Genomic DNA, 108677 nt, shown 5'->3' on the forward strand with positions numbered 1-108677 from the left:
GGCCACCGGCGACGGTCAGACCGGCGATACCGAGGACGCTCTTACGCAGGATGCTGTTCATGGGGGGCTCCATTCGGGGGTCGACGCCCGCGCCGTGAAGGGGGGATGCGGTGCGGGTGCGAGCACCGTCAGGCGCTCTTCAAAAAAGGGGGGTCGGTCCGGTTCACGCCGCGCTCGCTCACGCCGGACGGCGCGGGGCTGAGGTCGTGGCCGGAGGTATGTGCAACGACCACCGGCCCACCCGTCATTCCCGGGGCCGTGCCGCCCACCCCGGCTGGGGTGCGGGAGGCGCGCTGCTGCGGTCGTGCACCAGGTATAACGCCCCGGCCCGGTCCCCGATTCCGCCACCGGGGTGTCCCCGACCACCCCCAAACCCGACACCCCTGCCCACCCCACTCACCTCACCTACCCGCCGCCCGTCCTCCACGCGTCGATCATGAAGTTGGCGGCGTCCGGTGTCCGGTTTGTCACCACCACCAACCTCATGGTCAACAACACGGGGCGGGACCGGTATGGGCGCAACCAGTCCGTCGAGCCTGCCCGCACGAAGAGCGCGGCGCATCCCGCCCCGATCCGGCCCGGCGGGAGATCTTGGAAGGAAACGGCCCTTATGGGGGCCGAAATCTTCCAAGATCTCCCGCGTTGGACCGCCGCAGCGCTCAAGAGGAGCCGACGGCGGGCTCAGCCACGCCTCGCATCGGTCGCCGCCACCCGGCGTGGGTCGATCATGAAGTTGCCGGCCACAAACCGGACAATCGATGCCGCCAAGTTCATGATCGGCGTGAGCCTTGCCGAGGGCAGTCGGGTTTGGCGGGAGCCGGCGGGCGGGTCGGGAGAGTCGAGGCCTGCGCCCGCGGATCCCGCCGGCCATCCGTTCCGGCGCGGCCCCGCCTGGCGCGCGATCTTGGTACGGGACGGCCGCCATGAGGGCGGGCTGCCGTGGCGGGACGATCATCGCGGGACGTACCGCCTAGGGTGGTCAGCGTGGCGACCCTTCTGCTTCTGCGACACGGCCGTACCACCGCGAACGCCGACGGCGGCCTCGCCGGACGGCAACCGGTCGAGCTGGACGACACCGGCCGGGCGCAGGCGACGGCGGTCGGCGCGCGCCTCGCCGGACTGCCGCTGGCGGCGGTGGTGACCAGCCCACTCATCCGCTGCCGGCAGACCCTGGAGCTGGCCCTGCCGGGCGCCGAGCCGGTGGCCGACGAGGGGTTGATCGAGTGCGGGTACGGCGACTGGGAGGGCCAGTCGCTGAAGAAGCTGGCTAAGGAGCCGCTCTGGCCGGTGGTGCAGCAGCACCCGAGCGCCGCCGCGTTTCCGCAGGGGGAGTCGATGGCGGCCATGTCCGCGCGCGCAGTCGCGACGGTACGGGCGTGGGACGCGCGCGTCACCGCCGAGCACGGGCCGGAGGCGGTCTGGCTGGCGTGCAGCCACGGCGATGTGATCAAGGCGATCGTGGCGGACGCGCTCGGCGTACACCTTGATCTTTTTCAGCGGATCGTGGCCGACCCGGCGTCGGTGACGGCGATCCGCTACACCCCGTTGCGGCCGTTCCTGGTCCGGCTCAACGACACCGGCGGCGACCTGTCGGCGCTGGTCCCGCCGCCGCGCAAGCGGCGCCGGCGCGCGGCGCGGGCGGCGGAGTCCGACGCGGCGGTCGGCGGGGGCGCGGGCGCGGCCGGGTGAGACCGGCGGACACGGCGCGTTCGCTCTGGGCGGATTCGGCATCGGTGGGCTGCACGGTGCTTCCACACGCCGGATAGGGTCGTGGGTATGACGCACCAGGTGCACGCCTTCGAGCCGCCGGAGCGGTTCGTCGCCGGTACGGTCGGCCCGCCGGGGGAGCGCACGTTCTTCCTCCAGGCGCGCGGCGGCGGCCGGCTGGTCAGCGTGTCGCTGGAGAAGGTCCAGATGTCGTTGCTCGCCGAGAAGCTCGAGGAGCTGCTCGCCGAGGCGCAGCGCCGCTTCGGCGTGAAGCTGCCGGAGCCGGTCACCACGGTGACCGGTGACAACGAGCCGCTCGACACGCCTGTCGACGAGGAGTTCCGGGTCGGCACGCTGGGCCTGGCCTTCGACGTGGACACCGCGACCGTGGTGATCGAGGCGATCGCCGTCGGTGAGGCGGAGGTCGAGGTCGAGCTGGGCGACGCGGACGACGACGCCGACGAGGACCCGGACGAGCCGGACGACGACCTCGACCGCCTACGGGTGCGGCTGACCCCGGAGGCGACCCGCGAGTTCATCGAGCGGGCCAAGCGCGTCGTGAACGCCGGCCGGCCCCCCTGCCCGCTCTGCGGCCAGCCGCTCGACCCGGCCGGTCACCTCTGCCCCCGGCACAACGGCTATCACCGGTGACCTCGTCGGAACTGCAGCCCCGACAGGACGGCGCCGAGGCGCTGCGGCTGCTCGCCGACGGTGAGCTGACCCTGGAGGGGCGGCTCGTCGACGCTTCAAACGCCACGCTGCGCGGCGTCATCGCCCTCGGCGAGGTGACCGCGCACTGTGTCTACAAGCCGGTACGAGGTGAGCGCCCGCTCTGGGACTTCCCGGACGGCACGCTCGCCGGCCGGGAGGTGTCCGCCTACCTGGTGTCCCGGGCCACCGGCTGGGATCTGGTGCCGCCGACGGTGCTGCGGGACGGCCCGTTCGGGCCCGGCTCGTGCCAGCTCTGGATCGACGAGCCGGACGACGCCGAACCGCTCGTCGGTTTCGTGCCGGCCCGGGAGATCCCGCCGCGCTGGTTCCCGGTGGCCGCGGCCCGCGACGACGACGGGGCGGCGTACGCGCTGGCGCACGCCGACGACCCCCGCCTGGCCCGGCTAGCCGTGCTCGACGCGGTCATCAACAACGCCGACCGCAAGGGCGGGCACGTCCTCGTCGGCCAGGACGACCGGATCTACGGCGTCGACCACGGCGTGAGCTTCCACGTCGAGGAGAAGCTGCGTACGGTGCTGTGGGGCTGGGCCGGCCGTGAGCTGCCGCCGGACGCGGTGGAGATGCTCGACGGCCTGACCGCGCAGCTGCGCGGGCCACTGGGCGACGACTTGGCCGAGCACCTGACCATCGGTGAGCTGGCCGCGCTGGGGGCACGGGTCGAGCGGCTGCGCGAGTCCGGCCGGTTCCCGCTGCCGCCGCAGGAGTGGCCGGCGATGCCATGGCCGCCGATGTGAGCCGTTGTCGTGTTGATCACCCGTAGGGCGGCACCCGAGCGTCTGACGGATCGTTAGGCTGGCGGTCATGGAGTCTTGGGCGGGACACGAGGTGCCACGGCTGCCCGGCGAGGGCGTGCCGCTGAGGTTGTACGACTCGGCGCGGCAGGGCGCCCATCCCAGCCGGCCCGAGGGCAGCGCTTCGATGTACGTCTGCGGCATCACCCCGTACGACGCGACGCACCTCGGGCACGCCGCCACCATGATCGCCTTCGATCTGGTGCAGCGGATGTGGCGTGACGCCGGCCTCGACGTGCGCTACGTGCAGAACGTCACGGACATCGACGACCCGCTGCTGGAGCGCGCCGAGCGCGACGGTGAGGACTGGAAGGTCCTGGCCATGCGGGAGACCGCGCTGTTCCGTGAGGACATGGAATCGCTGCGGATGATCCCGCCGGCGCACTACGTCGGCGCCGTCGAGTCGATCCCGGACATCGCCGAGAAGGTGCTGGTGCTGCTCAAGGACGGCGCGGCGTACCGCCTCGACGACGGCACCGGCGACGTCTACTTCGACGTCTCCGCCGCGCCCCGGTTCGGCTACGAGTCCAACCTGTCCCGCGAGCAGATGATCGAGCTGTTCGCCGAGCGCGGCGGCGACCCGGAGCGCGCCGGCAAGCGTGACCCGCTCGACCCGCTGCTGTGGCGCGGCGCCCGCGAGGGCGAGCCGTCGTGGCCCGGCGGCGACCTGGGCGCGGGCCGTCCCGGCTGGCACATCGAGTGCACGGTCATCGCGTTGAACCTGCTCGGCGACCGGATCGACGTGCAGGGCGGCGGCAACGACCTGATCTTCCCGCACCACGAGTGCTCCGCCGCGCACGCCGAGCGGCTCACCGGCGAGGCGCCGTTCGCCGACCACTACGTGCACGCCGGCATGATCGGCCTGGACGGCGAGAAGATGTCGAAGTCCCAGGGCAACCTGGTCTTCGTGTCCCGGCTGCGGGCCGACAAGGTCGACCCGATGGCGGTCCGGCTGGCGCTGATGAACGGCCACTACCGCAGCGACCGCTCCTGGACCGACGAGCTGCTCACCGAGGCGCGGGAGCGGCTGGGCCGCTGGCGGCGGGCCGCCGCCGCGCCCGCGGGCCCGTCGGGGGCGGCGTTGCTGGCCGAGGTACGCGAGCGCCTGGCCGACGACCTGGACACGCCGGGTGCCCTGGCGGCGGCCGACCGTTGGGCCGACGGCGCGTTGAACGGCGTCACGGAGGACGCGGCCGCCCCGGCCCTGTTCCGCGACACGGTGGACGCCCTCCTCGGCATCGCCCTCTAGCCCACCCACCGCGCCCGCGCCCTCTTCGCCCTCCCGCCGCGCCGATCTTGCACTTGCGGCCCCCGTTCCCGCCCTCTTGTGCCGGTTCGCGGGGTCCGCAACCGCAAGATCGCGCTCTTCGAAGGGCGGGTGGAACGTGGTGGGTGTGTCGAGGGCGGTTCGGCGCCGGGAGCCGAAAGCCGGGAGCCGGGAGCGTCAGCCCAGGACCAGGCCGGGGTCGGGGTCCTGGTCGGGAGCGGGGGCGGGGATCTTGTACTCCTCGGTGAGCGTGGTCATCGGGCCCGGCCAGGTGGCCTGGGCGACCTCGATCGGCTTGTGCCGCTCGTCGTAGGCGACGTGCAGCAGGTGCAGCACCGGGGTGTCCGGGCGGATCTGGAGGATCTCCGCCTCCTCCCGGCTGGGCTGGCGCGCGCTGATCGTGTCGGTGGCGGTGACGTACCGCCGGCCGGTGACCTCCTCCGCCTCCTGGTAGAGCGGCCGGCCGAACGCCTCGGCCCGCTCCAGTGACGTGCCGGCGGTGTCTGCGGGGAGGAACCACGACGCGCCGACCTCGACCGGGGAGTCGTCGGTGCGTACCAGGTGCCGCCGGCAGAGCAGTTCGGTGCCGTCGGTGACGCCGAACGCGTCGGCCACCTCGGCCGGGGCGGGGGAGCGGCCGACGGAGACGAGCTGCTGGCGGTACCGGGCGGCCAGGTCGGTGTGGTAGCCGCGGAAGCCGCCGTACCGGCCCCGGGACAGGCGGTTGAGGCGACGCCGGGTGCCCCGGACGTACGTACCGGAGCCGGGTTTGGTGATCAGGATGCCCTCGACCCGCAGCTGGTCGACGGCGCGCTGCACGGTCTGCTTCGCCACGCCGAACATCTCGGCGATGGCCGGGATGGAGGGCAGCCGCTCGCCCGGGCCCCAGTCGCCGCGGCGCACCTGGGCCTTGAGCTGCGCGGCGATCTGCCGGTGCGGGAACTCGGCCGCGCCCGGGTTGATCTGCATGCAGGCCTCCTCAGAACAGCTAGGTTCCTAGGATGCCCTAGAGGGTGTGACGGCGCCACCCCGGACACGAAGAAGCCGGGCCCCGACAAGGGAAGCCCGGCTTCGACGGAAAGAGCTACCAGGAACCCGCTGTCGGCCCGGCGGAACCGCCGCGGCGACGCAGGTACTTCTCGAACTCCTGGGCGATCTCGTCCCCGGTCAGCGGGGTGATGCCGGCGTCGCCGACCCGTTCCTCCAGCTCACGCACGTACTCACCGAGTTCGGCGTCCTGCTCGGCGGCGCTGCGCACCCGCTGTTCCCACTCGGCGGCCTCCTCGGCCAGGTCGGCCATCGGCACCGGCAGGTCGAGCACCTCCTCGACCCGGTGGAGCAGCGCGAGGGTGGCCTTCGGGCAGGGCGGGTTGTTGGCGTAGTGCGGCACGTGCACCCAGAACGACACCGCGTCGACCTCGGCCCGGGTGCAGGCGTCGTGCAGCACGCCGACGATGCCGGTCGGCCCGTCGTACCGGGTGGGGGTGAGCTGGTAGCGCTTGGCCGCGTCGGCGTCCGACGCGCTGCCGCTGATCGGCAGCGGCCGGGTGTACGGCACGTCGGCCAGCAACGCGCCGAGCAGCACCACCCGCTCGACCTCCAGGCTGTGGCAGATCTCCAGCACCTGCTCGCAGAACGTCCGCCAGCGCATGCTCGGCTCGATGCCCCGGATCAGCACCACGTCCCGCTCGGTGCCCTCCGGGCTGGCCACCATGAAGCGCGTGGTCGGCCACTCGACGCGCCGGGTCTCGCCGTCGGCCATGGTGATCGTCGGGCGGCTCACCTGGAAGTCGTAGAAGTCCTCCGGGTCCAGCTCGGTCACCTGCCGGGCCTGCCAGACCTGCTCCAGGTGTTCCACGGCGGCGGTGGAGGCGTCGGCGGCGTCGTTCCAGCCCTCGAAGGCCGCGATGGCGACCGGCGAGCGCAGTACCGGCAGCCCGTCGAACTCGGTCACGCCGTCACCTCACCCTGCTCGTCGGGCGCGGCGTCGCCCCGTCGCACTGTCGCACCCCTGTTGTCCTTCACGTCCGTCAGCCTACGTGCCGCCGCCGGGGCCGGCCCGTCGGCCGCGCCGGTCGCCGGGCCGGACCACCCGGGCGAACCGGCGGAAAGGGGTACGCGGGCCCGATGGGCAGTATGTGGGAAGGGCCGGTTCGGATAACTGTGCCGCAGTCGGGAGCACTACCCTGGAGCATGTGTCTATCTCGTTGCGTGACCTGCTGGCCGATCGGATCCTGATCGCGGACGGCGCGATGGGGACAATGCTCCAGGCCGCCGATCTGACCCTCGACGACTTCGACGGCCTCGAAGGCTGCAACGAGATCCTCAACGTGACCCGGCCGGACGTGGTCCGCGGCGTGCACGACGCCTACCTGGCGGCGGGCGCGGACTGCGTGGAGACCAACACGTTCGGCGCCAACCTGCCCAACCTCGCCGAGTACGGCATCTCCGGCCGGATCCGGGAGCTGTCCGAGGCGGGCGCGCGGATCGCGCGGGAGGCGGCCGACGCGTACGCGACGGAGGAGCACCCCCGGTTCGTGCTCGGCTCGATGGGCCCGGGCACCAAGCTGCCCACGCTGGGCCACGCGACCTACGCCTCGCTGCGCGACGCGTACCAGGAGAACGCGGCCGGCCTGATCGCCGGCGGGGCGGACGCGCTGATCATCGAGACCTGCCAGGACCTGCTCCAGGTCAAGGCGGCGGTGGTGGGGTCGAAGCGGGCCCGCGCCGAGGCCGGCCGGGACGTGCCGATCATCTGCCAGGTCGCGGTGGAGACCACCGGCACCATGCTGCTGGGTAGTGAGATCGGCGCCGCGCTGACCGCGATCGAGCCGCTCGGCGTCGACCTGATCGGGCTGAACTGCTCCACCGGCCCGGCGGAGATGGGCGAGCACCTGCGTTACCTGGCGCAGCACTCGCGTATCCCGATCTCGGTGATGCCGAACGCCGGCCTGCCGGTGCTGACCGCCGACGGGGCGTACTTCCCGCTCAGCCCGGACGAGCTGGCCGACGCGCTGGAGCAGTTCGTCACCGACTACGGCGTGGGCCTGATCGGCGGCTGCTGCGGCACGACCCCGGAGCACATCCGGGTGCTGGTGGAGCGGCTGGGCGGGCGGGCGCCGGTGGCGCGCGAGCCGGAGCCGGAGGCCGGGGTCTCCTCGATCTACCACCACGTGCCGTTCGCCCAGGACGCCAGCGTCCTGATGGTGGGGGAGCGGACGAACGCCAACGGCTCGAAGGCGTTCCGCGAGTCGATGCTCGCCGGGGACTGGCAGGCCTGCGTGGAGGTCGCCCGCAGCCAGGCCCGGGACGGCTCGCACCTGCTCGACCTCTGCGTCGACTACGTGGGCCGCGACGGCACGCAGGACATGCGGGAGCTGGCCGGCCGGTTCGCCACGGCCTCGACGCTGCCGATCGTGCTGGACTCCACCGAGCCGGCGGTGATCGAGGCGGGGCTGGAGATGCTCGGCGGCCGGTGCGTGGTCAACTCAGTGAACTTCGAGGACGGCGACGGCCCCGACTCCCGGTACGCGCGAGTCATGCCGGTGGTCAGGGAGCACGGCGCCGCCGTCGTGGCGCTGCTCATCGACGAGGAGGGCCAGGCCCGCACCCGCGAGTGGAAGGTACGGGTGGCCAGCCGGCTGATCGACGACCTGACCGGCCGGTGGGGGATGCGCCGGGAGGACATCCTCATCGACGCGCTGACGTTCCCGATCGCCACCGGGCAGGAGGAGACCCGCCGCGACGGCATCGAGACGATCGAGGCGATCCGGGAGATCGCCGCGCGCTACCCGGGCGTCAACTTCACCGCCGGCATCTCGAACGTCTCGTTCGGCCTCAACCCGGCGGCCCGGCAGGTGCTCAACTCGGTGTTCCTGCACGAGTGCGCCCAGGCCGGGCTGACCTCGGCCATCGTGCACGCCAGCAAGATCCTGCCGATGGCGCGGATCCCGGACGAGCAGCGTGAGGTGGCGCTCGACCTGGTGTACGACCGCCGTCGCGAAGGCTACGACCCGGTCCAGCGGTTCATCGAGGCGTTCGAGGGCGTGGACGCGGCGTCGGCGCGCGCCACCCGGGCCGAGGAGCTGGCCGCTCTGCCACTCGACGAGCGGCTCAAGCGGCGGATCATCGACGGGGAGCGCAACGGCCTGGAGGCCGACCTGGACACCGCGATGGCGCAGGGGCGTACGCCGCTGTCCATCATCAACGACCTGCTGCTGGACGGCATGAAGGTGGTCGGCGAGCTGTTCGGCTCGGGCCAGATGCAGTTGCCGTTCGTGCTCCAGTCCGCCGAGGTGATGAAGACCGCGGTGGCCTATCTGGAGCCGCACATGGAGAAGACCGATGACGACGGCAAGGGCCGCATCGTGCTCGCCACCGTCAAGGGCGACGTGCACGACATCGGCAAGAACCTGGTCGACATCATCCTGTCCAACAACGGCTACGACGTGGTGAACATCGGCATCAAGCAGCCGATCAACGCGATCATCGACGCCGCCGAGGAGCACCGGGCCGACGCGATCGGCATGTCCGGCCTGCTCGTGAAGAGCACCGTGATCATGAAGGAGAACCTAGCCGAGATGGCCTCCCGCGGCGTGGCCGAGCGGTGGCCGGTGCTGCTCGGCGGCGCGGCGCTGACCCGCGCGTACGTCGAGGACGACCTCCGGTCGATCTACCCGGGCCAGGTGCACTACGCCCGCGACGCGTTCGAGGGGCTGTCCCTGATGGACCGCGTGATGGCGGCCAAGCGCGGCGGCGCGCCGGTGATCGACCCGGAGCGCGAGGCGGCACTGGCGGCCCGCCGGGAGCGCCGCGAGCGGCAGCGGGCGCAGGTCCGCGAGGCGCTGCCCGAACTGGACGACTCCTCGGTCCGCTCGGACGTGGCGACGGACGTGGCCGTGCCGAAGCCGCCGTTCTTCGGCACCCGTGTCGTCAAGGGCGTGCCGCTGGCCGACTACGCGGCGCTGCTCGACGAGCGCGCCACGTTCCTGGGCCAGTGGGGGTTGCGCGGCGCCCGCGGCGGCAAGGGACCGTCGTACGAGGAACTGGTGGAGACCGAGGGCCGGCCCCGGCTGCGGTACTGGCTGGACCGCCTGATCTCCGACCAGGTGCTGGAGGCGGCAGTGGTGTACGGCTACTTCCCCGCGTACTCCGAGGGCAACGACCTGGTGGTGCTGGACGAGAACGGCCACAGCGAGCGGGCCCGGTTCGCCTTCCCCCGGCAGCGGCAGGAGCGGCGGCTGTGCCTGGCCGACTTCTTCCGGCCCAAGGGCGACCAGCTCGACGTGGTGGCGTTGCAGCTGGTCACCGTCGGGCAGCCGATCAGCGAATACACCGCGAAGATGTTCGCCGGCAACGAGTACCGCGACTACCTGGAGGTGCACGGCCTGTCCGTGCAGCTCACCGAGGCCCTGGCCGAGTACTGGCACCGGCGGATCCGGGCCGAGCTGGTGCTGCCCGGCGGCGGCACCGTGGCCGACGACGACCCGGCCGACCTGGCTGGCCTGCTGCGCACCGACTACCGGGGCTGCCGGTTTGCGTTCGGCTACCCGGCCTGCCCGGACCTTGAGGACCGGGCAAAGATCGTGGAGCTGCTGGGCGCCGAGCGGATCGGCGTGCAGTTGTCGGAGGAGTTCCAGCTCGTGCCGGAGCAGGCCACCGACGCGATCGTGGTGCACCACCCGGAGGCGAGCTACTTCAACGCCAAGTGACGCCGGATGCTGTCGACCTGTCCGAAGCGAACAGGCCGCCGCATCGGTAGGCCCGTGCCGTGGATCAGGGCTGGGACGCCACGGTGAGCTTTGCGACGTCCGGGGCATAGACGGTCATCCAGTGCGGATGCAGCCGGTAGTAGACCACCTCGTTGTCCCAGTCGAAGAGGTCGTCGCCGTAGAAGTCCTTCAAGTACGCGAGCACGTCCGGCCAGTCCGTGGCCTGGTCGCCGTTGCGGGGGTTGAGGATCTCCACCTTGCCGTGCGTGAAGACGCCGAGGTCCTCACCGCGCATGTGCGCGGCGCTGACGGCGGGCCGCGCCGCGAGGTGGCGCGCCTTGGCGGCGTCGGGCGCCGTGCCGAAGTACCACTTGCCTCGCAGGAAGTGCCCGTCGACACCGCTGATCCGCGGCTCACCCTTCGCCGTCACGCTGGACAGAGCGAGGGTGCACATGCCGGTGAGGACCTGGGTGAGCTGCTCCGCGTCCAGCGTGCTCGCGGTGTTGATGATCGAGCGGAGGTGGGAGGTGGAGCCGGCGAGGGAGGCGTCAAGGAGGGCTTGGAGCTCTTCGAGATCTTGTGGGGTTTCGCGCATGGTGGTCCTTGTCTCTCCGCATCTGTCTGCGCTGTGGTCGGCGCCTCTCACCGGCGCCGACCGATGCACCCATGCTTCACCCAAAACCTGACACCTTGCGTCATGTTTCTTCAGCGTGCCGAAGGGCAGGAGTCGGCGCTCTCCGTCATGAGGTTGAAGTTCAACACGAACGGCACCGTCGACCGCGACAGCGATCCGGTCGTCATCTTCCGCAGCGACAATCTGAGCTGGGTCACGTACCGCGACACGAGCGGCGTCGCCGTGATCGAGAACCCGAGTGCGTTCAACCACAACGGTTCCTGGTACCTGTTCTACTCCGGCAACGCCTGGCGGGAGAACTACTACTCGACCGGCATCGCCTTCTGCGGCGACCGGATCGACGACGGCCTGTGCGCGCCGATGCCCGGACCGAATCGGGCCTGGTTCTCCTACTCGGGTCCGGCCGCGCACCTGCCCGACACCATGCGCAAGTACTCGTTGCCGGGGAACAAGCGCGGGCCGGGCGCGATGGACGTCTACCGGGCCCGCGACGGCAAGCCGTGGGTGACGTGGAACTACCTCGCCGACGGCGGCTCGGGGCGTAAGAGCCGGACCGGGCGTCTCGTCATCACCGGCTCCGGCTCCAATGCCGACTTCAAGGTGGAGCTCTGACGATTGTCACCGGACTGCGATCGCCACCACAGTGGCGGCGCCGGTCCAGTGTGCCCTCCAACAGGAAGGACCATTGATGAAGAGAACCTACCGAAACGTCCGCCGTGCCGTCGCCCTGATCAGCACGCTCACGGTGGCGACGCTCCTCCTGCCGGTCTCACCGGCCGCGGCGGCGTCCACCTTCCAGGCCGGCCACCTGAACATCTACAACGGCCTCACCCACGAGAAGTTCCTCCACGACCTGAACCTGATCACCTCGAAGGCCGACATGGTCGCGCTCAACGAGGTGGGTCCCCGCAGGGCCCTCCTGGTGGACTGGGCCGCCAACAACGGCTGGACGTTCTACGCCCCTACTACTTCGGTGCACGCGGCCGGTGAAGCCCTGCTGGCGAAGAAGAGCATGTTCGAAGTGGTCGACAAGGGGTCGAAGTTCGTGTGCGACACCAACCCCGACGAGCCACCGCCGCCGCGCTACAACAACTGGGTCAAGTACCGGCACAAGGCGACCGGGCGGTTCGTGTTCCACATCAACTTCCACGCCGTCGCCGGTATCGACAACAACGGCTGGCCGGAAGACCTTCCGCGTACCCGGTGCGCGGAGCAGCAGTTCGCGGAGGTCAAGGAGCTGGCCCGCGAGAAGAAGGCCGAGGGGCAGGCTACAACCTCTACGGCGAGAAGGGGACCGGCACGCACGGGAACCGGCACATCGACTACATCTACTTCTGGAAGCGGATCGAGAGCTCCCAGGTCATGTGGATGACCGACTACCGCATCGTCGGGGACACCAACTCCGACCACAAGGGTGTCGTGGCGGACTTCTCCCTCGCGTCCTGACCAGTACGAACGGATCGGGCTCCGTCGACGAGCGGTCGGCGGAGCTCCGGCCTGTGCGGACCACAACGCCGGCCGTCACGTGTCGTAGAGCCCGTCCCACGGCTCGTGGAATCCGAGGCGATCCGGATACAGCTCGACCCAGTCGACGTGGCTGCCGTCGCCCGCCCGGTCGCCGGACTCGTCGATCAGACCGAAGACGACGCCGTCGTGACGGGTCTGGAACGGTCGTACGGCGATGTCGCCGTACGACGTGCCGGGCAGGCTCGCGAGCAGTTCGCCGAGCGCCGCGGCCAGCGCGCCTCGATCCTGGACCCGGGTGATCCTCGACCGCCGGTACGTCCCGTCGTGGTCGAACAGGTGCACGTACGCGTGGTGGTCCCACGCCGAGGCGAGGAACAGCCCGTCGTCGTAGCGGCCGATGGTGTCCGTCCGGTGGCCGGGCTCGTGCGCGATGGGAATCAGCCGGGGTACGGGCACTCGGTCAACGTAGCGTACGAGCGCGGGGCGCCCGCCGGGATGGCGGACGCCCCGAAGGATCGACGCGTCGATCAGCCGATCAGCGTGACCGAGTAGTCGTACGTCGTCCCGGTCACCGAGTACGTCGCGGTCTGCCCGTTCTCGCAGTACGACACGAAGCTGCTCGGGGTGCGTTGCGCTCCGGCCACCGCGTCGACCACCGGCCGGACGTCGGCGCCGACCGGCAGCGCGGTGGTGGTGAGATCGATCGTCCGCGACTGGTTGATCGGGTAGTTGTCGGTGTTCGCCGTCTCCAGACCGTTGCTCGCCGCGACACTGAAGGACATCACGAAGGCTGCGTTGTTCACCACGGCGATGCGCTGCACGCAGGGTTCGGCCTGCGCGCTTGCCGTGGAGGCCGCGGCCAGCGCCGACGCGCCGGCGGCGAGCGTCCCGACGAGTGCGGCTCCGACGAGCCGGGCGGGGAACGTCATGGGTGTCACCTCTCGGTCGTACGTGGCGCCGGGCGCCGACTGGCGGCGACCGGCGTATGGTCCGTATCGAAGTTCCCGAACGTTTTCGATCGAACCCCGCAGATCGCAATAATCTGTGTCCGGCTGTGGTGCCCGTTCAGTCGCCGGCTCGGCCGGGGCAGTCAGACTGACGGAACGAGGGCGTGTGAGCGTCCCGGCGCGAGGAGTCCAAAGTGGCGAACTCCGGCCTTTCCTGTGTCGTCCGCACGATCGGAGGCGGCCTGCCGCCGTTGGCGGACTCGGATCTCGGCCCCCGGGCGACGTACTTCACGATCCTCGTCATGTCCGGTATGTACCTAGCCCCGATCGTCATGTTCGTCCTCGGAGCGTTCTGCGCCAGAGGCAGCCGACGCAGCCGCCGGATCAGCGCGGCTGCCGCGATCGTGATCGTCCTGTTCTACGCGTTGTCGCTGCTCGGCAGTGCCTTCACGTGGCCCGGACCGGAGCACCAGGGCGAACCGGGTGAGACTCTGTGGCTGATCGTGATCGGTTGCGGCGCCTTCCTGGTGATGCCCTGGCTCGTCGCGTTCGGCGGCGCCAAGGTGGCCGGCCGGCGTTCCGGAGCCACTGCCGAATAGCGGTCGGCCGGCGGGCGCTCCGGCGGAGGTGACAGGCGGTACTACGATTCGCCCATGCGGTTCTCGATCGAGATACGCCTGAGGGCGTTGGTACGTCAGCCCGTGCGCGGGGCGTACATGATGACGGCGACGCCGACCAGGCAGATGGCCGCGCCGACGAGGTCGTAGCGGTCGGGCCGGAACTTGTCGACCAGCATGCCCCAGGCGAGCGACCCGGCGACGAACACGCCGCCGTAGGCGGCGAGGATGCGGCCGAAGTTCGGGTCGGGCTGGAACGTGGCCACGAATCCGTAGGCGCCGAGCGCGACCACCCCGGCGGCGATCCAGAGCAGCCCGCGGTTCTCCCGCCAGCCCTGCCACACCAGCCAGGCGCCGCCGATCTCGGCGAGCGCGGCCAGCAGGAACAGCAGGATGGAACGAGCGACCGTCATGCGTCAGACCGTAGCGGGGCCGTGGTCGCGACCGGTGAAGGGCAGGGGGCAGTGCGGGCTTCCGGCGCAGGTGACCAGGTCGTCGCAGCCGGCCGAGACGGCGGCCCGGAGCGTGTCGCGGACGACGACGAGGTCCGCCAGCCGCCGCTCCACCTCGTCGAGCTTGTCCCGGGCCCGGGCCCGCAGGCCGGTGTCGCGCCGTCCGGCCGCGAGCAGGTCGGTGACCTCGGCGAGCGTGAAGCCGAGACGTTGCGCGGCCTTCACCACCCGCAGCAGGGTGACCGTCTCGGCCGGGTAGAGGCGATGCCCGCCCGGCGACCGCCGGGGCGCGGGGAGCAGCCCGCGCCGTTCGTAGTAGCGCAGAGTCTGCACGTTCACCCCGGCCGCGTCGGCGAGCCGGCCGCTGCGCAGCTCCGGCTCGCCCATCACCGGCCCCGCGCGGCCGTGGCCCGCCGGGCCAGGGCATCGAGTACGGCGACACGGCCCGCCGGGACCCGGATGTCGAGCGTCAGCGCGTCTGTGTCCGGGCGGGCGAGGTCGAATGTGAAGAAGGAGCAGCAGTCCGACTCGCGGGCGATCAGATCGCGGGCGACCGGTTCGGCGCGGCCGTCGAGGCGCAGTCGCAGATGCCCGGCGGAGAGCCGGTCGACGCCGCGCAGCGCGTCGTGGAACAGCCCGTCGAACTCGGCCAGCCGCAGCGGCCGGTCGTCGGTGGGCAGGGTGCAGGCGTCGGGCACCCAGGAGTCATCGGTCATGCCTCGACGGTAAGCCCGTACCGGGGTACCGGATGCAAGTGCCGGTCCACCCCTTTCCCGGCCTCGGCCTGCGGCGACGTCTGGAATACGGCTGTGCTCGCCGGTCCGGGGGGCTACCGTCACGAAAGTACGGGCCGACGCCGGGCCAGGCGCCGCGTCCACGCCCGAGCCGTCCCGTTGACGTGGCGGAAACGCCCGAGGGCGAGCATGGGTACGACGAAAGGGGCGGACATGACCGACGAGGTGACGTCGCAGGTCCCGCCGGAACCGGCGCCCGTGCTGAGCACGCCCGCCGGTGCCGCGCCGGCCGGGCCGCCGAGCAGCCTGGACCTGTGGGCCCGTGCCCAGGTGCTGCACCGCTGCTTCGGCGACGACGACGGCGAGCCGCACATCATGCGCGGCCTGGACTGACCGCCGTCCGGTCAGCGCACCGCCACACCGGCCCGCGCCAGCACCTCCCACCAGGACGCGAGGTCGGGGACCGGCTCGGCGCGGACCGCGTACTCGTCCAGCTGCCGCAGCTGTCCGGCGCTCGGTGCGGGTGAGACGGTGGCGCCCACGGCGACCAGGGCGTACCGGCTGCCACCGACGGTGAGCAGCATCGTGCCGAAGATCGTTCCCCGGGCCTCGGCCCGCTCGGCGGGGGCGGCGAACACCTCCGCGTCGCGCCGGTCGCGGGCGCGCAGCCGGCCCACGGCGCCAACCGTACCGTCACCGGCCCGGTGAACGTTTCCCGGCGGTGGTGCGTGAGAGCCGGTGAGCATCACCGGCGGCTGCCGGGGGTACTGCTGGGGAACACGGGTGCGACAGCCGGGAGGTCATGGTGGGGGACAGGGCGCGACGTCAGGGGCGCGGGCCGATCGCCGGACTGGTGGTGGCCGCGCTGGTGGCGGCCGGCTGCATGGCCGGCGGCTTCGACGAGGGGGAGCCGCGGCAGCCCGCGCCCCCGCGCGGCGCGCAGCCCGAGTCGCAGACCACCCGGGCGGACGGCACCACGAGCGTGGCCGAGTTCAAGCAGGACATCCAGGACGCCGTCCGGCTGGCCGAGCGCTACTGGGCGGAACAGTTCCGCGCCTCCGGCGAGCGGTTCACCCCGATCCGGCGGGTGGTGCCCTACACCCGGGAGGGCGAGGTGGCCTGTGCCGGGCAGGGGCTGCCGCGCAACAACGCGGTCTACTGCTCGGCGGGCGACTTCATCGCCTACGACGTGAACTGGTCGGTGGCGGCTTTCCGGCAGATCGGCGACGCGTTCCTGTTCTACCTGCTCGGCCACGAGTACGCCCACGGCATGCAGGTGCGGCTGGGCATCCGCTACAACTTCACCATCCAGCAGGAGCTGCAGGCCGACTGCATGGCCGGGGCGTACCTCGGGGACAGCGTGCGCTCCGGGGCGCTGGAGCTGGAGGACGGTGACCTGGAGGAGTTCAAGGAAGGGCTGCTGGCGGTCGGCGACGACCCCGACCAGCCCTGGTTCGCCGAGGGCTCGCACGGCACCGCCGAGCAGCGCAGCGAGTCGTTCTTCCGGGGGTACGAGAAGTCGCTGGGCGCCTGCGGCCTCGGGTGACGCCCGGATCACCGGAGATCGGGGACGGTGACGGGCACGCCGGACGCGGCTGGCAGGATCGGCGGGGTACGCGTACCGAAGGAGGCCCCCGCTGAGCAGCAAGCACCCCGCCGCCGTGCTCTTCGACATGGACGGCACCCTGGTCGACAGCGAGAAACTGTGGGACGTCGCGTTGCAGGAGCTGGCCGCCGTGTACGGCGGTGTCCTGTCCGACGACGCCCGCCGCGCGATCGTCGGCACCGGGATGGCCGACGCGATGCGGATCGTGCACGACGACCTGGGCCAGCCGGAGCGGGACGTGCGGGAAAGCGCCGACTGGATCAGCGCCCGGATCCTGGAGCTGTTCCGCACCGGGCTGCGCTGGCGTCCGGGCGCGCTGGCCCTGCTGCGGGCGGTACGCGACGCCGGCATCCCCACCGCGCTGGTCACCTCCAGCGGCCGGTCCCTGGTCGAGGTGGCCCTGGACACGCTGGGCCGGGACAGCTTCGACGCGGTGGTCTGCGGCGACGAGGTCGGCGCGGCAAAGCCGCACCCGGAGCCGTACCTGACCGCCGCGCGTCTGCTGGGCGTGCCGGTCGAGCGGTGCGTGGCGATCGAGGACTCACCGACCGGTGTGGCGAGCGCGCTCGCCGCCGGCGCGGCGGTGCTGGCCGTACCGGCCGAGGTGCCGCTGGCGCCCGCCGACGGCGTACACCAGGTGGAGAGCCTGCTCGGGGCGGACCTGGAGCTGCTCGCGGCCCTGCTGAGCCGTTAGGAAGGGCCCCTTCTTATGCACGAGGCGTTAAGAAGGGGCCCTTCCTTTCACGTCAGTCGTGGGCGATGGCGCCCAGGACGTTGATCCGCGCGGCGCGGATCGCCGGCAGCACCGCCGCGACCACGCCGATGATCGCGGCCAGGATCAGGAACGTCACCATCTGACCCCAGGGCAGGACCAGGTCGGTGATGCCCTCGTCCTTGAGCGCCTCGACCACCGCCGCGCCGAGACCGGTGCCGACCACCACGCCGAGCAGCGCGCCGAAGATGGAGATCACCACCGCCTCGACCGTGATCATGCGCATGGTCTGGGCGCGGCGCAGGCCGATGGCCCGCAGCAGGCCCAGCTCCCGGGTCCGTTCCAGCACCGACAGCGCGAGCGTGTTGATGATGCCCAGCACCGCGATCACGATGGCCAGCGCCAGCAGGATCTGGATCATCTGGAGCAGGGAGTCCAGCTGACCGGTCTGCTGCTCGATGAACCCGGCCCGGTCGGCCACCGACACCTCGGGGCTGTCCGCCAGCAGCCGCTCGATCTGCGGCTGCACCGCGTCCACCGACGTGCCGGGGGCGAGTTGCAGGAAGCCCTGGATCGGCTGCGGGATGGAGAAGTCCGCGGCGGCCTGCGGCGGCAGCGTCACCGGGTTGGTCAGCTGCGAACTCTCGTAGATGCCGCTGACCGTGTAGGTGCGGGCGTCGCCGCGGGACAGCTGCACCGGCACCGTCGAACCGACGGTGAGGTTGCGTGCCTTCGCGGTGTCGGAGCTGACCAGCATCTGGTCCGGCGCCAGCGTGCTGATGTCACCCGCGGTGGCCTTCGCCCCGAAGATCTGCTGCAGGGCGGCCACGTTGCTCGACACGGCCACCCAGGTCCGCTCGCCGCCGACCACCGCCATGTCGCCGTACTCGCCGTCGACCATCCGCACACCCGGGATCGCGGCGGCCTTCTCCAGCACCGCCGGGTCGAAGCTCGCCGGACGCGGCCCGGACGACGCGCCGGAGATCACCAGCTCCGCCTTGATGGTGTCCTCCGCGAGGGCGCCGATGCTGCCCTTTGCCGAGTCCAGGATCACCGTCACGCCGGTGACCAGGGCGATGCCCACCATCAGCGCGGCGGCGGTGATCGCGGTACGGCGCGGGTTGCGCCCCGAGTTGAGCCGGCCCAGCTTGCCCGGCACCGACCAGGAGAACATCGCGCCGAGCAGCGCGACCACCGGCCGGCTGATGATCGGCGTCAGCAGCGCCACCCCGATGAACGCGAACAGCACGCCGCCGAGGATGGTCGCCAGGGTGCTGTCGCCGGCGTGCCCGCCGAGGCCGAGGAACAGCAGCACCGCGCCGATGCCGGTGACCACCGCGCCGCCGACGGTGACCTTGGTGAGCGGCCGGTCCGGCGTGGCGACGTCCTGCATCGCGGCGATCGGCGGGATGCGCGAGGCGCGTACCGCCGGCAGCAGCGCGGCGATCACCGTGATCAGCATGCCGACCGCGAACGCGCCGATCACCGCCGAGGCCGGCACACCCAGGCCGGCCAGGGTCAGACCTCCGGCGAGCTGACCGAACAGGTACGCCAGCAGCGCGCCCACGCCGATGCCGGCGGCGAGCCCCAGCACCGAGGCGATCAGGCCGACCGCGAGGGCCTCCAGCACCACCGAGCCGATGACCTGCTTGCCGCTGGCCCCGATGGCCCGCATCAGGGCCAGCTCACGGGTGCGCTGGGCCACGATGATCGAGAACGTGTTGAGGATCAGGAACGTGCCGACCAGCAGCGCCACCGCGGCGAACCCGAGGAGGATCTTGTTGAAGAACGACAGCCCCTCCTTGAGGCCGGCCGAGGCGTCGGCGGCAAGTTGCTCGCCGGTCTTGACCTGGTAGTCGGCGCCCAGGGTGCGGGCCAACTCGCCGCGCAGCGCGGCCGGCGTGGTGCCGTCGGCGGCCTGGACGCTGACGTTGCTGAACACGTCCGGCTTGCCCAGCATCAGCTGCTGCGCCACCGGGGTGGTGAAGTAGACCTCGTTGGCGCCGCCGATCGAGTCCCGGCCGCCGCTGTAGCCGAACACGCCGACGAGCGTGAACTCCTTCTTCGGGGCCAGCGTCAGCACGCCGACCCGGTCGCCGACCTTGACCTTGCCCGCCTCGGCCAGCGCGGTGTTGATCACGATCTCGTCGTCGGCCTGCGGCGCGCGGCCCTCGCGGATCTCCACCAGGTCGCTCTCGCCGAGCCAGTTCTGGCCCAGCTGCGGCGGGCCGAACGAGGTGACCACCTTGCCGTTGCTGCCGATCATGCGGGCGCCGTCGGCGGCGACCACGCCCTCGGCGTCGGCGACGCCGGGCACCGCCTTGATCCGGTCGAGCACCGACGCCGGCATCGGGGTGCTCAGCGGCATGCCCTCCGCGGTGGAGACGTCGATCTTCGGTTTCGCCTCGACGCTGACGTCTACCTCGGCGTACGCGTCGGCGAAGACCGCGTCGAAGGACCGCCCGAGCGTGTCGGTGAGCACGAACGCGCCGGAGACGAACATGACGCCGAGCACCACCGCCAGCCCGGACAGCAGCAGGCGCAGCTTGCGCGCCAGCAGGCTCTTGAGTGTCGCCCGCAGCATCAGTTGCCCACCTCGACCGGGGCGTCCAGCTTCTTCATCGTGTCCAGCACCGTCTCGGCGGTCGGCTCGATCAGCTCCGAGACGATCTGCCCGTCGGCGAGGAAGACCACCCGGTCGGCGTACGCGGCGGCGGTCGGGTCGTGCGTGACCATGACGATGGTCTGGCCGTGCTCGCGGACCGAGTTGCGCAGGAACTTCAGCACGTCGGCGCCGGAGCGGGAGTCCAGGTTGCCGGTCGGCTCGTCCGCGAAGATCACCTCGGGGCGGGCGACGAGCGCCCGGGCGCAGGCGACGCGCTGCTGCTGGCCGCCGGAGAGCTGCGCCGGGCGGTGCCCGAGCCGCTCCCGCAGGCCGACCGTGTCGATCACCGTGTCGTACCAGGCCGGGTCCGGCTTGCGCCCGGCGATCGACAGCGGCAGCAGGATGTTCTCCTGCGCGGTGAGCGTGGGCAGCAGGTTGAACTGTTGGAAGATGAAGCCCACCTTGTCCCGGCGCAGCTTCGTCAGGCCCGCGTCGTTGAGGCCGGTCACCGTGGTGTCGCCGATGGACACGGTGCCCTTGGTCACCGTGTCCAGACCGGCGAGGCAGTGCATCAGTGTGGACTTGCCGGAGCCGGACGGCCCCATGATCGCGGTGAACCGGCCGCGTTCGAACTCGGCGGTCACCCCCCGCAGCGCGGCGACCTGTGCCTCGCCGCTGCCGTACACCTTCCACACGTCGTTCGCCCGGGCCGCGGCCTGCTCTCGGCCTACCGTCGCGGTCACGTCATCTACCTCTTCCGTATGTCGTTCTCATGCCGCACCGCCCCCGCTGGTCGGTGCGGCGGACTCCATCCTCGGGGCCGCACGGCCGAAAACCCTCCGACCTGGGGTGGAATCCGCGCCGAACTTCGGGTGAGGGTCGCCCCCCATCCGGGCTCAGGGTGACCCCTGACCGGCGGGTGTCGCCGACGTTAGGACCTGACCTGGCGTGATGGTCAACACATCGGCCCCCCCGCTGGTCACGGTAGGTGCCCCGCGCCACCTCACCCGCCGGGACGGACCAGGCCCGTCTCGTACGCGAGCACGACCGCCTGGACCCGGTCGCGCAACCGTAGCTTCGTCAGCACGTGCCCGACATGGGTTTTCACAGTGGTCTCACTGACCGACAGCACCCGGGCGATCTCCGCGTTCGACAGCCCGCGCGCCATGTGGGTGAGCACCTCGCGCTCCCGGTCGGTCAGCGGCGCCAGCGCCCGCGCCGGCGCGGCGGCCGGGTCCGGCAGCACCCGGGCGAAGCGGTCCAGCAGCCGGCGCAGGACGCGCGGGGAGATCACCGCGCCACCGGCGGCCACCGTGCGGATCGCGGCGACCAGGTCACCGGCCGGCACGTCCTTGGTCAGGAAGCCGGTCGCCCCGGCCCGCAGCGCCCCGACGACGTGGTCGTCCTGCTCGAACGTGGTGAGCACGAGCACCCGCACCGGCAGGCGGGCCGACACGATCGCCCGGGTGGCGGCCACCCCGTCCAGGCGGGGCATCCGGACGTCCATCAGCACCACGCCGGGCAGCAGCCGCCGGGACAGCTCCACCGCCTCCGCGCCGTCGCCGGCCTCACCCACCACGTCGAGGTCGTCCTCCGCGCCGAGCACCATCCGGAAGCCGGTACGCAGCAGCGGCTGGTCGTCGGCGAGCAGCACCCGCACCGGCCGGGACAGGGCGCCCTCGGTCATGCGTCCCCCTCCTCGTCCGGCGCGGCGGCGCTCACTCGTCGGCGCCGGGCGCCACCGGGCGGGAGCGGGCGTCCACGAGCGGGTCGGGCACGGCGGTGGCCACCGGGAACGGCGGCGGCGTGCCGCCGTAGCTCGGGCACAGCGCCTGGTGGTTGCACCAGTCGCACAGGCGGCTCGGCCGGGGACGGAAGTCCTGCCGGGCGGTGGCCTGCTCGATCGCCCGCCACAGCGCCACCACAGTGCGCTCGAAGCGCACCAGCTCGTCGGCGTCCGGCGCGTAGTCGCAGACCTCGGCGTCCTTGAGGTAGAGCAGGCGCAGCACCCGCGGCACCACGCCCCGGGTGCGCCACAGCACCAGGGCGTAGAACTTGAGCTGGAACAGCGCCCGCGCCTCGAACGCCTCGCGTGGCGCCCCGCCGGTCTTGTAGTCGACCACCCGCAGCGCGCCGTCCGGCGCGACGTCGAGCCGGTCGAGGTAGCCCCGGATGAGCAGCTCGTCGTCGACCACCGCGGAGATCAGCGCCTCGCGCTCGGCCGGCTCCAGCCGACGTGGGTCCTCCACCGCGAAGTAGCCGTCCAGCAGGGCCGTCGCCGACCGGAGGAACTCCTGCGGCCCGACGGGGTCGCCGTCGGCGAACAGCGTCGCCAGCTCCGGCTCCTCGGTGACCAGACGGTCCCACTGCGGGGCGACCAGGTCACCGGCCGACTCCGGGGTGCGCGCGGCGGCCGGCAGGTCGAATAGGCGCTCCAGCACGGCGTGCACGAGTGTGCCCCGGGCCTGCTCGACGGTCGGCCGCTCGGGCAGCCTGTCGATGCTGCGGAACCGGTAGAGCAGCGGGCAGGTCTTGAAGTCGGCCGCCCGCGACGGCGACAACGAGGCCCGCACGGTGACCGGCGCCGGTGCCGCCGTCTGGTCGCCGTGACTGTCGATCATCGGTTCCGCCGTCATGCCCGGAAGGTTAGGCCACGCGTGTGACAGGGGAGTGGCCGCCGCACCGGAACATGATCGGGTTCCGGTGCGGCGGTGCGCACCGCGACGGCCCGCTCCGCGCGCTCACGTAGCATCGGGCCGGTGCAGCAGCGGAGCCGAGGACCCCGCCGGCCGGGGCTCAGCCTCGGCCGGGTGCTCGGGGTGCCGTTGCGCGTCGACGCCTCGATGCTGCTTCTCACCGTCGTGGTCACGGTGCTGTACGCCGCGCTGGCCCGCCGACAGCTCGACCTCGGCCCGCTCGGCGGCTACCTGGTCGGTCTCGGCTTCGTGATCTCGCTGCTCGGCTCCGTGCTGCTGCACGAGCTGGGGCACGCGCTGACCGCACGCCGGTACGGCATCGGTGTGCGGGGGATCACGCTGGAACTGCTCGGCGGCTACACCGAGATGGACCGCGACGCCCCCAGCCCCCGGGTCGAGCTGCTGATCTCCCTGGCCGGGCCGGCCGTCTCCGCGGTGCTCGGCGCGGGCGCGGTCGCCGCCACCCTCGCCCTGCCCGCCGGCACGCTCGGCCACCAGCTCGCCTTCCAGCTCGCGGTCAGCAACGTGGTGGTGGCGATCTTCAACAGCCTGCCCGGGCTGCCGCTGGACGGCGGCCGGGCGCTGCGCGCCGCGGTGTGGGCGCTCACCCGCGACCGGCACCGCGGCACCGAGGTGGCCGGCTGGGTGGGCCGGGCCGTCGCGCTGGGCACACTCGCGCTGGTCGTGGTGCTCACCATGCGCCGGGCGCTCGCCCCGCTGGCGCTGCCGCTGCTGCTGCTCGTCGCGCTGACGCTGTGGCGCGGCGCCGGCCAGTCGATCCGGCTGGCCCGCATCGGCCGCCGGCTGCACCTGGTCGACCTGGCCCGGCTCGCCCGCCCGGTGCTCCCGGTGCCCGCCGGCACGCCGCTGGCCGAGGCGCAGCGCCGCCGCGACGAGGCGGGCAGCCCCGACGCGGCGCTCGGCGTGGTCGACTCGGCCGGCCGCACCGTCGCCCTGGTCGACCCGGCGCGCGTCGCCCGCGTACCCCCCGAACGCAGGCCGTGGGTCGCGGTGGACGAGGTGGCCCGCGACCTGTCCGCCGTGCCGGTCCTGCCGCTCGGGACCGACGGCGAGCGGGTGCTGGAGACCGTGCGCACCCACCCGGGCGCGCAGTACGTCGTGACGGCAGGCGAAGATGTGGTCGGCGTGCTGCACATCGCGGATCTCGCCCAGCTCCTGGAACCCGAACGGAAGACGAACACGTGACCGCAGAGATCTCCACCGTCCCGGCGCTGCCCCCGGTCCACCGAGGGCCGTTCCGGCCGGGCGACCGGGTCCAGCTGACCGACCCGAAGGGCCGGATGCACACCGTGACGCTGGAGCCCGGCAAGGAGTTCCACACCCACCGCGGGATCCTCAAGCACGACACCCTGATCGGCCTGCCCGACGGCAGCGTGGTCACCACCGCCGGCGGCGGCACCGCGTTCCTGGCCCTGCGGCCGCTGCTGTCGGACTACGTGCTGTCCATGCCGCGCGGGGCCCAGGTGATCTACCCGAAGGACTCGGCGCAGATCGTCGCCATGGGCGACATCTTCCCCGGCGCCAAGGTGCTGGAGGCCGGCGCCGGGTCCGGCGCGCTGTCCTGCTCGCTGCTGCGGGCCGTCGGCACCGAGGGCGAGCTGCACTCGTTCGAGGTGCGCGACGACTTCGCCCAGATCGCCCGGCGCAACGTCGAGGCGTTCTTCAACGGCCCGCACCCGGCCTGGAACCTGCACGTCGGCGACGTCGCCGACTGCGCCGAGACCGGCTTCGACCGGATCATCCTGGACATGCTCACCCCGTGGGAGATGCTCGACATGGTCGAGCGGGCGCTCGTGCCCGGCGGCGTGCTGATCGGCTACGTGGCCACCACGCCGCAGCTGTCCGAGCTGGTCGAGGCGCTGCGCGAGCGCGGCGGCTGGACCGAGCCGCGCGCCTGGGAGTCACTCGTGCGGGACTGGCACGCCGAGGGCCTGGCGGTCCGCCCGGACCACCGGATGATCGCCCACACCGCGTTCCTGGTCTCCGCGCGCAAGCTCGCCCCCGGCGTCACCGCGCCGCCGCGCCGGCGCAAGCCCAGCAAGGGCGCCGAGGCGTACGCGCAGCGCCGCGACGCCCTGCGCGCCGCGGCGGCGGCCCGCGCGGCGCAGGAGCCGGAGCAGTCCTGACCCCCGCCGCGCGGGCGCGCGCGCACGGGCGGATCATGTGTGCCGGTGGGGACGACACCGAAGCGGGTGGAGACGGTGGCATGAGCGAGCGGATCGGGGCGCGCGTCGGGCGGCGCGCCCGTGCCGGTGACCGGGACCGGTGGCAGTACGACGGCGCGGCCGGGCGGGAGGCGGCGTGAGCGATCCCGGCTACGGCAACGGTGACCTGCCCGCCGTCTTCCCGGACTGGTCCCCCTACAAGGACCTGGAATCGGCCGCGCGGGCGTACCTGCGCGACCCGGACATCGCGCTGGAGGCGCTCGACGGCGTGCTGCGCGGCGCGTCGGTGCTCGGCTTCACGCTGGAGCGCTTCGTCAACGAGGTCAACGGGGTGTGGCAGGAGGTCGTCGTCTGCGACGGCAGCCGGCTGGTGCTCTGGCACGGCGAGGACGTCCCGCCGGGGGAGGGGCCGCCCGGCGCGATGACCTCGTCGCTGCGGGTGGTACCGCTGTCCACCGTCACCGAGGTCGGCTGCCGGCGGCGGCTCATGCGCGCCGACAACGGCACCGTACGGGTCGACAGCATCGACGTGTACCTGCTGCTCAGCTCGCTGGACGAGGCGCCGCCCAGCGACGAGGTGGTGGGCGCGCCCCGGCACGACGCGCTGCGTTTCGGCAAGACCCTCGACGACGGCGGCGCGGGGCAGATCGCCCGGCTGGAGGAGTTCGCCCGGCTGGTCGCCTCGGTCGTCGGCCGGCCGTTGCTCTGAAGGCGGACACACGACAGGCGGACACACGACGGGCCGGGGACCACGTCCCCGGCCCGTCGCGTCCGTCTCCGTCTCAGTCTCAGTCCTCGGCCTCCGGGCCGGCCACCTCGACGCCGTCGCTGCCACGCACGACGTGGATGCACTCGCCCGGGCACTCCTTCGCCGAGTCGATCACCTCGAGGCGCAGGTGCTCCGGCACGTCCACCCGGGCGCCCGGGGCCTGCCGCAGCTCGCCGTCGGGCCCCTTGACGTACGCCAGGCCGTCGACGTCGAACTCGAAGACCTCCGGCGCGTACTGCACGCAGAGCCCGTCGCCGGTGCAGAGGTCCTGATCAACCCAGACCTGCAACTGGTCGGTCGCGACGTCGGTCACGAAGCACCCCCCATGTTCTCCCGTCCCACACTCCGACGGTACCCGAACGCCCGTACCCGCCCCGCGACCAGCCCTTCGCGATCAAGCTTCGGTGACGAGCGCGTTGCTGTGGACCGAATCGGGCTCATAGCGGCTAGTGTTAGCTCAGAACGTTCAAGCCCCCCGGGGAGGTGGGACGTGGCACGCAGCGACGACGCGGACTCGCGCGCCGCACGGTGGGAAAAGGAAGCCCACGATCTCTCCACGCAGGTCGCGTTCCTGCAAGAGGAACTCGCTCTGGTGCGGCGCAAGTTGACCGAAAGCCCCCGACACGTCCGGCAGCTCGAAGAGCGGCTGGCGGCCACCCAGGCACAGTTGGCGCGGCTGACCGAGAACAACGAACGGCTCGTGAGCACCCTCAAGGAGGCTCGCGCGCAGATCGTGACGCTCAAGGAGGAGATCGACCGTCTGGCCCAGCCGCCGAGTGGCTACGGCGTCTTCCTGGCCAAGCACGACGACGGCACGGTGGACGTGTTCACCGGCGGGCGCAAGCTCCGGGTGGCCGTCTCGCCCTCGCTGGAGGTCGACGAGCTGAGCCGCGGCCAGGAGGTCCTGCTCAACGACGCGCTCAACATCGTCGACGCGTTCGGCTACGAGCGGGTCGGCGAGGTGGTGATGCTCAAGGAGATCCTGGCGGGTCCCGAGGGCGCGCCGGGTGACCGGGCGCTCGTGGTCTCGCACTCCGACGAGGAGCGGATCGTGCACCTCGCCGAGACGCTGATCGGCAGCGCGATCCGGGCCGGCGACTCGCTCATGATCGAGCCCCGCTCGGCGTACGCGTACGAGCGGATCCCGAAGAGCGAGGTCGAGGAACTGGTCCTGGAGGAGGTGCCCGACGTCAACTACGAGGACATCGGTGGCCTCCAGGCGCAGATCGAGCAGATCCGCGACGCGGTGGAGCTGCCCTTCCTGCACTCGGACCTGTTCCGCGAGCACCAGCTCCGGCCGCCGAAGGGCATCCTGCTCTACGGCCCGCCAGGCTGCGGCAAGACGCTGATCGCCAAGGCGGTGGCCAACTCGCTGGCCAAGAAGATCGCCGAGCGGGAGGGCAAGGACCGGCACACCAGCTTCTTCCTCAACATCAAGGGTCCCGAGCTGCTCAACAAGTACGTCGGTGAGACAGAGCGGCACATCCGGCTGATCTTCCAGCGGGCGCGGGAGAAGGCCGGCGAGGGCACTCCGGTGATCGTGTTCTTCGACGAGATGGACTCCGTGTTCCGCACCCGCGGCTCCGGCGTCTCCTCCGACGTGGAGAACACCATCGTCCCGCAGCTGCTCAGCGAGATCGACGGCGTCGAGGGCCTGGAGAACGTCATCGTCATCGGCGCCTCCAACCGGGAAGACATGATCGACCCGGCGATCCTGCGTCCCGGCCGGCTCGACGTGAAGATCAAGATCGAGCGGCCGGACGCCGAGGCGGCGAAGGACATCTTCTCCAAGTACATCCTCGCCGGCCTGCCGCTGCACGCCGACGACCTGGCCGAACACGGCGGCGACGCCCAGGCCACCGTCGCGGCGATGATCGACGCGGTGGTCCTGCGGATGTACTCCGAGACCGAGGAGAACCGCTTCCTCGAGGTCACCTACGCCAACGGGGACAAGGAAGTCCTCTACTTCAAGGACTTCAACTCCGGCGCGATGATCCAGAACATCGTCGACCGGGGCAAGAAGATGGCCATCAAGGAGTTCCTCACCTCCGGACGCAAGGGACTGCGCCTGCAGCACCTGCTCGACGCCTGCGTCGACGAGTTCCGCGAGAACGAGGACCTGCCCAACACCACGAACCCCGACGACTGGGCCCGCATCTCCGGCAAGAAGGGCGAGCGGATCGTCTACATCCGCACGCTCGTCTCCGGCGGCAAGGGCACCGAGGCCGGACGGTCCATCGAGACCGCCAGCAACACCGGCCAATACCTGTAGTCCGGCCCTTCGACGGAGGCCCGCGGCGTACGCGCCGCGGGCCTCCGCGCGTGTCCGGGTGAGCCGCCACAACGGACCGGCGCTGCCGCGACGCCCCCTCGGCGCGTCACGCCGACTACGCTCGACATGACGGGGACCCCGACGGCGAGCGGAGCGGGTAGGTCGATGAGCGTCAGAAGGATCATGGGCACCGAGGTCGAGTACGGCATCTCCGTGCCCGGTCAGGCCGGAGCCAACCCGATGGTCACCTCCTCGCAGGTGGTGAACGCCTACGGGGCACGGCCGGAACTCAATCGGGGCGGCCGGGCCCGTTGGGACTACGAGGAGGAGTCGCCACTGCGCGACGCCCGCGGATTCACCTACTCCGGCGCCGCGTACGACCCGGCCGAGGCGCTCGCCGACGAGGACCTCGGGCTCGCCAACGTCATACTCACGAACGGCGCCCGGCTCTACGTCGACCACGCCCACCCGGAGTACTCCACACCCGAGGTGACGAACCCGCTGGACGTGGTGCGGTGGGACAAGGCGGGGGAGCGGGTGATGGCCGAGGCGGCCCGGCGGGCCGCGACCATACCGGGCACCCAGCCGATCCACCTCTACAAGAACAACACCGACAACAAGGGCGCCAGCTACGGCGCCCACGAGAACTACCTGATGCGTCGGCAGACGCCGTTCGCCGACATCGTGGCGTACCTGACGCCGTTCTTCGTCACCCGGCAGATCGTCTGCGGCGCCGGGCGGGTCGGCATCGGCCAGGACGGCGGCCAGAGCGGTTTCCAGATCTCCCAGCGGGCCGACTTCTTCGAGGTCGAGGTGGGCCTGGAGACGACGCTCAAGCGGCCCATCATCAACACCCGGGACGAGCCGCACGCCGACGCCGACAAGTACCGCCGGCTGCACGTCATCATCGGCGACGCCAACCTCTCCGAGATCTCCACGTTCCTCAAGGTCGGCACCACCTCGCTGATCCTCGCCATGATCGAGGAGAAGGCGCTCGGCGCGGACCTGGGCATCGCCGACCCGGTGGCCGAGCTGCGGGCGGTCAGCCACGACCCGTCGCTCAAGCACCTGATGCGGATGCGCGACGGCCGCAAGCTCACCGCGCTTGACGTGCAGTGGGCGTACCTGGACCGGGTGACCTCCTTTGTGGACGACCGCTACGGCAAGGACGTCGACGCGCAGACCGCCGACGTGCTGCGCCGCTGGGAGAGCGTGCTGGACCGGCTCGGCCGGGACGCCTTCGAGTGCGCCGACGAACTGGACTGGGTGGCCAAGCTGCGGCTGCTGGAGGGCTACCGGGAGCGGGAGAAGCTCGCCTGGGGCTCGCACAAGCTGCAACTGGTCGACCTCCAGTACTCCGACGTGCGGCCGGAGAAGGGCCTCTACCACCGCCTGGTGCAGCGCGGCTCGATGAAGACGCTGCTCACCGACGAGCAGACGCGCACCGCGATGACCGAGCCGCCGGAGGACACCCGGGCCTACTTCCGGGGCCGCTGCCTGGACCGGTACGCCTCCGAGGTGGTCGCCGCGAGCTGGGACTCGGTCATCTTCGACGTGGGCCGGGAGTCGCTGGTCCGGGTGCCGATGATGGAGCCGGAGCGGGGCACGCGCGCGCATGTCGGGGAGCTGTTCGACCGCTGCGAGAGCGCCAAGGATCTGCTGGAGACGCTCACCGGCGGGTGACCATGATGCCGGAAGGCCCGCCGGGTGCCGGAAACGGGCACGCGGCGGGTCTTTCGTCGCTCCCGCGAGGTAAGTTGATCGCAGGCGATCGTGGAGGAGGCACCACCATGGCGACGCAAGAGGGTGGGCAGACCCAGTCCGGCAAGTCCCGCGAGGAGGTCGAGGAGGTCACCGCGGAGGTCAACCCCGAGGTGGCCGAGCGGCACGCCGAGATCACCGAGGACGTCGACGACCTGCTCGACGAGATCGACTCCGTCCTGGAGGAGAACGCAGAGGAGTTCGTGAGGGGATATGTGCAGAAGGGGGGTCAATAAGGCTTATGTCCGATTTGCCGGAGGCGTCGGACAAGCTTTGCCCCCAGTGCCGCCGAACGCGGCCGACGTCGGCGTTTCACCGTAATCGCCGTCGCCCGGACGGGCTGGCGTTCTACTGCACGACGTGTGCCGCTGCCCGCTCGGAGGCGAGTCGCCGCAAGCGGGGGATCGCCCCGCAGCGAAGGGCTGCCGTGCCGGTGGCGGACGGCCTCAAGTGGTGCCCCGACTGCGAACAGATCAAGCCCGTCGACGACTTCCCGCGGACGACCAACGCCAGCGGCCGGCACAGCTACTGCAAGCCGTGCCACATGGCCCGCGGCAACGGGAGCAAGCAGCGGCTCTACGGCGGCAATCGCGGGTACCACCTGCGTCGCCGTTACGGGGCCGGGGAGAAGGAGTACCAGGAGCTCCTGGCCGAGCAGGGCGGTGTCTGCGCGGTCTGCCGGCGCCCCGATCCGGAACATCTGGACCACGATCATCGCACCGGATGGGTGCGCGGGATACTCTGCTTCAACTGCAACGGTGGTCTTGGTCAGTTCAAGGACAACCCCGACGTCCTGGCCAGGGCGATCACGTACCTGAGAGGAACCACGTGGCAGCGGGTTTTGATCCATCCGGGCGTCTTCCAGATGTGTTCACCAACGCGGGGACGTCCTCCTTCACAGCGTTCCTGAGCAAGGTGGCCCCCGAGATGCTGCCCGGCCGTCGGCCGCTGCCGCCCGGCATGGCCGCCGACATGGCGCCGCACGCGACCACCATCGTGGCCATCGCGGCCGCCGGTGGTGTGGTCATGGCCGGCGACCGGCGGGCCACGATGGGCAACCTGATCGCCCAGCGCGACATCGAGAAGGTGCACCCGGCCGACGCGTACTCGCTTGTGGGCATCGCGGGCACCGCCGGCATCGGCATCGAGCTGATGCGACTGTTCCAGGTGGAGCTGGAGCACTACGAGAAGATCGAGGGCGCGATGCTCTCGCTCGACGGCAAGGCCAACCGGCTCGCCTCGATGATCCGCGGCAACCTGGGCGCGGCCATGCAGGGCCTCGCCGTGATCCCGCTGTTCGCCGGGTTCGACCTGGCCGCGAGCGACCCGGCCCGGGCCGGGCGGATCTTCAGCTTCGACGTGACCGGCGGCCCGTACGAGGAGACCGGCTACGACGCCATCGGCTCCGGCTCGCTGTTCGCCAAGTCCGCGCTGAAGAAGCGGTTCCGGACCGGCCTGTCGGTCGAGGACGCGACGCGGCTGGCGGTCGAGGCGCTGTACGACGCGGCGGACGACGACACCGCCACCGGCGGTCCCGACCTGACCCGGCGGATCTACCCGGTGGTGATGACCGCTACCGCCGAGGGCACCCACCGGCTCACCGACGCCGAGACGGCGGCGATCGCGGAGGCCGTGGTGTCCGGCCGGATGGAGAACCCCGGCGGCTGAGTCCGCTCCGCACCGTCCACCGAGTCAGCAGTCCCGCAGAAGGAGAACCGCCGCCGTGGCCATGCAGTTCTACGCCTCGCCCGAGCAGATCATGCGCGACCGCTCCGAGCTGGCCCGTAAGGGCATCGCCCGGGGCCGCAGCGCGGTGGTCCTGAGCTACGCGGGCGGGGTGCTCTTCGTCGCCGAGAACTTGTCCAGCACGCTGCACAAGGTCAGCGAGATCTACGACCGGATCGGCTTCGCCGCGGTCGGCCGGTACAACGAGTTCGAGAACCTGCGCCGCGCGGGCGTGCGGATGGCCGACCTCAACGGGCTCAGCTACGACCGCCGGGACGTGACCGGCCTGGCGCTGGCGAACGCGTACGCGCAGACGCTGGGCGCGATCTTCACCGAGCAGTCCAAGCCGTTCGAGGTGGAGATCTGCGTGGCCGAGGTGGGCGCCACGCCCGAGGACGACTCCCTCTACCGGGTGACCTACGACGGTTCGGTGAACGACGAGCCGGGCCGGATGGCGATGGGCGGCCAGGCCGAGGCGATCAGCGGGGTGCTGAAGAACGAGCACCGGCCGGAGATGTCGCTGTCGGAGGCGGTCCGCGCCGCGATGAAGGCGCTGAGCAGCGTCGGCGGCGAGGGCGGGGCGGCCCGCACGATCGCCGCGAACCAGCTGGAGGTGGCGGTCCTGGACCGGCGCCGGGTGGGCCGTACGTTCCGGCGGATCACCGGTGCGGCACTCACCGCGCTGCTGGAGGGCGACGCCGAGGCCGACACCGCGCCGGCGCCGGGCCGGGCGAAGACGCCGGCCGCGCCGACGGAGGAGGCGAAGAAGCCGACCACGTCGGCGGGTTCGGCCGATCTGGAGGGCAACGCGGAGGACAAGCCCGCCGAGTGACGTCCGCTTGCGGACCCCGCCACCTCGCCGAGGTGGCGGGGTCTTTCGCGTACGAGGGGCGCCACCGCGCCGATCCGTGCGGGGCAGATCGCAAGCGGCGAACGTCGGCGGTGCCCATCGAGGGCTCCGGGCGGCTAATGTCTCATCATGGAGCGGCGAATCTTCGGCCTCGAAACCGAGTACGGCGTCACCTGCACCTATCGCGGGCAACGCCGACTGTCCCCCGACGAGGTCGCGCGGTACCTGTTCCGGCGGGTGGTGTCGTGGGGCCGGTCGAGCAACGTGTTCCTCCGCAACGGCGCCCGCCTCTATCTCGACGTCGGCTCGCACCCGGAGTACGCGACCCCGGAGTGCGACTCGGTGACCGACCTGGTGGCGCACGACCGGGCCGGTGAACGGATCCTGGAAGGGCTGCTCGTCGACGCGGAGAAGCGGCTGCACGACGAGGGCATCGCGGGCGAGATCTACCTGTTCAAGAACAACACCGACTCGGCCGGCAACTCGTACGGCTGCCACGAGAACTACCTGGTGTCCCGGCACGGCGAGTTCGGCCGGCTGGCCGACGTGCTCATCCCGTTCCTGGTCACCCGGCAGTTGATCTGCGGCGCGGGCAAGGTGCTGCAGACGCCGCGCGGCGCGGTCTACTGCCTGTCGCAGCGGGCCGAGCACATCTGGGAGGGTGTCTCCTCGGCGACCACCCGCAGCCGGCCGATCATCAACACCCGGGACGAGCCGCACGCGGACGCCGAGCGCTACCGGCGGCTGCACGTCATCGTCGGCGACTCGAACATGAACGAGGTCACCACACTGCTGAAGGTCGGCACGGCCGACATCGTGCTGCGGATGATCGAGGCCGGCGTGGTGATGCGCGACCTCACGCTGGAGAACCCGATCCGGGCGATCCGCGAGGTGTCGCACGACATCACCGGCCGGCGCAAGGTCCGGCTGGCCTCCGGCAAGGAGGTCTCGGCGCTGGAGATCCAGCAGGAATACCTGGCCAAGGCGACGGAGTTCGTAGAGCGCCGGGGCGGCGACCAGACCGCGAAGCGGGTGGTCGACCTGTGGGGCCGGGTGCTGCGCGCGGTCGAGACCGGCGACCTGGACCCGGTGGCGCGGGAGATCGACTGGGTCACCAAGCTGAAGCTGATCGAGCGTTACCAGCGCAAGCACGACCTGCCGCTGTCGCACCCGCGGGTGGCACAGATGGATCTGGCCTACCACGACCTGCGACGCGGCCGCGGCCTGTACGGGCTGCTGGAGCGCCGTCGCGAGGTGGACCGGGTGGCGACCGATCCGGAGATCTTCGAGGCGAAGGAGACGCCGCCGCAGACCACCCGGGCGCGGCTGCGCGGCGAGTTCATCCGGCACGCCCAGGAGAAGCGGCGGGACTTCACCGTGGACTGGGTGCACCTGAAGCTGAACGACCAGGCGCAGCGCACGGTGCTGTGCAAGGACCCGTTCCGGGCGTACGACGAGCGGGTGGAGCGCCTGATCGCGAGCATGTGATCGTCACGGGCGGCCGGTGCCCGGCACCGGCCGCCCGTCCACAGGTACGCTGGCGTCGCGATGAACACTTCCGAATCCGCCGGCGGGTCCGGCCGCGAGACGTCCTCGGACCGTGACGGCGCCGAGAAGCTCAACTGGATCGACCGCCGCCGGGAGAAGATCCGCGCCGAGATCGAACGCAACCGTCGTGGCGACTACACGGTCCCGACGTGGGTGCTGGCGGCGGCGCTGGTGCTGATCGTCGGTGGCTGGCTGGCGTTGATCCTGCTGCTCGGCTGAGTTCGGGGGCGGCTCAGTTGTACGGCATCCGGGGGAACCAGCCGAAGCCGAACATCGCCGGGACCCGGATGTCCCAGTAGATGACGGTGAAGACGCCGAGCGCGACGAGCAGCGCTCCGGTGACGGCGGCGGCGCGGCGGGGGTTGGCCATCCAGGAGAGGAAGCGTCCCCGGCTGATCGCCACGACGATGACGAAGATGGCCGTGACGAGCAGGATGTTCCCGAGGGACTGCAACGTGAACGCCAGCGCCCCGTAGAGCGGGTTGCCGGAGTCGACGGCCCAGTGGAACAGCTTGTTGAACAGCGGGTAGGGCCGGCCGACGAGGAACCCGCCGACGAGCGCGCCGATGGTGATCACCCGGGCGATGGGCCGGTGCGCGAAGACGTCCGGCACGAGCTTGAGCGCGGCGACCCCGAGGTAGGTGAGGGCGAGTCCGATGACGCCGAAGACGACCGACGACTGGATGAGGCGTACCGGAATGCCGTCGACCGTCTCGGTGGACAGCTGGGGCAGCCGGTCGCCGAGCAGCACGCCGATGATTCCGTAGCCGGCCGAGACGACGACCATGCCGAGGGCGAGCCAGCCGACCGGGCGCAGCAGGGCGCGCAGCGCGGTCCGGGTGCCGCCGGCGGGGTCGGCGTCCGAGACCTGGCTCATCGGCCCGATCGAGGCCGCCACCGCGATGTTGCAGGCGGTGAAGGTGCCGGCGAAGCCGGAGACGAACGCGAAGAGCAGCCCGGCGGCGGTGCCGGTGAGGGCGGTCTCCTTGGCGTCGTGGCCGAGCACGGTGTTCGCGACGTTGTCGCCGATGACCTTGTCGACCAGCTCGAAGGACCACAGGACGGCCAGCAGCAGGCCGGCTGCCGCGCTGATCAGGGCGAGTCGGAGGGGATGCGGCGGGCGGTGGGTGGAGATCCCGGCGTCGGGGGTCGCGTCCGGGAGCTGTCGCAGGGCCATGGGGTCGCCTCCTAACGGCGGCCAGCCGCGTTTCCCGCCCGGCTGCCTGGCACGGGCGGCGTTGACGGGTGGCCGGAGTCGAGTTCCCGGACAGTATGTGGAGGCCGTTCGGGCCCTGCTTCTTCCAACGTGCTGACTGTTTTCGGCGGCCTGCCCGGCGCCGGGGTTGACAGCACGGGGCGAAGCCGCCGCACGCGCGGGCCGCCGGCCATCTCGTCGCGAACGGCTACCGGGCGAGCTGAGGGCGGTGGGGCTCAGCCGAGCAGACGGGCCGCGTGGCGGCCGGCGGCGGCCGCGGCCAGGAAGTAGGCGTGGTCGGCGTCCAGGCCCCGGCCCATCGTGGACAGGCCGACCGGGCTGGCCCGCAGCGCCGCGTCGAGGCCGTCGGCGGGCACGGTGACGATCGTGTGCCGGCCGGCCAGCGGCGCCAGCGCCGCGGCGACCTCCGCCGCCAGGGCGGGGTCGAGGCCGTCCGGCACCACCAGCTCGGCGCGGGCCAGCGCGACCCGGCCGTACGCGGTCAGGCTGTGGTGGGAGACGCCACGGTGCCGGGACCGGGCGTCGGCGTCGGAGACGCGCAGCGAGCCGACCGGGCGCCCGCCCAGCGTGGCGACGGCGTTGACCGCCTCGCCGACGGCGACGCCGGAGAAGCCCCAGCGGGTGCCGGTGCCGAGGTTCCCGGGCCCCTGGGCGACGATCGTCAGGTCCGCGCCGAGCACGTGCCGGGCGGCGAGCAGGCCGCTGTGCAGGGTGGTGGCCTCCAGGTCGCCGCCGAACGCCTGGCCCACGCTGACCGTGCCGGCGAGGTGCCCGGACAGGCCGGCCAGGGTCCGCGAGAACCAGGCGGGCAGCGCGCCGCCGTCGGTCAGCACGTACGCCACCCGCGCGCCGGGCGCGTCGGCGCGTACCCCGGCGAGGATCGCCGGCAGCGCGGAGTGCAGGTCGGCGGTGACCACCGGCATGCCGTCGACGGTGTCGGCGGCGGCCAGCGTGTCGTGGTGCGGTGAGGCCTCCTCGTCCACGCCGAGCAGGATCGGTTGCAGCGGCGTGTAGCGGGCCTTGACCAGGTGCCCGTCGTCGCGGCTGTCGCCGGCCTGCGGCGGGTCCGGGGGCAGCCGGTCGGGCAGCGCGACGACCAGGGCGTAGCCGCCGGTGCCGAGGCCCATCAGCAGTGCGCCGGCGTTCAGCAGCACCCGGTCGCCGGGTTCGGGCTCGCCGACCAGGGCCGGGTAGGCCAGGGCGCGCATCCGGGCGCCGTCGGGCTGCTCGACGTCGAGTTCGACGGCACCGGTCCACCGCCGCCGTACCGCAGTGACCGTGCCGGACCGCCATCGCACCATGCGGTGCACGGTATCGGCCGGGGTGCGGGCGGGCCGGGGGCGGGTCAGGTGTCGCCGTCGAGCGGGCGGCCTGCCTCGTCCTGGGTGGTGCGGGCGGGCCGGCCGGCCGAGCGGGACCGGGTGGGGTCGAGGAAGACGTACGCGATCTCCGGGAAGTGCCCGGTGAGCCGGCGTTCGGCCTCGTCCGCGGCGGCCTCGATGTCGGCGCCGGTGGCGTCGTCGCGGAAGTCGACCTTGGCGGCGACGAGGATGTCGTCCAGGCCGAGGAACATGGTCATCAGCGTGTCGACCCGGTCCACCGTCGGGACGTCCGCCAGTTCCCGTTCGATGCGCCGGTGCAGCCGGTCGGACACCGAGCGGCCGACCAGCAGCGAGATGTTGCTGCGGGCCAGGATCGCGGCGACCACCAGCAGCAGCACGCCGATGAGGATGGAGGCGACGCCGTCGTACAGCTCGTCGCCGGTCAGGTGCGACAGGGTGAGCCCGCCGGCGGCGATCAGCAGGCCGATCAGCGCGGCGCTGTCCTCCAGGAAGACCGCAGCGCCAGGTAGAGCAGCACCTCGGTGGTGGTGTCGGCGAGCGAGTGGGCGGCCTCGGAGAGCATCGCCGCGGAGCCGGAGATCAGGCCCGCTACCAGCTTCGCGACCGCGATGGCGAGGTTCGCCGCGCCGGCCACCACGACCGTGCCGACGCTCTCGGTCTTGACCTCCGGCTCCGCCATGCGCTCACCCTATGACCGGTCGATGTCCGACGCCGGGTGGGAAGACCCCCGCGCCGCGCCGCGCGGGTGCCCGCGCCGGACGCGCGGGCTGCTAGCGTTTGCACGTGTCCCGGACCCGTACCGAACGCCTGGTCAACCTGGTGATCTGCCTGCTGTCGACGCGACGCTTCCTGACCGCCGCGCAGATCGCCGCGACCGTGCCCGGCTACGAGCACGACCCGGACGACGCCAAGGACCACGAGGCGTTCCAGCGCAAGTTCGAGCGCGACAAGGCCGAGCTGCGTGAGCTGGGGGTGCCGCTGGAGACCGGCACGGCGAGCGTCTTCGACGCCGAGCCGGGCTACCGGATCGCGCCGCGCGCGTACGCGTTGCCCGACATTCCGCTCGAACCGGACGAGGCCGCGGCGGTGGGCATCGCGGCCCGGCTGTGGCAGCACGCCGGGCTGGCCGCCGCCGCGTCGTCCGGGCTGGCGAAGCTGCGCGCCGCCGGAATCGACGTGGATCCGCAGGCCACGCTGGGCCTGGAGCCGATGGTCACGGTCGACCCGGCGTTCGCGCCGCTCACCGCCGCCGCGCGGGACCGGCGCGAGGTCAGCTTCGACTACCGCGTGCCGGACCGGGACGCGTCCAGCCGCCGCCGGGTCCAGCCGTGGGGCGTGGTCTGCTGGCGGGGCCGGTGGTATGTCGTGGGCCACGACCTGGACCGCGCGGCGACCCGCTGCTTCCGGCTGTCCCGGGTGGTCGGCACGGTCCGGGCGACCGGCGAGCCGGGCGCCTACGAGCCGCCCGCCGGGGTCGACCTGATCAGCCACGTGGCCCGCTGGTCCGGGCCGGTGGAGCGCACCGGCCGGGCCACCGTGCTGGCCACGCCGGGCCGCGCGGCCGGGCTGCGCCGCTGGGCGGTGGAGTGCCAGGCCGGTCCGGACGGCGACCGGCTGGTGCTGCCGTACGCCGACGCCGACTACCTGGCCGGCCAGATCGTCGGGTATGGCCCGGACGTGCGCGTGCTGGAGCCACCGGAGGTGCGGGAGTCGGTCATCCAGCGGCTCAAGGAGGTGGCCGCCCGCCACGACGAGCTGGCGGTCGCCGGAGGTGCCCGGTGACCCGCCCGGCGGCCCGCGCGGGCCGTGCCTCGGCCGACCGGCTGGCCCGGCTGCTCAACCTGGTGCCCTACCTGCTGGCCCGTCCCGGCATCGAGATCGCCGAGGCGGCGCACGACCTCGGGGTGACCGAGAAGCAGCTCCGGGAGGACCTGGAACTGCTCTGGGTGTGCGGGCTGCCCGGCTACGGCCCCGGTGACCTGATCGACATGGCGTTCGACGGCGACCGGGTGACGATCACCTACGACGCCGGCATCGACCGCCCGCTGCGGCTCACCCCGGACGAGGCCCTGGCCCTGGTGGTGGCGCTGCGGATGATCGCCGAGACGCCCGGCGTGGCCAACCGCGAGGCGGTCGAGCGGGCACTCGCCAAGATCGAGAGCGCCGCCGGTGACCTGGCCGGAGCGCCGGTCGAGGTCCGCCTGCCCGGCGACACCGCCCGGGTACGCGAGCTGCGCGCCGCCGTCGAGCGCGGCCGGGCGCTGCGGATCACCTACTACACGGCGGCCCGGGACGAGACCACCGAGCGCACCATCGACCCGCTGCGGATGCTGATGGTCGGCGGCCGGGCGTACGTGGAGGCGTGGTGCCGCCGGGCCGAGGCGGTGCGGCTGTTCCGGGCCGACCGGATCGACGCGGTGACCGAGCTGCCGGAGCAGGCGGTGGTGCCGCCGCAGGCCCGCCCGCACGATCTCAGCGACGGTGTGTTCAGCCCGTCGGCCGACCTGCCGCTGATCACGCTGCGGATCGGCCGGGGCGAGCGGTGGATCACCGAATATTATCCGTGCGAGCGGGTCGAGGCCGACGGCGAGCAGTGGCTGGTGTCGTTGCGCGTCACCGACCTCGGGTGGGCCCGGCGGTTCGTGCTCGGGCTGGGCCCGGAGGTGACCGTGGTGGCCCCGGCCGAGCTGGCCGAGCAGGTCCGCGCCCAGGCCGTGGCCGCACTCGACGCGTACGCCACCCCGGCCGGCAGCGCCGACCCGGCGGCCGTCGGCGGCACCCGATAGGCTGACCGCCGTGGTGACGTGGATCGTGCTCGGGGTCGTGGTGTTCGCGCTGGTCGTACTGGCCCTGGCGATCCGTCCGGTGGTGAGCCGCCTGCCCGGGCTGCGCCGTTCCGCGCTGGCGTTGCAGCGCCGGGCGGTCGAGGCCGAGTCGCTGCGTGCGGCCGCCGAGCAGTTGCAGGCGCGGGCCGAGTCGCTCCAGGAGCGAGCCGCTGTCGCGCAGGAGCGGATCACGTTGATCAAGGCCAAGCGCGGCGACTGATCGACGGCGGTCGGCCCGGTGAGCGTCGTCTGCGCGTTCCCGGGTGGTTACGCGCAGAAATGCGCGGACCTGGACGGTTGACGGGACACTTCGGGTTGGTCGAAACTTCACCGATCGGGCCCGCACCGGCAGGCCCGCGGGGGTGGCAAGCCGCTGCGACACACGTACGATGGGCGACGACCCACCCCTCACCGACACAGAGCGACTGGAGCTTCCCATGGGTGCCCTCAAGCCGTGGCACATCGCCGTACTCGTGGTCGTGCTGATCCTGCTGTTCGGCGCGAAGCGGCTCCCCGACGCGGCCCGCTCGCTGGGCCGCTCGCTGCGGATCATCAAGGCCGAGACCAAGAGCCTGCACGACGACGACCGCGATCTCGCCGAGAAGGCCGACGCGCAGGCCGGCTACCAGCCGCTCCAGCCGCAGCAGCCGGTGCAGGGGCAGCCGTACGTCCAGGGCCAGCAGCAGTACGCCCAGCAGCCGTACGCGCCGCAGCCGCAGCAGCCCGTGGCCCCGCCGGCCGACCCGGTGCAGCGCGTCCGCGAGAACTGATCCGAGAGGGCCTCAATCACCGTGGCCTTCGGGTTGAAGAAGCGCGGCCCGAGCAACTTCGCGCGGGCCGCCGACGGCTCGATGACGCTCATGGAGCACATCCGTGAGCTGCGCAACCGGCTGTTCCGGGCGTCGCTGGCGATCCTGGTCGGCTTCGGCTTCGGCGTGTGGCTGTCCGGGCCGGTGCTGCACATCCTGCAGAAGCCCTACTGCGACCTGCCCAAGGCGCGGTTGATCGACGGCAACTGCAACTTCGTCCAGCTCGGTCCCGCCGACCTGTTCCTGCTGCAGATGAAGGTGGCCCTCTGGGTCGGCCTGATCATCGCCGCGCCGATCTGGCTCTACCAGCTCTGGGCGTTCATCGCGCCGGGCCTGCACCGGCACGAGCGGCGGTACGCGTACTTCTTCACCGCGCTGGCGGCCCCGCTGTTCGCCGCCGGCGCGGTCCTGGCGTACTTCGTCACGTCCAAAGGGCTGGAGTTCCTGCTCAACGTCTCCGGCGGCGGCGACGTCACCACCACGCTCGACATCACCCGCTACGTCGGGTTCGTCACGAACCTGATTCTGCTGTTCGGGGTGGCCTTCGAGTTCCCGTTGATCGTGCTGATGCTCAACTTCGTCGGCATGGCCAGCGCCAAGCGGCTGCTGAGCTGGTGGCGGGTGGCGGTGTTCGTGTTCTTCGCGTTCTCCGCGGTGGTCACGCCGACGCCCGACCCGTTCGGCATGACCGCGCTGGCGATCTGCCTCTGCGCGCTCTACTTCGCCGCGGTGGGGGTGGCGTTCCTCAACGACAGGCGGCGCGGTCGCGGGCGTGAGGCCTACGCCGGCATCGCCGACGACGAGGTGTCACCGCTGGACCTGTCGGACGAGCCGGTGCCCGCCGGTGGCCGGATCGAGGCGTCCGAGCCGATCGGCGTACCCGAGCCGATCGTCGCCCCGAAGCCGATCGAACGCCGCTACGACGACATGACCTGACCGATCCTGCTCACCTCCGGACGCCGTCCCCGCTCCACGGGGACGGCGTCCGCGTCTCCGCCCCTCGCCGCCCTTCCGAGGACGCCGACACCCCGCCCCGCGCCGATCTTGGACATGGCGCCCCTCGGATGCCGGAAATCCGCACTTTGCCCGGGCCGAAACTGCAAGATCGCCGGGGCGCGGGCCGGGGGCGCGGGCCGGGGCCGGTCAGGTTAGGCGGTGGGCTGTTTCGGGGCGGGGTGGGGAGACGGCGTCGGGGTGCAGGATCGCGGCTATCGTCTCGGCGCCGTCGACCAGGCGCGGGCCGGCGCGCACGATCAGACCGTCCGCGTCCAGCGCCCACACCTGCGCGTCCGGGAAGTGCCCGGCCACCGCGGCGGCCTGCTCGGCCGCGCCGTCGAGGCGGAACCCGCACGGCGCGACCAGCACCACCTCGGGGCGGGCGGCCCGCAGGGCCTCCCAGGTGGTCGGCGCGGACCGGGCGCCCCGGTGGGTGGCGACCGGCTCGCCGCCGGCGACGTCGACCAGGTCCGGGATCCAGTGCCCGGCGCCGAACGGCGGGTCCACCCATTCGACCACCGCGACCCGCCGCCGGGGCCGGCCCGCCACCGCCGCGCCGACCGCCGCGAGCCGGGCACGCAGGCCGTCGACCAGGGCCTCCGCGCGATCCGGCACCCGGGCCGCCGCGCCCACCGCGCGGATCGACTCCAGCACGTCGTCGAGGGTGTACGGGTCGAGCGACAGCACGTCGGCCCGGCACCCCAGGTGCTCCACGGCGTCGGCGACCCGGCCCGAGGGGAGCGCGCAGACGCGGCACAGGTCCTGGGTGAGGATCAGGTCCGGGTCCAGCCCGGCGAGCGCGCCGGCGTGCAGCGTGTAGAGGTCGGCACCGGCCGCTACCTGCGCCCGGACGTACGCGTCGATGTCGCCGGGACTCATGCCCCGGGTGTCCCGGCCGCCGACGACCACAGTGGTGCCGGACCGGTACGACGCGGGCACCTCGCACTCGAACGTGACGCCGACCAGGTCGTCACCGAGGCCGAGCGCGTACACGATCTCGGTGGCGGAGGGGAGCAGGGAGACCAGCCGCATGCCCGCCATCATGCCCCGCGGACGGACCGCCCCGGCCCGGGGCCGGTCCGGTGCGGACATCGGGCCGCCCTCGGGCCTTGCCGGGACGCCGTACCCGCTTAGACTCTGCTGACTCCGCCGAGCCCCCCGGGCGGTGTGCCGGGGTGCGTCGGCGCCCCGTTCCGGTCAGCCCGTCTGACCTGCGCTCCGGAGAACCCGATGAAGAGCCGTACCGCCGCCGTCCTGACCGTCCTCTGCGCGGCCACCGCGCTCACCGCCTGCGGTGACGACGAGCCCGCGCCGAAAGGCCAGCAGGTGCCGGTGACCGCCACCGACACCAGCTGCGAGGTCACCACCACGCTGTTCACGCCGGGCACCGTCACGTTCACAGTGACCAACCGGGGTCAGCAGGCCACCGGGGTCTACGTCTACGGCCGGGAGGGTGACGCCTTCACCAAGGTGATCGCCGAGGTCGCGGACGTGCCGGCGGGCCGCACCGGCGACCTGCGCGCGTCGCTGCAGACCGGCACGTACGAGGTGGCCTGCAAGCCGGGCCGGCAGGGCGACGGCGTGCGGACCCGGATCACCGTCTCCGACGACGGCAATCTCGCCAGCGCCGCGGCCGAGGTGGCCTACGACCGGTCGGTGACGATCGAGCTGACCGACGACGCGATGAACGGCGTGGACGCGCTGATCGCCGAGCCCGGCGAGAAGCTCGCGTTCAAGGTGACGAACAAGACCGCCGGGGCCCGGACGCTGTACGTGCTCAACCCCGAGGGCAAGCGGGTCGCCGAGATGAAGGCCGAGGCCAACGGCACCGCCGAGACCGTGGTGACGCTGGGCGCGGCGGGGGACTGGTCGCTGAAGGTCAAGGGCGACGGCGTGCCGTCGGTGAGCAAGCCGCTGGTGGTCCGCTGAGGCGCAGCAGCGTCGATCCGAAGTCGGTCGATCCGGGTGCATCCACCGGGGACGGTCGGGGCGAAGCAATGGTCGTGACGACAGTCACGGACCTGGTCGCTTCGACGAAAGGCTCCCCGATGAACATCGCTCGTCTCGCCGCCCGGCTGGCCGTGGCCACCACCGCCGCGGCGGTGGCCACCACCGCCGTCGCCGTGCCCGCCCAGGCCGGCGCCAAGCAGCCGGGTACGCGGTCGCTGGCGGCAGTGCTCACCGCCGACAAGAGCGGCTTCGACCGCAACTCGCGGGACTTCGACGTCCTCACGAAGGCGGTCCTGACGGTGTTGCAGGCCAAGCCGGACTCGCCGGTGAAGGTGCTCACCGACGGCACCGTCGCGCTGACCGCGTTCGTGCCGAACGACTACGCGTTCCGCGAGCTGGTGCGGGACATCACCGCCGCGAGGAAGCTGCCCGGCGAGAAGGCCGCGTTCGACGCGGTCGCCGGCCTGGGCGTGGACACCGTGGAGGACGTCCTGCTCTACCACGTCGTGCCCGGCGCGACGATCGACCGGAAGGCGGCGCTGAAGGCCGACGGCGCGGACCTGACCACCGCGCTCGGCGCCACCGTCGAGGTGGACGTGAAGCGCTGCTGGTACGGCCGCGATGTGCGCCTGGTCGACGCCGACACCAGCGACCGCAACGCGCGGGTGGTTCGGTACGACATCAACAAGGGCAACAAGCAGATCGCGCACGCGGTGGACCGGGTGCTGCGCCCGATCGACCTGCCCTGACCCACCCCCGCCACGGCGCCCGGCACCCCCTGCCGGGCGCCGTCGGCGTGCGCCGGACATTCGCCGCCTGACCTGCCTCTGGTGGGCGGCGCGAGCCGTGCCGTACGGTGCTCGCCGTGACCGCGCACGATCATGTCCCGTCCGGCCCCGTCGCCGTGCTCGCCAACCCGACAGCGGGCCGGGGGCGGCACCGCGGACTGCTGCCCGGGATCCTGGAGCGCCTCGCCTCGGCGGGCCGCCCGGTGGAGCTGCTGCGCGCGCGTACCCCCGAGGAGGCGGAGGCGGCGTGCCACGCCGCGGTCACCGGCGGCGCCGGGGCACTCGTGGCGGTGGGCGGCGACGGCACGATGCACCGCGCGTTGCAGGCGGTCGCCGGCACCGACGTGCCGTTCGGGCCGGTACCGGCGGGCACCGGCAACGACTTCGCGGTGGACACCGGCTTCCCGGCCGACCCGACGGCCGCCGTCGAGGTGATCACCGCGGCGCTCGCCGCCGGCCGCGCCCGGCCGGTCGACCTGGCGCGGCTGTCCCGGCCCGGGGAGGCCGACCGCTGGTTCGGCGCGGTGCTCGCGGCCGGCTTCGACGCGATCGTCAACGAACGCGCCAACCGGATGCGCTGGCCGCGCGGCCCCCGCCGGTACGACCTGGCGATAGTGGTGGAGCTGGCCCGGCTGCGGCCACGCCGCTACCGGCTGGTCCTCGACGGGGTGGCGCAGGAGGTGGACGCGGTGCTGGTCGCGGTCGGCAACACGGCCAGCTACGGCGGCGGCATGCGGATCTGCCCGGACGCCGACCCGCACGACGGCCTGCTGGACGTGGTGGTCGGCGGGCGCTTCGACAGGCGCACGCTGATGCGGGTCAAGCCGCAGATCTACCGGGGCACCCACGTCACGCACCCGTTGGCGCGCGTCTACCGGGCGCGGACGGTGGAGCTGTCCGCCGAGGGCATCACCACGTACGCCGACGGGGAACGCTCCCTCGACCTGCCGGTGACCGTCACCGCCGTGCCGGCGGCGCTGCGGCTGCTGCGCTGACCCCCGCCAGGTCCGCGGCACCCGGCGGGCCGGGAACGGCCGGCGGCGCGGGCGAAGGGGGAGGCGCGGCAGGAGGCGGCGCGGCGGCGCGGACCGCACCGGCGCTCGCGGCCACCACGAGCGCGATGGCGAGCACCTCGACCGGGCGCAACGCCTGGCCGAGCACCAGCCAGCCGGCCACCGCGGCGATCGCCGGGCCGAGACTCATCATCACCGCGAACGTCGCGGTCGGCAGCCGCCGCAGCGCGGCCAGTTCCAGGCTGTACGGCAGCACCGAGGCGAGCAGCGCCAGCGCGGTACCGAGCCCCAGCACCACCGGGTCGGCGAGGCGACCGCCGCCGTCGGCCAGCCCGAACGGCAGGGTGAGCAGCGCCGCGACGGTCAGGGCGAGGGCCAGCCCGTCGGCGCCGGGGAACCGTGCGCCGATCCGCGCCGAGCAGACGATGTACGCGGCCCACATGGCGCCCGCCGTCAGCGCCAGCGCGGCGCCGGCCGGGTCGAGCCGGTCGAACCCGCCCTGCCCGAGCAGGACCACACCGGCCAGCGCCAGCGCGGCCCAGCACCAGGCGGCCACCCGGCGCGCGGCGATCACCGACAGCGCCAGCGGGCCGAGCACCTCCAGGGTGACGGCCGGGCCGAGCGGGATCCGCTCGATCGCCTGGTAGAAGATCGAGTTCATGCCGGCCAGGGCCAGCCCGAACGCCAGTACCGCCGCCCAGTCGCGGCGCCCGTACCCGCGTACCCGCGGCCGGCAGAACACGAGCATCAGCAGCGCGCCGATGGTCAGTCGCAGCGTCACCGCCCCGGCCACCCCGGTACGCGGGAACAGCAGCGCGGCCAGCGCGGAGCCGAACTGCACCGACAGCGCCCCGCCGAGCACCAGCGCGACCCCGCCGAGCCGTCCCGGCGCACGCGGCGGCAAGGGGTGGGCACCGGTCATGCCCCTGACGGTATCCGGTGCGCCGCGACGGGTTCGCGCCGCTGGGGGTGTGCGCTCAGGCGGCCCCGGCCAGGTCGAGCACCGCGCCGAGCCCGTTCGGGCGGCCGGCGTCGGCGCAGGGCAGCACCAGCACCCCGCACCCGGCCGCCACGGCACCCGCGTCGGCCGGCGTGTCGCCCACCATGAGCGTGCGCTCCGGGTCGACGCCGAGCATCCCGCAGGCCCGCAGGAAGATGCCCGGGTCCGGCTTGCAGCGCCCCACCTCGTACGACAGCGCGTACGCGTCGACGAGCGCGTCGAAGTCCCAGGCGGCGAACAGCGGCCGCAGGTCGAAGCCGATGTTGCTGACCACCGCCACCTTCACCCCGGCGGAGCGCAGCGCTCCCAGCACGGGGGCGGTGTCCGGGTACGGCACCCAGCCCTCGGGCACCAGCACCCGCTCGTAGAGCGCGTCGGCGAACCCGTCGATGCCGGTGTCCACCGTCTCGGCCAGCCCGGTGTACGCGCCCCGGTGCGCGTGCGGGTAGAGATCACGGTCGGCCCACAGCTCGGCCAGCCGGGGCGGCACCCGTGCCGGCAGCGGGCCGCCGGCACGCCCGGCGGTGAGCAGCCGGTCGGCCAGCGAGGTGGCCCGGATCCGGTCCAGCTCGACGCCGCAGGCGGACGCGGCGGCGAGCACCCAGGCCAGCGGCTCCTCCACCTGGGCGAGGGTGCCGTGGAAGTCGAAGAGCACCGCCTCCACCGGCCGGCGGGACGGGCCCGGGCGGACGGCGTCGTCGGCGCCGCTCGAGACGTGGGGCAGTTCGGTACGGTCCGGCACGTCGTGCACCCTACCGACCGCTCCGACCGTCCTGCCGGATGGCCTTGACCGGTACTCCTCGGCGGCACCGATTAATCTTGGATCCATGTCGAGCCCCGCCGAGCGGTACGCCGCGGCGCGCCGCCGGGCCGCGCAGGCCTCCGCCTTCCCGGCCCTGGACGAATTCTCGCTGGATCTCGGGTTCGATCTCGACGACTTCCAGCGCGAGGCGTGCGAGGCGCTGGAGCGGGGCAGCGGCGTGCTGGTCTGCGCTCCCACCGGCGCCGGCAAGACCGTGGTGGGTGAGTTCGCGGTGCACCTGGCGCTGCGCGGCCGGCCCGGCGGCGACGCGTCCGCGACCCGGCGCAAGTGCTTCTACACCACGCCGATCAAGGCGCTGTCCAACCAGAAGTACCACGACCTGGTGGACCGCTACGGCGCCGAGCACGTCGGCCTGCTCACCGGCGACAACGCGATCAACGGCGACGCGCCGGTGGTGGTGATGACCACCGAGGTGCTGCGCAACATGCTCTACGCCGGCTCGGCCACGCTGGAGGGCCTGGCGTACGTGGTGATGGACGAGGTCCACTACCTGGCCGACCGGTTCCGCGGCGGGGTCTGGGAAGAGGTGATCATCCACCTGCCCGAGTCGGTCACGCTCGTGTCGCTGTCGGCCACCGTGTCCAACGCCGAGGAGTTCGCCGACTGGCTGGTCACCGTGCGCGGCGAGACCGCGGTGGTGGTCTCCGAGCACCGCCCGGTGCCGCTGTGGCAGCACATGCTCGTCGGCAAGCGGATGTTCGACCTGTTCCACGACGCCGACGCGGCCCGCAAGCACGACGTGCACCCCGAGCTGCTGCGCTACACCCGCGACACGATGCGCCGCCTGGAGCTGGGCGAGGGCCGCAGCGCCGGCCCCGGCGGCGGGCGGCGCGGCCCGCGCTGGCGCGGCCCGATGCGCCCGGACATCGTCGACCGGCTCGACCGGGAGGGGCTGCTGCCGGCCATCCTGTTCATCTTCAGCCGGGCCGGCTGCGACGCCGCCGTGCAGCAGTGCCTCGCGGCCGGGCTGCGCCTGACCTCCCCGGAGGAGCGCGCCGAGATCCGCCGCGTGGTGGAGTCCCGGGTCACCGCCATCCCGGGCGAGGACCTGTCCGTGCTCGGCTACTGGGAGTGGCTGGACGGGCTGGAGCGCGGCCTGGCCGCCCACCACGCCGGCATGCTCCCCGCCTTCAAGGAGGTCGTCGAGGAGCTGTTCGTGCGCGGACTGGTCAAGGCCGTCTTCGCCACCGAGACGCTCGCGCTGGGCATCAACATGCCGGCCCGCTGCGTGGTGCTGGAACGCCTGGTCAAGTTCAACGGCGAGGCACACGTCGACCTCACCCCCGGGGAGTACACGCAGCTCACCGGCCGGGCCGGGCGCCGGGGCATCGACGTGGAGGGCCACGCCGTGGTGGTCTGGTCACCGGAGACCGACCCCCGGCACGTCGCCGGGCTCGCCTCCACCCGCACCTACCCGCTGCGTTCCAGCTTCCGGCCGTCGTACAACATGGCCGTCAACCTGGTCGGCAGCGTCGGCGCGGCGCCGGCCCGGGAACTGCTGGAGTCCTCGTTCGCGCAGTTCCAGGCCGACCGGTCGGTGGTCGGCCTGGCCCGCCAGGTGCAGCGCAACACCGAGACCATCGACGCGTACGGCGCGGAGGCCGCCTGCCACCACGGCGACTTCGACGAGTACTTCGCGCTGCGGGTGGCCATCGCCGACCGGGAACGCGCCATCGCCCGGCAGGGGCAGACCCAGCGCAAGGCGGCGGCCGTCGCCTCGCTGGAGCGGCTGCGGGTCGGTGACGTGATCCGGGTGCCGTCCGGTCGGCGGGCCGGACTGGCGGTGGTGCTGGACCCGGCCACCGGCGGGTTCGGCGAGCCCCGGCCGCTGGTCCTCACCCAGGACCGCTGGGCCGGACGGGTCACCCCCGGCGACTTCACCACCCCGGCCGAGGTACTCACCCGCATCCGGGTGCCGAAGCACTTCAACCACCGATCGCCCGCGGCCCGGCGGGATCTGGCCGCCGCGGTCAGCGGCACCGGCCTGGACCGGCACGGCGGCCGGCGGGGCGGCCGGTCCCGTCAGGCGGCGGGGGAGGACCACCGGCTCAGCCAGCTCCGCGTCGAGCTGCGCGCCCACCCGTGTCACGCCTGCCCGGACCGGGAGGAGCACGCCCGCTGGGCGGAGCGGCGGCGCCGGCTGGAACGCGACACCGAGGAGCTGCGTGAGCGGGTGTCCGGGCGGACCGGCTCGCTGGCCCGTACCTTCGACCGGATCGTGGCGTTGCTGACGGCGCGCGGCTACCTGGCCGCCGACGGCGAGGTCACCGACGCCGGACGGATGCTGGCCCGGATCTGGACCGAGGCGGACCTGCTGGTGGCCGAGTGCCTGCGCCGCCGGGTGTGGGACGGCCTGTCCCCGGCCGAGCTGGCCGCCGCCGTGTCGGTGGTGGTGTTCGAGGCCCGGCGGGACGTCGACGAGCGGGCGTCGCTGCCGCGCGGCGCGGTGGCCGACGCGGTCGACGAGACGCTGAAGCTGTGGGGCGACATCGAGGCGGACGAGGCGGCGCGCGGCCTGGCCGTGACCCGGGAACCGGATCTCGGCTTCGCCTGGCCGATCTACCGGTGGGCGCGCGGCGAGGCGCTGGCGAAGGTGCTGGCCAGCGGCCACCAGATCGACGGGGAGATGCCGGCCGGCGACTTCGTCCGCTGGGCGCGTCAGGTGGTCGACCTGCTCGGGCAGGTCGCCGACTCGGGCGGCGCCTCGGCCGAGCTGCGTTCTACCGCCCGGCAGGCCATCGCGGCGGTCAACCGTGGCGTGCTGGCCTACCACGCCTCCGCCTGACGGTCACTTTCGGTCAGCGATTGCCGGAAATCGACGCATCGCTGTGTCACGGCGGCACCACCCCGCGAATTGTCGGGGGGTCGATGTGCGCCCTGACCAGGTACTGCCCGATCATTGCCCGGGAGCGCCGTGGCTTCGCGCTCGTGGGCGGATGTGAGGGAAGGGCTCGTGGGCGAGATCAATCACTTCGAGTACGGGTGGATCACACCCGCGCTCAGCTACGCGTTGTCGGTGCTCGGTTCGGCGCTCGGGCTGGTCTGCGCCGGGCGGATCCGGACCGCCACCAGCGGCGGCCAGCGCGTCTGGTGGGGCCTGCTCGCCGCGTGGGCGCTGGGTGGCACCGCCATCTGGGCCATGCACTTCATGGCGATGCTCGGGTTCGCCGTCGGCGGCACCCGGATCCGCTACGACGTGCCGCTGACGGCTGCCAGCACGGCGATCGCGGTGGGCGCGGTCGGCATCGGGCTGTGGATCGTGGGCACTGGCCGGCTCGCCGCGCCCCGGCTGCTGGCCGGCGGCTTCTTCACCGGCACCGGGGTGGCCGCCATGCACTACACCGGCATGGCCGCGATGCGCCTGGACGGCTCGTTCGGCTACGACCCGCTGCGGGTGACGTTGTCCGTGGTCATCGCGATCGTGGCCGCCACCGTGGCGCTCTGGCTGGCGATGACCGTGCGGCGGGCGCTCGCCATCGGCGCCTCGGCGCTGGTCATGGGCATCGCTGTCAACGGCATGCACTTCACCGGCATGAGCGCCCTGTCGGTGCACCTGCACGAGAGCCGCGGCCCGGCCTCCGGCACCGAGGTGAGCGGCCTGCTGGTGCCGATCGTGCTGGCGGTGGTCTTCGGTGTGGTCGGGCTGGTCTACGCGCTGCTCGCCGCGCCGTCGGACGACGACCGCGCCGGTCTGGCGTACGTCAGCTCGCGGCTCGGCGAGGAGCCGCGGACCGCCCCGGCCGAACCGGCGCCGGACCCGGTCGGCCTGCGCGCCCGCTCGACGCTGGCGCAGCCCGGCGCCCAGTTCCCGACCCGCCGGAACACCGACCGCCCTTCGTGATCAACTGATCACTGTCGGTCGCCCGCTAGTGCGTCCACCAGGCGGCGGCACGAGCCGGCCAGGTTCCAGCGCTGGGCCAGCTCCAGCAGCCGGTCCGGGTCGGCGGGGGCCGTCGGCAGCGTCGGGTCCAGCTCGGGCAGCGGCACGTCGGTGGCGACCCGGACCACCTTCGGCGCCACGGCCAGGTAGTCACGGGCGGCGTCGAGCTTGGCCCGCAGGCCGGGGGCGAAACCGGAGCGCGGGTCGTCGAGCGCGGCCAGGATGCCGTCCAGCCCGCCGTAGCGGTCGATCAGCCGGGCCGCGGTCTTCTCGCCGACCCCGGCCACACCCGGCAGCCCGTCGCTGGGGTCGCCGCGCAGCGCCGCGAAGTCGGCGTACCGGTCGGCCGGCACGCCGTAGCGGGTGCGGACCGCCGCGTCGTCGCAGTCGTCCAGCTTGGCCACGCCCCGGCCCACGTAGAGCAGGCGCACCGGATGCGCGTCGTCGACGAGCTGGAACAGGTCGCGATCGCCGGAGACCACCTCGACCGGGCCCGGCTGGGTCACCGCGAGCGTGCCGAGCACGTCGTCGGCCTCGTAGCCGGTCGCGCCCACGACCGGGATGCCGAGCGCGTCCAGCACCTCCAGGATCATCGGCACCTGCGGGGACAGCGTGTCCGGCACGACCTCGCCGCCCTCGGGCGCGACCCGGTGCGCCTTGTACGACGGCAGCAGCTCCACCCGCCACGCCGGGCGCCAGTCGTGGTCCATCGCGCAGATCATCCGGTCGGGCCGGCGGGTGCGCACGAGCTGGGCGAGCATGTCGAGGAAGCCGCGTACGGCGTTCACCGGCTGGCCGTCGCCGGTCCTGGCGGCCGACTCGGGGATGCCGAAGTAGGCGCGGAAGTAGAGGCTGGGGGAGTCGATCAGGAGGATCGGCTGTCGGTGTGCCACGCCGGCAAGCCTTCCACAGCCCTGTGACGAGATGGGGGAGGCGACCGCCGGGCGGGGAAACCCGGGGGCGCGCGGGGCCCGCGCTGCGCAGACTGGCGGGGTGAGCTTCGTACCCGGCCTGACCCTGGCCCGCCGGTTCCACGACGAGGTGGTGGGTCCGCTGCTGGCGCGGCGGCTGCCCGGCCTGCCGTACTCCGCCGGCCTGCTCGACGGCGGTTCCGAGCTGCTCGGCCTCGACACGCCGCGCTCCACCGACCACGACTGGGGCCCGCGTACCCAGGTCTTCGTGGCGGACGCGCACGACGTGGCACCGGTACGGGCGGTGCTCGACGCGGAGTTGCCGGCGCGGTTCCTCGGCTGGCCGACCCGGTACGCCGGCGGGCCGGAAGCGCGGCTCGGCACGGTCCACGCCGACGGCGCCCGGCACGGCGTGAGCGTGGACGAGCTGGGCGGATGGCTGCGGGAGCGGCTGGGCACCGACCCGCGCTCCGGGCTGACGACCGCCGACTGGCTGGCGACACCGACGCAGCGGCTGGCGGAGCTGACCGGGGGAGCGGTGTTCCACGACGGGCTCGACGGCGCGCTCACCGCCGTCCGGGCCCGGCTCGCCTGGTATCCGGACGACGTGTGGCGGCACGTGCTGGCGTCCGGCTGGCAGCGGGTCGCGCAGGCCGAGCACCTGGCCGGCCGGTGTGCCGAGGTCGGCGACGACCTGGGCAGCCGGGTCGTGGTCGCCGGACTGGCCCGGGATCTGATGCGCCTCGGCCTGCTGTTGCACCGGCGCTGGCCGCCGTACGCGAAATGGCTCGGCACGGTGTTCGCGACGCTGCCGGCCGCGACGCCGGTGGTGGACGGGCTCGGCGCCGCGCTCGGCCCGGGTGACTGGGCGGCCCGGGAGCCCGGCCTGGTGGGGGCGCTGGAGACGGTGGCCGGCTGGACCAACGACGCCGCGCTGGCGCCGCCGGTGGACCCGGCCGCCCGGCCGTTCCACGACCGGCCGTTCCTGGTGCTGCACGCCGGCCGGTTCGTCGAGGCGCTGCGCGCCGCGATCACCGACCCGCAGCTGCGCGACCGGCCGCCGGTGGGGGCGGTGGACCAGTACGTGGACAACGTGGACGTGCTCACCCGCCCGGACCGGGCGCGCCGGGTGGCCGCTGCGGTTGTCCGCCCGCCGGTCGGGGCCTAGACTCCGATTCGGGTCGCATCGATCCGCGACTGTCTATCTCGTCTCCGAGGGTCCGGGCCGCCCGTCGCAGGCGCCTCGCCGGCGAGAACGCTGCCACCTGCGGCGTTCCCACCACCGAGGAGAACACATGCTGTCCAGAATGAGCAGACTCCGGCTGCTCGGCGCGGCGCTGGCCGCCGCCGGGCTCGCCGTCGGGGCGGCGCTCGCCCTACCGGGGCCGGCCTCGGCCGCCGCGCTGACCGAGGTGACGAACTTCGGCACCAACCCGAGCAACCTGCGCATGTACCTGTACGTACCGGACACCGTCGCGGCCCGCCCCGGGCTGCTCGTGGTGAACCACTACTGCACCGGCAGCGGCCCGGCCATGTACTCCGGCACCCAGTTCGCGGCGCTCGCCGACCGGTACGGCTACATCGTGGTCTACCCGTCGGTGACCCGCAGCAGCAAGTGCTTCGACGTCTCCTCGCCGCAGGCGCTGCGCCGCGACGGCGGCAGCGACCCGGTGGGCGTCAAGTCGATGGTGGACTACGTGCGGCAGCGCTACCCGGTCGACTCGCAGCGGATCTTCACCACGGGCACGTCGTCCGGCGCGATGATGACGAACGTGCTGCTCGGCGACTACCCGGACGTGTTCCGGGCCGGTGCCGCGTTTGCCGGTGTGCCGTTCGGCTGCTTCGCCACCACGAACGGCTCCGAGTGGAACAGCGAGTGCGCCAACGGCCAGGTGCTGAAGACCCCGCAGCAGTGGGGTGACCTGGTGCGCAACGCCTACCCCGGCTACACCGGCCCGCGCCCGCGGATGCAGCTCTGGCACGGCACGAACGACGAGACGCTGCGCTACCCGAACTTCGGCGAGGAGATCGACCAGTGGACCAACGTGAACGGGCTGAGCCAGACGCCCGCGTACACGGACAGTCCGCAGCCCGGCTACACCCGCACCCGCTACGGCGGCACCGGCGGCACCGCGACTGTCGAGGCGATCAGCATGCAGGGCGTCACGCACAACCTGCCGGTCGACGCGGCCCAGGCCATCCGCTTCTTCGGCCTGGACTCCACCGCGCCCCCGACCACGGCGCCCCCGACGACCGCGCCCCCGACGAGCGCGCCCCCGACGACCGCGCCCCCGACCACGGCGCCGCCGACCACCGCGCCGCCCACCACCGCGCCACCGACCACGCCGCCGCCGTCGGGCGCCTGCCGGATCGGGTACGTGGTGAACGCCTGGAACAACGGGCTGACCGCCGCGGTGACCATCACCAACACGTCCACCATCGCGCTCAACGGCTGGACCCTCGCGTTCACGCTGCCGGGCGGCCAGACGATCACCGGCGGCTGGAACGCCACGTACAGCCCGTCCAGTGGCGCGGTGACCGCCCGCAACGTGTCCTACAACGCGTCGATCCCGCCGGGCGGCTCGGTGGACATCGGCTTCCAGGCCACCCACACCGGCAACACCGGTAGACCCGGATCGTTCACGCTCAACGGCAACCCCTGCACGAGCGCCTGACCATCAGCGCCGGTACGCCGGGACGGCGGCATCCCCGAGTGATGCCCGCCGTCCCGGCGAACCCGGGCGCCGGCCCGCTCAGCGGGTCCGGGCCGCGGACGTGCGCGACGACGTCGTGACGGCGGCCGGGACACCGTCCACAGCGGAGCGCCCGGTCAGCCGGGCGAGGGCGGAGGCGACCAGCGGCCGGTAGATCCGTACCGAGTCGGCGAGCGCGGAGAAGTGCGAACCCGCGTTGTCGCCGTGGTAATGGGTGGCGATCTCCACCTGCTCGACCGGCAGTCCGGCGCGCGCCAGCCGCAGCAGCACCGTCATCTCGTACTCGAACCGGTCGCCGGGGAGCGTGCCGAGCCAGCCGAGCAGGGCCGCCGGGTAGGCACGCAGGCCGGTCTGGGTGTCGCGCACGTCCCGGCCGGTCGCCAGCCGGAACGCCACCCGCGTCGCCGCGTTGCCGAACCGGCTGCGCGCCGGGACCTCACCCTCGAATTCGCGTACGCCAAGCGTCGGCGCTCCGGTGACGCGCATCCGCTCCGCCACCCGGCACACGTCGGGCACGCTGTGCTGGCCGTCGGCGTCCACACACACCACGTCGCGTCCCGGGTGACGCGTCGCGGCGTACCGGAAGCCGGTGCGCAGCACCACGCCCTTGCCCCGGTTGACCCGGCGGCGCAGCACCGTCGCGCCCCGGGCGCGGGCCGCGCGCAACACGGCGTCGGCGGCCGGGCCGCTGCCGTCGTCGACGACGAGCACGTCCGCGCCGGGCAGCGCGTCCTTCAGGTCGCCGACCAGCGGTGGCAGCCGGTCGCCCGGTCGGTACACCGGCACGAGCACGATCACGGGGCCTCCCGGGGTGGTCTCGCCCGCCGGCACGGCCCGCCGGGTCGATCGAGGACGGTCGTACCCCCGGCGCGCTCGCGTGAATCACCGTCGGGGCGTGAGGCGTCCGATCCGGTCGGCGGCGCGGGTCAGCGTCCGCTCGCGGCGCAGCGACGCCTCCGGGGTACGCACACCCAGGAAGCCGATCCGGCTGAACGCCCGGGCGGCCCGCTCCCGCCGCACGGGCACCGGATCGGGCGCGGTCACCGGCACGTCGGCCAGCGCCGGGCCGGACAGGCCGAGCACGCGCGCGGCGAGCAGCCGGACGCGCGGCAGGTGCCACGGGTGGGAGACCAGCCCGAGCGGGCGCCGCCCGGTGAACTCCGCCCCGCCCAGCAAGCCGTCCTGGACGGTGTGCGCCAGGTTCTGCACTGTGGTGCGGGAGCGGGTCTCGGCGGCCGACCGGGCGTACGCGTCGAGCCCGGCCTCGCGCGCCAGCGCCCGCATCAGCTCGGCCTCGCGGAAGCCGGGCGGCGGGCCCGGCGCGCCGGCCGGGCCGTGCGGCCAGCCGCCGGTGAACACCACCCGCGCGTCCGGCGCGCGCCGGAACGCCTCGGCGTGTGCCCGGACGTAGGCCACCGCGGCCTCGGTGCGCGCGACGCTCTCCGCGGTGAGCCGGTAGCCGCCGTCGCCGGCCACCACTCCGCGGCCGAAGACCAGCAGCACTGTGGCGGGAGGCGTCATCCCTTCACGGTACGGCGCGGATCACTCGTCGTCCGGCGGCCAGGGCGGCGTGCCGACGCCGGTGATGCGGACGCCGCCCCACGGGTCCACCTCGGTCAGCCGGGCCCGGGTGGCCCGTTCGCCGATCCGGACCTCCACGTCGCGGCGGCCGGAGCGCAGCAGCCGGACCAGGCGCGGCTCCGGCTCCACCCGCCCGGCCCAGTGGTAGCGACCGTCGACCGGCTCGAACCGTCCACCGGCGTGCAGCCGTACCGTGGTGCCGGCGATCTCGGCCGTGCCCTCCCACGTCATCTGTCGATCCGCTCGTGCGCGCGGGTCAGCTCCGGCGGCAGGTCCGCGCCGCGCCGGACCCCCTCGATGCCGCTCCACAGCAGCGTGGTCAGGTATTCGGTGAGCGCGGCCCGGTGGATCGGCTGCCCGTGCGTGGTCCACCAGTCGCCGACCGCCTGGACGAACCCGACCAGCCCGTACGCCCACGGCTCGGCCGGGCCGGCGTCGAGGCCGAGCGCGCGCAGCCGGTCGCCGATGACCCGGGCCAGCCCGGTCGCGACCTGCCGGCTGGTGCCGGTGACCACCTGCTGGATGCCGGGGTGCCCGGACTCGTGCACGAGGAACCGGTAGAGCGAGGGCTCGAACTCCACCACGCTCAGGTACGCGTCGATTGTCGCCTCGACCAGCGCCCGCTCCTCGCGTACCTGCTCCACGGCGGGCGCGATGGCGGCCACCACGCGTTCCGCGACCACCTCGCTGACCGCGAGCCAGAGCTGGGCCTTGTCGGCGAAGTAGCGGTAGAGCACCGGTTTGCTGACCCCGGCGGTGGCGGCGACCTGGTCCATGTCGACGGTCGGGCCGTGCCGCAGCAGCGCCTGCACGGCGGCCGCGATCAGTTCCTGCCGCCGCTGTTCGCGGTGGTCGGCCCAGCGGTCGCGCCGCCCGCCGGGGCGGGGCGCGGCCGGCTCCCCGGCGGCGTCGGGGCCATTGACATCGGTGGTGGTGCGTCGCATGCTACCACTCGTAACAGTTACTCGAAGTTACGTCAATATGGAGGGGTCATGGAGCGGACGACGGCCGGATTCCCCCGCGAGGCGGTCGCCGATCGACTGCTCTCCGCCTCGGTGCGCACCAGCTACGACCCCGTGGTGGACATCGACTGGTCGGCGCCGCCGGTGCCCGGCGCGTACTGGCTGCCGCCGTCGCGCAGCAGCCTCTACGGCACCGCGCTGTGGGACGGTCTGACCGAGGACCAGCGGGTCGAGCTGACCAAGCACGAGGTCGCCAGCGCGGCCAGCGCCGGGATCTGGTTCGAGACGATCCTCATGCAGATGCTGATCCGGCAGTACTACGACGCCGACCCGACCAGCCGGCACGCCCAGTACGCGCTCACCGAGGTCGCCGACGAGTGCCGGCACTCCATCATGTTCGGCCGGCTCATCGAGGCGACCGGCGCCCCGGTCTACCGCGCCGAGCCGTTCGACCACCTGCTCGGACGCTGGCTCAAGTCCACAGCCGCGGGCCCGCAGATGTACGCGGCCATCCTGATCGCCGAGGAGATCCTCGACTCGTTCCAGCGCGAGATCATGGCCGACGAGTCGTTGCAGCCGCTGATCCGCATGGTGTCACGCATCCACGTGGTGGAGGAGGCGCGGCACGTGCGATTCGCCCGTGACGAGCTGACCCGGCAGGTCGAGGCCGCCGGGCCGGTGGCGCTCGCGTACGCGCGGCTGGTGATCGGCCGGGCCGCGTACTCGATCACGCGGCGGCTGGTGCACCCGCGGGCGTACGCGGCGGTCGGGATCGACCCGGCGGCCGGCCGGGCCGCGGCGCGGGCCAACCCGCACTGGCGGGCCACGCTGCGCTGGTCCGCGCAGCGAATCGCCGACCACCTGACCGAGCTGGGACTCGTCGCCGGGCCGGGCCGGGTGCTGTGGCGCCGGGCCGGGCTGGTGGAGGGCTGACCGGCGGCGACCCGAAGGGGAAGGACCGCCGCCGGCTGCCCGGTCAGGAGGTGGGGAAGTTGTCCGGGGTACGGATCCGGTCGCGCATGTACGCGCCGGACTCGGTGAGCACCGACGTCCCGCCGAACGAGCCGGACGCGCAGGTGCCCGGCCGCAGCGCCGCCGAGCCCTCGGGGGCGTCCGAGAACGTCCAGTTGGCGTAGCTGATCTTCAACCGGTCGAGCAGGTCGAGCCAGGCGTTGCTGCTGGCGGTGTCGACGGCGCCGTCACCGGTGTAGGTGACGGTGCCGAACTCGGTGACGAACAGCGGGAGCCGGCTCGCCGCCCGCTGCACCTCGTTGCGGTAGTTGTCCTTGTGCGACGCGGCGTAGAAGTGGAACGTGTACATGATGTTCTGCGCCCGCACCGGGTTGTCGACGATCTCGTCGGAGTTGGCGCCGTCGGAGACGCCGAGCGAGGACCAGCCGCGCGTGCCGACGATGACCACCGCGTCCGGGTCGTTCGCCCGGATCACCGGGATGACCTGCTCGGCGTAGTTGCGGATGGTCGACCAGCTGACCCCGTTCGGTTCGTTGGTGATCTCGTAGATCACGTTCTTCTTCGCGGCGTTGCGCGCCGACACGTTGGCGAAGAACGTCTTGGCCCGGTCCAGGTTGTACGTCGGGTCGCCGGGCGTCAGCGTGTGGAAGTCGATAAGCGCGTACATGCCCCGGGCCTCGGCCTTGTCCACGAGCGAGTTCACCTGGTTGGTGAAGCCGGCCGGGTTGGTCTCGTAGCCCTGCTCCTGCACGTACATCGAGATGCGCAGCAGGTCGGCACGCCAGTCGTTCGCCAGCACGTCGAGCGAGGCGTCGGTGTAGCAGTTGGCGAACCACTGGAGGCCGTGGGTGCTCATGCCGCGCAGCTGGATCGGCCGTCCGTACTGGTTGCAGAGGTTGACGCCGCAGACCCGCAACTGGCCGTTGATCGCGACCGGCGTGGTGCCGGTCGGCGGGGGTGGCGTCGTGGGCGGCGGGGTCGTGGGCGGGGGAGTGGTCGCCGGTGGCGGCGTGCTCGTGCCGCCGGTGCAGGCCGTGCCGTTGAGCGTGAACGACGTGGGGCTCGGGTTCGACCCGGTCCACGAGCCGTTGAAGCCGACTGTGGTGCTCGCGCCGGTGCCGAGCGCGCCGTTGTAGTCCAGGCTGCGCGCGGTGACCGCCGGGCCGCTCTGCTGCCAGGTGGCCGACCAGCCCTGCACGACCCGCTGGCCGCCGTCGGGGAAGGTGAAGCCCAGCGTCCAGTTGCTCACCGGGTCGCCGAGGTTGCGCACCGTGACGCCGGCGGTGAAGCCGCCGGGCCACGAGTTGGTGGTGTAGGTGACGGCGCAGCCGGTCGCCGCCATCGCGTTCGTCGACGGCAGCACGGCGGTCGCCGCCAGGGCGAGCGCGCCTACCGCGCCGCCGACGAGCAGGTGCCGCCGGGACGGGCGGGGAATCGAGAACATACGGGAAGGTCCCATCGTCTGGATGGTGATCGGACGGTGCCCGTCGTGAACCTGCCCGGAAAGCTCGACGTGGCGGCCTGGGGGAGCGCTCCCACGGCAGAGCGTAGAGGTGGACGCCGATGCGTGCAACCACCGCGCTCAGCGGCCGCCGCGCCGCCCGCCGTAGAGCCGCAGCGCGTTGCAGACGTCGAACACGCCCGGCACGTCCCAGGCCAGCTCGGCGGCGACCAGACGCGTCGCCGGGTCGGCCACCAGGCCGGCGAGGATCACCACCCGGTTCTGCACGGTCACGGTGATCTGCTGCCGCCGGGTGGTCCAGTCGGCGCTGAGCCGCTGCGCGACGAGCGACGCGAGCCGGGTGTCCGCGTCGTCGGGATCCGGCCCGCCGCCGGTGAACGGGAACTCGGGGTACGGCCAGGGCATCACCACGGGGAGGGCTCCTTCTGTTCGGTCAGGACCGGCCGGCGGGACGCGGGCCCCGGTGCCGGGACGCGGCCGTCGACGACTGTGAAGACGCCGTCGAGCCGCATGGTGTGCAGCACGGTGAGCACGAACCGCGACGGCGACAGCAGGCCCAGCCGCCGGCCGTCGCGCCGGGCGTCCTGGTGCGCGCGCACCAGCAGGCTGAGCCCGGCGGAGTCGATCACCTCCAGCCCGGACAGGTCGACCAGCTCCAGGTCGTCGCGGACGGAGCGCTCGGCGAGGGCACGGCGTACCGTCGCGGCCGGGTCGGCGTCGTGGGCGGCCGGTGTGCCGGCGACCTGTTCCAGCTCGTCCAGGCCCAGGCCGTCGTCGGCGATGGCCGCCCGGGTGCTGCACCGGGGGCAGTGGTGCGGTCCGGACGCGAACGGGGAGCCGACCCAGTCGTGCTCGAACACCAGCGTCCACACCACCTCGGCGTCGGGCAGTGTGGCGCCCGTGCCGGTGACGCTGTCGCCGCAGCCGTCGCAGATGAGCATCATCAGGTGGTCCGCGGGTACGACAGTCACACCTCCTCCTTTCGCCGGCCACCCGGCGCGGGCGGCGTCTGCCCCTCGGCCTCCGACCGGCCGGCGGCCACCACCGCGAGCACGACCGCCACGGCGGCGAAGCCGATCTCGACCATCAGCGGCAGCAGCGTCGAGCCGCCGGTGCGGTGATCGACCAGCCCGACCACGATCGCGCCGAGCAGAGCGGCCGCCACGCCGAGCGCGAGCGTCAGCCAGACCGGGACGGCCTTGCGCCCGGGCAGGACGAGGCGTCCCAACCCGCCGACGGCCAGGCCCACCACGAGCGCTCCGACGAGCGTGCTGCCGGTCACCTATCCTCCTCAGCGTGCTGCGGACGCGACCCGGGCCCGGCCGCGCGCGGCCGGACGGGGCGTGTCGACGACGGGTACCGCACCGAGCCCGGAGGTCTCCAGGATGCGTCGGATCCGCGGGTGTGGACTGCTCAGCGTGAGCCGGCCGTCCTGCCGCGCCAGCCGGCGGTGCACGTCCAGCAGCAGCGCGACGGCGGCCGGGTCGACATGCCGGCATCCGGCGAGGTCGATCGTCAGCTCGCGGGGCCGCAGCGCGAGGATGCGGTCCAGCACGTGGGCGACCTCGGGCAGCCCGGCGAGGTCCAACTCGTCGGTGATGTCCACGCGCACGTGCGGCACGGCGGACTCCGGCGGGGACGGCAGGGTGGCGGGCATCGCGTCGCTTCCGTGGTCGGATCGGGGCAGACCTCACTCTGCGCGCGGATCTTGGAGGTCCCCGGACGGTTGTATGACGGTTCGATGACAAAAACCACGAACGGCCTACGCGATTGGGCGACCCGTGCGGGGCCGGTCATGATGCCCATATGACGGCCGTACTGGTGATCGAGGACGACGACCGCATCCGGCTCGCGCTGCAGCTCGCCCTGGAGGAGGAGGGCTACGAGGCGTACGGCGAGCCGACCGCCGAGGACGGCCTGCGCCGGCAGCGGGAGAAGCCGGCGGACTACGTGCTCGTCGACCTGATGCTGCCCGGCATGAACGGCTTCGACTGCATCCGGCAACTGCGCCGCGACGACGACGTGCCGGTCGTGGTGATCAGCGCCCGCGACGACACCCACGACATCGTCGCCGCGCTGGAGGCCGGCGCCGACGACTACGTGGTGAAGCCGGTCGCGATCAAGGAGCTGTCCGCCCGGCTGCGGGCGCTGCGGCGGCGCGTACGCACGGTGTCCGGACCCGTCCCCGCCCAGTTCTTCGGCGACCTGGAGATCAGCGCGGAGGCCGGCGAGGTGCGGCGCTCGGGCCAGCCGGTGCCGGTCACCCGGACCGAGTTCCGGCTGCTCTGCGAGCTGGCCGAGCACGCCGGGCGGGTGCTGTCGCGCCAGCAGTTGCTCAGCCGGGTCTGGGGCTACGAGACCGGCGACGAGCGGCTGGTCGACGTGCACGTGGGCCGGCTGCGGCAGAAGATCGAACCCGACCCGGCCAATCCGCGCCACCTGGTCACCCTGCGCGGTCTCGGCTACAAGCTGCAGCGATGACCCGTCCCGGACTCCGCGCCCGGGTCACCGCGGCGTTCGCCGTCGGCGCGTTGCTGCTGTCGGCGCTGATGGCCCTCTTCTCGTACGACCTGACCCGGCGCTCGCTGCTCGACGAGCGGGAGCGCGCGGCGGTGCGGGCCGCCTACTACGACGCCGCCGTGGTCCGCTCCGGCCTGGACACCGGCACCCCGGACGTGGTGGCGGTGCTGCGCTCGCTCGACACCGGCAGCGCCCGCCGGCCGCTGCTGCACCTGCCCGACGGCTGGTACGCCCGGACCGCCGACGTGGGCGCCAGCTCGGTGCCGCCGGAGTTGCAGCGCATGGTGGCCGACGGCAAGCCCGCGGTGCAGCGCATCCGGCTCGACGGTCAGCCCGCGCTGCTGGTCGGCGTACCGCTGCCCGGCGCGCTCGGCTACTACGAGCTGACCTCGCTGCGGGAGGTCGAGGAGACCTTCCAGGTGGTGGGGCTGGCGCTGATCGCCGTGGCGATCATGGTCGCCGGGGCGGGCGCGGCGCTCGGCTGGTACGCCACCCGGCACAGCCTGCGGCCGCTCACCGCGGTGGCCGACGCGGCGGAGCGGATCGCGGGCGGCGATTTCGCCACCCGGCTCGACCCGACCACCGATCCCGACCTCACCCGCCTGTCCAGCTCGTTCAACGAGATGGTCGACAAGCTGGTGCACCGCATCGAGCGGGACCGGCGCTTCGCCGCCGACGTGAGCCACGAGCTGCGCTCGCCGTTGCAGACCCTGTCCGCCGCCGCGAGCGTGCTCAACCGTCGCCGGGAGCACCAGGACGAACGCACCGCGACCGCGGCGGGCCTGGTGGCCGACGAGGTGACCCGGTTCCAGCGCCTGGTCGACGACCTGATCCAGCTGGCCCGCACCGAGCAGCCGGCCCACCGCGAGACGGTCGACGTGGTGGAGCTGGCCCGGGCCTGCTGCCGGGAGCGGTCGCTGCCGGAGAGCCTGGTGACTGTCGACGGCGACGCCCCGCACCTGTGGTGGGTCGACCGGCGCAGGTTCGCCCAGACACTGCTGAACCTCGTCGAGAACGCCGAGCGGTACGGCGGCGGGCCGGTCGCCGTACGCCTGGGCGGGCGCGACGGCGTGGGCGTGCTGGAGGTCGACGACGCCGGTCCGGGCGTGCCACCCGCCGACCGCGAGATCATCTTCGACAGGTTCGTCAGGGGCCGGGCGGCGCACGACCGGGCCGGCACCGACGGCACCGGCCTCGGGCTCGCCCTGGTGGCGCAGCACGCCGCCGCGCACGGGGGAACGGCCGCCGTGCTGGACCGCAAGCCCGGCGCGCGCTTCCGCGTGGAGCTGCCCGGAGCGCTGCGATGAGCCGGCGGCGGCTCCTGCCCGGCCTGCTCGTGGCCGTGCTGCTGGCCGGCTGCGGGGTGCCGGTGGACGACGAGCCCCGGCTGGTGCAGACGCCGCCCGGTGCGTTCCCGACCCCAGCCGTTTCCTCGACCGTCGACGCGGACGGGCGGGTGGACGAGCCGTTCTGCTTCGTCCGGGACGACGGCCTGGTCGTGGTCAAGCGCCGGGTCGACGGGCTGCCGGGGGTGGACGCGCACCTTCAGCACCTGCTGGCCGGGCCGGACGGCGGCGAGCGCCGGCAAGGGCTGAGCACGGCGCTTCCGGGCACCGTGGCGGTGGCCGGGGCGACGCTCGCCGGCACGCTGGCCACCGTCGACGTGCGCCAGGCGGGGGAGGAGACCGGCCGCAACGACGAGGTGCTCGCCTTCGGGCAGATCGTGTGCAGCCTCACTCAACGGCCCGACGTGTACAGCGTCGTGTTCCGCCGGGACGGGCAGCCGCTGGAGGTGCCGCGCGCGGACGGAAGCCTCTCCGCGCTGCCGCTCACCGCCGCCGACTACCGGCCGCTGATGCCCCGCTGACGCACCCTGATCGACCCTATGTCCGCATTGACACGAAATCTCCATCGTCCGTTCGGTTGATTTGGCCGTGGCCTTTGGTCTAGTGTGGCTGGCACGACCGGTGTGGGAGGCCACCCGTTCTCCGAGGACAGGAAGGGCAGCATGACCACGATGACCATGGCATCGACCGCGACCGAGGTGCACCGCGCGCCGCAGACCGGTGAGGAGTCCCGTGCCAGCGAGCTGATCACGGCGCTCGCCGCACTGCCCGCCGACCACCCGCAGCGGGCCGCCCTGCGCAACCAGGTCATCGAGGCGTGGCTGCCGCTGGCCAACCACCTCGCCGCCCGCTACAGCGGTCGCGGCGAGCCCGCCGGCGATCTGGCGCAGACCGCGGCGCTCGGCCTGATCAAGGCGGTCGACCGGTTCGACGCCTCGCGCGGTGTCGACTTCGCCGGCTTCGCCATCCCGACGATCCTGGGCGAGATCAAGCGGCACTTCCGCGACCGCACCTGGAACATCCGGGTCCCGCGCCGCCTCCAGGAGCTGCGGCTGCGCATCTCCGAGGCCAACAGCACGCTGACCCAGACGCTCAACCGGGCCCCGACCGTCGCCGACATCGCCGCCCACCTCGACGTCACCGAGGAAGAGGTCCTCGAGGGCCTGGAGGGCGCCCGCGCGTACAACGCGGTCTCGCTGTCCACCCCGATCGGCGACGGCGACAGCGCCACCGAGCTGGGCGACACCCTCGGCGCCGAGGACAACGAGTACGAGCTGGCCGAGCTGCGCGCCTCGCTGGGCCCGGCGCTCGCCACCCTCGACGAGCGCGAGCAGAAGATCCTCACGCTGCGCTTCTACGGCAACCTGACCCAGAGCGAGATCGCCGCCCGGGTCGGTGTCTCCCAGATGCACGTGTCCCGGCTGCTCGCCCGCGCGCTGACCAAGCTGCGTGGCCAGCTCACCGAGGCCTGATCCACCCCGACCACGACCCCCGCCGGCCACCCGGCGGGGGTCGAGTCGTGTGCACCCACTCCGGACCCTCTGTAGATCTTGGTACGGAAGCGCCCCCATGAGGGCGGCCCCGTACCAAGATCCGCGCAGTCCTGACCCCGGCCCGACGGGCTCTGCGTTGATCTTGCACTTTCGGCCCTCTTTTTGTCGGGATTGTTCCCTCTGCCGGGGCCGAAAGTGCAAGATCGCGGGGGCGGGGGCGGGGGCGGGGGCGGGGGCGGGGGCGGGGGCGGGGGCGGGGGTCAGTGGGGGAGGGCTGTGGACAGGCGGCGGACGGCTTCGTCCATCTGCTCGGGTGGGGCGGCGGCGTAGGTGAGGCGCAGGTGCGGGGCGGGGGGTTCGGCCGCGTACCAGGGGCGCCCCGGGAAGACGGTGACCCCGGCCGCGGCGGCCGCCGCCGTCACCGCGACGTCGTCGGCGCCGTCGGGCAGGCGTACCCACAGGTGCAGGCCACCGCGGGGGACGTCGCGCGGCGCCAGTGCCGGCAGGTGCCGGTCCAGCGCGGCGAGCAGCGCCTCCCGCCGGGCCCGCAACTCCCGGCGCAGGGTACGGCGGTGCCGGTCCCACGCCGGCGCGGTGAGGAACTCAAGCGCGGCCTGTTGCAGCGGCCCGGCGACGAAGAGGTCGTCGAGCAGGCGGGCGGCGCGCAGCCGCGCCCCGGCCGGCCCGCGCGCGCCGAGCGCGGCGATCCGCAGGCCGGGCGCGGCCGGCTTGGTCAGCGACCGCAGGTAGACGACGTGCCCGTCCGGGTCGTCGGCGGCGAGCGGCGGCGGGGCCTCGCCGTCGACGGTGAGGTCGCGGGCGTAGTCGTCCTCGATCAGGAACGCGCCGGCCTCGCGTACCGCCTCGGCGACCTGGTCGCGGCGGGCCGGCGCGAGCGTCGCGCCGTGCGGGTTGGCGTGCAGCGGCTGGCAGTAGAACACCCGCGCGCCGGTGCGGGCGAACGCGGCGGCGAGCTGGTCGGGCCGTACCCCGTCGGAGTCGGCGGGTACGGGCACCACCCGCAGCCCGGCCGCGCGGGCGGCGGCGAGCGCGCCGAGGTAGGTGGGGGACTCGACCAGAAGCGTGTCGCCGGGCGTGGTGAGCGCCCGCAGGGTCGACGAGAGCGCGGCCTGCCCGCCCGGGCAGATCACCATGTCCTCGGCGCGTAGGCCGCCACCTGATTCGCGGGCGAACCAGGCTCGCAGGTCCGCCCGCCCCTCCACCGGGCCGCGCTGCCACGCGGCGGGCTGGCGGGCGGCGCGGGCGAGCGCCGCGCCGAGTGCGGCGGCGGGCTGGAGATCCGGGTCCAGGTAGCCACCGGTCAGCGGGATCGCGCCCGCCGGAGGTAGGGCCAGCAGCGCCTGCATCTCCTCCTCGCCGCCCCGCCTCGGGCCCAGCGCGACCGTCTGCCACGACAGGTCCGCCCGCTGCGGCCCGGTGCGCCGGGCGGCCACGAACGCGCCACGCCCCGGCCGCGTCTCGATCAACCCGTCCGCGACGAGCCGCCGGGTCGCCTCGGCGACTGTCACGGGGGAGACGTGATGGCGTGCGGTCAGCTCCCGCACGGACGGCAGCCGCGTGCCCGGGGCGGCGGATGCCGCCAGCGCACCCAGGTGCCGGACGACGTGGTCGATAGCGCTACCATCACTCATGAAGGAACAGAGTAGCGCTACTGCCGTGGTGACGGTAACGGTCAGGCCGGGCGGCGGGGTCGCCCTCGGCACGCTGGGAGTCCTGGCCTTCAGCATGTCGCTGCCGGCCACCCGCGTCGCGGTGCACACCCTCGACCCCTGGTTCGTCGCGTTCGGACGCGCGGTCGGCGCGGCGCTGCTGGCGTGGGCCTACCTGCGCCTGACCGGTGCGCCGCGCCCCACCCGGGACCAGTGGCGACGGCTGTCGATCGTCGCGCTCGGCGTCGTCGTCGGCTTCCCGCTGTTCACGTCGCTCGCACTCACCACGCAGACCTCCGCGCACGGCGCGGTGGTCGTCACCGTGCTGCCCGCCATGACCGCGGTGTTCGCGGTGCTGCGGGCCGGGGAACGACCCCCGCCGCTGTTCTGGCTCGCCGGCGCGGCCGGCCTGGCGCTGGTGCTCGCGTTCCTCGCCGCCGGCGGCTCGATCCGCGGCGCGCTGTCACCGGCCGAGGCGTTCCTGCTCGCCGCCGTGGTGCTCTGCGGTCTCGGGTACGCCGAGGGCGGCAGGCTGGCCCGCGAACTCGGCGGCGCCCGGACGATCTGCTGGGCATTGCTGCTGTCGCTCCCGGTCACCGTGCCGGTCACCGGGATTGCCGCGCTCCTGCACCGCCCGCAGGGCGGCGTCGCCGCCTGGACCGGATTCGGCTACCTCACAGTGGTGTCGATGTTCCTCGGCTTCTTCGCCTGGTACGCCGGGCTGGCCCGGGGCGGGATCGCCAGGGTCGGCCAGATCCAGCTCGTCCAGCCGGTGCTCACGCTCGTGTGGTCGGCAGTGCTGCTGGGTGAGGCGGTCACGCCCGGCGCGCTGGTGGTGGCGGGTGCGGTGCTCGCCTGCGTCGTACTCATCCAGCGCACCCGGGGCGGCGCGGCGCCGGGCGTGACCGCGGGTCATCAGGCGTCGGTGAACAAGGCGGCGTAGCGGTTCAGGTGCAGCGGCCAGCCCCGTCGTGAGCGACGCCGTCGCGGACCGGCTCCCAGCCCGGACCCCGCATCAGCAGGCCGGGATGGCGCCGGTCACGCTGGAGACGTACGCGTGGCTGACGAAGTGGCCTGACGCGAGTCGGTTCCACTGGCTGGTCGTCCGGTACGGGCCGCTCACCGACTGGCCGGTGACCGAGCACTCGATCGGCACGTTGGCGTAGGTGGCGGCCAGCCCGACGACGGGGTTGCTCGTGGCCGGGCCGGAGCGGATGTTGAGCGGGCCGCTGCCGATCCGGCCCCGGGTGCCGCTGCCGGTCCAGAGGTAGGCGACGTCGACCCAGGCGTTGTCGGTGAGCAGCAGTCCGTCCCAGAACGTGCCGTCGGCGAGGTCGATGCCGGCCGGGCTGCCCACCACGCGCCCGAACTGGTCCCGGCCTCCGTTGTAGCCGCTCTGGTACGCCGCCTGCGCCTCGGGCCGGCCCTGCGGCAGGTCCTTCCACGACTCGCGGACACTGCTCGGGTTCCAGTAGTCGTCCTTCGTGTTCCACGGCCCCATGTCCCAGACCGGCGCGTACTCGCAGCGGCTGCGGGTCGTGGTGCAGACCCGGACGGTGTAGTCGCCGGTGTTCTTCGGCGCCAGGCCACGGGCCGACGGCAGCGCGACGAAGTGGTCCCGCGAGACGATCACGTGCCCGTTGGCGGTGGTGCCGCCGACCAGCCCCTCCCGCGTGGCGTACACCCGGTAGGTGAGGCCCGGGGTGGCGGCCGTGACGGCCGCGACCGAGTCGGCGACGAGCCGGACCGCGCGCACGGTGGGCGCGGCGGTCGGCCGCTCGGCGGTGAGGGCCACCCGGATCTGCACCCGGGTGACGGGCTGGTCGAAGACGGCTGCGCCGGAAAGGGACCGCCACTCGGTCCACGCGCCCGATCGCCAGCCCCGTGCCGCCACCTCGACGGCGCCGCCGGGGGTCGCCTCGACGTCGGCCCGGACCCGGTTGGCCGGCGCGGCGAGTGGGTGGGGCGCGGTGACGAGCATGCCCCCGGCCGTCTGCCGGCGCTGGGCTGCCGGCCGGCTCGCCGTGTCGGCGAGGCGCAGTCCGGCGTCGGTCCAGCGGACGCCGACGTCGTCGGCGTCGACGACGGTGAGGTCGGCGGTCCACGCGTTGCCGGTGGCCGTGGGTTCCGCCGGGGGTGCGGCGGGCGCCGGGGAGACGGCCAGGACGGCGGCGAGCGCGCCGGCGGCCGCGGCCAGCGGGGTTCTGCGGGGATGGGGCATGGCGCTCCTCGTGAGGGCGGGAAGTAGACGAGGGTCGATCTACAGAGTGAGGTGCAGGCAACCACCGATCGCGCGTCCCGTCAAGAAGGCGGCGCGGCCGGGCGGTGCAAAAAACCTGCAAACGCCAGCTCTTGCCTTCCTGGAAAGCGCTTTCATACGATTGCGTTACATCGATGTTTCATGTGCGGGCCGGGCATCGCAGATGAACCACATTCGCTGGCGGCGCGCCTGATCGCGTCGCGGCTCCTCATTATTCCCATTCGGTGACTGCCGCTGCTCGGCGGCGATTGCCGCATGCTCGAAAAAGGAATGAGGCGACATGAGAAGAACAGTCACGCTGCGACTCCACGCGGCACTGGCAACGGCGGTCGTCGGTATCGCCGTCGCCGTGGTGATGCCGTCCCCGCAGGCGTCGGCGGCGGCGGGCAGCACCACCGGCTACGCCACCCAGAACGGCGGCACCACTGGCGGCGCGGGCGGGCAGACCGTACGCGCCACCACCGGCACCGCGATCCACGCGGCGCTGTGCAACCGGGCCAGCAGCAGCACCCCGATCACCATCGAGGTGACCGGGACCATCAACCACGGCAACACCAGCAAGGTCTCCGGATCGAGCTGCAACACCGCCGACGGCGTGATCGAGCTGAAGCAGATCAGCAACGTCACCCTCATCGGGGTGGGCAGCGGCGCCGTCTTCGACCAGCTCGGCATCCACATCCGCGACTCGCGCAACATCATCATCCGCAACGTCACGGTGCGCAACGTCAAGAAGTCGGGCTCGCCGACCTCCAACGGCGGCGACGCGATCGGCATGGAGAGCACCGTCCGCAACGTGTGGGTCGACCACGTCACGCTGGAGGCGTCCGGTGGCGAGTCGGAGGGCTACGACGGCCTGTTCGACATGAAGGACGACACCCAGTACGTGACGCTGTCGTACAGCATCCTGCGCAACTCCGGCCGGGGCGGCCTGATCGGATCGAGTGAGAGCGACCGCGGCAACGGCTACATCACGTTCGAGCACAACCTGTACGAGAACATCGACTCCCGTACGCCGCTGCTGCGCGGCGGCATCGCCCACATGTTCAACAACCACTACAACGGGCTGCACGAGTCGGGCATCAACTCCCGGGCCGGCGCGCGCGCCAAGGTGGACAACAACTACTTCCGCAACTCCAAGGACGTGCTCGGCACGTTCTACACCAGCGAGCGCGGCACCTGGCAGGTCAGCGGCAACATCTTCGACAACGTGACCTGGTCCTCGCCGGGGAGCGACAACTACCCGGCGGGTCCGAACGTGACGTCCACGACCACCGTGAGCGTCCCGTACTCGTACCGGCTCGACGGGGCGAGCTGTGTGCCGGACATCGTGCGGCAGACCGCGGGCGCCAACACCGGCCTGCGCGTCTCCGACGGCAACTGCACGCCGCAGTCGCCGGCCCCCACCACGCCGGGGCCGACCACCCCGGCGCCGACCACGCCGCCGCCGGGAACGACCACGCCGCCCCCGTCCGGCGGGACCAACCTGAGCCTCGTCTCCGGTGCCGGCGCGGACGGTTCCAGCAAGGCCGACGGCACCAGCTACGGCAACGTGCGCGACGGCAACCTGAGCACGTACTGGTCGCCGTCCGGGTCGACCGGCACCGTCTCGATCAAGTGGGGCTCGGCCACCACTGTGTCCCGCGTGGTCATCCGCGAGCCGTCGGGCACCTCGGGTTCGATCGGGTCGTGGCAGCTCGTCAACAACGACACCGGCGCGGTGCTCGCCTCCGGCAGCGGGGCCGGCCAGATCACGTTCGGCGCGACCTCGCTGAAGAAGATCAACTTCAAGATCAACAGCTCCGGCGGTACGCCGAGAGTCGGCGAGTTCGAGACGTACGCCAGTTAGCAGTCACACACACGAGCGGGGGCGGCCGATCCGGCCGCCCCCGCCCTCGTGCGTGTCCCCGGTCAGAGGGTGAGCACGACGGTGGAGATGCTCCGCGCGCCGACGTTCACCGTCACCTGGTTGCCGTTCACGCCCACCGGCTGGCTCGCCGCGCTGGCGTTCTGCGACGTGGCCACGTACTCCGCCCGGCTGACGTTCTGCGGCGCCTGGATGACCGCGTTGTTCACCGCGCTGGTCGAGCGGTTGAGGATCACCAGCGTGACCTTCCCGTCGCCGGAGTAGGCGGTCACCTCCAGCGGCGACGCCTTCGAGCTCTTGGTCAGGGCGACCCGCTGGTAGCCGGGCCGCACGTACTTCGCGTACTGCGAGAACGCGTACCCCCGCTTGAGCGGCGCGCCCGCCACGGTGCCGTACGCGGACTCCCCGTCACCGATGAACGAGTAGTAGCGCTTGCCGTACCACCAGACGTACGCGCTCCAGTTCGACTCCATCGACTTGTGCACGGTGCGCATGATGTCGTCGAGCGTCTCGTTCCAGACCGTGGCGTTTGCCGGGTTGCCCCAGATGTTCGAGCCGCTGCCGTCGGCCTCGTGCAGGTTCCACTCGGTCATCCACACCGGCTTGTTGTACTGCTGCGCCAGCGTGTACGGCTTCAGCCGGCCGGACGCCTCGGTGCCGTACAGGTGACCGCCGATGTAGCCGATGTTGTTGCGGGCCGCCGCGTCGTTGAGCGTCGGGTCGGTGTACCCGTAGTTGAGGTTCACCGCCTCGGCGACCATCAGCTTGGTGTTCTGCACCTTGGCGCCCTGCTCCCGCACGAAGGTCTGGAGTTCGGTGCCGCTCCAGTCCATCGAGTCGTAGTCCGGGTGCCAGTCCGGCTCGTTCTGCACTGACGTGACGTCGATCGTCACGCCCTGGTTGCGCATGTACTGGACGTAGCTGTTGAGGTGGCCGGCGTAGTCGTCGTAGTAGTCGGTGCGCAGCTTGCCACCGTTGATCCGGCTGTTGTTCGTCTTCCAGGCCGCCGGGGCGGTCCACGGCGACGCCATGATCTTCACGTTCGACCCGTACGACTTCGCCGTCCGCAGCGCGCTGACCTGGGTCCCCCACTCGCCGGACACCGGCGAGATCCCGGTACGCACGATCGACAGGCCGAGCTGGTTGGGGCCGAGCCCGACGAGCGTCTGCGTCTCGGCGGTCGACCACGCGCCGCCCCAGATCGACACCGCGGCGCCGAACCCGTCGATCGTCTGGTAGCGGCTGGCGGTGTTGACGGTGATGTCCGCCGCCCCGGTGGGCGGCGGGGTGCTGGGTGAGGTGGTCGGCGAACTCGTCGGGGAGGTGGACGGCGACGTGGTCGGTGTCGTCGTGCCGCCGGTGCAGGTCACCCCGTTGAGCGCGAAGCTCGTCGGCGCGGGGTTGCCGCTGGTCCAGGACCCGTTGAAGCCGAACGACGTGTTGCCGTTGGTGGGGATGGACCCGTTGTAGTCGACGTTGCGGGCGGTGACAGCCGCTCCGCTCTGCGTCACAGTGGCGTTCCACGCCTGGGTGACCGTCTGCCCGGCGGCGTAGGACCAGGTGAGCGTCCAGCCGTTGACCGGGTCACCGAGGTTGGTGACCGTCACGTTCGCGCCGAAGCCGCCCTGCCACTGCGACGACACGGCGTAGGTGACCGCGCAGCCGGCGGCTGCCGCGCCGGCCGGCAGCGCCGCGGCCATCGCGGTCGACGCCAGCAGGACGGCCCCGGCCGACAACACCGCGGTACGGGTCGTCTGGTGCCTTCTCATCGGATCTCTCGCTTCTCGATCGGCCGGCTCAGCGCTGGAGGGTGAGGAGTCCGGGGCGGTAGGGCAGGAGGCCGTAGTCGCCGCCGGAGTTGGGGGAGCGGCCCTGGTAGAGCAGTTGGAGGTTGCAGGGGTCGACGGTGAAGGTCTGGTCGGCGGTGGTGCGGATCAACTCGCCGTGGCTGATGTCGTTGGTCCAGGTGGCGCCGCTGTTGGCCTTGCCGGCGAACGGGTTGGACTCGGTGGCCGCCTGGGGGGTCCAGGATCCGTTCAGGCTGGTGGCGGTGAAGGACCGGAAGTAGCGGCCCTGGGAGCCGATGGCCTCGACGATCATGAGGTAGCGGGTCTGGCCCTGGAGCTTGTAGACCTGCACGGCCTCGAACAGGTTGTTCGTCGAGTCCGACATGATCGTGGTGTAGTTCGAGCCGAAGCTGCCGGGGAAGTTCCCGATCGGCATGCTGGAGCGGTAGATCTTGCCGTTGTCACCGGCGAAGAACAGGTACATGTTCTGGTCGTCGGCGATCAGGGTCTGGTCGATCGGGCCGGTGCCGGAACCGGAGATGCTGCCGGTGAACAGCGGCTGCGCCGACGACCAGCCGTTCGGGTTCGTCGGGTTGGTCGAGGTGCGGTAGGAGAACGCGGTCGGTCCCCACTGGTAGGCCAGCACCCAGATGTTGCGCGGCGCGAAGTAGAACAACGTGGGCGCCACAGTCCCCGACGACATCGCGTTCTGCGACGCCGAGGCCATCTGCGACCAGTTCGAGAACAGCCCGAAGTTCATCGACCCCCACGACGACCCGGTGTCGTGCGTCGTGGCGTAGACCAGGTGCTGCCCGTTGTAGGGCACCACTGTGAAGTCCTTCAGCGACACCCAGCCCGAGCGCGGCTGCGCCAACGCACCGGTGGACGACCACCGGTACGACGACGGCAGACTGCAGGTGTTGCCCGGCGGCGGTGTCGTGGGCGGTGCGGTGGTCGGCGGCGCCGTGGTGGGCGGTGCCGTGGTGGGTGCGCCGGTCGGGCCGCCCGTCGGCGTGGTGGTGCCGCCGGTGCAGGTCACCCCGTTGAGCGCGAAGCTGCTCGGCACCGGGTTGCTGCTGGTCCAGGAGCCGTTGAAACCGAACGACGTGCTGCCGTTGGTCGGGATCGACCCGTTGTAGTCGACGTTGCGCGCGGTGACCGCGGACCCGCTCTGGGTCAGGCTCGTGTTCCACGACTGGGTGACCGTCTGCCCGGCGCCGAACGACCACGTCAGCGTCCAGCTCGACACCGGGTCACCGAGGTTCGTGACGGTGACGTTGGCGCCGAAGCCGCCCTGCCACTGCGACGAGATCGCGTAGTTGACCGAGCAGCCGGCGGCGGCTGCCCCGGCGGGCAGGGCCACGGCGACGGTCCCCGACGCCAGCAGCGCGGCGCCCGCCGACGCCAATATGGCATTGACTGACCTAGATCTGGACATGGAATGACCTCCTGCGGGGGCAGCGGCTCCGACATTGGCGGTGGCGATTGTTTTGTGAGCGTTAACAGCCGCGTCAGGGATGTTACGGGAGCGCTCCCATGCACTCAACAACCCATTTCCGCGCCCACCGCACCGGCACCCCCGCCCGCCCACGCCCCATCCGCCCACGCCCCACCCGCCCGGGATGCGGCGATCATGAAGTTGGCCGTCGTGAATGCGGACGAATCCACGGCCCAACTTCATGATCGACGTGGTGAAGCCCTCAGGCGGGGGTGCAGGGGGTGTTCTCCGTGGCGCAGGCGGCGGGGGCGTCGTGGCCCGGGTCGGGGTCGCGGACGTCGAAGCGGATGGTGGCGGTCTCGCCGCCCGGCAACACGCCGCCGGTGAACGTCACCACGGCGCCGTCCTGTTTCGCCTCGGCCCCGCTCACGCTGCCCACCGTGGCGCCGTCGTGCAGCGTCACGGTGACCGTCCAGCCCGGACGCGGCGACGGTCCGGGATTGCGCAGCACCACCTGGCCCCGGTAGCCGAAGACCCGGTCGGTGACCGTCTCGTAGGTGGCGCTCAGCGGCGCCGCCGCGACAGTCGAGGGCGTCGGGCTCGGCGTACGGCTGGGGGTGGGTGATGGTGTCGGCGAGGGCGACGCGCTGCGGCGGCTCGGGCTGGGCGTGGGCCGCGCGGTCGTGGGGCGGGCCGACGGCGTGGCGCTGGACGGCATGACGAGCGACGTCGTCGGGAGCGGCGCGGCCGGCGCGGGCGGGTCGTCGCCGGTGGCCCACACCGTCGCCCCGGCCGCCGCGGCGAGCAGCGTCACCGCGCCGGCCGCCAGCAGCACCCGGCGCCGCCCGGGCCGGCGGTGCTCGTCGCCGAGCAGCCGGACCACCGGCAGTTCGGCGGTCAGCCCGCCCTCGGCGCGGCGCAGGTCGACGTTCTGGAACGCCAGCCAGTCGAGGATCGCCGGCAGCCGTCCGGTGACTGCCTGTTCGTGCTGCTCGGCGCGGGCGTCGGCGTCCCAGTCGCCGTCTTCGAGCACCTCGCGTACGGACAGCCGGGTGCCGAGCGCGGTCGGGGTCAGGTCGCAGGCGAGACGGGTCGCCCGGCCGTCCGCCCGGCAGCGGACCACCAGCCGCTGCGGCGCACGCACCTCGACGGTCTCCACCTCGGTGTCGCCGTCGTAGCCGGGCAGCGCGGCGGTGGCCAGGATCCACCGGTCGGACCGGGGCGCGCTGTCGGCGAACCACTTGGCAAGCAACGCGCGTTCCGTGAGCGCCCGCCAGACCCGGGCGGGCGGGTGGAACAGGTCGACCTCGGTGACGATCTCGATCACGCGGAGACTCTAGGTCCTGTGTCAAGATCGGCGCGGGGCGCTGTCGCCGTCCTCGCGCCAGCGGGCCCGCCAGGCCGCCTCGCTCTCCTCGGCGCTCGTCTTCTCCTCGTGCATGAGCCGGCGCAACGCGACCCGGGAATCGGCGAAGATCACCAGCTCGGTACCGACGAGGGCCACGCAGATCGCGGTGAGCAGGCCCAGCGCGGCGAGCGCCGGCAGGTGCCGGCCGACCGGCAGCGCCGCGGCGAGCAGGACCACAGTGCCGAGCCGGGTCCAGGACAGCGTCCGCAACGCCCGCCACTGGAACGCCATGTTGGCGGCGAGGTAGACCAGAACGCCACCGAAGAGCAGCGGCACCGCCGGCCCGTGGCCGCGCTCCGCCGGGCCGCCCGCCGGGTCGGTGACGATCCGGACCAGCTCCTCGGCGCCGATCGCGAACAGGATCACCCCGGCGATCATGGGCAGGTAGAGATACGCGTACGCGTCGCGGGCCAGCGCGACCCGCGGACGGCCCTGCGCGGCGTGCAGCGCGATCCGGGCGGCCGGGCCGATCATGTCGAAGTGCGCCCACCAGAGCGCGGCGGTGAACAGGATGCCGAAGATCGCCGCCGGGATCGCGGGCCAGGTGACCGGCTGGCCGAGCAGGTTGCCGCCGACGCCGACCGAGATGACCGACTCGCCGAGCGCGATGATCAGGATGAGGTCGTACCGCTCGGTCCAGTGCTCGGCCGAGGTGATCTTCCAGCCGTCGGCGCCGGCGAGCAGGCCGCTGCTGTACTGGATGGCGACGACCGCGATCCAGAGCCCGTCGCGCAGCCACGGGCCGACGTCCGGGGCTACGCGCGGCGGCAGCAGCGCCGCCACCAGCAGCAGGGAGGACGAGATCAGCGCCTCCGGCAGGAACAGCCGCAGCTTGCGCCGGGCCGGACGGTCGTCCCGCGTGGCGTACCAGTACAGGGCGGTGTGCACGAACCGGATCACCACGTAGCTGATCGTGACCAGGATCGGCCCGGCGCTGCCCTTGTCCAGGTCGCCGAACGTCTGCGGCAGCGCGAGCGCGAACGTGAACAGCGCGATCATGCCGACCACCATGAGGATCGGCACGAAGCCCTCGCCGAGGCGCAGCCGGGCGGCGACAGCGCTGTGCACCACCCAGCACCACCAGAGCACGGCGAGCACCAGCAGCGCGTGCAGCAGCTCCCGCGGTGTGACGTTCGCGGCGGTGGCGCGCGTGATGATGAAGAAGGAGACCACGAAGACGAGGTCGAAGAAGACCTCGAACCGGTCGACCCGGGTCGCCGGGGCGACGCCGGTCGCCGGTCCGAGCCCTTTGCGCCAGCGGTCGGCACCCACCGGGCGAGTCTGTCAGCCCAGGTCAGGTGGGGTGTTCCGTTCGTGGTCATTCCACCGTTCCCGGCTGGGGGAGCGCTCAGCCGTCCGCCGGGGCGGCGCGGGCGAGCACGTCGCGCAGCACGTCGCGCAGCGGCCGGCCGGGGTGTTCCAGCCACTCGTGGGCGGCGACGCGCAGGGACGCGAGGAACGTGGCGGCGACGACCCGGGCCCGCAGCGGCGAGTCGGGCCCGGTCAGCCGACGGGCCAGCTCCGCGGCCATCTCCCGCTCCTGGGCCGCGTACGCGCCGACCTGGTGGGCGGCCAGGCTCGGGTGGCCGTGCAGCCGCCGTCGCCGGTTGAGCCAGGGCTCGGCCGGGTCGTCGTAGCCCTCCTCGGCCTGGACGAGGGCGGCCCGGGTCAGGGTGGCCCACGGCCCGAGTTCCGCCGGCTGCTCGGCGACCAGCGCGAGGAGCCGGCGCAGCCGCAGCGTGTCGCCGTGGAAGAGGGCCTCCTCCTTGCCGCTGAAGTAGTTGGAGAACGTGCGCCGGGACACGTTCGCGGCGTCGGCGATGGCCTCGACGGTGATCCGGTCCGGGCCGTGCTCGGCGGCGAGCGACAGCGCCGCCTCGTGCAGCGCGAGGCGGGTTGCCGCCTTCTTGCGTTCCCGCAGCCCGGTGCACTCGTCCATGCGGCTAGCGTAGGTGAGCCATTTCTCAATGGGCAAACTTGCCTACCGGGCAAGGTTTAGTGTTGATTGCTTGAGGCAACGAAGCGGCCAACCCAATCGACACACCTGGAGGACGCGCGGATGAGCGCACCCACCGCGACGGCTGAGGCCGCCCCCATGAACCGGCGGCAGACGCTGGAGGCACTCAGCGGCCTGCTGCTGGTGCTCTTCGTGGCCATGCTGAGCGGCACAGTGGTCTCGACGGCCCTGCCGAAGATCATCGGAGCGCTCAACGGTTCGCAGACGCAGTACACCTGGGTGGTCACCGCTACCCTGCTCACCGCCACCGCGACCACCCCGATCTGGGGCAAGCTGGCCGACCTGTTCAACAAGAAGCTGCTGATCCAGGTCGCCATCGTGGTGTTCCTGGTCGGATCGGTCGCGGCCGGCTTCGCGCAGAGCGCCGGGCAGCTCATCGCCGCCCGCGCCTTCCAGGGCATCGGCGTCGGCGGCCTCCAGGCGCTGGTGCAGGTCGCGATCGCGGCCATGATCCCGCCGCGCGAGCGGGGCCGCTACAACGGCTACCTGGGCGGCGTGATGGCGCTGGCCACCGTGGGCGGCCCGCTGCTGGGTGGCCTGATCGTGGACACCTCGTGGCTCGGCTGGCGCTGGTGCTTCTTCGTCGGTGTGCCGGTCGCCGCCGTCGCGCTGTTCCTGCTCCAGATCACCCTGAACCTGCCCACCGCGCGCCGGGACAACGTCAAGATCGACTATCTGGGCGCCACGCTCATCGCCGCCGGCGTCAGCGTGCTGCTGATCTGGATCTCGTTCGTCGACGACTCGTTCGCCTGGGTCTCCTGGCAGAGCGGCGCCATGGTCGGCGGCGCGGTGCTGCTGCTCGCGCTCGCCGTCTGGGTGGAGGCGCGGGCCGCCGAACCGGTGGTGCCGCTGCACATCGTCCGCGAGCGCACCACCGCCCTGGCGATCCTGGGCAGCCTCGCGGTCGGCATGGCGATGTTCGGCGGCGCGGTCTTCCTCGGCCAGTACTTCCAGATCGGCCGCGGCTACAGCCCGACCGAGGCCGGCCTGCTCACCATCCCGATGATGGCCGGCGTGCTGATCTCCTCGATCGTGGCGGGCCGGATGATCACCGCCACCGGGAAGATCAAGCCGTACATCGTGTTCGGGGCGGTCGTGCTCGTCATCGGCTTCGGCATGCTCGGCACCATCGACCACGAGACCTCGCTGGTCTTCGTCGGCATCGCGATGTTCATCGTCGGCGTCGGCGTCGGCATGACCATGCAGAACCTGGTGCTCGCCGTGCAGAACACCGTTTCGCTCAAGGACATCGGCGCGGCGAGCGCCAGCGTCGCCTTCTTCCGCTCGCTCGGCGGCACCATCGGCGTGTCGGTGCTCGGCGCGGTGCTGGCCCGCCGGGTCACCGACCGGATCAACCACGACCTGGCCGCGGCCGGCATCCCCGCCTCCGGCGGAGGCGGCGGCAGCACGCTCAACCTCGACGCGCTGCCCGAACCGGTCCGGCAGATCGTCCGGGCCGCATACGGGGACGCGACCGGGCATATCTTCCTGATCTCGGCCGCCATCGCGGTGGTCGGTATCGTGGCGGCGCTGCTGCTGCGCCCGGTCACCCTGCGTTCCAGCCTCGACCTGCCGGACACCGGCCGATCGGTGGCGGTGGGAGCGGACGCCGTCGACGGCGCGCCCGCCTTCGACGAGGTGAGCGTGGACTCGGCCGGCCGGGAGGAACGCGCCCGCCGCTGAGCCCGTACCCCCAGGGCCGTCGCCGACCCCGGCGGCGGCCCTGGCCCATGCGGGGACGAACCGAAGGAGGAGCCGTGGACGTCACGCGGACCGCGCCCACCCGTCTCGCCGTATGGCAGCGGGCCGCGCGTGAGCTGGCGCTGGTCGCCGTGCTCTTCCTGGCCTACAAGGCGGGCCGGCAGGTGGTGGCCGGGCACGCCGAGGTGGCCCTGGCAAACGGCGAGTGGGTCTGGCGGCTGGAACGGCTGCTGCGCCTGCCCGACGAGATGCTCGTGCAGGGGCCGCTGCTGTCGCAGGAGCTGCTGGTACGCGTCGCCAACTCGTACTACGCCTACATGCACTTCCCGGCCACCGTGCTCTGCCTGGTCTGGCTCTGGCTGCGCCGCCCGGCCCACTACCTGCGGCTGCGCCGCGCCCTGGCGTCGCTCACGGCGGTGGCGCTGGTGCTCCACGTCTGCATTCCGCTCGCGCCGCCCCGGCTGACCGCGCTCACCGGGATGGTCGACACCGGCACCCGGTTCGGCCCGAGCGTCTACGGTCCCCCCGACACCGACCAGCTCAGCAACCAGTACGCGGCCATGCCGTCGCTGCACGTGGGCTGGGCGCTGGCGATCGCGCTGGCGCTGATGGCGGTCACCACCGGACGCCTCCGCTGGCTCTGGCTGCTCCACCCCCTGGCGACAGCGCTCGTGGTCGTGGTCACCGGCAACCACTACTGGCTCGACGGTGTCGTCGCGGTGGTGCTGCTCGTGGCGATCCTGGCCGTCCTGCCGACGGCCGTGCCGGAACCGCCCACGCTCCCGTCCGGACCGGTGCGCCCGCACGTGGTGCCGGCGCCCCGGCGAGCCGGCCACCGCCGGAACCCGAAGGTCCCGGCGGCGGCCGACGTACGGCTGCGGCCACCCGGCCGCGGCTGAGGACTCCTCAGCGCAGCGTGCAGACCGTGCCGTTGAGGCGGAACGCCGCCGGCGGCACGTTCGGCCCGCTGTACGCGCCGACGAAGCCCACAGTCGTGCTCCCGCCGTCGGCGGCGAGCCGCCGGTTGTCGGCGGTGGGCGTCACCCGGACGTCGCGGCCCTGCTGGTCCCAGGTGGCGCTCCACCCGCTGCTCACCTGCTGCCAGGCCGTCGGCCAGGTCCAGGTCAGCGTCCAGCCGTCGACGGCCTTCGCGCCCGTGTTGATCACCTCGACGTTCGCCACGTACCCGTTGCCCCAGTCGTTGTCGTCGTTGAACCGCACCGCGCAGGAGCTCTCGGCCGGGCTGCCGGTGGCGAACGTCAGCGGTGGCGACGACCAGGAGACCTGTCCGGCCGTGTCCCGGGCCAGCACGTTGACCGTGTAGCGGGCGCCCGGTTCGAGGTTGCCCACCGTGAGGGACGTTCCGGCGGTCTCGCCGAGCTGCTCGCTCACCGCCCCGTACTGCCGGTGCACCTCGTACTTGGCGATCGGCGACGCGCCCGGCGTGGCCGCCGGCCAGGAGATGGTCGCCGCGCGGTCGGTCACCGCGCTCGCCGTCGGCCGGCCCGGGGCGCCGGGCCGCCCGGCCGAGCTGCCGGCCGGTCGCAGCACGAGCGTGGTGAGCGAGTACGGCGGCAGCGTCCGCGCCGCCGCGCTGCCGGCGCGGGCGGTGCTGATCGCGGTCGCGCCGTTGGTGAACGTGTGCACTGTTGGCGCCTCGTCGGCCGGGGTGAACCCGGCGTAGTCGAGCGCCACCGGGTGTGCGTTCTCCGGGTCCTTGTTGAGCAGCAGGACCGCGAGGCTGCCGTCCGGCCGGCGGACCGCGTGCGCGGCCACCAGCGGCTGGTCGGTTCCGGCGCGGACGAGCTGGTCACCGGGCCGGGCGAACAGGTTCATCATGGACAACGCGTGGTACGGCGCGAACGGCGTGTTGAACGCCGGCTGGCACACCTCGCCGTCGTTCGTGCAGTTGCCGCTGGACAGCAGCCCGAAGTCGCCGTAGTCGGTCTGCCCGGCCACCTCGGAGACCGTGCCGATGCCGTTGTGCACGTTCCACCACTGCACCGTGAACACGCCCTGCTCCAGCAGGCCGCTGTAGGCGTCGGCGAGGAACAGCGCGCCCGGCGCCGTGGTGCGACCGGCGTCCACGTTCAGCTCGGTGAAGCTGATCCCGATCCGGTCCGCCCCGGGGCCGGCGTACCGGGCGATCTGCTGGCGCAGCAGCCAGGCCGCGTCGGGCAGATGGTTGGTCCGGGCCAGCGAGTCGGCGGCGTTGCCGCCCGGGTACCAGTGCACGTCCACGAAGTCGATCTTCGGACCGGCGAGGGAGAGCACCGTCTGGTTCCACGGCCCCGGGTCGGATCCGGCGGTGATCCCGTCCGGCCAGTTGCCGGGCATGGTGAGCACCGCGCCGACCTTGATGCTCGGGTCGACCGCCTTCATCGCGTCGGCGTACTCGACCACCAGCCGTGCGTACTGGGTGGCGCTCTTGTCCGGGTGGTCGTCGGCCTCCCAGGCCGAGCCGTAGTGGCCGTTGCCGTAGTTCTCGTTGCCGACTGTCCACCACTTCGCGCCGTAGCCTTTTGTGACGTTGGCGTAGCGGACCCACGCCGCCGCCTCGGCGGGCGTGCCGGTGCCGTAGTTCGCGATGATCATCGGCTGGGCGCCGATGCGGCGGGCACCGGCCATGAACGTGTCGAAGTCGGTGTTCGGGGCGACGTGGCCGCCGGGCGCGGTGTGGGTCTCCCAGTGGTAGATGTCGGCGTACGAGCCGCCGGGGTAGCGCAGCATCTTCACGCCCGCGGCCTTGAGCAGGTCGGACGTCTCGGCGCTGCCGAGCTGCGAGTCCCAGATGGCGTGGTTGACGCCGAGCGCGGTGGCCGGGACGGTGGCCAGCCCGGCGCGGGTGTTCACCGTGACGGTGACCGGGTCGGCGGGGTCGGCGGCGACCGGCCCGCCGACGGTGCTGAGCGCGGCGGCGACAAGCAGCAGGCTGGCCGCGAACGCGGTGGATCTCCTCATGTGGGGGTGTCCTCCGGGGAGTGGGACGACGAGGCGATGCCCGGTCTGCGTCGTCCTCCCGGACGCCTTGCGGCGGCGGGATGCCCAGGAACGACGGTCGGCTCCGCGCGGCGAGCCATCGATCAGGATCATACGCCCGGCGCCGGTCGTGCAGGACTTAATTTATAGATAGGAGTCTTTACTGTTAAGAATGTTTAATTTATGTTCGGGGCACCTTCCGTTCCGCCCGAAGGAGTTGCCACCATGCGTCGAAGAATCACCCTCCCGCTGCTCACCGCCGGTGCCGTCACCGGCACGCTCGCGCTCGCCGCACCCGCGCAGGCCCACGGCTACGTCTCCTCGCCACCCAGCCGGCAGGCGCTCTGCGCGCAGAACCGGGTGCCCGACTGCGGCCAGATCAAGTACGAACCGCAGAGCGTCGAGGGCCCCAAGGGTCTGCGGAGCTGCCACGCCGGCATCGCCCAGTTCGCGGTACTCAACGACGACAGCCGCAACTGGCCGGCCACCTCCGTCGGCAGCACCGTCACGTTCACCTGGGTCAACACCGCCCGGCACGCCACCGCCAACTGGGAGTACTGGATCGGCGGCACCCGCGTCGCGGTCGTCGACGGCGGGGGCCGCCAACCCGGCGCGACCGTGTCCCACACGGTCGGCCTGGGCGGTTTCTCCGGCCGGCAGAAGCTGCTGGCGATATGGAACATCTCCGACACCGCCAACGCGTTCTACTCCTGCGTCGACCTCCAGATCGGCGGCGGAGGCGGCAACCCCACCCCGTCGCCCACCCCGACCGCGGCGCCCACCACGCCCGCGCCGTCGCCCACACCCACCCGGACCAGCACCCCGGCGCCGGGCGGGACGTGGACCGCTGGGCGGGCCTACCAGGTCGGCGACACGGTCACCTACGACGGCCGCGGCTACCGCTGTCGCCAGGCGCACACCGCCATCGCCGGCTGGGAACCGCCGAACGTTCCGGCGCTGTGGCAGCAGATCTGAGCCCGCGTACCCGCGCGGCGGAGCCGGCCGTTCCCCGGCTCCGCCGCGCGCCCGCCGTCGGCCCGGCCACGGCACTGCTCGCGGCGCTGCTGGCCCTGACCGGTTGCGGCGGGCCGCCCGCCGCCGATCCGTCCCCGCCGGCCCCGTCCGCCACGGCTTCGGTCCCGTCCGGCCCGGATGCCACGGTGAGTGGGATCGACGCGCTGTTCCTGGCCATGATGGTGGCGCACACCGAGCAGACGCTGGAGATCGTCCGGCTCGGCCTCGACCGCGCCGGTGACCCGCGGCTGCGCACGCTCGCCGCCGCCGTCCGGGCCACCGAGACCGACGAACTGGCCACCATGCGCCGATGGCTGCGCGAGGCCGGCCCGTCAGCCGCCGCTGCCGCCCGGCACGACCACTCCGGACACAGCGACGCCGCCGCCGGACTGGCCCGGCTGCGCGCCGCCGCGCCCGCCGACGCCGACCGGGTGCTGCGCGACGTGCTGAGCCGGCACCAGCGCACCGCCGCCGACCTGGCCCGCGCCCAGGTCACCGCCGGGACCAGCGAACGGGTACGCGACCTAGCCCGCCGCATCGACCGTTCCCGGACGGCCGAGGTCGAACTGATGGCCGGGCTGCGCTGAGCGGCGGCCCGGGTGAGGGCATGACCTTCGTCACGGTCGCCGCCGCCCGTCCCGCCCCGACAACAGTCGCGAACCGGCGCGCACCAGCCCTTTCCGCGAGCCGCCGGAGCGCCCGGGGCCGCCGGGGCGGCCGCCTGCCGCAGCACCGCGGTTCGCCTCTGGGCAAAACCGGCCGCGTGCTGTCCCAGGTCATCGCTACGCTGTCGCCCGGACGTCGCCCCGCCGCGCGTTCCGCCCGCGCTCCGCCCACGGCGCGCGGCGCCGCCACCGCCTCGAAGTGCCGGACCGGATCCCCAGGAGACCGTCAGTGACACACCAACCCGTCGCGACGTCGACGAAGCTCGACGCCGCCGTACTCAAGGTGGCCGGCGTCGTCGTGCTCGGTGCGATCATGTCGATCCTCGACGTGACAGTCGTCAGCGTGGCGCTGCCGACGTTCCAGAGCGAGTTCGACGCCTCGTACGCCCGCGTCGCGTGGACCATGACCGGCTACACGCTCGCGCTGGCCACCGTCATCCCGCTCAGCGGCTGGGCCGCCGACCGGTTCGGCACGAAACGCCTCTACATGGTGGCGCTGGCGCTGTTCACCATCGGCTCCGGGCTCTGCGCCACTGCCGACTCGATCGGCGAGCTGATCGCCTGGCGGGTCGTCCAGGGCCTCGGCGGCGGCATGCTCATGCCGCTCGGCATGACGATCATGACCCGGGCCGCCGGCCCGCACCGCATCGGCCGCCTGATGGCGGTGCTCGGCATCCCGATGCTGCTCGGCCCGATCACCGGCCCGATCCTCGGCGGCTGGCTGATCGACGTCGCGAGCTGGCACTGGATCTTCCTGATCAACCTGCCGATCGGCCTGGTCGCCCTGGTCTACGCCCAGCTGGCGCTGCCCAGGGACAACGCCGAGCCGTCCGAGTCGTTCGACTTCCTCGGCATGCTCATGCTCTCGCCCGGTCTCGCGCTGTTCCTCTACGGCATCTCCACGCTGCCCGAGACCGGCACCGTCGCCGACACCAAGGTCTGGCTGCCGATGCTCGTCGGTGGCGCGCTCGTGGTCGCCTTCGTGCTCTACTCGTTCCGGCCCCGGCACCCGCTGCTCGACCTGCGGCTCTTCCGCAACCGCAACCTGACCATCGCCGCCGTCACCATGTTCGTCTTCATCATCGCGTTCATGGGTGCCGGCCTGCTGTTCCCGAGCTACTTCCTCCAGGTGCGCGGCGAGACGACGCTGACGGCGGGCCTGCTGATCGCACCGCAGGGCATCGGCGCGATGCTGACCATGCCGATCGCCGGCATGCTCGCCGATCGCGTGCCGGTCGGCCGTACGGTGCCGTTCGCGCTCGTGCTCATCGCGGCCGGGTTCTTCACCTTCACCCAGCTCGGCACCGACACGTCGTACTGGCTGCTCTGCGGCTCGCTGTTCGTGATGGGCCTCGGCATGGGCGGCACGATGATGCCGATCATGACCTCGGCGCTGAAGACGCTCAGCGCGGCGGAGGTGGCGCGCGGTTCCACGCTCGTCAACATCCTCCAGCAGATCGGCGGTTCGGTGGGCGCCGCGGTCATGTCGGTCATCCTCACCAGCGAGCTGAACGGCTCGCGGCCGATCCCCGGCGCCGTCGACCCGGGCACCGGCGCCACGCTGACCGAGGCGCAGCTCGCCATCGCCACCCAGCAGCGGCCCGAGTTGCTCCAGCAGTTCCCGGTTCCGCCGTCGCTGATCGAACGCGGGCTCGACTACGCGGCGAGCTCCTTCTCCACCACGTTCTGGGTCGCCTTCGGCCTGGTGCTGCTGACGTTCGTCCCGGCTGCGTTCCTGCCCCGCCGCCGGGAGCCCTCGCACCTGCTCGACGGCGAGACGGGGGAGGACAAGCGCCCCGCGCCGATCCCGATCCACTGACCGCCGCCGTGACACCGGGGGCCGGACGCGTCAGTGTCCGGCCCCCGGCCGTCGTGATCCGCTGCCCCGGCGGTGACCAGCGCCTAGGATCGGAAAAACGGAGCCGGGGAGAGGCGGACGGCGTGAGCGGACACGACACGCAGCGGTCGGCGCGACGGCGCAACCGGCTGTTGCTGGCGGGACTGCTCGCCGTCGTCGGGCTGATCCTGCTGTTGCTCGGTCTCACCGTCGCCAACGGCACCATCGCCGGTGTCGAGGTGGCGCTCGCGCTGTTGCTGCTGGTCGCCAGCTACGCGATCCAGCGCGTGGCCCGCCGCGAGACCGTCTACCGGGACGAGCGGCGCTGACCGGTCCGGCGCTCCGGCCGGGCTAGGCTGCCAGTGTGGATCACGAAGACCGGATCGCGCTGTTCCTCGACTACGAAAACCTGGCCCTCGGCGTACGGGACCATCACGGCGGCCGGCCGTTCGACTTCCGGCCGATCGCCGACGCGCTCGCCGAGCGGGGGCGCGTGGTGGTGCGCCGGGCGTACGCCGACTGGTCGTACTTCGACGAGGACCGCCGGATGCTCACCCGCTCACACGTCGAGCTGATCGAGATCCCGCAGCGGATGGGCGCCTCGCGCAAGAACGCCGCGGACATCAAGATGGCGGTGGACGCGGTCGAGCTGGCGTTCGAGCGCGGCTACATCTCCACGTTCGTGATCTGCACCGGCGACAGCGACTTCACCCCGCTCGTGCACAAGCTGCGCGAACTCAACAAGCGGGTGATCGGCGTCGGGGTGGAGAAGTCCACCTCCGCGCTGCTGCCCCCGGCCTGCGACGAGTTCCTCTACTACGACCGCCTGGAAGGTGTGGACGTGCCGCCCCCGGCCGCCCGCCGGTCGCGCCCGGCCCGGCCCTCACCGGCGGAGCCGGCGCCCGAGCCGGCGGTGGAGACCGTCCCGGCCGAGGACGAGTCGGCGCGGGACGTCGACACGCTCGCCGTGCAGCTCGTGCAGACGGTGGCCGGCATGCAGGGCAGCTCCAGCGGCGACGTGACCGCGTCCGCGCTCAAACGTGCGCTGCTCCGCAAGGACCCGACGTTCAGCGAGTCCGACTACGGCTTCCGTACCTTCGGCGAACTGCTGCGTCATCTCGCGGCGCACAACGTGGTGGAGCTGGCCGCCGGGCCGGCGAAGGGCGATCCGGAGGTGTCGCTTCCCGAACAGGGGGACCGGGAGGTCGCGTTCGGGCTGCTCCGCTCCGTGGTGGTGGACCTCGCCGCGGACGGTGGCGCGGTGGCGCTGTCCGGCCTGAAGGACCAGCTCCGGCGGGCCCGGCCGGACTTCAGCGAGAAGAAGCTCGGCTACCGCAGCTTCCTCCAGTTCTGCAAGGCCGCCGCCACCGGCGGCGCGGTGGAGCTGCGCTGGAGCCCCGAAGACGGCGACTACCTGCTGACCCCCCAGCCCTCCTGACCCTTACCCCGCCCTCACCCCCTCTCCTCGCGATCTTGCACTTTCGGCCCCCCCCATATGGGGCGAATCCGGCGTCCTGGGGGCCGAAAGTGCAAGATCGACGGGGACGGGGGACGGGGGACGGGGGAGCAGGTCGGGAAGGGGTCGGGTTCACCGGGGATCTGAGGCCGGGGCGGCGGCCGGGGTGATCGGCGGGGACATCAGGGTCGGGGCGGCTCGGGTGAGGGGGTGGGGCTCGGCTCTGCTGTCGGGCTTGGCGCTCCGGTCGTGCCCGGATCACCCGTGGGGCTCGCGGTCGGCGCCGAGGTCGCCTGGGCGGCCGGCGGGGTGGACGGATCGGCGCGTGCCGGCGGGCGGTTGCCGGGGTGCGACGGTGGCGGTCCGGCTACAGGTGGCGCGGTGGTGAGGACTCGCGTACCCGGCCGCGCTGCCGGATCCGACCACGTCGCGGGATTCGGGAAGGGCTCCGGTCGCGGTGCGGGCCGGGTCGGCGGGGGTGTCGAGGGCGACGCCGGAGTGGCCGTGGGCTGTGCCGGCGGCGCGGCTGCCGTGGTGGACGTGCCCGCCGGGTGGGACGCGGGCCGGCGCGCCGGGTCGGTCTGCCCGGCGGTGGCGCTCCAGGTGCCGGCGGACGTGACGCCGAGCAGCACGGCCACCGCCGCGACGCCCGCCGCCACCAGCCGCCGGGGGAGTGCCGGTTCGGCCGGGGCGTCCCACGGACCGAGCGGACGGGGTGGCCGGGGACGGGCGGCCCGGTGGGCGGACCGCAGCGTGTCGATGTCCTCGACGACCGCTTGCCGTGTGCCGGTGGCGTCGGCGTGGGCCAGGGTGAGGTAGAACCGGGCGTTCGCCGCGCCCGGCGCCGGTACGCGCAGTCCCGCCGGTGCGCCGCCGTCGGTGCCGTGGAGCAGGGTGACCGGGCGGTCGCTGTGGTGCCCGAGGCCGTGCAGGTCCCGCAGGGGCCAGTCCCGCCGGACGTCGCGCCCGGCGAAGGTCACCCGCCGGTCGGTCACCACGGCGGCACCGCTGTCGACCACGCGCAGCCCGGCCGGTAGCGGGCCGTCGGCCGGGCCGAGACGGCCGGTGAGGGTGCGGCCGGGCGCGGGTAGTCCGGGCACGTGCCGGGCGGTGGCCTCGACCAGGTCGACGGCGGACAGGATGCGGTAGACGACCTCACCTTCGTCCAGCGGCACCGGCAGTGCGGTGCCCGGCAGCGCGCAGCCCCGGAAGCCGGCCGCCTCGATCGCCAGCCGGTCGAGGTGCTCCGCGCGGCGGCGCCAGGTCCGGGCCGCCGTCTCGTACGCCTGACGCCGGCGCTCGTTCTCGCGCCGCGCCCAGGCCAGCCGCCGTCGCGGATGAGCTCCGATCGCTTCTGGTCGCCTCGCCGTCACACCCCGTACAACGGGCCGTGACCAGGGCGGATACGTGAACGTGGCTATCGTCCGGTTTGGCGATGTTATGCCCGCTACTACACTTCGGGCATGCCGAGGATCGTCCAGTTGCTGGCCTCGCCGGTGCACCGGTACGTGGGCCGTCCGGCGGACGGACCCGCCCCGGCGCCACCCGGCGAACTGGTCGACCAGGTGCGGGTACGCGCCGGACTCGGCATCGTCGGTGACCGCTACTTCGGCCGTCCCGCGCACCGGGAGGCGAGCGTCACGCTGATCGCGCGGGAGTCACTGCCGCCCGGCACGGACCTCACCCAGCTGCGGCGCAACGTGCTGACCGAGGGCATTCCGGTGGACGACCTGGTGGGCCGGGTGCTCACGCTCGACTCCGGCGACGGTCCGGTCCGGCTGCGGGCGCATCGGGCCGCGCCGCCCTGCGCCTGGCTGGACGTGGTGGTCGAGCCCGGTACGTGGAAGGCGATGCGCCGCCGCGCCGGCATCCGGTGCGCCCCGCTCACCGACGGCGTGCTGCGGGTCGGGCCGGTCACAGTGTCCGTCGAAGACTGACCATGTCCCGGGAACTTTGTCCCTGCGACGGCCGACCAACCGAGGGGCGGCCGGTACCGCCTTGCCGGCAGGAGGGACGCCACTGATGAACCGAGCGGGGCTCTTATCCGTACCGTCCGGCATGAGCATGCCGGACCGGCGGACCGGCCGCGGATGAGACCGGACGCCGACGACGAGCAGGTCACCGGCTGGGCGCGGCGCGCCGCCCGGGGCGACCGGCTGGCCGCCGCCGCCTTCGTCCGGGCCCTCCAGGTGCCGGTGTGGCGTTTCCTCGCCCACCTGGCCGGGCCGGCCGAGGCCGACGACCTCGCCCAGGAGACGTTCCTGCGGGCGCTGCGCAGCCTGCCGGGCTTCGCGGGCCGGTCGTCGGCGCGTACCTGGATCTTCACCATCGCCCGCCGGGTCGCGGTGGACCACGTGCGGACGGCGACCACCCGGCCCCGGCTGGCGGCGCTGCCGGACTGGCAGACCGCCGCCGAGGCGGCCGGCGCGGTGACCGGCGGCGGGGACGACGGGGTGGTGTTGCGTGGTCTCATCGCCGCGCTGGCGCCGGACCGGCGGGAGGCGTTCGTGGCCACCCAGGTGCTCGGCCTGTCCTACGCCGAGGCGGCCGAGGTGTGCGGCTGCCCGGTGGGCACCATCCGCTCCCGCGTGGCCCGCGCCCGCGAGGACCTGGTCGCCGCCTGGTCCGGCGACGCCCGCGACCGCCGGGCCCGCTGAGATCGCGACCCGCCGCCTCGACCGCTGGCACAGCCCGCCGGCAGGCGGGGCTCGCGCGGCGGGTCGTCAGGCGGCGCGCCGGTCGCGGGCCTGTGCGGGGTACGGGCCGGGCGGCACCAGCCGCAGCGGCGCGGGCGCGGGCGGTTCCTCGATTCGCAGCGCCCACCGCGAGCCGTCCGACCGGCGCTGCCCGGGTGGCGTGTCGCCGGGACGGCGGCCGAGCCGGGACAGCACCAGCATCACGGCCCAGCCGACCAGCAGGAAGCCGTGGCTGACCAGCCGGGTCATCTCCACCTGTCCGATGATCAGGTCGTTCACCGACAGCAGCACCAGCGTGGCGACGAACGCGCTGAGCATCGGCAACAGGCCGGACGGGGTGGACCGGCGCGTCGCCACGTAGAGGAATCCGGCGCCGACCGCCACGTTCCACGCCGCCGACTCGTGCCACAGGTGCTGGCCGGAGGCGTGCGCGTGGGTGACGACCGCCTCCCGGCCGATCTGGGTCAGGCCGAGCACGAGCTGCACCGCGCCGAGCAGGCCGAGCGCCCCGCGCAGCCCCAGCGTGATCCGGTGGCGGCGGCTGGGCCGGGGCGGCGGCGCGGCGGCCAGCACCGCGTCGACCAGGTCGGGCACCCGCGGGGCGAGCTGCGTACGGACCCGCCGGATCACCGACGCCGCGGAGTCGAACCAGCCACGGCAGCCGGCGCAGCCGGTCAGGTGGGCCTCGGCCGCCTCGATCTCCGACGCGGACGCCTCACCGTCTAACTGTGCCGACAGGATCTCCCGCCACTGCTCACACGCCATGTAGGGATAGTCGTCGGGAGCGCCGCGCTGGTTCCCGGCGGGGTGCGGGTCACGCCCCGGTCAGCCGGGACTTCTGCACCTTGCCCATCGCGTTGCGGGGCAGCGCGCTTACCAGCCGTACCTGCCGGGGGCGTTTGTGCGCGGACAGGTGCCGCGCCACGAAGTCGATCAGCTCCGCCTCGGCCACGCCGTCGCCCACCACGTACGCGGTGACCTGTTGCCCCAGGTCGGGGTGGGGCGTGCCGACCACCGCCGCCTCCCGTACCCCCGGATGCGCCAGCAGCGCGTCCTCCACCTCACCGGCCCCGATCCGGTACCCGCCGCTCTTGATCAGGTCGGTGGCGGCCCGCCCGACGATCCGGTGGACGCCGTCCCGGCCGACGAGCGCGACGTCGCCGGTGCGGAACCAGCCGTCCGCCGTGCGGCTGGCCGCGTCGGCGTCCGGCCGGTTCAGGTAGCCGTCGAAGAGCGTGCCGCCGCGCACCTGAAGCTCACCCATCGCGGCGCCGTCGGCCGGCAGCGGGCCGCCGTGCTCGTCCACCACCCGCGTCCGCACGCCGGGCAGCGGCACGCCCACGGTGCCGGGCCGCCGGGGACCGTCGGCGCGGGCGCTCACCGTGACGAGGGTCTCGGTCATGCCGTACCGCTCCAGCGGCTGGTGCCCGGTCAGCCCGGCCAGCGCCGCGAAGACAGGTTCGGGCAGAGCGGCGCTGCCGGACACGAGCAGCCGGGCACCGCGCAGCGCCCGCGCCGCCGCGGGGCGCGCCGCGATCCGGGACCAGATCGTGGGTACGCCGAAGTACAGCGAGGCGCCTGCCGCCGCGTACCGCTCGGGGTGGGGCCGGCCGACGTGGTGCAGCCGGCTGCCGACGCGCAGCGGGCCGAGCACGCCGAGCACCAGCCCGTGCACGTGGAACAGCGGCAGGCCGTGTGCCAGCACGTCGTCCGGGGTCCAGGCCCAGGCGTCGGCGAGCCCGTCCAGGCAGGCGGCGACCGCGCGGCGCGACAGCACCGCGCCCTTCGGCGCGCCGGTGGTGCCGGAGGTGTAGAGGATCAGCGCGGTGGTCGCCGGATCGGGCTCGGGGAGTGTGGTGTCCGAGCGACGCGCCAGGTCCAGCGGTACGACCGGCGGCGCGGCGGCGTCGGTGTCCGGTACGTCCGGCGGCGCGAGCAGCAGTTCCGCGCCGGAGTCGCGCAGGATGTGATCGCGTTCCATCGGGCCGGCGTCCGGCGGCACCGGCACCACCGCCGCGCCGGCGAGCAGCCCGCCGACCACGCCGACCACGGTCTCCAGGCTCGCCGTGGCGGGCACCGCCACCCGGGTCGCGCCGCGCAGGTCGTCGGCGACGGCGGTGGCCGCGCGGCGCAGCTCCACCCGGGACAGCGAACGGTCGCCGACCCGGACCGCCCCGGGTCGCTCGTCGGTGGTCTCGGCGAGCCGGCTGAGCAGCGACACGGGCACCCCTTCCCGGTATGGCCGCCGATGTACCGCGACCCTAACCGGCTGGGCCACCCCCGCCGGGCACGCCGTCGGGTATGTGTCATCGTGGGCGGCGGCGAGGGAGGTGCCGCATGTCGGGTCCGTTGCGCGGGGTGCTGGTCGCCGACTTCTCCCGGATCCTCGCCGGGCCGTACGCGACGATGCTCCTGGCCGATCTGGGTGCGGACGTGGTCAAGGTGGAGCCCCCGGGCGGCGACGACACCCGCGACTGGCGGCCCCCGGTCCGCGACGACGTCTCCACCTACTACCTGGCGGTCAACCGCAACAAGCGGTCACTGGCGCTGGACCTGACCGACCCGGGCGACCTGACGCTTGCGCACCGGCTGGCCGACCGCGCCGACGTGCTGATCCAGAACTTCCGCCCGGGCGCGCTGCGCCGCTTCGGCCTTGACCACGACACCGTCACCGCCCGCAACGCCCGCCTGGTGTACGCCTCGATCAGCGGCTTCGGCGACGCCGGGGGCGCCGACCTGCCCGGGTACGACCTGATGGTGCAGGCCGCCGCCGGGCTGATGAGCCTCACCGGTGACGCCGACGGCCCACCGTACAAGGCGGGGGTGGCCGTCTTCGACGTGATCGCCGGACTGCACGCGGCGGTCGGCATCCTCGCCGCGCTGCGGCACCGGGAGGAGACCGGGCGCGGTCAGCACGTCACTGTGGACCTGCTCTCCTCGGCGCTGTCCGGGCTGGTCAACCACACCAGCGCGCACGTCGCGGGGGGAGCGGCGCCGCACCGGATGGGCAACGCGCACCCGAGCATCGTGCCGTACGAGCCGCTGCCCACCGCCGACGGCGAGCTGGTGGTGATCGCCGGGAACGACGCTCAGTTCCGTACCCTCTGCCGGGTGCTCGGCGTGCCGGGGCTGGCCGACGACGCGCGGTTCGGCCGCAACGCCGACCGCGTCGCGCACCGCGACGAGCTGCGCCCGCTGCTGGTGGCGGCGCTGTCCCGGCGCGGCAGCGCGGACTGGTTCGCCGAGCTGCGGGCGGCCGGTGTGCCGTGCAGCCCGATCAACTCGGTGGCCGAGGGAGTGGCGCTGGCGGAGGGGCTGGGCCTGGAGCCGGTGGTGACGGCCGGTGGGGTGCCGGGGATCCGCAACCCGATCGGCCTGTCCGGCACCCCGCCCCGCTACGACCTGCCGCCACCGGAGCTGGACGAACACGGCGACCAGCTGCGCGCCTGGCTCGCCGCCTCCTGAGCCCGGCCGGCCGGGCCCGCGGTCAGAGCGTCTCGACCAGGCGGAAGCGTTCCAGCACCGCCGGGGTGTCGTCGTCGACGGTGAACGTGGGGTCGCCGAGCCAGCCGCGGTAGTCGTCGCCGTGCCAGAACCGCTCGTGGCCGGCGCGCCAGGCGGCCACCGACTCGTGGCCCTCGCCCTCGTCGCGCGCGTGGTCGAGGTCGACGTCGCCGAGGCGGGCGACACGGACCTCCACCAGCTCGATCACCGCCACCGGACGGTTGTCGGAGTCGAGCACGGCCGAGCGGGCGCCGACCGCCGGCAGCGGCTCACCGTCGATCTCGTAGTCCTGGAGCAGACCGGTGGTGGTGGTCTTGCTCCCGTCGAGCACAGCGGCGACGAGCTTGTCGCGCAGCGGGCCGGGAAAGGCGAACTCGAACGTGGGCAGGTCGGCGTCCATGCCCGGCAGGCTAGCGGTCAGCGGCGGCGCGGCGCGCGGACAATTGGAGCCGGAACCGGCCGCCCGCTCAGCCGGCCGCCCGCTCAGCCGGCCGGCGGCAGCAGCCGGTCCAGCCAGCCCAGCAGCACCCGCTCGTACTGCGGGCTGACGCTGTCCAGATCCTCGCCCTCGCCGAGCGTGGGGGCGTGGTCGCAGCCGGCCAGCCGGGCAACCGTCAGCTCCGCGTCGCACGCCGCCCGCCGCCACACCGCGAGGCTCTCCTCGATCGGGATCCACGCGTCCGTCTCGCCGTAGCAGAGCAGCACCGGGCCGGTCAGCCGCGCCAGCACCGGCGCCGGGTCGTAGTCCATGTCGGTCCAGGTGCCCGGCGTGGCGGGCAACTCGTCGGGCAGGAACGCCAGCGGGAACCAGCGGCGTCGCGCCGCCGCGTCCAGTGCCGCCTGCGCCACCGGCCGCGGCACCTCGCCGCGCTGGAAGCCCTCTGCCAGCCGGCGCAGCTCGGCCAGCTCGGTGAGATCGGCCGGGCCGTAGCCGTGCCGGCGCAACTGCTCGGCCGTGCCGTAGCGCATCTGGACCGCCGGGCTCACCGCGCTGCACCCGACCAGGACCAGGAAGTCGACCGGATGCCGGGTCGCGGTCAGGGCCGCCGCCCACGCGCCCTGGCTGAAACCCCACAGCCCGAGCGGGACCGCCCCGACGTGCCGGCGCAGCTCGGTGAGCGCCGCCGTCGCGTCCTCGGCCTGCTCGGCCAGTGGCACGTCGCGCCCACCGGGCCGTGGGCGACGGTCGTAGCGCAGCACCGCCACCCCGGCCGGAGGCAGCAGCCGCGCCAGATGCTCGTAGAGGAAGTACGAGCGCTCGCCGGCGTGCGAGCCGTGCAGCACCACCAGGCCGCCGCGGACCGGCCCGGCCGGCAGGTCGAGCATCGCGGGCAGGCCCGCCGCGCCGACTGCCGTCTCCATGCCCGGCAGTGAACCACGAACCGTCCCGCCCGGTGGTCCCGGCCGCCGTCCGGGACACCCGCGTGCGTACGCTGAGCAGGTACGTCGCAGCGACCGTGGAGAACCGCCATGACCAGCCCCGCACCCCGTACCGTCCGGGTCGCCCGCCCCGAGGACGTGCCGGCCCTCGTCGACCTGATCGAGTCGGCGTACCGGGGCGAGCGCAGCCGGCAGGGCTGGACCCACGAGGCGGACCTGCTGGCCGGGCAGCGCACCGACCCGGAGATGGTAACCACGGCGGTCACCGGCCCGGACGGTGTGGTGCTCGTCGCCGAGCGGGGCGGCGACCTGCTCGCCTGCTGCCAGCTGGAGCACCGCGACGACCACGTCTACTTCGGGATGTTCGCTGTGGCGCCCGGCCGGCAGGGCGGCGGCCTGGGCCGGGAGCTGCTGGCCGAGGCCGAGCGCTACGCGGCCGAGCAGTGGCACGCCGGTGAGATGCGGATGACGGTCATCGTCCAGCGCGACGACCTCATCGCCTGGTACGAGCGGCGCGGCTACGCCCGCACCGGCGAACTGAGCCCGTTCCCGTACGGCGACGAGCGCTTCGGCGTGCCGCTGCGGCCGGACCTGGCGTTCGAGACGCTGCGCAAGAAGCTGGGCTGACTCAGCCCGGCCGGTCCACCAGCGCGACCAGCTTCTTCGGGGCCAGCACGCAGTAGCTCTCGGTGAGCAGCTCGGCGACCTCGGTCCAGTCCGTCTCCGCGTCCAGCCGCAGGCCGACCACGTCGGCGGCCCAGTCCGGCTTGAAGAAGTGCGGCCCGGCCGCGAGCAGCCCGGCGATCTCGTCGCCGGGGGAGCGGAACGTCATCACGCAGACCGGCTCGTCGGTCGCCGCGGCCCGCGCGTACGCCGCCTGGTGGCCGGGGTCGACGGTGAGCACGTGGGCGAACGTGCGGCCGCGCACGCGCCACCGCACGCCCACCCAGGCCGGTTCCTCGTAGGTCTCCGGCAGGCCGAGACAGACCGGGCGCAGGCGGTCGAGGTGCTCGGGTGGGACGTCTCCGGGGCCGGTCATGCGCGCAGGCTAGCCGCCGCCTCCGACAATCCGGCCGCCCCGGCGTGTCGGCCGTCCGCGCGCGCCCGATGCGGGAAATGTCGCAGCCGGGGAGTAGACAGCGATGAGTTCCGGTGAGCCGCAGGGTCATTGCGACGGAAGAACCCCTCGGACGAGAGGACGAGACATGAGCGGCGTACGAGTACTTGTCGGCACGCGCAAGGGCGCGTTCATTCTGACGTCGGACGGCAAACGCGACGACTGGACCGTCGACGGGCCGCACTTCGGCGGCTGGGAGATCTACCATCTGACCGGTTCGCCCGTCGAACCGGACCGGCTGTACGCGTCCCAGTCCGGCGGCTGGTTCGGGCAGCTGATCCAGCGCTCGGACGACGGCGGCCGGACCTGGTCGACTGTGGGCAACGACTTCGCCTACAGCGGCGAGGTGGGGCAGCACCTCTGGTACGACGGAACCCCACGCCCGTGGGAGTTCAAGCGGATCTGGCACCTGGAGCCGTCCCGCCACGACCCCGACACGGTGTACGCGGGCGGCGAGGACGCCGCCCTCTACCTGTCCACCGACGGCGGCCAGAAGTGGTCCGAGCTGACCGCCCTGCGTCAGCACCCCACCGGCCCGTCCTGGCAGCCCGGAGCGGGCGGGATGTGCCTGCACACGATCCTGCTCGACCCGGCCGACCGGGACCGCATCTACGTCGCGATCTCGGCGGCGGGCGCGTTCCGCAGCGACGACGGCGGTGCCAGCTGGCTGCCGATCAACAAGGGCCTGCGCTCGGGGGAGATCCCCGACGAGGACTCCGAGGTCGGGCACTGCGTGCACCGTCTCGCCCAGCACCCCTCCCGGCCGGACACGCTGTTCATGCAGAAGCACTGGGACGTCATGCGCACCGACGACGCCGGGGCGAACTGGCGGGAGGTCAGCGGCGACCTGCCGACGGATTTCGGCTTCCCGATCGCCGTGCACGCGCACGAACCGGAGACGGTCTACGTGGTGCCGATCACCAGCGACTCGCTGCACTACCCGCCGGAGGGCAGGCTGCGCGTCTACCGCAGCCGTACCGGCGGGGAGCAGTGGGAGCCGCTGACCGAGGGGCTGCCGCAGTCGCACTGCTACGTCAACGTGCTGCGCGACGCGATGGCAGTGGACACGCTCGACCCGTGCGGCGTCTACTTCGGCACCACCGGAGGTCAGGTCTACCACTCGGCCGACGGCGGCGACACCTGGGCGCCGATCGTGCGGGACCTGCCAGCAGTGCTCTCGGTCGAGGTCCAGGTGCTGCCGTGATCCGGGTCGTGCTGCCGGCACACCTGAAGACTCTGGCCCACGTCACCGGCGAGGTACGTGTCGAGGTGGCCGGGCCGCCGACCCAGCGGGAGGTGCTGGACGCGCTGGAGGCCGCGTACCCGATGCTGCTCGGCACCATCCGTGACCGGCACAGCGGGAAGCGGCGGCCGTTCGTGCGCTTCTACGCCTGCGAGCTCGACCTGTCCAACGAGTCCCCGGACGCGCCGCTGCCCGAGGAGGTGGTCGCCGGCAAGGAGCCGTTCATCGTGCTCGGCGCGATGGCCGGCGGTTGAGGGGACCGGCGGGAACCGCGCCCGGCGCGGCCACGTCTGACCGGCATGACCCGTCACGGATCCCGGACGCACAGATGGACGACGGTCGCCGCGCTGGCGCTCGCCGGCTGCACCGCGTCGCCGCCGGCCGTCGCCCCGCCGCCCGCCGACCCGCCACCTGCCGGCACTGCCGTACCGGCCGGCGGGCTGCGGCTGGTCGCCTTCGACTCCTGTGACGAGGCGCTGCGGCAGATCCGTACGGCCGCGAAGGCGGCGGTCGGGCCGTGGGGCCTCGGGTCGGACGACCCGCTGCGGCAGTTCGCCGCGAAGCGGGCGGCGGTCGGCGGCGTCGAGGACGCCACCTCGGCGTCCACGCCTGATTTCTCCGGCACCAACGTGCACGAGGCGGGCGTGGACGAACCGGACCTGGTCAAGTCCGACGGGCGGCGGATCGTCACCGTCGTCCGGGGAGTGTTGTCGGTGGTCGACGCGGCGACCCGCCGGGTGACCGGCCGGGTGGCGCTGGACCTCACCACCGATCGGCGCTCCGGTGGCGAGGCGAGCCTGCTGCTGCACGGCGACCGGGCGCTGGTGCTGCTGCGCGACGGGTGGGTCACCAGGGGCACCGTCCCGGGCCGGCCGCCGGCCCCGGGAGCGGCCGGGCAGGCCCGGCTGGTCCTGGTCGATCTCGCCGGAGCGCCGCGGGTCGCCGGCGAGTACCGGATGGACGGCCGGCTGGTCGACGCGCGGCAGGTCGGCGCCACCGCCCGTGTCGTGATCAGTTCCGGACACCGGCTCGACTTCCCGCAGCCGGGGAAGCGCACCGACGCGCAGCGGGTCGCCGCCAACCAGGCCGTGATCGACAAGGCCACGCTCGACGACTGGCTGCCGCGCTACGAGATCCGCGACGGCGCCCGGACCGTCGGCTCGGGCCGGGTCGGCTGCGACCGGGTCAGCCGGCCGGCGGGGTTCTCCGGCGCCTCGATGGTGACGGTGCTCAGCTTCGACCTGGGCGCGTCCACGCTCGGCGCCGGTGACCCGGTCACCGTGTTCGCCGACGGCGACACCGTCTACGGCACCGGCTCCCGGCTCTACGTCGCCAACGACCAGCGGTGGCGGACGTGGCGGGGCGAGCCGTCCGAGGCGGGCGGCTCCCGCACGGAGATCTACCAGTTCGACACCGCGGCGGCCACGCCGCGCTACGTCGCCGCCGGGTCCGTGCCCGGCTGGCCGATCGGCCAGTACGCGATGTCCGAGTGGGACGGTCACCTGCGGGTGGCCACCACCACCGGCGACACGTGGAACCGCGGAACGTCCTCCCAGTCCGGCGTGTACGTGCTACGCGCCGAGGGCGCCACGCTGAACCGGGTCGGCGCGGTCACCGGGCTGGGCAAGGGCGAGCGGATCTTCGCGGTGCGGTTCCTCGGCGGCACCGGGTACGTGGTGACGTTCCGGCAGACCGACCCGCTGTACGGGCTGGACCTGCGCGACCCGGCCGCCCCACGGGTCACCGGCGAGTTGAAGATCAACGGATACTCGTCGTACCTGCATCCGGCCGGTGACGGCCGCCTGATCGGTGTCGGACAGGACGCGACCGACCAGGGGCGGGTGACAGGCACCCAGGTGTCGCTGTTCGACGTGGCCGACCCGGCCCGGCCGGCCCGGCTCGCCCAGCACCACGTCCCGGGCGGCTGGTCCGAGGCGGAGAGCGACCCGCACGCCTTCCTCTACTGGGCGCCGGAGCGGCTGGTCGTGCTCCCGGTGACCCGTCCGGGCGTGGTCACCGACCAGGCCGAGAGCGTCAAGGGCACGCCGTCCGGCGGTGTGCTGGCGCTGCGGGTCGGCGACAAGGGCTTCACTGTGGCCGGCGCCGTCGACCACCCCGCCGACCTGGCCGACGGCGGCGAGTGGACGCCGATCCGCCGCTCGCTGATGGTCGACGGTGTGCTCTGGACCGTCTCCGACGCCGGGCTCAAGGCGACCGCCCTGTCCGGCATGAACACCCTGGCCTGGGTGCCGCTGACCTGACCGTGGACGGCCGGACCCCGCCGCGTGCCAGGCACGCGGCGAGGTCCGGTCCGCTCACTGTTCCAGCGCCGCCTCGGCGGCCGATACCTGCGGTCCCGTCCGCAGCGCGTACGCGACGACGCCGCCGAGGAGGAACGTCGTGGCGGTGACGGCGGCGATCCGGTTGTCCGGCTCCTGTGCCATCCACAGCGCGACCTGCCGCCATTCCGGCCCGCCCGGCGCGGCCAGGAGCGCGCCCAGCGCGGCCCAGGCGGTCGGCACCTGCCAGGCGGCCCGGGCGCCGGCGAGCGCGGCGCCGAGCCCGACCAGCCCGGTCAGCCCGGCCGTGTCGCGGGCCAGTACGGACAGCGGCCCGAAGTCGGCGCCGAGTACGCGGGCGGCGGCCAGCAGCCCGACCACCAGTGCGCCGTACCCGAGCAGGTGCCCGGCCCGGCGCGGCGCCCACTGCCAGGCGGCGGTCCGCTCCAGCGCCGGGTCGGTGCCGGCGAGCGTCGGCCCGAGCGGCGCCACCGCCAGCGCGGTGGTGAGCACGGCGAGGCGAGCGGGCACCTCGGGACGGTCGGTGAAGGCGGACCAGGAAAGAGCCATCACGGCGACGGCGACCGCCGATCCGGCCAGCGCGGCGGGTAGCCGGCGGGACCGCACGTAGAGCGGCAGCCAGCGGGTCACGGCGCGGCCCGTCCGGTGAGCGCCGGCATCAGGTCCGGCTCGCACCGCGCGGCCGCGTCCCGCAGCGCGGTCACCCGCCGCAACTGCTCCGGCTCGGGCAGCGCGCGCAGCTGTCGCACGCCGGTCCGGATCTCCTCCTGCTGCTCGTCGGCGTACCGGTATCCGGTCCAGGAGTCCCACAGCCGCACCGTTTCGGCATCGAGCAGCCAGGCGGCGGCGACCGCCGGGGCGATGTCGTCGCCGCTGCGCCCGCAGCCGTACCACTTGGTGCCGCCGCCCAGGGCGATGCGTTCGGCCACGTCGGCGGCCCGGCCGGTGTCCGGGTCGACTTCCAGGAGGAACTGCACGGTGCCGGGTTCGGGTTTGGGCCGGTGCCACTGCTCGCTGTCGTTGCTGCCGATGGTGTCCAGCCGCAGTTCCACCGCGCGGGTCGGCGCGTCCGGCAGCTTCGCCAGCGCGCGCAGTCCCCGGCGGGCCTCGGGAGTGATCTGGGGCAGCAGGTGCGCGTTGATCGCGGTGACGCACACCTGCGGCGTGCCGTCGGCGCAGACGTAGCGGCGTGCCGACTGGTCGAGCTGCCAGATGCCGGCGGGGCCCGGTGCGCTGATCAGCAGGAGTCCCGCGACACCGGCGGCCAGGCTCGCCGCCGCGCCGGCCCGGAGCGGCCACGACCGGCCCGCCGCCAGCAGCAGGCCGGCGAGGACCAGCCCGACCCCGAGCGTGAGGCGGCTGAGCAGCAGCCGGTCGGACAGCGTCTCCCACGGCGTGTCCGGCGGCCAGGAGATCATGAGGGACGCGTTCGTCAGCCGGCTACCGGCCGGACCGCCGAGCATGGCGGTGCCCTCCTGCGCCACCAGGCCGGCGGCGGCCAGCAGCGGCGGCAGCAGCGGTGAGGACCACAGCCGGCCCGCTGCCACACCGACCCAGGCCGCGCCCACCAGCACCAGCACGTCGATCAGCGGCCCGGCGAGTCCGCGTACGCCGAGGTAGGTGCCGCCGGTGGCGATCACCGCCGCGCTGGCGGCGACCACGAGCAGGTGCGCGGCGGCGGCGGCGACGCCGAGCGCCGTCATCGCCGGCAGCGCGCGCTGCCAGCGGGGCCGGCCGGTGCTGTTCATCAGCTCGTCGGCGCGGGTACGGCGGTCCCGGCGGCCGAGCACCGCGCCACCGGCGAGCGCGAGCGGCATCAGCAGGAAGACGTTGGAGGCGTGCACGTAGCCCAGCCGCAGCCACTGTCCCTGCCAGAAGTCGTACATGCTGGCGGTGCCGAGGACGCCGACGGCGATCAGCAGCACCGCCACGACCGGCGCGTTGGAGCGGCGCAGTTCGACGCGGATCTGTCGGATCATCGGGCGCTCCGGTGCTGCTGGAGCAGGTACGAGTAGCCGCGCTCGGCGGCGCTGTCGCCGATGCCGCCGGTCTCGCCGTGGCGGACCAGGTCGGCGGGCAGGCCCTGGAACACGCGGGCGCCGTGATCCATCAGGATGACGTCCGAGCAGGCCGCCACCACGTCCTCCACCAGGTGGGTGGAGACCAGCACGCAGGCGTCCGCGCCGAGTTCGCGGATCAGCTCCCGGAACTCGACCCGCTGTTCCGGGTCGAGGCCGACTGTCGGTTCGTCGAGCAGCAGCAGGTCCGGTTCGTTCACGATCGCCTGGGCGATGCCGGCCCGGCGCAGCATGCCGCCGGACAGCGACTTGAGTTTGGCGTCGGCCCGGTCGGTGAGGCGTACCCGTTCGATGGCCCGCTGGGCCGCGCCCGGCACCGCCGAGGCCGGCATCTCCCGCAGCCAGGCCACGTACTCGACGTACTCCCGCACCGTGAACCGGGGGTAGTAGCCGAACTGCTGCGGCAGGTAGCCGAGCCGGCGGCGCACCGGCCGCAGCTCGCGGGTCGTGGTGGCGTCCGCGCCGAGCAGCCGCAGCACTCCGGCGTGCGGCTTGACCACAGTGGCGAGCGCGCGCATCAGCGTGCTCTTGCCGGCGCCGTTGGGGCCGAGCAGCCCGTGCACGCCGGCGCCGAGGGTCAGGCCGAGGTTGTCGACGGCGAGGTGCCGGCCGGCCTTCACCGACAGTCCCACCGCCTCGATCCGCCAGGCGTGCCGGGTCGGCGCCACCTCGTCGGCGCTCACTGCGCGTACCAATGTCGTCTCCTTTTTCCGGGCAGGGTGGACAGCGGCGCCGGACGGGCGCCGTGTGGTGGTGGGGGTCGCGGGGCCGGCGTCAGCCGGTGGGCCGCCGCAGGTGTTCGGCGCGTAGCGCGGTCAGCACCGTGAGCACGACGGCGGCCGTCGCCCAGGCGGGCATGGTCGCGGGCCGGAGCAGGGTCTCGGTGACGGCGGCGGCGCGGTTCGCGTCGGCGGTGAACGACCCGGCCGCGACCGCCGCGAGCCAGCCGCCGCCGAGGAGCGCGGCGGCCACCGGCACGCCGACGCGGCTGCCGAGCAGCAGCGTCGCCGCGGTGAACGTCAGGCAGGGCAGCAGCCACAGCGCCGGGTTGCGGCCGACCGCGAGCCCGGCCACCGCGAGCACCGGCGCGACCAGGAGCAGAACCGCGAGGGTACGGCGCAGCAGCAGTTCCAGCCCGGCGCGGGCGGTGCCGGCGACCACCTCCCAGTTCGGGTTGGCGCGGCGGGACCAGGCCACCGCGAGCCCGGCCAGCGGCGCCACCGGCGCGAGCAGCAGCACCGCCGAGGGGCGATCCGGGAAGTTGCGGTCCAGCAGCACCGCGGCGAGGATCGCCGTGCACGTCATGGCCGCCCAGGCCGGCATCGACCAGTCGGTCCAGCGCAGCCACCACCGGCGCAGCGGCCGCCGGGGCACCGGCTGCGGGCCGGTGCGGGCCTGTTCCAGGATCGCCTCCCGGGCGTCGCCGAGCAGGGCCCGCAGCGGCGGCGCGGCCAGCTCGCCGAGCCGGTCGCGGCACTCGGCGCAGCCCTCCAGGTGCACCTCGATGGTCCAGGTGGCGGCGTCGTCGGGGCTGCCCGCCGCGTACGCGGCCAGGGCCGGCGGGGGAACGTGAGCGGTCATGTCAGTGCCTCCCGGAGTGCGGTGCGGGCACGCCGCGCCCGGCTCTTCACGGTGCCCTCCGGCACCCCCAGCAGGACCGAGGTCTCCCGGACGGTGAGCCCGTCCAGGACCATGGCGGCCAGCACCGCCCGCAGCTCCGGGGCGAGCGCGTCCAGCGCGGCGCCCACCTCGGAGCCGAGCGACCCGGCGAGCGCCTCGTCCTCGGCGGCGGGCGCGCTGCGTACCGGAAGCACGTCGGTCGGCACCTCCCGCACCCGGGCGCGGCGGCGCATCGCGTCGACCAGGCGGCGGGCCGCGATGGTCCAGATCCAGCCGGCGGCCGAGCCGCCCGGCGCGTCCGCGCCACCGGAGGGCCGGAGCCCACTGAACGAGCCGGCGGCGCGCCACACCGTCAGGTACGTGTCCTGGAGGACCTCGGCGACGAGGCCGTCGTCGGCGCACCGCCGCCGCAGCCGGATCGCGAGCCACGGCGACGTACGCCGGTACAGCTCGTCGAACGCGTCCAGGTCGGCGCGTGCGACCCGCCGCAGCAGCCGCTCCTCGTCCTGTCTGCTTCCTTCCACGCCTAGATGGTCGTTCCCGGCGCCCTCGACGGATCACGGCCCGGAGTGACCTGGGTCACTCCGGGCCGTGCGGGGCTGTCCGTCACTTCGACGCGGCGAACGGTCCCGCCGGGCCGAACGCCAGTGCCGCGAACCGCTCGCCGATGCGCCGGTCGGCGGCGGGATCGGGGTGCAGCTCGTCGGGGAGCGGCAGCTGCGCGTAGTCGGCCTCGCCGTACAGCTCCAGCCCGTCGAGGTAGTGCAGGTTCGCATCGGCGCCGGCCCGGGACGCCACGATCCGGGCCAGTTCGGCGCGGATGACGCGCAGTGTGAGCCGCCCGGCGGCCACCTCGGCCGGGTCGCCGGTGGCCCGGAACCGCACCTTCCCGTCGGCGAACCCGGCCGCGCCGGGGCCCGGCGTGTCCTCCTGGATCGGGCACAGGATCGACGACACGACGAGCAGCGGCGTGTGCGGATGCCCCTCCCGGATGGTGTCCAGGAATCCGTGCACCGCCGGGCCGAACGCGCGCAGCCGCATCGCGTCGCTGTTCACCACGTTGATGCCGATCTTGACGCTGATCAGGTCGGCCGGGGTGTCGCGCATGGCCCGGGCGGTGAACGGGTCGAGCAGCGCGCTGCCACTGAACCCGAGGTTGACCAGCTCCACGCCGGCCAGCGCGGCGGCCACGGCCGGCCAGGTGCCGGTGGGGCTCTCCGCGTCCGAGCCGTGGCTGATCGAGCTGCCGTGGTGCAGCCACACCCGGCGGCCGTCCGTGCCGGCCGGCTCGACCGGCGCGTCGGTGCGCAGCGCCACCAGTTCGGTGATCTCCCGCTGCGGCAGCCAGATCACCACCTCCTTGTCGGCGGCGGGCAGGTCGGTGAAGCGCACCGTGCCGACCGGGCCGGGCTCGACGCCGGACGTGCCGGTGGTCAGGTCGATGGTGAGCACCCTGCCGCCACCGGCGGTGGCCTGACCGGCGAGACGGCCGTCGACGACCAGGTCGTAGCGGCCGTCGGGACGCGGCCCGGTGCCCCGGTAGACCATCTTCGTGGGCAGCACGTCCAGCTCCACAGTGGTGGCCCGGGTGCGGAACGCCAGCCGTACGCCAGAGGGCATCGCCTCCGCCATCATCACCTGCGGGTCGGTGTTCTGCGCCCGCGCCCACGCGGGCAGCCGGTGCGGCAGCACCCCCTGCGCGGTCTGTTCCAGGTCGAGTGCGCCGCGCAGCAGGTCCGGGGTGATCGGAGTGGTGAGGTGAGGGGATGACATGGTTCCGATCCTGCCGCCGGATCCGGCGGGCGGCCACCTGATTTGTCCGACAGGCCGGACTCGTCACGCTGGGTCAGCCGGTCAGCACACGATCCACGTACCGCGCCGTCATGGTGGCGAGCACCAGGTCCGGGTCGGTGGCCCACACCTCGGCGTTGAAGATCTCCACCTCGACGTCACCGGAGTATCCGGCGGCCTCCACCGCGCGGCGCAGCGGCGGGAAGTCGATGTGCCCGTCGCCCATCATGCCGCGCCCCAGCAGCACGTCCGCCGGCAGCGGGGTGAGGAAGTCGCAGACCTGGAAGCTCGCGATCCGCGCCCCGGCGCGGGCGATCTGCCGCCACACGTCCGGATCCCACCAGACGTGGAACGTGTCCACCACCACGCCGACCTGCTCGGCCGGGAACGCCTCGGCCAGGTCGAGCGCCTGCCCGAGCGTGGACAGCACCGCCCGGTCGGCGCAGTACATCGGGTGCAGCGGCTCCAGCGCCAGGCGTACCCCGCGCTCGCCCGCGTACGGTGCCAGCTCGGCCAGCGCGTCGGCGACCCGCAGCCGCGCGCCCGCCAGGTCGCGTGAGCCGGGCGGCAGGCCGCCGACGACGAGCACCAGGCAGGCGGCACGCAGCTCGGCGGCCTCGTCGATCGCGCGCCGGTTGTCCGCCAGCGCCGCGGCCCGTCCGGCCTCGTCGGCGGCGGTGAGGAACCCGCCCCGGCACAGCGACGACACCCGCAGCCCGGCGTCCGCGACGAGCCGCGCGGCGGCCGGTACGCCGATCTCGGCCACCGGCTCACGCCACAGCCCGATCGCCGGGACACCGGCGCGCACACAGCCGCCGACCGCCTCGGCCACCGACCAGCGCCGGGTGGTGCGCTGGTTGAGCGACAGCTTCGCCAGCCGCGCATCGGTGGTCATCCGGCCACGCCCGCGACGTCCAGGTACGCGCGCATCCGCCGGGCCGCGAGCTCCGGGTCGCGCAACAGCCCGGCGGCGTCGGCCAGCCGGAACACCTGGACCAGGTGCGGGACGCCGCGCCCGCCGTGCAGGCCGCCGACCATGGTGAAGCCGGGTTGCCGCCCGTTGAGCCAGGACAGGAACGCGACGCCGGTCTTGTAGTACGGCGTGGGCGGGGCGAACAGGTGCCGGGACAGCGGCACCGTCGGATCGAGGGCCGCCCGGAACCCGGCCCTGTCGTCCGCGTCGAGGCGCCCCAGCGCGGCGGACGCGGCCGGGGCGATCGCCGCGAACGCGCCGAGCAGCGCGTGGCTGAACCGTTTCCCGTCGCCCTCGATCAGCTCCGGGTAGTGGTAGTCGTCGCCGGTGTAGACCTTCACCGCCGGTGGCAGCAGCTCCCGCAGCCGGACCTCCCGGGCGGCGTCCAGCAGCGACACCTTCACCCCGTCGACCGCCTCGGCGTGGGCGTGCACCAGCGCGGCGAACGTGGCGGTGGCCTCGTCCAGGTCGGCCGAGCCCCAGTAGCCGGCCAGCGCCGGGTCGAACATGTCGCCGAGCCAGTGCAGCACCACCGGCACGCCGGCCTCGCGCAGCACCCGCTCGTAGACGCGCAGGTAGTCCTCCGGGCCGGTGGCGAGCGCGGCGAGGTGGCGGCTGGCCATCAGCACCGGCGTTGCGCCGCACTCCCGCACGAACGCGACCTGCTCGGCGTACGCGGCGACCACCTCGTCGAGCGTGCCGGGCACGCCGGTGAGCTGGTCGGTGCCCGCCCCGGCGACGATCCGCCCGCCGCACGCGGCGGCCTCTGCGGCGCTGCGCCGGATCAGCTCCCGGGTGGCCGCCCAGTCCAGCCCCATCCCGCGCTGCGCGGTGTCCATCGCCTCGGCCACGCCGAGGCCCCACGACCACAGGTCGCGCCGCACCGCGAGCGTCGCGTCCCAGTCCAGCCGCGCCGGGCGGCCGGGGGAGTTGTCGGCGTACGGGTCGGCGACGACGTGCGCCGCCGCGTACGCGATCCGGCTGGCCGGCGGCGCGGACGGCCGGCGCCAGGCGGGCGGTTCGCGCAACGTCAGCTTCTCGGTGCCGCCGCCTGGAACCGGCAGCGTGATGCGTGTGCTCACCGGGGGATCTCCTCGATCGTCACCCGCCGCCCCTCGCGGGCCGAGCGCAGCCCGGCCTCGGCCAGCTGCACGCCCCGGGCGCCGGCCAGGAAGTCCCACGGGAACGGCTCGCCGTCGACGACGTGGCGCAGGAACGCCTCCCACTGCACCTTGAACGCGTTGTCGTGCTCGCCGTTGTCCGGCACCTTCTGCCACTGCGCGCGGAACGGCTCGGTGACCGGCAGGTCGGGGTTCCACACCGGCATCGGGGTGGTGCCCCGGTGCTGGATGCGGCAGTCGCGCAGCCCGGCCACCGCGCTGCCGTGCGTGCCGTCGACCTGGAACTCGACCAGCTCGTCCCGGTGCACCCGGACCGCCCAGGAGGAGTTGATCTGCGCGACGATGCCGCCGGCCAGCTCGAAGATGCCGTACGCGGCGTCGTCGGCGGTGGCCCGGTAGCTGTTCCCGGCCTCGTCGACGCGCTCGGGGACGTGCGTGGCGGTGACGGCGGTGACGGCGGTGACCGGGGCGATGATCTGCTCCAGCACGTAGTGCCAGTGCGGGAACATGTCCAGCGTGATGCCGCCGCCGTCCTCGGCGCGGTAGTTCCAGCTCGGACGCTGCGCGGCCTGCCAGTCGCCCTCGAACACCCAGTAGCCGAACTCGCCCCGCACGGACAGGATCCGGCCGAAGAAGCCGCCGTCCACCAGCCGCTTGAGTTTGCGCAGGCCGGGCAGGAACAGCTTGTCCTGCACGACGCCGTTGCGGACGCCGGCGGCGGCGGCGAGCCGGGCCAGCTCCAGCGAGGCGAGGAACCCCTCGGCGAGCGGCTTCTCGGTGTAGACGTGCTTGCCGGCCTCGATCGCCGCCCGGATCGCCTTCTCCCGCTGCGCGGTCACCTGCGCGTCGAAGTAGATCCGGTTGGCGTCGTCGGCGAGTGCCGCGTCCAGGTCCGTCGTGTACGCCGACAGCCCGTGCCGCCCGGCGATCTCGCCGAGCCGGTTCTCGTCCCGGCCGACGAGGGTCAGCTCGGGCCAGATGCGGCTGCCGTCGCGGGCCGGCACGCCGCCCTGTTCGCGGATGGCGAGCAGGGACCGGACGAGGTGCTGCCGGTAACCCATGCGGCCGGTGACGCCGTTGAGGATGATGCCGACGGACGTGCGTTCCACTGTGCCTCCCCGCCCTGAATGCGCTTTCAGTAAGCGCTTTCAGGGTGCTACCGTAGCCACGCCGGAACACCGGGTCAAGACGTTCCGCAGGGAGCCGCATCGATGTCGCACGTGACGCTGGAAGACGTGGCCAGGGCGGCCGACGTCTCCCTGGCCACCGCCTCCCGGGCACTCAACGGCCGACGGGTCACCCCCCACCTGCACGAGCGCGTCCTGGCCGCCGCCGCGCGGCTCGCGTACACCCCGAACGCCCACGCCCGCGCGCTGGCCGGCGCGTCCCGGCGCAGCGTCGGCGTCGTCTGCCACGACGTCACCGACCCCTACTTCGCGGCGGTCGCCGGTGGCGTCATGCGCGTCGCCGCCGACAACGACCTGCTGGTCATGCTGGCCAGCACGTTCCACGACCCGGAACGCGAGATCGCGTACGTGTCGATGCTGCGCGCCGAGCGCGCCCCGGCCATCCTGCTCATCGGCTCCGGATTCGAGGACCCCCGCTGGGAGCGGGCCATGGCCGCCGAGCTGGCGCCCTACCTCGACGGCGGCGGCCGGGTCGCGGTGGTCAGCCGGCACCGCAACCTCAAGGTCGACAGTGTCCTGCCGGAGAACCGGTCCGGTGCCGCCGAGCTGGCCCGCGCCCTGCTCGGCCTGGGGCACCGCCGCTTCGCGGTGCTCTCCGGCCCGCCCGAGCTGACCACTGTCGCCGACCGGCTCGGCGGGTTCCGCGACGAGCTGGCCGCCGCCGGGGTGGCGCTCGACCCGGCCGCGGTGGCCGAGGCGGCGTTCACCCGCGACGGCGGCTACCAGGCGATGACCGAGCTGCTCGACCGCGGGCTCGACGCCACCTGCGTGTTCGCCTGCACCGACGTGATGGCCGTCGGCGCGTACGCGGCGCTGCGCGACAGGGGGCTGTCGGTGCCCGGCGACGTCTCGGTCGCCGGCTTCGACGACATCCCTGTCGTACGCGACCTCGCCCCGCCGCTCACCACTGTGGCGCTGCCGCTGCACCGGCTCGGCGAGGAGGCGATGAGACTGGCCCTGACCGAGAACACCGCTCGCCGCCGCCGGGTCGTACGCCTGCCCGGCGCTGTGGTGTTGCGGGACAGCACCGCGCCGGTCGCCTGAGAGAGTGTTGTGATACCTGGACGTGATCTTCGCTGACGGCTCCGGCAGGCCGAGACAGACCGGGCGCAGGCGGTCGAGGTGCTCGGGTGGGACGTCTCCGGGGCCGGGCATGCGCGCAGGCTAGCCGCCGCCTC

At 73.2% G+C, this 108677-nt stretch carries 110 protein-coding genes and 1 pseudogene; 56 read left to right on the forward strand and 55 right to left on the reverse strand.

The genetic code is table 11. The features are described 5' to 3' along the window. Positions 1-975: 975 nt before the first annotated feature. From AB0B20_RS23290 to mshC, 4 genes are all read left to right on the forward strand, one after another. Entirely contained in the window at positions 976-1689 is a 714-nt protein-coding gene (locus tag AB0B20_RS23290; RefSeq protein WP_357384242.1) for a histidine phosphatase family protein, read from the forward strand. An 87-nt stretch (positions 1690-1776) separates the two neighbouring features. Next, positions 1777-2358, forward strand: coding sequence for a DUF3090 domain-containing protein (locus tag AB0B20_RS23295; RefSeq protein WP_357384244.1), 582 nt, complete (start codon positions 1777-1779; stop codon positions 2356-2358). Continuing rightward, positions 2355-3173 (forward strand): SCO1664 family protein, encoded by an 819-nt coding sequence (locus AB0B20_RS23300; protein ID WP_357473361.1) that lies wholly within the window; start codon positions 2355-2357, stop codon positions 3171-3173. Before AB0B20_RS23295 ends, AB0B20_RS23300 begins: the two co-directional genes overlap by 4 nt. 67 nt (positions 3174-3240) lie before the next feature. After that, complete coding sequence (gene mshC / locus AB0B20_RS23305) at positions 3241-4479, forward strand: cysteine--1-D-myo-inosityl 2-amino-2-deoxy-alpha-D-glucopyranoside ligase (RefSeq protein WP_357473364.1); 1239 nt, start codon at positions 3241-3243, stop codon at positions 4477-4479. 195 nt (positions 4480-4674) lie between these two features. Here the strand turns inward: mshC and AB0B20_RS23310 are convergent, their stop codons facing one another. Both AB0B20_RS23310 and AB0B20_RS23315 read right to left on the reverse strand, forming a co-directional pair. Further along, a complete protein-coding gene (locus tag AB0B20_RS23310; protein WP_194801606.1) occupies positions 4675-5466 on the reverse strand; it encodes a GntR family transcriptional regulator in 792 nt (263 codons plus the stop codon). A gap of 115 nt (positions 5467-5581) precedes the next feature. Next, on the reverse strand, positions 5582-6451 hold the full coding sequence (locus tag AB0B20_RS23315) for a PAC2 family protein (RefSeq protein WP_030504102.1): 870 nt from the start codon (positions 6449-6451) through the stop codon (positions 5582-5584). A gap of 241 nt (positions 6452-6692) precedes the next feature. Between AB0B20_RS23315 and metH the strand changes: the two genes are divergently transcribed. Beyond that, the gene (gene metH, locus AB0B20_RS23320; RefSeq protein WP_357473367.1) at positions 6693-10208 is read left to right on the forward strand and encodes a methionine synthase; all 3516 of its coding nucleotides are present in this window, start codon (positions 6693-6695) and stop codon (positions 10206-10208) included. A 64-nt stretch (positions 10209-10272) separates the two neighbouring features. Here metH and AB0B20_RS23325 read toward each other — a convergent pair whose 3' ends face one another. Beyond that, a complete protein-coding gene (locus AB0B20_RS23325; RefSeq protein ID WP_357473370.1) occupies positions 10273-10803 on the reverse strand; it encodes a pyridoxamine 5'-phosphate oxidase family protein in 531 nt (176 codons plus the stop codon). A gap of 102 nt (positions 10804-10905) precedes the next feature. On the opposite strand from AB0B20_RS23325, the gene AB0B20_RS23330 reads away from it, so the two are divergent. Both AB0B20_RS23330 and AB0B20_RS23335 read left to right on the forward strand, forming a co-directional pair. Then, on the forward strand, positions 10906-11454 hold the full coding sequence (locus AB0B20_RS23330) for a hypothetical protein (protein WP_357473373.1): 549 nt from the start codon (positions 10906-10908) through the stop codon (positions 11452-11454). A 76-nt stretch (positions 11455-11530) separates the two neighbouring features. After that, the gene (locus AB0B20_RS23335; protein WP_357473376.1) at positions 11531-12214 is read left to right on the forward strand and encodes a hypothetical protein; all 684 of its coding nucleotides are present in this window, start codon (positions 11531-11533) and stop codon (positions 12212-12214) included. 149 nt (positions 12215-12363) lie between these two features. Here the strand turns inward: AB0B20_RS23335 and AB0B20_RS23340 are convergent, their stop codons facing one another. After that, complete coding sequence (locus tag AB0B20_RS23340; RefSeq protein ID WP_357473379.1) at positions 12364-12765, reverse strand: hypothetical protein; 402 nt, start codon at positions 12763-12765, stop codon at positions 12364-12366. A gap of 71 nt (positions 12766-12836) precedes the next feature. Beyond that, on the reverse strand, positions 12837-13238 hold the full coding sequence (locus AB0B20_RS23345) for a hypothetical protein (RefSeq protein WP_357384315.1): 402 nt from the start codon (positions 13236-13238) through the stop codon (positions 12837-12839). Between the two features lie 212 nt (positions 13239-13450). Between AB0B20_RS23345 and AB0B20_RS23350 the strand changes: the two genes are divergently transcribed. After that, positions 13451-13855 carry a hypothetical protein gene (locus AB0B20_RS23350; protein ID WP_357473382.1) on the forward strand — a complete coding sequence of 135 codons (405 nt, stop codon included), beginning with the start codon at positions 13451-13453 and terminating at the stop codon, positions 13853-13855. A gap of 95 nt (positions 13856-13950) precedes the next feature. On the opposite strand, the gene AB0B20_RS23355 is transcribed toward AB0B20_RS23350, so the two are convergent. From AB0B20_RS23355 to AB0B20_RS23365, 3 genes are read right to left on the reverse strand one after another with little or no spacing between them, the layout of a single operon-like run. After that, the gene (locus AB0B20_RS23355) at positions 13951-14286 is read right to left on the reverse strand and encodes a YnfA family protein (RefSeq protein WP_357384319.1); all 336 of its coding nucleotides are present in this window, start codon (positions 14284-14286) and stop codon (positions 13951-13953) included. A gap of 3 nt (positions 14287-14289) precedes the next feature. Further along, positions 14290-14712, reverse strand: coding sequence for a MerR family transcriptional regulator (locus AB0B20_RS23360; RefSeq protein ID WP_357473385.1), 423 nt, complete (start codon positions 14710-14712; stop codon positions 14290-14292). Further along, positions 14712-15041, reverse strand: coding sequence for a hypothetical protein (locus tag AB0B20_RS23365; RefSeq protein WP_357384323.1), 330 nt, complete (start codon positions 15039-15041; stop codon positions 14712-14714). The genes AB0B20_RS23360 and AB0B20_RS23365 overlap by 1 nt, the downstream gene beginning before the upstream one ends. A 231-nt stretch (positions 15042-15272) precedes the next feature. Between AB0B20_RS23365 and AB0B20_RS23370 the strand changes: the two genes are divergently transcribed. Then, entirely contained in the window at positions 15273-15452 is a 180-nt protein-coding gene (locus AB0B20_RS23370; protein WP_357384325.1) for a hypothetical protein, read from the forward strand. An 11-nt stretch (positions 15453-15463) separates the two neighbouring features. On the opposite strand, the gene AB0B20_RS23375 is transcribed toward AB0B20_RS23370, so the two are convergent. After that, positions 15464-15736: a hypothetical protein gene (locus tag AB0B20_RS23375; protein WP_357473389.1), complete on the reverse strand. Its 273-nt coding sequence runs from the start codon at positions 15734-15736 to the stop codon at positions 15464-15466. A gap of 125 nt (positions 15737-15861) precedes the next feature. On the opposite strand from AB0B20_RS23375, the gene AB0B20_RS23380 reads away from it, so the two are divergent. Together AB0B20_RS23380 and AB0B20_RS23385 are read left to right on the forward strand one after the other, a co-directional pair. Continuing rightward, positions 15862-16605 carry a neutral zinc metallopeptidase gene (locus AB0B20_RS23380; protein WP_357473392.1) on the forward strand — a complete coding sequence of 248 codons (744 nt, stop codon included), beginning with the start codon at positions 15862-15864 and terminating at the stop codon, positions 16603-16605. A gap of 115 nt (positions 16606-16720) precedes the next feature. Then, positions 16721-17359 (forward strand): HAD family phosphatase, encoded by a 639-nt coding sequence (locus tag AB0B20_RS23385; RefSeq protein ID WP_357384329.1) that lies wholly within the window; start codon positions 16721-16723, stop codon positions 17357-17359. 52 nt (positions 17360-17411) lie between these two features. On the opposite strand, the gene AB0B20_RS23390 is transcribed toward AB0B20_RS23385, so the two are convergent. From AB0B20_RS23390 to AB0B20_RS23405, 4 genes are all read right to left on the reverse strand, one after another. Continuing rightward, positions 17412-19961 (reverse strand): FtsX-like permease family protein, encoded by a 2550-nt coding sequence (locus AB0B20_RS23390; protein WP_357473395.1) that lies wholly within the window; start codon positions 19959-19961, stop codon positions 17412-17414. Next, complete coding sequence (locus AB0B20_RS23395) at positions 19961-20725, reverse strand: ABC transporter ATP-binding protein (protein WP_357473398.1); 765 nt, start codon at positions 20723-20725, stop codon at positions 19961-19963. The genes AB0B20_RS23390 and AB0B20_RS23395 overlap by 1 nt, the downstream gene beginning before the upstream one ends. Before the next feature lie 260 nt (positions 20726-20985). Further along, on the reverse strand, positions 20986-21669 hold the full coding sequence (locus AB0B20_RS23400; protein ID WP_357473401.1) for a response regulator transcription factor: 684 nt from the start codon (positions 21667-21669) through the stop codon (positions 20986-20988). 31 nt (positions 21670-21700) lie between these two features. Beyond that, positions 21701-22603, reverse strand: coding sequence for a PD-(D/E)XK nuclease family protein (locus AB0B20_RS23405; RefSeq protein WP_357384644.1), 903 nt, complete (start codon positions 22601-22603; stop codon positions 21701-21703). 222 nt (positions 22604-22825) lie between these two features. Between AB0B20_RS23405 and AB0B20_RS23410 the strand changes: the two genes are divergently transcribed. From AB0B20_RS23410 to AB0B20_RS23420, 3 genes are all read left to right on the forward strand, one after another. Then, positions 22826-23884: a M50 family metallopeptidase gene (locus tag AB0B20_RS23410; RefSeq protein WP_357473527.1), complete on the forward strand. Its 1059-nt coding sequence runs from the start codon at positions 22826-22828 to the stop codon at positions 23882-23884. Then, the gene (locus AB0B20_RS23415; RefSeq protein WP_357473404.1) at positions 23881-24825 is read left to right on the forward strand and encodes a tRNA (adenine-N1)-methyltransferase; all 945 of its coding nucleotides are present in this window, start codon (positions 23881-23883) and stop codon (positions 24823-24825) included. The genes AB0B20_RS23410 and AB0B20_RS23415 overlap by 4 nt, the downstream gene beginning before the upstream one ends. Before the next feature lie 175 nt (positions 24826-25000). Further along, the gene (locus AB0B20_RS23420; RefSeq protein ID WP_357384339.1) at positions 25001-25573 is read left to right on the forward strand and encodes a hypothetical protein; all 573 of its coding nucleotides are present in this window, start codon (positions 25001-25003) and stop codon (positions 25571-25573) included. A 79-nt stretch (positions 25574-25652) separates the two neighbouring features. Here the strand turns inward: AB0B20_RS23420 and AB0B20_RS23425 are convergent, their stop codons facing one another. After that, on the reverse strand, positions 25653-25946 hold the full coding sequence (locus AB0B20_RS23425; protein WP_013286103.1) for a ferredoxin: 294 nt from the start codon (positions 25944-25946) through the stop codon (positions 25653-25655). Between the two features lie 177 nt (positions 25947-26123). Between AB0B20_RS23425 and arc the strand changes: the two genes are divergently transcribed. The 8 genes from arc to AB0B20_RS23465 all read left to right on the forward strand — a co-directional run bounded on the left by arc (position 26124) and on the right by AB0B20_RS23465 (position 34008). Further along, positions 26124-27905 carry a proteasome ATPase gene (arc, locus tag AB0B20_RS23430; RefSeq protein ID WP_357473407.1) on the forward strand — a complete coding sequence of 594 codons (1782 nt, stop codon included), beginning with the start codon at positions 26124-26126 and terminating at the stop codon, positions 27903-27905. Positions 27906-28070: 165 nt separating this feature from the next. After that, positions 28071-29588, forward strand: coding sequence for a depupylase/deamidase Dop (gene dop / locus AB0B20_RS23435; protein WP_357384343.1), 1518 nt, complete (start codon positions 28071-28073; stop codon positions 29586-29588). Between the two features lie 107 nt (positions 29589-29695). Continuing rightward, entirely contained in the window at positions 29696-29902 is a 207-nt protein-coding gene (locus AB0B20_RS23440; RefSeq protein ID WP_357384345.1) for a ubiquitin-like protein Pup, read from the forward strand. Between the two features lie 191 nt (positions 29903-30093). Further along, positions 30094-30576 carry an endonuclease VII domain-containing protein gene (locus tag AB0B20_RS23445; protein WP_357384347.1) on the forward strand — a complete coding sequence of 161 codons (483 nt, stop codon included), beginning with the start codon at positions 30094-30096 and terminating at the stop codon, positions 30574-30576. Further along, positions 30495-31334, forward strand: coding sequence for a proteasome subunit beta (prcB, locus tag AB0B20_RS23450; RefSeq protein WP_357384349.1), 840 nt, complete (start codon positions 30495-30497; stop codon positions 31332-31334). Before AB0B20_RS23445 ends, prcB begins: the two co-directional genes overlap by 82 nt. A gap of 55 nt (positions 31335-31389) precedes the next feature. Then, a complete protein-coding gene (prcA, locus tag AB0B20_RS23455) occupies positions 31390-32223 on the forward strand; it encodes a proteasome subunit alpha (RefSeq protein ID WP_357384351.1) in 834 nt (277 codons plus the stop codon). Positions 32224-32370: 147 nt separating this feature from the next. Further along, positions 32371-33729: a Pup--protein ligase gene (pafA, locus tag AB0B20_RS23460; RefSeq protein WP_013286109.1), complete on the forward strand. Its 1359-nt coding sequence runs from the start codon at positions 32371-32373 to the stop codon at positions 33727-33729. A 60-nt stretch (positions 33730-33789) separates the two neighbouring features. Then, positions 33790-34008 (forward strand): hypothetical protein, encoded by a 219-nt coding sequence (locus tag AB0B20_RS23465; RefSeq protein ID WP_357384353.1) that lies wholly within the window; start codon positions 33790-33792, stop codon positions 34006-34008. Positions 34009-34021: 13 nt separating this feature from the next. Here AB0B20_RS23465 and AB0B20_RS23470 read toward each other — a convergent pair whose 3' ends face one another. The 5 genes and pseudogenes from AB0B20_RS23470 to AB0B20_RS23490 all read right to left on the reverse strand — a co-directional run bounded on the left by AB0B20_RS23470 (position 34022) and on the right by AB0B20_RS23490 (position 37027). Next, positions 34022-34966 (reverse strand): hypothetical protein, encoded by a 945-nt coding sequence (locus AB0B20_RS23470; RefSeq protein ID WP_357384355.1) that lies wholly within the window; start codon positions 34964-34966, stop codon positions 34022-34024. A gap of 254 nt (positions 34967-35220) precedes the next feature. Continuing rightward, positions 35221-36306 carry a DUF3866 family protein gene (locus AB0B20_RS23475; protein WP_357473411.1) on the reverse strand — a complete coding sequence of 362 codons (1086 nt, stop codon included), beginning with the start codon at positions 36304-36306 and terminating at the stop codon, positions 35221-35223. 44 nt (positions 36307-36350) lie between these two features. Continuing rightward, positions 36351-36725 carry a hypothetical protein gene (locus AB0B20_RS23480; protein ID WP_357473415.1) on the reverse strand — a complete coding sequence of 125 codons (375 nt, stop codon included), beginning with the start codon at positions 36723-36725 and terminating at the stop codon, positions 36351-36353. Between the two features lie 3 nt (positions 36726-36728). Then, positions 36729-36836, reverse strand: a pseudogene (locus tag AB0B20_RS23485) (cation transporter); the annotation flags it as partial. Continuing rightward, positions 36815-37027 carry a cation transporter gene (locus AB0B20_RS23490; RefSeq protein ID WP_357473418.1) on the reverse strand — a complete coding sequence of 71 codons (213 nt, stop codon included), beginning with the start codon at positions 37025-37027 and terminating at the stop codon, positions 36815-36817. The pseudogene AB0B20_RS23485 and the gene AB0B20_RS23490, both read right to left, overlap by 22 nt. A gap of 104 nt (positions 37028-37131) precedes the next feature. Here AB0B20_RS23490 and AB0B20_RS23495 point away from each other — a divergent pair, with 104 nt between their 5' ends. The 5 genes from AB0B20_RS23495 to tatC all read left to right on the forward strand — a co-directional run bounded on the left by AB0B20_RS23495 (position 37132) and on the right by tatC (position 40918). After that, on the forward strand, positions 37132-38130 hold the full coding sequence (locus tag AB0B20_RS23495; protein ID WP_357473421.1) for a WYL domain-containing protein: 999 nt from the start codon (positions 37132-37134) through the stop codon (positions 38128-38130). Then, the gene (locus AB0B20_RS23500) at positions 38127-39134 is read left to right on the forward strand and encodes a YafY family protein (protein WP_357473424.1); all 1008 of its coding nucleotides are present in this window, start codon (positions 38127-38129) and stop codon (positions 39132-39134) included. Before AB0B20_RS23495 ends, AB0B20_RS23500 begins: the two co-directional genes overlap by 4 nt. A 10-nt stretch (positions 39135-39144) precedes the next feature. Continuing rightward, positions 39145-39393, forward strand: a complete 249-nt coding sequence (locus tag AB0B20_RS23505) for a hypothetical protein (RefSeq protein WP_120570073.1) — start codon at positions 39145-39147, stop codon at positions 39391-39393. 217 nt (positions 39394-39610) lie between these two features. Further along, positions 39611-39943 carry a Sec-independent protein translocase subunit TatA gene (gene tatA / locus AB0B20_RS23510; RefSeq protein WP_120570072.1) on the forward strand — a complete coding sequence of 111 codons (333 nt, stop codon included), beginning with the start codon at positions 39611-39613 and terminating at the stop codon, positions 39941-39943. Positions 39944-39964: 21 nt separating this feature from the next. Continuing rightward, positions 39965-40918: a twin-arginine translocase subunit TatC gene (tatC, locus tag AB0B20_RS23515; protein WP_357473429.1), complete on the forward strand. Its 954-nt coding sequence runs from the start codon at positions 39965-39967 to the stop codon at positions 40916-40918. Between the two features lie 207 nt (positions 40919-41125). Here tatC and AB0B20_RS23520 read toward each other — a convergent pair whose 3' ends face one another. Continuing rightward, a complete protein-coding gene (locus AB0B20_RS23520) occupies positions 41126-42070 on the reverse strand; it encodes an ABC transporter substrate-binding protein (RefSeq protein ID WP_357473433.1) in 945 nt (314 codons plus the stop codon). Positions 42071-42208: 138 nt separating this feature from the next. On the opposite strand from AB0B20_RS23520, the gene AB0B20_RS23525 reads away from it, so the two are divergent. From AB0B20_RS23525 to AB0B20_RS23535, 3 genes are all read left to right on the forward strand, one after another. Beyond that, a complete protein-coding gene (locus tag AB0B20_RS23525) occupies positions 42209-42907 on the forward strand; it encodes a hypothetical protein (RefSeq protein WP_120570070.1) in 699 nt (232 codons plus the stop codon). A 68-nt stretch (positions 42908-42975) separates the two neighbouring features. Then, entirely contained in the window at positions 42976-43677 is a 702-nt protein-coding gene (locus AB0B20_RS23530) for a fasciclin domain-containing protein (protein ID WP_091428112.1), read from the forward strand. Between the two features lie 107 nt (positions 43678-43784). After that, positions 43785-44711, forward strand: coding sequence for a diacylglycerol kinase family protein (locus AB0B20_RS23535; protein WP_357473437.1), 927 nt, complete (start codon positions 43785-43787; stop codon positions 44709-44711). On the opposite strand, the gene AB0B20_RS23540 is transcribed toward AB0B20_RS23535, so the two are convergent. Both AB0B20_RS23540 and AB0B20_RS23545 read right to left on the reverse strand, forming a co-directional pair. Continuing rightward, positions 44674-45651 (reverse strand): EamA family transporter, encoded by a 978-nt coding sequence (locus AB0B20_RS23540; RefSeq protein WP_357473440.1) that lies wholly within the window; start codon positions 45649-45651, stop codon positions 44674-44676. The genes AB0B20_RS23535 and AB0B20_RS23540 overlap by 38 nt on opposite strands. A gap of 55 nt (positions 45652-45706) precedes the next feature. Continuing rightward, positions 45707-46453, reverse strand: a complete 747-nt coding sequence (locus tag AB0B20_RS23545) for an HAD-IA family hydrolase (RefSeq protein ID WP_233585727.1) — start codon at positions 46451-46453, stop codon at positions 45707-45709. Between the two features lie 103 nt (positions 46454-46556). Here AB0B20_RS23545 and AB0B20_RS23550 point away from each other — a divergent pair, with 103 nt between their 5' ends. Continuing rightward, a complete protein-coding gene (locus tag AB0B20_RS23550; RefSeq protein ID WP_091428119.1) occupies positions 46557-49337 on the forward strand; it encodes a DEAD/DEAH box helicase in 2781 nt (926 codons plus the stop codon). Positions 49338-49505: 168 nt separating this feature from the next. Further along, positions 49506-50393: an MHYT domain-containing protein gene (locus AB0B20_RS23555; protein ID WP_357384377.1), complete on the forward strand. Its 888-nt coding sequence runs from the start codon at positions 49506-49508 to the stop codon at positions 50391-50393. A gap of 8 nt (positions 50394-50401) precedes the next feature. On the opposite strand, the gene AB0B20_RS23560 is transcribed toward AB0B20_RS23555, so the two are convergent. Further along, positions 50402-51325 carry a 5'-3' exonuclease gene (locus AB0B20_RS23560; RefSeq protein ID WP_357473444.1) on the reverse strand — a complete coding sequence of 308 codons (924 nt, stop codon included), beginning with the start codon at positions 51323-51325 and terminating at the stop codon, positions 50402-50404. 100 nt (positions 51326-51425) lie between these two features. On the opposite strand from AB0B20_RS23560, the gene AB0B20_RS23565 reads away from it, so the two are divergent. Further along, complete coding sequence (locus tag AB0B20_RS23565) at positions 51426-52511, forward strand: DUF4037 domain-containing protein (protein WP_357473447.1); 1086 nt, start codon at positions 51426-51428, stop codon at positions 52509-52511. A 127-nt stretch (positions 52512-52638) separates the two neighbouring features. Beyond that, positions 52639-54018, forward strand: a complete 1380-nt coding sequence (locus AB0B20_RS23570; RefSeq protein WP_357473450.1) for a PHB depolymerase family esterase — start codon at positions 52639-52641, stop codon at positions 54016-54018. A gap of 78 nt (positions 54019-54096) precedes the next feature. Here AB0B20_RS23570 and AB0B20_RS23575 read toward each other — a convergent pair whose 3' ends face one another. The 4 genes from AB0B20_RS23575 to AB0B20_RS23590 all read right to left on the reverse strand — a co-directional run bounded on the left by AB0B20_RS23575 (position 54097) and on the right by AB0B20_RS23590 (position 56582). Continuing rightward, on the reverse strand, positions 54097-54855 hold the full coding sequence (locus tag AB0B20_RS23575) for a glycosyltransferase family 2 protein (protein WP_357473453.1): 759 nt from the start codon (positions 54853-54855) through the stop codon (positions 54097-54099). 84 nt (positions 54856-54939) lie between these two features. Further along, complete coding sequence (locus AB0B20_RS23580; RefSeq protein ID WP_357473456.1) at positions 54940-55578, reverse strand: YdcF family protein; 639 nt, start codon at positions 55576-55578, stop codon at positions 54940-54942. Between the two features lie 21 nt (positions 55579-55599). Then, a complete protein-coding gene (locus AB0B20_RS23585) occupies positions 55600-55869 on the reverse strand; it encodes a DUF4873 domain-containing protein (protein ID WP_357384389.1) in 270 nt (89 codons plus the stop codon). Then, a complete protein-coding gene (locus tag AB0B20_RS23590) occupies positions 55866-56582 on the reverse strand; it encodes a TetR family transcriptional regulator (RefSeq protein ID WP_357384391.1) in 717 nt (238 codons plus the stop codon). The genes AB0B20_RS23585 and AB0B20_RS23590 overlap by 4 nt, the downstream gene beginning before the upstream one ends. Positions 56583-56630: 48 nt before the next feature. On the opposite strand from AB0B20_RS23590, the gene AB0B20_RS23595 reads away from it, so the two are divergent. Further along, the gene (locus AB0B20_RS23595) at positions 56631-57533 is read left to right on the forward strand and encodes a diiron oxygenase (RefSeq protein WP_357473459.1); all 903 of its coding nucleotides are present in this window, start codon (positions 56631-56633) and stop codon (positions 57531-57533) included. A gap of 43 nt (positions 57534-57576) precedes the next feature. Here the strand turns inward: AB0B20_RS23595 and AB0B20_RS23600 are convergent, their stop codons facing one another. The 5 genes from AB0B20_RS23600 to AB0B20_RS23620 form a co-directional block, all read right to left on the reverse strand. Next, positions 57577-59016, reverse strand: coding sequence for a cellulase family glycosylhydrolase (locus AB0B20_RS23600; protein ID WP_357384652.1), 1440 nt, complete (start codon positions 59014-59016; stop codon positions 57577-57579). 138 nt (positions 59017-59154) lie between these two features. After that, complete coding sequence (locus AB0B20_RS23605; protein WP_357384654.1) at positions 59155-59439, reverse strand: BON domain-containing protein; 285 nt, start codon at positions 59437-59439, stop codon at positions 59155-59157. Beyond that, entirely contained in the window at positions 59439-60005 is a 567-nt protein-coding gene (locus AB0B20_RS23610) for an STAS domain-containing protein (protein WP_357473461.1), read from the reverse strand. Before AB0B20_RS23610 ends, AB0B20_RS23605 begins: the two co-directional genes overlap by 1 nt. Continuing rightward, entirely contained in the window at positions 60002-60316 is a 315-nt protein-coding gene (locus AB0B20_RS23615; protein ID WP_357384397.1) for a hypothetical protein, read from the reverse strand. The genes AB0B20_RS23610 and AB0B20_RS23615 overlap by 4 nt, the downstream gene beginning before the upstream one ends. Positions 60317-60325: 9 nt before the next feature. Next, positions 60326-60691, reverse strand: coding sequence for an STAS domain-containing protein (locus tag AB0B20_RS23620; RefSeq protein ID WP_357473464.1), 366 nt, complete (start codon positions 60689-60691; stop codon positions 60326-60328). Between the two features lie 149 nt (positions 60692-60840). On the opposite strand from AB0B20_RS23620, the gene AB0B20_RS23625 reads away from it, so the two are divergent. The 4 genes from AB0B20_RS23625 (at position 60841) to AB0B20_RS23640 (ending at position 64372) form a co-directional block, all read left to right on the forward strand. After that, entirely contained in the window at positions 60841-61515 is a 675-nt protein-coding gene (locus AB0B20_RS23625; RefSeq protein ID WP_357384401.1) for a response regulator transcription factor, read from the forward strand. Further along, the gene (locus AB0B20_RS23630; protein ID WP_357473467.1) at positions 61512-62861 is read left to right on the forward strand and encodes a HAMP domain-containing sensor histidine kinase; all 1350 of its coding nucleotides are present in this window, start codon (positions 61512-61514) and stop codon (positions 62859-62861) included. Before AB0B20_RS23625 ends, AB0B20_RS23630 begins: the two co-directional genes overlap by 4 nt. Beyond that, positions 62858-63421, forward strand: coding sequence for a GerMN domain-containing protein (locus AB0B20_RS23635; protein WP_357473470.1), 564 nt, complete (start codon positions 62858-62860; stop codon positions 63419-63421). Before AB0B20_RS23630 ends, AB0B20_RS23635 begins: the two co-directional genes overlap by 4 nt. A 141-nt stretch (positions 63422-63562) precedes the next feature. Then, complete coding sequence (locus AB0B20_RS23640) at positions 63563-64372, forward strand: SigB/SigF/SigG family RNA polymerase sigma factor (RefSeq protein ID WP_357384407.1); 810 nt, start codon at positions 63563-63565, stop codon at positions 64370-64372. A 281-nt stretch (positions 64373-64653) separates the two neighbouring features. Here the strand turns inward: AB0B20_RS23640 and AB0B20_RS23645 are convergent, their stop codons facing one another. After that, complete coding sequence (locus AB0B20_RS23645; RefSeq protein ID WP_357473473.1) at positions 64654-66045, reverse strand: PLP-dependent aminotransferase family protein; 1392 nt, start codon at positions 66043-66045, stop codon at positions 64654-64656. Between AB0B20_RS23645 and AB0B20_RS23650 the strand changes: the two genes are divergently transcribed. Beyond that, on the forward strand, positions 66044-67006 hold the full coding sequence (locus AB0B20_RS23650) for a DMT family transporter (protein ID WP_357473476.1): 963 nt from the start codon (positions 66044-66046) through the stop codon (positions 67004-67006). The two genes, AB0B20_RS23645 and AB0B20_RS23650, sit on opposite strands and share 2 nt — an antisense overlap. Before the next feature lie 72 nt (positions 67007-67078). Here AB0B20_RS23650 and AB0B20_RS23655 read toward each other — a convergent pair whose 3' ends face one another. Then, positions 67079-68284 (reverse strand): hypothetical protein, encoded by a 1206-nt coding sequence (locus AB0B20_RS23655; protein ID WP_357473479.1) that lies wholly within the window; start codon positions 68282-68284, stop codon positions 67079-67081. A gap of 319 nt (positions 68285-68603) precedes the next feature. On the opposite strand from AB0B20_RS23655, the gene AB0B20_RS23660 reads away from it, so the two are divergent. Then, positions 68604-70169: a pectate lyase gene (locus AB0B20_RS23660; RefSeq protein ID WP_357473482.1), complete on the forward strand. Its 1566-nt coding sequence runs from the start codon at positions 68604-68606 to the stop codon at positions 70167-70169. Positions 70170-70231: 62 nt separating this feature from the next. On the opposite strand, the gene AB0B20_RS23665 is transcribed toward AB0B20_RS23660, so the two are convergent. From AB0B20_RS23665 to AB0B20_RS23685, 5 genes are all read right to left on the reverse strand, one after another. After that, positions 70232-71956, reverse strand: a complete 1725-nt coding sequence (locus AB0B20_RS23665; RefSeq protein WP_357473485.1) for a cellulose binding domain-containing protein — start codon at positions 71954-71956, stop codon at positions 70232-70234. Positions 71957-71984: 28 nt separating this feature from the next. Beyond that, positions 71985-73412, reverse strand: a complete 1428-nt coding sequence (locus tag AB0B20_RS23670) for a non-reducing end alpha-L-arabinofuranosidase family hydrolase (protein ID WP_357384419.1) — start codon at positions 73410-73412, stop codon at positions 71985-71987. 262 nt (positions 73413-73674) lie between these two features. Next, positions 73675-74739: an SRPBCC domain-containing protein gene (locus AB0B20_RS23675; protein ID WP_357473488.1), complete on the reverse strand. Its 1065-nt coding sequence runs from the start codon at positions 74737-74739 to the stop codon at positions 73675-73677. A 21-nt stretch (positions 74740-74760) separates the two neighbouring features. Beyond that, the gene (locus AB0B20_RS23680) at positions 74761-76092 is read right to left on the reverse strand and encodes a low temperature requirement protein A (RefSeq protein ID WP_357473491.1); all 1332 of its coding nucleotides are present in this window, start codon (positions 76090-76092) and stop codon (positions 74761-74763) included. A gap of 76 nt (positions 76093-76168) precedes the next feature. Next, positions 76169-76759, reverse strand: coding sequence for a TetR family transcriptional regulator (locus AB0B20_RS23685; protein WP_357473494.1), 591 nt, complete (start codon positions 76757-76759; stop codon positions 76169-76171). 120 nt (positions 76760-76879) lie between these two features. Between AB0B20_RS23685 and AB0B20_RS23690 the strand changes: the two genes are divergently transcribed. Continuing rightward, positions 76880-78520: an MDR family MFS transporter gene (locus AB0B20_RS23690; protein WP_357384427.1), complete on the forward strand. Its 1641-nt coding sequence runs from the start codon at positions 76880-76882 to the stop codon at positions 78518-78520. A gap of 74 nt (positions 78521-78594) precedes the next feature. Next, positions 78595-79437, forward strand: coding sequence for a phosphatase PAP2 family protein (locus tag AB0B20_RS23695; RefSeq protein WP_357384429.1), 843 nt, complete (start codon positions 78595-78597; stop codon positions 79435-79437). Between the two features lie 7 nt (positions 79438-79444). Here the strand turns inward: AB0B20_RS23695 and AB0B20_RS23700 are convergent, their stop codons facing one another. Continuing rightward, entirely contained in the window at positions 79445-81499 is a 2055-nt protein-coding gene (locus tag AB0B20_RS23700; protein WP_357473497.1) for a cellulose binding domain-containing protein, read from the reverse strand. Positions 81500-81742: 243 nt separating this feature from the next. Between AB0B20_RS23700 and AB0B20_RS23705 the strand changes: the two genes are divergently transcribed. From AB0B20_RS23705 to AB0B20_RS23725, 5 genes are all read left to right on the forward strand, one after another. Continuing rightward, the gene (locus AB0B20_RS23705; RefSeq protein ID WP_357384433.1) at positions 81743-82492 is read left to right on the forward strand and encodes a lytic polysaccharide monooxygenase; all 750 of its coding nucleotides are present in this window, start codon (positions 81743-81745) and stop codon (positions 82490-82492) included. Beyond that, positions 82477-83118, forward strand: a complete 642-nt coding sequence (locus AB0B20_RS23710; RefSeq protein ID WP_357473500.1) for a DUF305 domain-containing protein — start codon at positions 82477-82479, stop codon at positions 83116-83118. The genes AB0B20_RS23705 and AB0B20_RS23710 overlap by 16 nt, the downstream gene beginning before the upstream one ends. Positions 83119-83425: 307 nt before the next feature. Further along, complete coding sequence (locus AB0B20_RS23715; protein ID WP_357384437.1) at positions 83426-85015, forward strand: DHA2 family efflux MFS transporter permease subunit; 1590 nt, start codon at positions 83426-83428, stop codon at positions 85013-85015. Positions 85016-85137: 122 nt separating this feature from the next. Further along, complete coding sequence (locus AB0B20_RS23720) at positions 85138-85362, forward strand: hypothetical protein (RefSeq protein WP_357384439.1); 225 nt, start codon at positions 85138-85140, stop codon at positions 85360-85362. Positions 85363-85397: 35 nt separating this feature from the next. After that, positions 85398-86471 carry a PIN domain-containing protein gene (locus AB0B20_RS23725; RefSeq protein WP_357384441.1) on the forward strand — a complete coding sequence of 358 codons (1074 nt, stop codon included), beginning with the start codon at positions 85398-85400 and terminating at the stop codon, positions 86469-86471. Between the two features lie 200 nt (positions 86472-86671). Here AB0B20_RS23725 and AB0B20_RS23730 read toward each other — a convergent pair whose 3' ends face one another. Continuing rightward, positions 86672-87862 (reverse strand): hypothetical protein, encoded by a 1191-nt coding sequence (locus AB0B20_RS23730; RefSeq protein WP_357384443.1) that lies wholly within the window; start codon positions 87860-87862, stop codon positions 86672-86674. A 90-nt stretch (positions 87863-87952) separates the two neighbouring features. On the opposite strand from AB0B20_RS23730, the gene AB0B20_RS23735 reads away from it, so the two are divergent. After that, entirely contained in the window at positions 87953-88426 is a 474-nt protein-coding gene (locus AB0B20_RS23735; protein ID WP_357384445.1) for a molybdenum cofactor biosysynthesis protein, read from the forward strand. Positions 88427-88579: 153 nt separating this feature from the next. Further along, a complete protein-coding gene (locus AB0B20_RS23740) occupies positions 88580-89146 on the forward strand; it encodes a sigma-70 family RNA polymerase sigma factor (protein ID WP_357384447.1) in 567 nt (188 codons plus the stop codon). A gap of 66 nt (positions 89147-89212) precedes the next feature. Here AB0B20_RS23740 and AB0B20_RS23745 read toward each other — a convergent pair whose 3' ends face one another. Both AB0B20_RS23745 and AB0B20_RS23750 read right to left on the reverse strand, forming a co-directional pair. Then, a complete protein-coding gene (locus AB0B20_RS23745) occupies positions 89213-89950 on the reverse strand; it encodes a zf-HC2 domain-containing protein (protein ID WP_357384449.1) in 738 nt (245 codons plus the stop codon). A gap of 49 nt (positions 89951-89999) precedes the next feature. Continuing rightward, positions 90000-91406 carry an acyl-CoA synthetase gene (locus tag AB0B20_RS23750; RefSeq protein ID WP_357384451.1) on the reverse strand — a complete coding sequence of 469 codons (1407 nt, stop codon included), beginning with the start codon at positions 91404-91406 and terminating at the stop codon, positions 90000-90002. Positions 91407-91522: 116 nt separating this feature from the next. On the opposite strand from AB0B20_RS23750, the gene AB0B20_RS23755 reads away from it, so the two are divergent. Then, positions 91523-92650 (forward strand): CoA transferase, encoded by a 1128-nt coding sequence (locus AB0B20_RS23755; protein ID WP_357473504.1) that lies wholly within the window; start codon positions 91523-91525, stop codon positions 92648-92650. 22 nt (positions 92651-92672) lie between these two features. On the opposite strand, the gene AB0B20_RS23760 is transcribed toward AB0B20_RS23755, so the two are convergent. Together AB0B20_RS23760 and AB0B20_RS23765 are read right to left on the reverse strand one after the other, a co-directional pair. Continuing rightward, positions 92673-93089 (reverse strand): ASCH domain-containing protein, encoded by a 417-nt coding sequence (locus AB0B20_RS23760; RefSeq protein WP_357384455.1) that lies wholly within the window; start codon positions 93087-93089, stop codon positions 92673-92675. An 83-nt stretch (positions 93090-93172) separates the two neighbouring features. Further along, a complete protein-coding gene (locus AB0B20_RS23765; protein ID WP_357473507.1) occupies positions 93173-94051 on the reverse strand; it encodes an alpha/beta hydrolase in 879 nt (292 codons plus the stop codon). A 108-nt stretch (positions 94052-94159) separates the two neighbouring features. Here AB0B20_RS23765 and AB0B20_RS23770 point away from each other — a divergent pair, with 108 nt between their 5' ends. After that, on the forward strand, positions 94160-94696 hold the full coding sequence (locus tag AB0B20_RS23770; RefSeq protein ID WP_357384459.1) for a GNAT family N-acetyltransferase: 537 nt from the start codon (positions 94160-94162) through the stop codon (positions 94694-94696). 1 nt (position 94697) lies between these two features. Here AB0B20_RS23770 and AB0B20_RS23775 read toward each other — a convergent pair whose 3' ends face one another. Further along, on the reverse strand, positions 94698-95108 hold the full coding sequence (locus AB0B20_RS23775; protein ID WP_357384461.1) for an MmcQ/YjbR family DNA-binding protein: 411 nt from the start codon (positions 95106-95108) through the stop codon (positions 94698-94700). Positions 95109-95274: 166 nt separating this feature from the next. On the opposite strand from AB0B20_RS23775, the gene AB0B20_RS23780 reads away from it, so the two are divergent. From AB0B20_RS23780 to AB0B20_RS23790, 3 genes are read left to right on the forward strand one after another with little or no spacing between them, the layout of a single operon-like run. After that, positions 95275-96390 carry an exo-alpha-sialidase gene (locus tag AB0B20_RS23780; protein ID WP_357384463.1) on the forward strand — a complete coding sequence of 372 codons (1116 nt, stop codon included), beginning with the start codon at positions 95275-95277 and terminating at the stop codon, positions 96388-96390. Continuing rightward, complete coding sequence (locus AB0B20_RS23785; protein ID WP_357384465.1) at positions 96387-96683, forward strand: MoaD/ThiS family protein; 297 nt, start codon at positions 96387-96389, stop codon at positions 96681-96683. The genes AB0B20_RS23780 and AB0B20_RS23785 overlap by 4 nt, the downstream gene beginning before the upstream one ends. A gap of 45 nt (positions 96684-96728) precedes the next feature. Continuing rightward, on the forward strand, positions 96729-98690 hold the full coding sequence (locus AB0B20_RS23790; protein WP_357473512.1) for a beta-propeller domain-containing protein: 1962 nt from the start codon (positions 96729-96731) through the stop codon (positions 98688-98690). A 54-nt stretch (positions 98691-98744) separates the two neighbouring features. Here the strand turns inward: AB0B20_RS23790 and AB0B20_RS23795 are convergent, their stop codons facing one another. The 9 genes from AB0B20_RS23795 to AB0B20_RS23835 form a co-directional block, all read right to left on the reverse strand. Next, positions 98745-99359 (reverse strand): hypothetical protein, encoded by a 615-nt coding sequence (locus AB0B20_RS23795; protein ID WP_357384469.1) that lies wholly within the window; start codon positions 99357-99359, stop codon positions 98745-98747. Further along, a complete protein-coding gene (locus tag AB0B20_RS23800) occupies positions 99356-100708 on the reverse strand; it encodes a hypothetical protein (protein WP_357384471.1) in 1353 nt (450 codons plus the stop codon). The genes AB0B20_RS23795 and AB0B20_RS23800 overlap by 4 nt, the downstream gene beginning before the upstream one ends. Further along, positions 100705-101502, reverse strand: coding sequence for an ABC transporter ATP-binding protein (locus AB0B20_RS23805; protein ID WP_357384473.1), 798 nt, complete (start codon positions 101500-101502; stop codon positions 100705-100707). The genes AB0B20_RS23800 and AB0B20_RS23805 overlap by 4 nt, the downstream gene beginning before the upstream one ends. Before the next feature lie 79 nt (positions 101503-101581). Next, positions 101582-102388 (reverse strand): zf-HC2 domain-containing protein, encoded by an 807-nt coding sequence (locus AB0B20_RS23810; protein ID WP_357384475.1) that lies wholly within the window; start codon positions 102386-102388, stop codon positions 101582-101584. Next, positions 102385-102951 (reverse strand): RNA polymerase sigma factor, encoded by a 567-nt coding sequence (locus AB0B20_RS23815; RefSeq protein WP_357384477.1) that lies wholly within the window; start codon positions 102949-102951, stop codon positions 102385-102387. The genes AB0B20_RS23810 and AB0B20_RS23815 overlap by 4 nt, the downstream gene beginning before the upstream one ends. Positions 102952-103033: 82 nt before the next feature. Further along, on the reverse strand, positions 103034-104200 hold the full coding sequence (locus AB0B20_RS23820; RefSeq protein WP_357473515.1) for an SGNH/GDSL hydrolase family protein: 1167 nt from the start codon (positions 104198-104200) through the stop codon (positions 103034-103036). 73 nt (positions 104201-104273) lie between these two features. Further along, a complete protein-coding gene (locus AB0B20_RS23825) occupies positions 104274-105113 on the reverse strand; it encodes a sugar phosphate isomerase/epimerase family protein (protein ID WP_357473518.1) in 840 nt (279 codons plus the stop codon). Beyond that, positions 105110-106273 carry a dihydrodipicolinate synthase family protein gene (locus AB0B20_RS23830; protein WP_357473522.1) on the reverse strand — a complete coding sequence of 388 codons (1164 nt, stop codon included), beginning with the start codon at positions 106271-106273 and terminating at the stop codon, positions 105110-105112. The genes AB0B20_RS23825 and AB0B20_RS23830 overlap by 4 nt, the downstream gene beginning before the upstream one ends. Next, entirely contained in the window at positions 106270-107421 is a 1152-nt protein-coding gene (locus AB0B20_RS23835) for a Gfo/Idh/MocA family oxidoreductase (protein WP_357473525.1), read from the reverse strand. Before AB0B20_RS23835 ends, AB0B20_RS23830 begins: the two co-directional genes overlap by 4 nt. 102 nt (positions 107422-107523) lie before the next feature. Here AB0B20_RS23835 and AB0B20_RS23840 point away from each other — a divergent pair, with 102 nt between their 5' ends. Then, positions 107524-108543: a LacI family DNA-binding transcriptional regulator gene (locus AB0B20_RS23840; protein ID WP_357384487.1), complete on the forward strand. Its 1020-nt coding sequence runs from the start codon at positions 107524-107526 to the stop codon at positions 108541-108543. Positions 108544-108677 lie beyond the last annotated feature (134 nt).

This window comes from Micromonospora sp. NPDC049151, assembly GCF_040648395.1.
Lineage (GTDB): Bacteria > Actinomycetota > Actinomycetes > Mycobacteriales > Micromonosporaceae > Micromonospora.

Bases quoted from the DNA above. Each gene is read 5' to 3' on its own strand.
- AB0B20_RS23295 (WP_357384244.1), top strand. From the start codon at position 1,777: ATGACGCACCAGGTGCACGCCTTCGAGCCGCCGGAGCGGTTCGTCGCC.
- mshC (WP_357473364.1), top strand. From the start codon at position 3,241: ATGGAGTCTTGGGCGGGACACGAGGTGCCACGGCTGCCCGGCGAGGGC.
- AB0B20_RS23310 (WP_194801606.1), bottom strand. From the start codon at position 5,466: ATGCAGATCAACCCGGGCGCGGCCGAGTTCCCGCACCGGCAGATCGCC.
- AB0B20_RS23325 (WP_357473370.1), bottom strand. From the start codon at position 10,803: ATGCGCGAAACCCCACAAGATCTCGAAGAGCTCCAAGCCCTCCTTGAC.
- AB0B20_RS23330 (WP_357473373.1), top strand. From the start codon at position 10,906: ATGTTTCTTCAGCGTGCCGAAGGGCAGGAGTCGGCGCTCTCCGTCATG.
- AB0B20_RS23335 (WP_357473376.1), top strand. From the start codon at position 11,531: ATGAAGAGAACCTACCGAAACGTCCGCCGTGCCGTCGCCCTGATCAGC.
- AB0B20_RS23345 (WP_357384315.1), bottom strand. From the start codon at position 13,238: ATGACGTTCCCCGCCCGGCTCGTCGGAGCCGCACTCGTCGGGACGCTC.
- AB0B20_RS23355 (WP_357384319.1), bottom strand. From the start codon at position 14,286: ATGACGGTCGCTCGTTCCATCCTGCTGTTCCTGCTGGCCGCGCTCGCC.
- AB0B20_RS23360 (WP_357473385.1), bottom strand. From the start codon at position 14,712: ATGGGCGAGCCGGAGCTGCGCAGCGGCCGGCTCGCCGACGCGGCCGGG.
- AB0B20_RS23365 (WP_357384323.1), bottom strand. From the start codon at position 15,041: ATGACCGATGACTCCTGGGTGCCCGACGCCTGCACCCTGCCCACCGAC.
- AB0B20_RS23370 (WP_357384325.1), top strand. From the start codon at position 15,273: ATGACCGACGAGGTGACGTCGCAGGTCCCGCCGGAACCGGCGCCCGTG.
- AB0B20_RS23380 (WP_357473392.1), top strand. From the start codon at position 15,862: ATGGTGGGGGACAGGGCGCGACGTCAGGGGCGCGGGCCGATCGCCGGA.
- AB0B20_RS23390 (WP_357473395.1), bottom strand. From the start codon at position 19,961: ATGCTGCGGGCGACACTCAAGAGCCTGCTGGCGCGCAAGCTGCGCCTG.
- AB0B20_RS23400 (WP_357473401.1), bottom strand. From the start codon at position 21,669: ATGACCGAGGGCGCCCTGTCCCGGCCGGTGCGGGTGCTGCTCGCCGAC.
- AB0B20_RS23405 (WP_357384644.1), bottom strand. From the start codon at position 22,603: ATGATCGACAGTCACGGCGACCAGACGGCGGCACCGGCGCCGGTCACC.
- AB0B20_RS23410 (WP_357473527.1), top strand. From the start codon at position 22,826: ATGCTGCTTCTCACCGTCGTGGTCACGGTGCTGTACGCCGCGCTGGCC.
- dop (WP_357384343.1), top strand. From the start codon at position 28,071: ATGAGCGTCAGAAGGATCATGGGCACCGAGGTCGAGTACGGCATCTCC.
- AB0B20_RS23440 (WP_357384345.1), top strand. From the start codon at position 29,696: ATGGCGACGCAAGAGGGTGGGCAGACCCAGTCCGGCAAGTCCCGCGAG.
- pafA (WP_013286109.1), top strand. From the start codon at position 32,371: ATGGAGCGGCGAATCTTCGGCCTCGAAACCGAGTACGGCGTCACCTGC.
- AB0B20_RS23465 (WP_357384353.1), top strand. From the start codon at position 33,790: ATGAACACTTCCGAATCCGCCGGCGGGTCCGGCCGCGAGACGTCCTCG.
- AB0B20_RS23470 (WP_357384355.1), bottom strand. From the start codon at position 34,966: ATGGCCCTGCGACAGCTCCCGGACGCGACCCCCGACGCCGGGATCTCC.
- AB0B20_RS23475 (WP_357473411.1), bottom strand. From the start codon at position 36,306: ATGGTGCGATGGCGGTCCGGCACGGTCACTGCGGTACGGCGGCGGTGG.
- AB0B20_RS23490 (WP_357473418.1), bottom strand. From the start codon at position 37,027: ATGGCGGAGCCGGAGGTCAAGACCGAGAGCGTCGGCACGGTCGTGGTG.
- tatA (WP_120570072.1), top strand. From the start codon at position 39,611: ATGGGTGCCCTCAAGCCGTGGCACATCGCCGTACTCGTGGTCGTGCTG.
- AB0B20_RS23520 (WP_357473433.1), bottom strand. From the start codon at position 42,070: ATGTCCGCACCGGACCGGCCCCGGGCCGGGGCGGTCCGTCCGCGGGGC.
- AB0B20_RS23525 (WP_120570070.1), top strand. From the start codon at position 42,209: ATGAAGAGCCGTACCGCCGCCGTCCTGACCGTCCTCTGCGCGGCCACC.
- AB0B20_RS23530 (WP_091428112.1), top strand. From the start codon at position 42,976: ATGGTCGTGACGACAGTCACGGACCTGGTCGCTTCGACGAAAGGCTCC.
- AB0B20_RS23540 (WP_357473440.1), bottom strand. From the start codon at position 45,651: ATGACCGGTGCCCACCCCTTGCCGCCGCGTGCGCCGGGACGGCTCGGC.
- AB0B20_RS23550 (WP_091428119.1), top strand. From the start codon at position 46,557: ATGTCGAGCCCCGCCGAGCGGTACGCCGCGGCGCGCCGCCGGGCCGCG.
- AB0B20_RS23570 (WP_357473450.1), top strand. From the start codon at position 52,639: ATGCTGTCCAGAATGAGCAGACTCCGGCTGCTCGGCGCGGCGCTGGCC.
- AB0B20_RS23580 (WP_357473456.1), bottom strand. From the start codon at position 55,578: ATGACGCCTCCCGCCACAGTGCTGCTGGTCTTCGGCCGCGGAGTGGTG.
- AB0B20_RS23585 (WP_357384389.1), bottom strand. From the start codon at position 55,869: ATGACGTGGGAGGGCACGGCCGAGATCGCCGGCACCACGGTACGGCTG.
- AB0B20_RS23590 (WP_357384391.1), bottom strand. From the start codon at position 56,582: ATGCGACGCACCACCACCGATGTCAATGGCCCCGACGCCGCCGGGGAG.
- AB0B20_RS23595 (WP_357473459.1), top strand. From the start codon at position 56,631: ATGGAGCGGACGACGGCCGGATTCCCCCGCGAGGCGGTCGCCGATCGA.
- AB0B20_RS23600 (WP_357384652.1), bottom strand. From the start codon at position 59,016: ATGTTCTCGATTCCCCGCCCGTCCCGGCGGCACCTGCTCGTCGGCGGC.
- AB0B20_RS23605 (WP_357384654.1), bottom strand. From the start codon at position 59,439: ATGCCCTGGCCGTACCCCGAGTTCCCGTTCACCGGCGGCGGGCCGGAT.
- AB0B20_RS23620 (WP_357473464.1), bottom strand. From the start codon at position 60,691: ATGCCCGCCACCCTGCCGTCCCCGCCGGAGTCCGCCGTGCCGCACGTG.
- AB0B20_RS23625 (WP_357384401.1), top strand. From the start codon at position 60,841: ATGACGGCCGTACTGGTGATCGAGGACGACGACCGCATCCGGCTCGCG.
- AB0B20_RS23630 (WP_357473467.1), top strand. From the start codon at position 61,512: ATGACCCGTCCCGGACTCCGCGCCCGGGTCACCGCGGCGTTCGCCGTC.
- AB0B20_RS23635 (WP_357473470.1), top strand. From the start codon at position 62,858: ATGAGCCGGCGGCGGCTCCTGCCCGGCCTGCTCGTGGCCGTGCTGCTG.
- AB0B20_RS23640 (WP_357384407.1), top strand. From the start codon at position 63,563: ATGACCACGATGACCATGGCATCGACCGCGACCGAGGTGCACCGCGCG.
- AB0B20_RS23650 (WP_357473476.1), top strand. From the start codon at position 66,044: ATGAAGGAACAGAGTAGCGCTACTGCCGTGGTGACGGTAACGGTCAGG.
- AB0B20_RS23645 (WP_357473473.1), bottom strand. From the start codon at position 66,045: ATGAGTGATGGTAGCGCTATCGACCACGTCGTCCGGCACCTGGGTGCG.
- AB0B20_RS23655 (WP_357473479.1), bottom strand. From the start codon at position 68,284: ATGCCCCATCCCCGCAGAACCCCGCTGGCCGCGGCCGCCGGCGCGCTC.
- AB0B20_RS23660 (WP_357473482.1), top strand. From the start codon at position 68,604: ATGAGAAGAACAGTCACGCTGCGACTCCACGCGGCACTGGCAACGGCG.
- AB0B20_RS23665 (WP_357473485.1), bottom strand. From the start codon at position 71,956: ATGAGAAGGCACCAGACGACCCGTACCGCGGTGTTGTCGGCCGGGGCC.
- AB0B20_RS23670 (WP_357384419.1), bottom strand. From the start codon at position 73,412: ATGTCCAGATCTAGGTCAGTCAATGCCATATTGGCGTCGGCGGGCGCC.
- AB0B20_RS23685 (WP_357473494.1), bottom strand. From the start codon at position 76,759: ATGGACGAGTGCACCGGGCTGCGGGAACGCAAGAAGGCGGCAACCCGC.
- AB0B20_RS23690 (WP_357384427.1), top strand. From the start codon at position 76,880: ATGAGCGCACCCACCGCGACGGCTGAGGCCGCCCCCATGAACCGGCGG.
- AB0B20_RS23700 (WP_357473497.1), bottom strand. From the start codon at position 81,499: ATGAGGAGATCCACCGCGTTCGCGGCCAGCCTGCTGCTTGTCGCCGCC.
- AB0B20_RS23705 (WP_357384433.1), top strand. From the start codon at position 81,743: ATGCGTCGAAGAATCACCCTCCCGCTGCTCACCGCCGGTGCCGTCACC.
- AB0B20_RS23735 (WP_357384445.1), top strand. From the start codon at position 87,953: ATGCCGAGGATCGTCCAGTTGCTGGCCTCGCCGGTGCACCGGTACGTG.
- AB0B20_RS23740 (WP_357384447.1), top strand. From the start codon at position 88,580: ATGAGACCGGACGCCGACGACGAGCAGGTCACCGGCTGGGCGCGGCGC.
- AB0B20_RS23745 (WP_357384449.1), bottom strand. From the start codon at position 89,950: ATGGCGTGTGAGCAGTGGCGGGAGATCCTGTCGGCACAGTTAGACGGT.
- AB0B20_RS23755 (WP_357473504.1), top strand. From the start codon at position 91,523: ATGTCGGGTCCGTTGCGCGGGGTGCTGGTCGCCGACTTCTCCCGGATC.
- AB0B20_RS23760 (WP_357384455.1), bottom strand. From the start codon at position 93,089: ATGGACGCCGACCTGCCCACGTTCGAGTTCGCCTTTCCCGGCCCGCTG.
- AB0B20_RS23765 (WP_357473507.1), bottom strand. From the start codon at position 94,051: ATGGAGACGGCAGTCGGCGCGGCGGGCCTGCCCGCGATGCTCGACCTG.
- AB0B20_RS23770 (WP_357384459.1), top strand. From the start codon at position 94,160: ATGACCAGCCCCGCACCCCGTACCGTCCGGGTCGCCCGCCCCGAGGAC.
- AB0B20_RS23775 (WP_357384461.1), bottom strand. From the start codon at position 95,108: ATGACCGGCCCCGGAGACGTCCCACCCGAGCACCTCGACCGCCTGCGC.
- AB0B20_RS23780 (WP_357384463.1), top strand. From the start codon at position 95,275: ATGAGCGGCGTACGAGTACTTGTCGGCACGCGCAAGGGCGCGTTCATT.
- AB0B20_RS23790 (WP_357473512.1), top strand. From the start codon at position 96,729: ATGACCCGTCACGGATCCCGGACGCACAGATGGACGACGGTCGCCGCG.
- AB0B20_RS23800 (WP_357384471.1), bottom strand. From the start codon at position 100,708: ATGATCCGACAGATCCGCGTCGAACTGCGCCGCTCCAACGCGCCGGTC.
- AB0B20_RS23810 (WP_357384475.1), bottom strand. From the start codon at position 102,388: ATGACCGCTCACGTTCCCCCGCCGGCCCTGGCCGCGTACGCGGCGGGC.
- AB0B20_RS23820 (WP_357473515.1), bottom strand. From the start codon at position 104,200: ATGTCATCCCCTCACCTCACCACTCCGATCACCCCGGACCTGCTGCGC.
- AB0B20_RS23825 (WP_357473518.1), bottom strand. From the start codon at position 105,113: ATGACCACCGATGCGCGGCTGGCGAAGCTGTCGCTCAACCAGCGCACC.
- AB0B20_RS23840 (WP_357384487.1), top strand. From the start codon at position 107,524: ATGTCGCACGTGACGCTGGAAGACGTGGCCAGGGCGGCCGACGTCTCC.